The organism is Streptomyces griseus (assembly GCF_001715295.1).
Lineage (GTDB): Bacteria > Actinomycetota > Actinomycetes > Streptomycetales > Streptomycetaceae > Streptomyces > Streptomyces griseus_G.
Window position 1 is genome coordinate 63,645 of record NZ_MDKB01000005.1, and the last position, 113,311, is coordinate 176,955.

A 113,311-nucleotide genomic window follows, 5' to 3' on the forward strand; every position below is an offset into this window, starting at 1 on the left:
GGCCGTCAACGGCCTGTCGGCCTCCCGCGTCCAAGGGCTCGGGGGCACCACGCTCACCGGACTGCCGCCGCTCCCTGCCACGAAGGAACCCCCGCACGAGACGGGCACCTCCTCGCGTACGCCACAGGGCAACAGGCCCGGCAGCCCGAGGGGCTCGGGGGCACCACGCTCACCGCACTGCCGCCGCTCCGTACCAGGAAGCGTCACCTCGCAGGAAACGCGCCCTCCTGGCGTACGCCACGGTGCCGTAGGCCCGGCCGCCCGGCAGCCCGGCAGCCCGGCTGCCACGATCGGCACAGGTGCTCAGGCCGCTCCGTGAACGGCCGGGGCATCGGGGCTCGCCCGGTTCCGGGATCGCGGCGGAGCCCGTCCGCCCTCACACCCCGCTCGGAGTCGGCACGGCCGCAGGAGCCGTACCCGTGTCACCTTCCGGCACGTCGGCCCCGCCCCGCTCCCGGAGGCCGGATGCCGTGCACGACGACGCCGCGCCCGCATCGGACGGAGCGCTGCGTGTCGTGCAGTGGTCCCGGCGCGATCCCGGGAAGTCAGGCGGGGCTCCGGTCAGCGCAGCCGCGCCGCGCGGCGGCTCGTCGCCACGGATGTGCCGCTCTGCGGGGCGGGACTCCGCCCCGGGGCCCTGGACGAGCTCGATCGGACCTCCGGACCGCGCGGACGACCGGATCCCGCGCCTCGCCGAGCGGGAACCACCCGTGATGGACGAGGACTTCGCACCGGAGGCGGCGGACAGGAAGAGCCGGCGGCTCGATCGTGGAGCTCCGGCACCGGAGGGCCGGGATCCTGATCCGGCCCCGGTGAAGCGGGCGCCTCCGCGAGGAGGCACCCGGCCGGACGCCGACGCCCCATGGCACCTCGCCGGCCCCCCAGGTCTCGGCACCGCCGCGGCACGGGTGAGTGACGCGGCTGATGACGGCGCGGGGGCGTCTCAGCCCTGTTGGAACAGCTCTGCGGGAAGTGGCTTCAGCAGGGCGTACAGATCATCGGTGATCGGCCGGTCCCAGCTGGCGATCGTGACGAGAACGCCGTCGCTCCGGTCGAACTGCACACACGAGATCCGGCTCTCGGAGAGCTTGACGCGGCGCACGATCAGCAGGCTGTCGCCCTGCATGACGGGCACGTCCTCGGAGCCGGTGACCTCGACCGGCTCGTCGTTCTCGAGCGCGAGGAGGAGCTGGGCGACCTCGAAGGGGACCTGGCCCTCCTCGGTCTCACGGGCCGGCGAGCCCTCGGGCAGATTGCCGATGATCATCGCCGGGCCACGACCACCGAACAGGTCGTAGCGCAGGAAGACGCCCTGGCAGCTTCCGTCGGGGGCGGGGAGCAGACCGGCGCCGAGGTTGCCGGGCCAGTCTCCCGGATCCATGGCCAGGACGTCGAAGTCCGGGCCCGCGGGTGTGGCGGCGCTACGGCGGCGGAGGAAGGACATGCGGCCATGTTACGTGTCCCGGCTCACGTCGTGGAGCCGGGCACTCCCGGCCGGGGCTCAGCCGGACTCCGCGGCCAGCCGCCTCAGCACCTCGACGGCCTCGCTCGCACGCGCGTAAGGGACGAACAGGTGGTGGTGGTGGTATCCGGCGACCACGTTGCAGCTCATCCCCACGTCGGTGAGGGCCAGGGCCACGGCGGCGGTCAGACCCACGGCGTGCAGGGCGGAGGGGACGCGCAGGGTGATCCAGCCCGCGACGAAGTCGTACTCCAGCCCCGAGGCCGCCGCTTCCCCTTCCGGGAGCACGAGGGTCGTCCCTTCGCCCTCGGTGACGGTGACCACCGGGGTGACGCCGCCGGGTACCGCCCCGTGCGGCACGGTCGCGAAGACGAAGCGGCCCGGGTTCAGCTCCGGTCCCATGAGGTGCAGCAGTCCTCGGAGGTCGCGTTCACCGGTCATGAGGCCACGCTACGGCCACCGGGCGTGGGGGCGCCCCTCGTCACTGCTCGCCCTCCCGGCGCGGGGCGGGGCGAGTAAGCCATTCAGGCACGCCATGTACCCGTACGCTCACCTTCCGTGGCAGCGGGCGGTGATCGCCCCTAGCTTCGGCTCATGAGGAAAAAACACATCACCTGCCTGGCGGGTATGACGGTCGCCCTGGCCACGGCGCTGGGCGGGGTGGCCGTCCCCTCCGCCGCGGCCGGACCCGGTGACCTCGTGGTGCGCCCCGGCGGCTCGATCCAGACCGCGGTGGACGCGGCCCGCCCCGGGGACACCGTCGTCGTCCTGCCGGGCACGTACCGCGAGAGCGTCCACATCACCACGCCGGGCCTGACCCTGCTCGGCACGGGCGGCCGGACGGTGCTCGAGCCGCCGGCGACGGGAACGAAGGCCGCCGGCACCTGTGCCGCGGCCGGCAACGGCATCTGTGTCGTCGGCACCAAGGACCACACGGTCGACGGCGTCACCGTCCGCTCGCTCACCGTCTCCGGCTTCGCCGGGAGCGGCATCTGGGCGTCGTGGACCGACGGGCTGTCCGTGCACCAGGTGACCACCCGGTCCAACGGTGTCTGGGGCATCGCCCAGGAGCGGTCAACCCGCGGTGACCTCCGGCGCAACACCGCGACCGGCAACGGTGACGCCGGCATCTTCGTCGCCAACTCGGTCACCGAGGAGGGCGGGGCGACCGACACGCAGGGCACGGAGATCCGGGACAACGACCTGAGCGGCAACCGCATCGGTGTCACGGCCCGGCGGGTCCGGAACCTGCTGATCGACGGCAACCGCCTGACCGGAAACTGCAGCGGGGTCTTCGTCGTGGGTGACGAGTCCAAGCCCGCGGCCGGAGCGATGACCGTCAGCAACAACCGGATCGTGGAGAACAACAAGTTCTGCGCGGCGACCCCCCGGCTGTCGGCCATCCAGGGCTCCGGCATCGTGCTCACCGGCAGCGAGCGCACGGTCGTGCGTTCCAACGTGATCCGGGGCAACGTCGGCTCCACCCCGCTCTCCGGCGGAATCCTGCTGTTCAAGAGCTTCGTGGGCGCGCTCAACACCGACAACACGATCAGCCGGAACCTGGTGCGGGACAACCTCCCGGCCGACCTCGCCGACCGGGACACCTCCGGTACGGGCAATACCTTCACCGGCAACGCGTGCGGGACGTCCGTACCGGCCGGACTGTGTGCCGAATAGCGGCTCAGCGCCGCACGACGAGAAACGAGACGGTATGACCACCGTGAGTCCCACCCCCGAGACCACCCCTGTCACCCCGACGCTCTCCTCCTCGGCCCCGGCCCCCGCGACCGGCCAGTCCCCTCCGCCGTCCATGCGGCTGAGGGAGCTGGCGTTCGGCGCGGCCTGCGCCGCGGCCGTGCGCGCGGCGGCGCGGCTGGGTGTCGCGGACGCGCTGGGCGATGCTCCCGCCTCGGCCGAGGAGCTCGCCCGGGCCGTCGGCACCGAGCCCGTCCCGCTGCGGCGGCTGCTGCGCGCGCTGTGCTGCTACGGGATCTTCGACGAGAGGGCGGACGGCACCTTCGTCCACACCGAGATGTCCAGGCTGCTGCGCGAGGACGACCCCAACAGCCTGCGCTACATCTCCCTGTGGTGCACCGAGCCCTGGACCTGGGAGGTGTGGCCGCGGCTGGAGGACGCGGTGCGCACCGGTTCGAGCGTCTTCCCGGAGACGTTCGGCAAGGGCTTCTTCGACTATCTCCACGAGGACGCGGGCGAGTCCGCCCAGGTGTTCAACCGGGCCATGACCACGTCCAGCATGCAGTCCGCCCGGGACGTGGCCGAGCTCCTCGACCTCACCGGGGTGTCCTCGGTCGCCGACATCGGCGGCGGCCAGGGCCACGTCCTCGCCAGTCTCCTGGAGAAGCACCCGACGCTCCGCGGCACGCTCATGGACCTGCCCGGTGTCGTGGCGAGGGCGGACGCCCGGCTGCGGGACGAGGGCGCGCTCGCGGACCGGGTGCGGATCGTGGCCGGGGACTGCCGTGAGGAGATCCCCGTCGACGTGGATCTCTACATCATCAAGAACATCCTCGAGTGGGACGACGAGAGCACGCGCCGGGCCCTGGGCAACGTCGTCGCCGCGGCACGTCCGGGAGCCCGCGTCGTGGTCATCGAGAACCTCGTCGACGACACCCCGTCGATGCGGTTCACCACCGCGATGGACCTGCTGCTGCTCCTCAACGTCGGGGGCGCGAAGCACACCAGGGAGAGCCTGCTCGGCCGGGTGTCCGAGGCCGGCCTGCGGGTCGGCGAGGTCCGGCCGGTCAACGCGTATCTGCACGCCTTCGAGTGCCTCGTCCCCTGACCGGGCTCCCACCCGCACCACGACCGCCCCGGGTCCGGCACGCAGGTGCCGGACCCGGGGCGGTCGTCCGGTGTCAGACGGAGGCTCCCCGCTCCCACCGGTAGAACTGCTGGGCCATCGCGTCCTTCGGACCGCGCCAGGTCTGCGGGTCGTACGGGCTGACGAACGCGGTGAGCCTGTCGCTGATGGCCTTGAACTCCGGATGTTCGGTCACCTTGGCGATCTCCGGACCCGGGGGCCGCTCCGACTCGATCAGGTGCAGGTACACGTCCCCGAACTGGAAGAGCGTGCGCCTGTTCACCCCGACGAGGTGGGGCAGCTCGGTGTTGTCGGACTGCGCGAACAGGTCCGCGATGTCCGGCGCGGACCCGGGCGCCATCCGGGCGACGATCAGTGCGTGGTGCATCTGGCTGCCTTTCGGTCCGTCAGTTGGCGGGGACCGAGGCGGAGCGGCGTTCCCGGTCGCGCTGCTCGATCTTGTCGCGGATGAGCTCCATCTGGACGCGGGAGTTGCGGTTGATGTTGTCGGTCATCCACGCGTCGTCGACCGGCGCGTCGGGCCGCATCGCGAAGTCCTGCTTCCAGCGCATCCGCGTGCCGCCGGGGACCTCCGCGTACTCCCACCGGATGTCCATGTGCTGGAAGGGGCCCGGCTCGACACGCCGGGCACGGACGGTCCTGCCCGGGCGGTCGGTGGTGCGCTCCGACACCCAGCTCCAGACCTTGCCGTTGTCGTCGGGGTGCATCGTGAGGCGGAAGGTCGTCGTCTCGCCCCGGCGCTCGATCACTTCGACGGCCGCGTACTCGCTGAACAGCTGCGGCCAGTTCTCGAGGTCGTTCGTCATGTCCCAGACGAGGTCCAGGGGCGCGGCGATGGTGATCTCGTTCTCGGTGTGTCCGGTCATGTCAGACTCCTGTCACGAGGTTGCTGTTCACGAGGTCGAGGAACTCGGCGGGCGTCCTGCAGCGGTCGGCGTCGGCCGGCAGGGGGCGGCCGTACCGGTTCTCCAGCGCGGCGACGATGCCGAGCAGGCCGAGCGAGTCGAGGCCGTACTCCTCGAAGGCGGAGCCGGGACGGCTCTCCATCTCCGAGGGGTCGACGGTGATTCCCGCGCCGTTCTTCATGAGGGCGGCCAGTTCCGCGTACGTGAGTCGATCGGTCATGAGGGACTGCTCCTTCTCATCCGGGGGTGTCGGTGGGCCGCCTCAGCACCAGGGCCGAGTTGGAGCCCATGAGTCCTCGGCTCAGCACCAGGGCCGTCCGCAGCTCGGTGGGGCGTGCGCGGCCGGTGACCACGTCGATGTCGTGGCAGACGTCGAAGACGTTGGGCGTCGGGGGGATCAGGCCGTGTTCCATGGCCAGTACCGCGGCGGACGTGTCCAGTACGGGCGCTCCGCAGTAGGCGCGGCCGGTCCCGGTCTTGGGCGCGGTCACCGGGACGCGCCGCCCGTGCGCGCCCAGGGCGTCGGCGATCGCCAGTGCCTCGGCCCGGTCGGCGGAGGGGACGCCGAGCGCGTCGGCGAAGACGACGTCGATCTCCTCCGGTGCGCACTGCGCCTCGCGCAGCGCCCCCTCGATGGCCCGGGCCAGTCCTTCGCGGGACTGCTCCCACCGGGAGGCTCCGGTGAAGGTGGCGGCGTGCCCGGCCAGTTCGGCCCGGACCCGTGCTCCGCGGTCGCGGGCCGCCGCCTCCTCCTCGACCACCAGCATGGCGCCCCCCTCGGCGGGGGCGAAGCCGCAGGCGTCCGCGGTGAACGGCCGGTAGGCGCGGGTGGGGTCCTCACAGGTGCTGAGGTCCTCGTAGCCGAGCTGGCAGACCACGGAGTACGGGGCGAGGGGTGCCTCGGCCGCGCCGACGACGACGGCGCCCGTGCCGCGCCGGATCGAGCGCGCGGCGTGCATGAGGGCGTCCAGCCCGCCGGCTTCGTCGCTGGCCACGACGGCGCACGGCCCCTTGAAGCCGCCGCGGATGGAGATCTGGCCGGTGCTGGCGGCGTAGAACCAGGCGATGGACTGGTACGGGCCGACGAACCGGGATCCCTGGCCCCACAGGCGCTGCAGCTCACGCTGCCCGAACTCGCCGCCGCCGGAACCGGCGGCGGTGACCACGCCGACGCTGAACGGCGCGTCCTCGTAGTCGGCTCGGCCGAGCCGGGCGTCGTCCAGGGCGAGATCGGCCGCGGCCATCGCGAAGTGCGTGAACCGGTCGGTCTGGACCAGGTAGCGCTCCTCGATGAGGGCGACCGGGTCGAACTCCCGGACCTCGCCCGCGACCCGCAGCGGCAGGTTCTCGCAGCCTTCCCGGGTCACCAGGTCGAGGACGCTGACGCCCTCCTGCGTCTGCTTCCAGAAGGCACCGGCGCCCGTCCCGTTGGGGGCGACGACGCCGATCCCGGTGATGACGGATCGCCGGTGTGTCCGGGTGTTCATGGGGTCCTCCCGCCTGATCGGGTCAGGGCGACGGCGGACTGGAATCCGCCGAAGCCGCTGCCGACCGAGAGCACGCTGCGCAGCTTCAGGGGCCGTGCGGTGCGCGGCACGTAGTCGAGGTCGCACTCGGGGTCGGCGGTCTCGTAGTTGGCCGTCGGGGGCACCGTCTGGTGGTCGAGGGCCAGGACGCACGCGGCGATCTCTATCGCTCCGATGGCTCCGAGCGAGTGGCCGACCATGGACTTGATGGAACTCATCGGCACCTTGTAGGCGTGGGAGCCGAGGGCGCGTTTCACCGCCGCCGTCTCGTGCCGGTCGTTCTGCTTGGTGCCCGAGCCGTGCGCGTTGACGTAGTCGACCTGCGAGCCGTCGATCCGGGCGTGGGCGAGAGCCGTGTTGATGGCCTCTGCCATCTCGAGCCCTTCGCAGGTCAGCCCGGTCATGTGGTAGGCGTTGCCGAAGGTGGCGTAGCCCGATATCTCGCAGTACACGGTGGCGCCGCGGGCGCGGGCGTGTTCCAGCTCCTCCAGGACGAGCACGGCCCCGCCCTCACCCATGACGAATCCGTCCCTGCGGGCGTCGAACGGCCGGGAGGCGTGCTCGGGGTCGTCGTTGTTCGCCGAGGTCGCCTTGATCGCGTCGAAGCAGGCCACCGTGATGGGGGTGATCGGCGTGTCGGACGCGCCCGCCACGCAGATGTCGACACGGCCCTCCTCGATGGAGTGGAAGGCGTAGCCGATCGCGTCGAGGCCGGAGGTGCAGCCGGTCGACACCGTCTGTACGGGGCCGTGCGCACCGACCTCCTCGGCCACCGCGGAGGCCAGGGTGCTGGGGGCGAACGCCCGCTCGAGGTGCGGGCCGGCCGGGCGGTGGTCGACGTCCCAGCGCGATCCGCTGCCGCTGACGGCGACGTAGTCGTGCTCGAGCCGGGTGGTGCCACCGACCGCCGTGCCCAGGGACACCCCGATGCGCCAGGGATCCACTTTCTCCGTGTCGAGTCCGGCGTCTCCCAGGGCTTCCCTGGCTGCCACCAGGGCGAACTGTATGTACCGGTCCGAGCGTGCGATCAGTTCCGCGTCCAGGCCGTGCGCCACGGGGTCGAAGTCGCACTCCGCCGCGATCCGCGAACGGAACGCCGCCGGGTCGAACAGGGTGATGCCCCGTGTCGCGGTACGGCCGTTGGAGAGCAGGTCCCAGAAGGCCGGGACTCCTATGCCACCGGGTGCGACGACGCCGACCCCGGTGACCGCCACACGTCGGGTCATGAGGCGGCCCCCGTTCGTTCCGGCGGCGCGCCGCGGTCGGCGACGTCCGTGATCTCGGTGTCCACGTGGCCGAGTTCGGGCCGCGGGGCGAGCGGGCCGAGGTGGAAGACCATCCGCGCCTCGACGTCGCCGACGTTGCGGAAGCGGTGACGTACGTGCGGGGGGATGAGCAGGCCCTGGTCGGGCCGCATCGCGTGCGTCTCGCCGTCCAGGTCGACTTCCAGGAGTCCGTTCACGACGTACACGAACTCTTCGGAGTACGGGTGGTAGTGCTCACCGATACGCTCCCCGGGGCCGACGATGGCCAGTCCCATGAAGCCGCTGGTGGCACCCACCGCCGTGGGTGTGAGCATGGCGCGCAGGTCTCCTCCGCGCCTGCGGTTGGGCTGAGTCTCGCTGAGGTCCACGATGCGAGGCCGGTGCGTGGTCATGACTGCTCTCCTCGAGGCGCGTTGTGCGGTGTGGCGGCAGCCCGGGGTGGACCCGTCGTGCCGGTGAGGCGTTTCAGGACTCGGTGGCCCGGCGGTCGGTGATCAGGTCCATCTCGGCCTGGGCGAGGAAGCGCGCGGCCTCCTGGTCGGTGCTCGGCAGGCCGTTCGCACCGCCGTCGAGCAGCCGGCCGAGCATGGCCGCCTTGCGGGCGCCGCCGATACCGAGGGCCAGGGCGGGCTCCGCGTCGAGCGGGCCGCTCATCTCGAGGAGCCGCACCACGACGTCGTCACGCTGGAAGATGGTGCTGCTGGCGATGGGGGTGGCGGGGTCGTCCGCGGTCTCCTCGTCCTGGCCGGCGAGCAGCCTGGCGAGCGCCATGCCGCAGCCTTCCTTGGCCTGGTAGAAGAGCGCGTGCCGCTGTACGTCCTCCGGGACGCGGCCGGACGTCACGTGGTGGACGGTCGGAAGCGCCGCCCGGGTGAAGAACATGCGGGCGGAATCCGGGTCGCTGAGGTCCCGGTCCTGCTCCAGGTAGGGGTTGATGGCCTCTTCGACGGCCCGGACCTCCGGCTGGCGTGCCACGTGGCGCAGGGCTGCCAGCAGGTCGCCCTCGACCTCGACCGCCCGCACGACACGGTTTCCGTGCATGAAGAGCGAGGTGCGGCGCAGCCGGGTGTTCTCGTCGACCCGGGCCTTCGGGGAGTCGTAGTCCGCGAGGATCTTGGCGACGATGTCCTCGGTGCCGGGCTTGACGGTGAACGTGAGCGCGTGCCGTACCACTCCGTCACCCAGGCGCGGCGCCGGCTGGAGGCCGTTCTCCTGGGGGGCGGCGGTGTCGGTGTTGGCCGTCTCGCGCAGGACGCTGAACCGCAACGAGCGGGTGTCGCGCACGCAGCTGTGCAGCGGCTGGACGGTCGCGACGTGCTCCTCGCTGTTGACCCAGGCGAGGAACGGCGGCGCGCTCTCCCACTCGCTGGTGATGAGCCACTGCGAGGGGTTCTCGATGGACTGGCACAGCTGGTCGCTGATGTGCCCGGGGATGGAGGCCACCTGGTTGCGCATGTGCTCGTACGCCTCGAGGAACTGCTTCTGGGCACCGTCGTGCAGGTCGAGCAGCAGGACGACCCGGAGCCGTGAACCGTCGAAGGCGGACTGCGATACCCGTTCCGATATGGTTGTCATCTTCGTCTCCTTCAGGACGGTGCGGAACCACGTCGAGTGGCCGCCCGTCATCCGTCAGCTTTCGGGGAACCGGAGCGGCCCTTCCCCGCAGACGCGTGTGGTCCACCCCCGCATCGCGAGCATCGCTCCCGCGACCGATCGTCGAACGCCGTCACGTGCTGCGCGAGATTTATGCACCGTTCAGGTGAGGCGGTGACCGAAGCACTCGGAGAAGGGCATGGACACTGCATCCGTCGCGCGTCCGAGATGGAGCAACTGATGAACGAGAACGTCGACCACCGGGTACCGGTCCTTGTCGTGGGCGGCTCCCTTGTGGGCCTGTCCACCTCCCTCTTCCTGAGCCGGCTCGGTATCCGCCACCTGCTGGTGGAGAAACACGCAGGCACTTCGACACACCCGCGCGGACGGGGCAACAACGTCCGCACGATGGAGCTGTTCCGCACCGCGGGCGCCGAACAGCTGATCCGGGAAGCCGCCTCGGTGCTGGCGGACAATCACGGGATCCTGCAGGCCGGGTCCCTCACCGGTGACGACCAGGAGTGGCTGTTCAAGGAGATCGACCCGGGGGGCGGGCTCGCCCGCTTCAGCCCGAGCAAGTGGTGCCTGTGCAGCCAGAACGACCTGGAGCCCGTGCTGGTCGAGTACGCCCGGTCCCTGGGCAGCGACCTGCGGTTCTCGGCCGAGCTGCTCTCGTTCGAGCAGGACGGCGAGGGTGTCACCGCCCTGGTGAAGGACCGGGGCACCGGGAAGCACACGACGGTCCGCGCGGACTACCTCGTCGCGGCCGACGGACCGCGCAGTCCGATCCGGGAGCAGCTGCGGATCGGCCGGTCGGGTCCGGGTGACCTGTTCCACAACGTCAGCATCACCTTCCGGTCCGAAGGGCTCGCGGAGGTGGTGGGCGACCGGCGCTTCATCGTCTGCTACCTCACCCGCCCGGACGCGGACGGGGCGCTGCTGCCGGTGGACAACGAGAAGCAGTGGGTCTTCCACGCGCCGTGGCAGCCGGACCGGGGCGAGACCCTGGAGGACTTCACCGACGAGCGGTGCGTGCAGCACATCCGCAAGGCGGTCGGTTCCCCCGACCTCGATGTCGAGATCACGGGCAAGGCGCCCTGGCACGCAGCCGAGCGGGTCGCGGAGCGCTACGGCTCGGGCCGGGTCTTCCTGGCGGGCGATTCGGCGCACGAGATGTCCCCGACCGGCGCGTTCGGTTCGAACACCGGTATCCAGGACGCCCACAACCTGGCGTGGAAGCTCGCCGCCGTGATCAAGGGCGAGGCCGGGCCGGGGCTGCTGGACACCTACGAGGAGGAGCGTCTGCCGGTGGCGAAGGCGACGAGCGAGCGGGCGTCCGCCCGGTCGGCGGAACACAGCCACCCGGGTTACGCCGGCACACCCGGGCCGGGCGGCGGGCCGAAGGGCGGGATGCTCACGATCGCGCTCGGGTACCGCTATGTCCGGGGCGCCGTGCTCGGCGTGGAGCCGGGTCTGCCGGTGGTCCCCGAGCGCATGGCCCTGGCGGGAGACCCCGGCACCCGGGCGCCCCACCTGTGGGTCCGGCGGCAGGACACCCGCCTCTCCACCCTCGACCTCTACGAGCAGGCGTTCGTCCTGCTGCACGACGCGCGGCATCCCGAATGGCGTGCGGCGGCGTCCCGGGCGGCGGAGCGGCTGGCGGTACGGCTGGACGCCTACGGCATCGGTGCGGGCGAGGGCGCCGATCTGGTGCCCGAGGACGGGGCCGACTGGGCAGCGGCCCACGGCACGAGCGCCGAGGGCGCCGTCCTCGTACGCCCCGACGGCTTCGTGGCCTGGCGGGCAGAGGGCTCGGTGGCGGATCCGGGGGCCGCGCTGGACGAGGCCCTGACGACAGTGCTCCACCGGGGCTGACGACCGGCACCGGGCGCCCCGCGGACCCGCGCACCCGCGCACCCGACGGTGCGGCGGTTCGCGGGGCGCCCGTCGGCGAGAGGGCCGACGACGGGGCGCCCCCCGTTCCGCACGGGGAGGCACACGACGACGACCCGCGTGCGGTGCACCTCGTCCGCGTGGGGCACGAGGGCACCGGCCGGTGGTGCCGCGCGTACGCGACGGGAACGGGGAGTGCGGCGGCCCCGGACTCGCCACGGGCGCGGCAGGCGTCGATCGACGAGGGACCCGCGGACGGGCCGGCACGCCGCCACCGCCTCCCGGGCGAACTCGGCTTCCGGCCCGGCCCGCGCCCGTTCGCGGGCGTCGTACCCCTTGCCACGGCGGCTCGCATCCTGAATTACTCCTCCCAGAGGTCGACCGAATGATCGGTCGACCGTTCGGCGAGAGGAGCACCCGCATGACGGCGCTGCTGGACGCGGCTGAGCGGCTCGGCCGCGACGAGCTGGTGACACTGCAGTTGCAACGGCTCCGGGCCACGCTGCGGCACGCGTACGCCAACGTCGCGTTCTTTCGGACGGCGTTCGACGCGGCGGGCGTGCGACCCGAGGACTGCCGCACGCTCGCGGATCTCGCCCGGTTCCCTTTCACCACCAAGGCCGACCTGCGCGACAACTACCCGTTCGGGATGTTCGCCGTCCCCGAGGACCGGGTGCGCCGGATCCACGCCTCCAGCGGTACCACCGGACGGCCCACCGTGGTGGGGTACACCGAGCGCGATCTGGACACCTGGGCCGACGTCGTGGCCCGGTCCATCCGGGCAGCGGGCGGACGCCCCGGCCACAAGGTCCATGTGGCCTACGGGTACGGGCTGTTCACCGGCGGTCTCGGAGCTCACTACGGGGCGGAGCGCCTGGGGTGCACCGTCGTCCCGGCGTCCGGCGGCATGACCGCCCGCCAGGTGCGCCTGATCCAGGACTTCCGGCCCGAGATCATCATGATCACACCCTCGTACATGCTCACGCTGCTGGACGAGTTCGAGCGCCAGGGAGTCGATCCCCGAACGACGTCGCTGAAGGTCGGCATCTTCGGTGCCGAGCCCTGGACGGAGCGGATGCGCACCGAGATCGAGGAGCGCTTCGCCATCGACGCCGTCGACATATACGGCCTGTCCGAGGTGATGGGCCCGGGCGTGGCTCAGGAATGCGTGGAGACGAAGGACGGACTGCACATCTGGGAGGACCACTTCTACCCGGAGGTCGTGGATCCGTTCACGGGGGAACTCCTGCCGGACGGCGAGAAGGGCGAGCTGGTCTTCACCTCGCTCACCAAGGAGGCCATGCCGGTGATCCGCTACCGGACCCGGGATCTGACCCGGCTGCTGCCGGGTACGGCGCGCGCCTTCCGGCGGATGGAGAAGGTCACCGGGCGGAGCGACGACATGGTGATCCTGCGAGGGGTGAACCTCTTCCCCACCCAGATCGAGGAGATCGTGCTGCGGACGGCGGGTGTGGCGCCCCACTTCCAGCTGCTCCTGACCCGGCAGGGACGTCTGGACTCACTGACCGTACGGGCGGAGGCCCGGGCCGGAGCGAGGGCGGAGGAGCGGGAGGCGGCGGCCCGGACGATCGCGGGTGCCGTGAAGGACGGGATCGGCGTGAGCGTCGGAGTCGACATCGTCGACCCGGAGACGCTTGAGCGGTCGGTCGGCAAGATCAAGCGGATCGTGGATCTGCGGGAGTCCGCTCCGAGCTAGTGCCGCGGCAGGCAACGTTTGCCCGTCAAGGAGCGGCGTCGGGTGCGTGCTCTCGGCGTGCCGGCCGGAAGTCCTTGTACTGGACGTACTTGGGCTTTCGGCCGGTGCGGCGAGAGTGCGTGCCGGGCGGCGCGACGGGGCGAACGTTGCCTGTTGCGGCACTAGTGCCCCTCCCGGCAAGCTTCGCCCCGTCGCGCCGCCCCGCACGCACGCTCACCTCGTTGGCCAAAGCCCTGGTAGCTCCGCTACAAGGACTTCCGGCCACCTTGCGATCGCACGCACCGGACGATGCTCCTCATGGGGTAAACATTGCCGGTCTCGGCACTGGACCCTCGTCCGACGCCGTCGGCCGATCCCCCGGGAAGTGCGGGACACCCCTTCGACGTGGTGATGCGGACGAGCTGTTCCGCATCCTGCACGGTCCGCGGACCGGCGCCCGGCGCGCCCGCCGGTCCGCGGAAGGCCGCGGTTCACGCCTCAGCGGCCGTCCGCGGATCGGCGGGTGCGCCGTCGGGGGTCTCCTCCCGGTGGAGGAAGGCTCCGAGGAGGTCGCCGACGGGGTGGCCGGCCTCGGCGGGATGGCGCAGGGCGACGCTGGGGTCGATGGTGTAGCGGTTGCGGCGGCCCACCCGGGTGCGGGTCAGGTACCCGGCCGCTTCCAGGTCGGCGACGATGATCTGCACCGCGCGCTCGGTGATGCCGATGCCTGCCGCCACATCCCGTAGGCGGACCTGCGGGTCGCGGGCGATCGCCAGCAGCACCCGGGCGTGATTCGTCAGGAACGTCCACTGGTCGCCGCGTGTCGTCGAGTTGCCCATACTCCCCATCGTACGAACAGCCCTTCGCATATACACCGCTCACCTGAAGGCTTATTAGCGAATTTATTTTCGCGTAATCGTTGACGGGTATGGATCGACATGGCGACAATTGAGACATTCCTCCTCGTAAGGAAGGCAGGCAGAGGCCATGCACCGACCGTTCCTCCGCCCCGTACCCGACAGCGCTCCCCGCCCCGCGCGAGCGGGCCTGGTGCAGCCGGTGGCCGCGGTACTGACCGATTGCCTCGATGACGTGGCGGTGGCCGAGGCGGCCGCCGGCCTCGCCCTGGCCCACCGCGTTCCGCTGCTGCTGATCACCGTGCTGCCCCCGCAGGCCCGCCGCTCCGGCCCCGGCTCACCGGCGGTACGGGCGGTGACCGCCCGCGTCATGCCCCGGGTCGGCCCGCACGGCACCGGGTGCATCACGGAGGTTCTCCACCTGCCGGCCGGGGCGACGTCGCGGCTGGCGGCGGCGAAGGGCCTGCTGGCCCTTGCCTCCCGCCACCACGCACCCCACGTGGTGACCGCCCGCCGCGGCCCCCGGGGGCTGGACGCGTTCACCCTGATCGAGGCCGCCGCCCTGCGCGGCGGCCCCTTTGTCCACGCCGTCGGTCCCACCGCCTGGACGCCGCTGTGCACACCCCCGCCGCCGCACGCCGTCCGTCACGGAGAGGAGAGGTTCCGCGATGAATGACCTGGCCTTCCCTGTCCCGCTGTGGGTATGGGCCGCGGTCACCGTCGGCATCGGCGTGATGCTCGCCGTCGACCTGCTCGCCCACCGCGACAACCACGTGATCGGCTTCCGCGAGGCCGCGGCCTGGAGCGGCGTCTGGATCGCCATCGGGCTCGGCTTCGGACTGATCCTGCTGATGTGGCAGGGCGGGGAGGTGTCCTCCACCTACTACGCCGGGTACCTGATCGAGAAGGCACTGTCGATCGACAACGTCTTCGTCTTCGCGCTGGTCTTCTCCTTCTTCGCCGTCCCCGACGCCTACCAGCACAAAGTCCTCTTCTGGGGTGTCCTCGGCGCACTGGCGGCCCGGCTGGTGTTCATCTTCGTCGGCGCCGAGCTGCTCCAGGTGTTCTTCTGGACCGCCTACCTGTTCGGCGCGTTCCTGATCTTCACCGGCTGGAAGATGGCCGTCTCCAAGGACGCGGACGTCCATCCCGACCGCAATCCCGTGGTCCGCCTGGTCAGGAAGCTGATTCCCACCGACGCGACGTTCCACGGCGACAGGTTCTTCGCCCGCGTCGACGGCAAGCGTGTCGCGACTCTCCTGTTCGTCGTCCTGATCGCCGTCGAGGCCACCGACCTGATCTTCGCGATCGACTCCGTCGCCGCCGTCCTGGCGATCACCACCAACACGTTCCTGGTGTGGACCGCCAACGCCTTCGCCGTCCTGGGCCTGCGAAGCCTGTACTTCCTCCTCGCCGGGCTCCTGCGCCGCTTCGCCTACCTCCACTACGGGCTCGCGGTCCTGCTCGCCTTCGCCGGCGTGAAGCTCATCCTCTCCGAGACCCCCGTCGGCAAGCTCCCCATCCCCCTCACCCTCTCCGTCATCGTCGTCACCATCACCGGCTCCATCGCCTGGTCCCTCGTCGCCACCCGCGGCCGGACCGGCACCGGGGCGGACCCCGGCCCGACCGCCGACGGCCCGGCAGAGCCCGCCGGGAACGCCCCCACCCGCCCCCCGCAGGCCGAGCCGCGCGGCGGGAACCGTGAGGAGGGGCCGGCCCCGTGATCGCCTTCGGCCCGTACGGGACCTCTTCCACCCCGGACGCTGCGCTGCCGGCACCGCCGACACCCGGCGGACACCGTCGGCCGAGCAGGAACGCGCCTCGCCGACGGCCTGAGCCCGGCTGCGTCCGCAGGCCGGCGCCGGCCGTCCGGGGGTTCGTGACGAACACCGGGCCGACCGGGGGCGACCGGGGGGCCGGCCGGCCGTCCCCCGCACCACCCGGCCCGCACGCCCGCGCCTACCGAGCGCCGTCGCGCCCGCGCCCTCAGGACCCGGTGGACGAGAAGCGGTCCCGCAGCTCCCGCTTGAGGATCTTGCCGCTGGCGTTGCGCGGCAGCCGGTCGACGAACAGGACCTTCTTCGGGGCCTTGAACGGGGCGAGTGCCTCGCGGGCATGGGCGATGAGTTCGGCCTCCGTGGCCTCGCCGCGCAGCACGACGATCGCGGTGACGGCCTCGATCCAGCGGTCGTGGGGCAGTCCGACGACCGCCGTCTCGGCCACCGCGGGGTGGGTGTACAGCGCGTCCTCCACCTGCCGGGAGGCGACGAGCACGCCCCCGGAGTTGATGACGTCCTTCACCCGGTCGACGACCGTGAAGTAGCCCTCGGAGTCCCGCACGGCGAGGTCTCCGGAGTGGAACCAGCCGTCACGGAACGCCGCGGCGCTCTCCTCCGGCTTGTCCCAGTAGCCCTGGCACAGCTGCGGGGAGCGGTAGACCACTTCACCCGCCGTCCCGTCGGGAACCTCCTCGCCCTGCTCGTCCACGACCCTCGCCTCCACGAAGAGCACGGGCCGGCCGCAGGAGTCCATCCGGCCCTCGTGCTCGTCGGGGCCGAGGACGGTGGCGAGGGGCCCGATCTCGCTCTGGCCGAAACAGTTGTAGAAGGCCAGCCCAGGCAGCCGTTCGCGCAGCCGCTCCAGGACGGGCACCGGCATGATCGACGCTCCGTAATAGGCCTTGCGCAGTGCTCCGAGATCACGGCTGGCGAACCCCGGGTGATGGGCGAGGCCGATCCAGACGGTGGGCGGGGCGAAGAGGCTGTCCGCCGTTCCAGTCTCGACCAGGTCGAGGAGACGGTCCGGGTCCGGGGCGTCGAGGATGGTGTTCTCCGCGCCCACCGCGAGGTACGGCATCAGGAACACGTGCATCTGCGCGGAGTGGTAGAGCGGCAGCGCGTGCACGGGGCGGTCGGTGGCGCACAGGTCGAGGGCGGTGATCGCGCTGACGTACTCGTGGACGAGGGCGCCGTGCGTCATCATCGCGCCCTTGGGCTGGGCCGTGGTGCCGGAGGTGTACAGCAGCTGTACCAGGTCCTCGGCGCCGGGGGCGCGTTCCGGGGTGAAGGGCCGGGGGGTGCCGAGCTCGCAGAGGAGCGAGTCCGGGGCGTCGCGCAGGGGGCGTACGGCGTGACCCGGGGGCACCCGCCCGGTCAGGCCCGGGTCGGTGAGGACGAGGGAACTGCCGGACTGCCGGAGGATGTAGGCCAGGTCGTCCCCGGTGAGGTTCTGATTGACCGGCACATGGACCAGCCCGGCTCGGGCGCAGGCCAGATAGGCGATGAGGTACGCGTCGGAGTTGTGGGCGTAGGAGGCGACCCTGTCCCCGGGGCGCAGTCCGTCGGTGCCCGTCAGGACGGCCGCCGCCGTACTGACGGCCGCGTCCAGTGCCGCGTAACTCCACGACCGGTCCGCGTACCGCACGGCGGTGCGCTCGGGGGTGCGTCGTGCGCTGCGCGCCAGGAGGCCGTCGACCGTGCTGCTGCGTACACCTGTCATGACGTGATCCTGTGCGGCGGAGTGCCGCGGGTCAAGGGACCGGGTACGGGCCGGGGGCATCACTGCCGGCACGCACTCTTTTCGCGGCCGTGAACGTTCAGCCGTCACCCCGCCGGGAATTTTAACTGACGCCTCGTCACATTCTTTGTGGCGCAGGGGACGTACGGGGTGGCCGCGACGCCAGTAATCTCTGCCTCGGCAGAAGGTTTCACTGCCGGAAGAGATTTCGAAAGTTACTTTCACGCTGGTGCTGTCGACCTGAGGGGAAGGGATTCCGGATGGCCGGGAACGTGTCGGACCGGGGAATGAGCCGTCGGAGGATGGGCGGCGGGATACTGGCGCTGGGCGGAGCGCTCGCGCTCGCGCCGCTCCCCTTCGCGGGCGCGGCGGGAGCGGCTGCCGGCGCCGAGCGGGGCACGGAAGCGGCGGGTACGGGAGCCGGGACGGGTATGGGATCCAGGTCGGGCGGAACGACGCTGCGCCGGGGCTCGGCCGCACGTGCCGGGCTGCTCGCCGGCCCCCTCGAGGAGCTGGTCGCGGACGCGGAGAAGTACCTCGCCGACTCCCCCGCCCACCCCTGGTACGCCGGCGCGGTGCTCCTCGCCGGCCGCGGGGGGACGGTGGCCCTGCACCGGCCGATCGGGAAGGCGGTGCGCTACGCGGCGTACGACGAGAAGACCGACACGGGCGTGGAGTTCCCCGCGGACCAGCAGATCGCGATGGCCGAGGACACGGTCTTCGACCTGGCGTCGGTGTCCAAGCTGTTCACCTCCATCCTGGCGGTGCAGCAGATCGAGCGGGGCGCGCTGACACTGGAGGCGCCGGTCGCCTCGTACCTCCCGGCCTTCGCCGGCGGGGGCAAGCAGGACATCACCGTCCGGCAGTTGCTCACCCATACCTCCGGCTTCCGGGCGTGGATCCCGCTCTACAAGGAACCGACCCGGGAGGGGAAACTCCGCCTGCTGTGGAACGAGGTGCCGGCCTCCGCCCCGGGGACCGCCTACCGCTACTCCGACCTCAACCTCATCTCGCTGCAGCTGGTCCTGGAGAAGATCACGGGCCGCGCCCTGGATGTCCTGCTCCGCGAGGAGATCACCGCTCCCCTGGGGATGCACCGCACCCGGTACAACCCGCCCGCCTCGTGGAAGCCGAAGATCGCCGCCACGGAGGACGCCCGGCTGCCCTGGTCGGGGCTGGACCGGGGGCTGGTCTGGGGCGAGGTGCACGACGAGAACGCGTACAGCCTGGACGGGGTGGCCGGCCACGCGGGCGTCTTCTCCTGCGCCTGGGACCTGGCGGTCCTGGCCCGGACGCTGCTGAACGGGGGCGTCTACGGGCGGTCCCGGATCCTGTCCGAGGAGTCGGTGGAGCTCCTGTTCACCGACTTCAACACCGCGTTCCCCGGTGACGAACACGGCCTGGGCTTCGAGCTCTACCAGCACTGGTACATGGGGGCGATGGCCACTCCGCGCACAGCCGGCCACACGGGTTTCACCGGCACCAGCCTGGTCGTCGATCCGACGACGGACTCGTTCCTGATCGTGCTGGGCAACTCCGTCCACCCCGTGCGCAGCTGGCGCTCGGGGAGTGCCCCGCGGGTGGCCACGGCCAACCGGATGGCCCGCGCGGTACCGGTCCGCCCCGCGCACGGCCGTACCGCCTGGTTCTCCGGCATGGCGAGCTCCTCCGAGGCGACGCTCACGCTGCCGTCGCTGCGGCCGGCCTCGTCGCGGCCGGTGCTGAGCTGTGCGCTGTGGTGGGACACCGAGCCGGGTTCCGACTTCGTCCGCCTGGAGGCCTCCTCCGACGCCGGGGTGTCGTGGCAGCCGGTGCCGTTCAGCACCGTCCCGGGCGAGGGGGACGGGGCGGGGGATCCCGTGGCGCACACCGGCGGCTCGGTGTCCGGATGGTCCGGGCGCGTCTGGCACCGGCTGGAGGCGGACCTGGCCGCCTGGCGCGGGAAGGACGTCCTGCTGCGCTGGCGGTACTCCACCGACGGGCTGTACGTCGGACGCGGCGCGTACGTGGACGGCCTCCGGGTCCGGGACGGCGGCCGTACGCTCTTCGACGGGACCAGGCCGGGCGACGCGCGGCGTCTCGAGGCGACGGGATGGACCGTCTCGGGCGACTGAACCGCCCGCCGCCCCGTGGGGAACCGGTCGGCGCACGCGCCCGTCCGCGCGCCCGGTCCGGCGACACCGCCCCGTCCGGTCACCCGGCCGGACGGGGCGGCCCGCCCTCCGCCCTCAGCGCGCAGCGGGGAGGGCCGCTCCCGTCGCGGCGAGGGCCGGACCGGGGGCGGGTGCCTGCGCCGTCGATTCCCGCACCACCAGCCGGGGCCTGATCAGCAGGGACCGTCCGGCCGAGGGCGCGGCGTCGATCCGGGCCCTGAGCTGCTGGAAGGTCTCGGCCGCCATCTCCGGGAGCGGCTGGCGGACGGTGGTGAGCGGCGGTTCGAAGAGATCGGCGAGCAGGATGTCGTCGAAGCCGACCACGGAGACGTCCCGGCCGGCGGTGAGACCGGCGCCCCTGACGCCCCGGCAGATACCGATCGCGCACATGTCGTTGATCGCGACGAATCCCCGGGGCGGGTCCGGTCGTACCAGATCGAGGTGTTCACGTACAACGGGCACGAGGGCGGCGCGGAGTACGACCTGCCGCGCAAGATCGCCGCCTTGCGGGAGGTGTTCGGCCGGTAGCCGGCCGCGGTCACCGGCCCAGCGCCGCCATGGCGGCGTTGTGGCCGGGCACACCGCTCACTCCCCCGCCGCGCACCGCTCCCGCCCCGCACAGCAGGACGTTGGCGTGCGCCGTCTCCACCCCCCAGCGGCCGGTCTCCCCGGTGGCGTACGGGAAGGCGAGGTCGCGGTGGAAGATGTGGCCGCCGGGCAGCCGCAGTTCGCTCTCCAGGTCGAGGGGGGTCTTCGCCTCGATGCACGGCTCGCCGTTCCCGTCGCGCGCCAGACAGTCGGTGACCGGCTCCTCCAGGTGGGAGTCGAGTTCGGCGAGCGTGGCCGCGAGGAGTGCGCGGCGCGTCCCCGCGTTGTCCGCCGCGAAGAGCCGTGCGGGCGTGTGCAGACCGAAGAGGGTGAAGGTCTGGTAGCCGCGGGCCGCGAGCGCGGGGCCGAGGATCGACGGGTCGGTCAGCGAGTGGCAGTAGATCTCGGACGGCGGCGCGGCGGGCGGCCGGCCCGCCGCCGCCTCCCGGTAGGCGTCCGCGAGCTGCCCGTACCCCTCGGCGATGTGGAACGTCCCGGCGAAGGCCACGCGCGGGTCGACCGAGCGGTCGCGCAGCCGGGGCAGCCGGGTGAGCAGCATGTTCACCTTCAGCTGGGCGCCCTCGGCGGGCGGTGTGGGAGGGCTCTCCCCGAGGAGCGTCGCGAGCGCCCTCGGCGACGCGTTCACCAGGACCCGGCGGGCCGCGACGACGTGGTCCGCCCCGCCCGCGCGCACCGTGACCTCTGCCCGTGTCCCGTCCGTCTCGATACGGGTCGCCTCGTGCCGTACGCGGATCTCGGCGCCGGCCGCCCGGGCCGCCGCGGCCAGCGCGTCGGTGAGCGCGCCCATCCCGCCGACCGGGACGTTCCAGTCCCCCGTGCCGCCGCCGATCACGTGGTACAGGAAGCAGCGGTTCTGAACCAGCGAGGGGTCGTGGGCGTCGGCGAACGTGCCGATCAGCGCGTCGGTCAGCACGACTCCGCGAACGAGGTCGTCCGTGAAGTTTTCCTCGACGGCCACGCCGATGGGCTCCTCGAAGAGCGAGCGCCAGGCGGCGGGGTCGTCGATCAGCGCCCGCAGGGCCGTCCGGTCCGGCAGCGGCTCGGTGAGCGTGGGGAAGACGCGCTCGGCGACCCGCCGGGTCATGCCGTAGAAGCGCTGCCACGCCTCGTACTCGCGGTCGCCGCCGGTGAGCGCGGCGAAGGACGCCCGGGTCGCCTCCGCGTTCCCGCCGACGAGCAGGCCGGTGGGCCGCCCGCCGCGCACGGCCGGGGTGTAGGAGGAGACGGGGCGCCCGCGTACGGCGAAGTCGAGGCCGAGGTCGCGGACGATCTTCCGCGGGAGCAGGGAGACGAGGTAGGAGTAGCGGGACAGCCGGGCGGCCACGGCGGGGAAGGGGCTCGTCGACACGGCGGCCCCGCCGGTGGTGCCGAGGCGTTCCAGGACGAGGACGGACTGCCCGGCGCGGGCGAGGTAGGCGGCGGCGACCAGGCCGTTGTGGCCGCCGCCGACGACGACCGCGTCGTAGCTGTCGTGCGCGGGCCTGCCGTACGGGCGGCTCTCGTCTGCGGACATGCCCCTTGGTAGCACGGGACGATCACGGGTGGCCAGACTGCGGGGCCGTGGTGACATCCCGTCAGAGCTGCGGGGTGCCGGGGTGGCCGCGCAGGGCCGCGACCCGCCGGTACAGGTCGACGGCCTCGGTACCGCGGCCGAGCTGTTCCAGGCAGTGTGCCTCGTCGTTGCGCCCGGCGAGGGTGTCCGGGTGGTCGGGCCCCAGCACACGCTCACGGGCTTCGGCCACGCGCCGGTAGTCGGTGAGCGCCTCGGCCCACCGCCCGAGCCAGCCGAGGCCGACGGCCACCTCGCGGCGGCTGACGAGCGTGTCGGGGTGGTCGGGGCCCAGGGTGCGTTCGCGGATCGCGCACACCTCGCGGGCCTCGGCGAGCGCCTCCTCCCAGCGGGCCGTCCGTCCGAGGTTGACCCCGAGGCCGTGCCGGGCGCGCAGGGTCTCCGGATCGGTGGGCCCGTCCACCCGGGTGCGGTCCGCGACCAGCGTGCGGTACAGCTCCAGCGCCTCCGCGCTGCGGCCCAGCCGGCCGAGACCGATGCCGACCTCGTAGCGGGCGGACAGGGTGTCGGGGTGGTCGGGGCCGAGCGTGAGGGCGCGCGCCCGCGCGACCTCGCGGTAGGTCTGCAGGGCTTCGGCCCAGCGGCCCATCCGGCCGAGCGTGTAGGCCACCTCGTACCGGGTGACCAGCGTGTCCGGGTGGCCCTCGCCGAGCAGCCGGCCGCGGGCCTCGGCGACCTCGCGGGCCATGGCGTACGACTCCTCGAGCCGTCCCAGCCTGCTGAGGTTGAAGGCGAGGTTGTGACGGCAGCGCAGGGTGTCCGGGTGGTCCGGCCCCATGGAGCGGACCCGGGAGGCGAGGACCGCCGCGTACACCTGGTGGGCCTCGAAGTGCCGGCCGAGCTGACCGAGGACGTACGCCGTCTCCTGCCGGGCCGCGAGGGTTTCCGGGTGGTCGGGCCCCAGGGTGCGCTCGCGGCCCTCGGCCACCCGGCCGAACTCGCGGAGGGCCTCCGCCGGACGCCCGGTGCGGCTGAGGGTGAAGCCGACCTCGTAGCGGCTGGCCAGGGTGTCGGGGTGGTCGGGTCCGAGCGCCTCCTCGCGCAGGGAGGCGACCGTACGGTGAACCTCCCCCGCCTCCTCCCAGTGGCCGAGGCGTGCGAGGTCGAGGCCCGCACTGTGCCGGCCGGACAGGGTGGAGAGCAGGTCGGGCGAGGGGGCGGCCTGTCCGGCGGACGCCGGGAGCCACGGGGCCGCGACGGCGGGGAGGCCGCCCGTGCGGGCCGGCAGCGCGGTCCCGGTCGTCCACGCGCCGGTCAGCCCGGCCGTGAGGTCGACGGCGGGCGGGAGCGAGCGGGCCGTGCCGGTCGCCTTGCGTCCCGTGGTCATGTCGCGGGTCCACGACGGCAGCGGCGGCCCCGCGGCGACGGGGGCGGGCCGTACCCGCCCGGTCCCCCCGGCGGCGGGCTGCTCGCCGGTCCGGCCGAGCGCGAGGCGCTGCCGCAGGTCGCCCGCGTCGGACGGCCGTTCCTCGGGCGCCTTGGCGAGCAGGTCGAGGACGACCCGGTCGAAGAAGCCGGGGAGTTCGGCACGGTGACTGCGCAGAGGTTCGGGCTGGGTGTCGCGGTGTCCCACGAGCACGGCCCAGGCGTCGTCCAGGTCGAACGGGGGGACGCCGGTGGCGATCTCGTAGAGCACACAGCCCAGGGAGTAGAGGTCGCTGCGGTGGTCGACCTCCCCGCCGCTGATCTGCTCGGGCGACATGTAGTGCGGGGTTCCCATCGCGATGCCGGTGCCGGTGAGGCGTGAGGTGAAGCCGGCGTCGTGGCCGAGCCGGGCGATACCGAAGTCGCAGATCTTCACGGTGCCGTCGTCGAGCCGCATGATGTTGGCAGGCTTGAGATCGCGGTGCACGATGCCCTGCCGGTGGGTGTAACCGAGGGCGTCGGCGACCTGTTCGGCGATGTCGACGACGTCGGGCACCGGCAGGGGGTGCTGCTCGTTGTCCGCCAGGAGCTCACTGAGGTTGCGCCCCTCCAGCAGTTCCATGACGAGGTAGAGGAGGCCGTCGGACTCGCCGAAGTCGTGGACGACGGTGACGCCCCGGTGCTGGAGCGCGGCGGCCACCCGCGCCTCGCGGCGGAAGCGTTCCCGCAGGACGCGGGTGAAGGAACGGTCGTGCTGGGGGCCCGTCGGCTTGAGGCATTTGACGGCGACGTGCCGCCCCAGGGACTCGTCGCGGGCCCTCCACACCTCACCCATCCCGCCGCGCCCGATGAGATCGAGCAGCCGGTACCGGCTCTGGATCAGCCTGGTGTCCGCCATCGCCTGTTGTCGCCCCCGTCACATCGCCTGCTGCTGCACCCTCCCCGGCCCGTCCAGTATGGCGCCCCGTCTGCGGAGTTTGTACGGGGCCGGGCCGTGCCCGGGCGCGATCCGCGCATCGCCCTCGCGAGGCGGCCGGGCGGCCCGAGGCGGCACGGCGGGGCCCCGGGGCGCGCAGGCGGCGGCCGACCGCCCGGGGGTGGGGCGGGCCCGCCGTACAGCCCGTGCGCGTCCGGGGCAGCGACCCGTCGGCGAGCGCCGGGGCCCGCGGGAACGGACCGGAGGGCTCGCGCGGGAGGTCGTCGCCGGGTCAGCGCTTGACGGCCCGCAGGACGACGAACTTCGGGTCGCCCCCCACGGTGGTGCAGTTACCGAACATCCGGCGCAGCTGCGTGTGGTAACCGAGGTGCCGGTTGCCGACGACCCACAGTTCGCCGCCCTGGCGCAGTGCCGCCTTCGCACCGTGGAACATGTTCCTGGCGGTGGCGTCCGTGACCGCTTGGTGGGAGTGGAAGGGCGGGTTGGTGAGGACCAGGTCCACGCCGGCCGGGGGCACGTCCGCCATCGCGTCGCCTACCACGAACCGCGCCTCGGTGTCCGCCCCCGCGTTGGCCCGGAAGGTCTCCTCCGCGGAGGCGACCGCCTGGTACGACTCGTCGATGAAGGTGAGCGACGCCTGCGGGTTGGCGAGCGCGACGGACGTGCCGACGACGCCGTTCCCGCAACCGAGGTCCACCACCCGGTCGGGGCCCGTCCGTCCGGGCAGGTGCTTCAGGAAGAAGCGGGTGCCGATGTCCAGCCGCTCGGCGCAGAAGATCCCGGCGTGGTTGGTGACGGTCCGTCCGGAGACCGGGCCGATGTCCCCCGGCAGGTCGTAGCGGTACGGCCACGGGCTCGGGACCCGGGGCAGCGCAGGGTCGGGGGTGCAGTGGATGAGCCGCGCCTTCTTGACCGCGAGCGAGGTCCGGGTCGGCCCGAGCACGCGTTCGAAGAGCTTGAGGGTGGAGGTGTGGATCTCCTTCACCATGCCGGTCCCGAGGACGGTGGTTCCCGCGTGGACGGCGGGGGCGAGCCGGTGCAGCTGGTCCTCCAGGAGCGCGAGGCTCTTGGGCACCCGTACGAGCAGGACGTCGACGCGCTCCGGCGGGGTGTCGCGCACCGAGAGCATCCGCACGGAGTCCGGGGGGAAGCCGTTGCGAGCCAGGTTGGCCAGGGTGGCGCGCTGCGCGAGGTACGAGTCGGTGATCTGCACGGGGCGGTGCGCGGCTAGCGCGGTGGTCAGGGCGCCCCAGCGGTCGCCGACCACGGCCACGGTGCCCGTCAGGCCGACCTGTTCGCTCCCCTCGCCGCCCGCCAGCCGGTTCAGCAGGTACTCGTCGGCGGCGTCCCACGCTCGGAACGGGTCGCGCGGGCTCTCGGGATGGCGGGCGAGGTCGAACCCACCCTGGGGCGTCGTCAGTCGGTTCATGTTGCGTTCAGGCTAACCGAGCGGGCGGGGAGCGCCTCGCACGTTCCCCGCCCAGGGGCCTACGGAAGGCGCTTGTCGATGGCCGACCTGCCCTCCTCGGCCAGCCTGCGCTCCGCCCATCGCAGGTTCTCCGGGTTCAGGTCCCGGCCGGAGGCCAGCACCAGGTCCTCCGCGGTGGGCTGATCGTTGCCGCCGGTGTGCAGCAGACGGTCGGGGGTGACCTCCCGCACTTCCGGTCCGGATACGGATAGGGATTCGGGCTCTTCGCTCATACCGCCTCCTCGTCCTTGCGGCAATTCTCGCGCCGGGGTGGCGTCACCGCATCCGAGACCGGACCGGGCCCCTCAGGGCGTCACTTGACTTGCACATGATAAATACGCAACGTTCACATGCCGGCACCCTGCGTGTGGAAGGCTCCGGGCTCATCAGCCGCCGTCCGGCGGTCGCGAGGCCGTCCCGCGGAGGTGCGCGGGGCGGGGGAACTGCCGCCGGAACATCCGAGAGGACACCCCCATGTCCGGTCGCCGCCGTATCTACGCGCGTCCACTCCTCACCACAGCCGCCTCGATCGCTCTGCTCACCGGTCTCGCGGCCACCGCCCCCGCCGCACCGGCCGCCACCCCGGCCGCCTCCGCCACCACCCTCACCGGCCTGGACGACACGTACTACCAGAACGCCCTGGGCAAGACCGGCACCGCCCTCAAGAGCTCGCTGCACACCATCATCAGCAAGCAGAGCACGCTCAGCTACAGCCAGGTCTGGGAGGCCCTCAAGGCCACCGACGAGGACCCGGCCGACTCCTCCCACGTGATCCTCCTCTACACCGGGCGTTCGCAGGCCAAGACCGCCAACGGAGGCGACGTCGGCGACTGGAACCGGGAGCACGTCTGGGCCAAGTCGCACGGCGACTTCGGTACGGCGACGGGGCCCGGCACCGACATCCACCACCTGCGGCCCGCGGACGTCCAGGTCAACTCGATCCGCGGCAACAAGGACTTCGACAACGGCGGCAGCGCCGTGACGGGCGCGCCCGGCAACTACACCGACAGCGACTCCTTCGAACCGCGCGACGCGGTCAAGGGGGACGTCGCCCGGATGATCCTCTACATGGCCGTGCGGTACGAGGGCGACGACGCCTTCGCGGACCTCGAGCCGAACGACAGGGTGAGCAACGGTTCCGCCCCGTACATGGGGCGGCTCTCGGTGCTGAAGCAGTGGAGCCAGGAGGACCCGCCGGACAGCTTCGAGCGGAACCGCAACGACGTCATATTCGACCGTTACCAGCACAACCGGAACCCGTTCATCGACCACCCGGAATGGGTCGAGGCCATCTGGTAGGGACGCGGCCCGGCCAGGGCCCGCGCTCAGCGCCCGGACGGGCGCCGGCACGGCTCCGTGCCGGCGCCCGTCCGCCGCCGGAGGCGTCCGGCCGCCCCGCGCACCGGCCGGCGATGCGAGAAGCCCGGACCGTGCATCTCGCACCCGTCTCCGAGCGAGCACCGAATAATTCGCCCACCCTAGGATCAAACGGTATGAATTGACTCGTCGAACGGCCACGCCCACTCCGGGAGCGGGCCTCCGGCACCGCGGACCCCGAGCCCTCCAGGAGGGAACGATGGATACGGACGCCCTGACCGCCGGACTGTTGCGGGAACTTCGAGCGACCAGGCCCTATCCGGCCCTGTCCCTGACGATGCCGACCCACCGCCGGGCGCCGGACAACGTCCAGGACGCGGTGCGGCTGCGCAATCTGGTGGCGGAGGCGGGCAGCCGGCTGGAGGCCGACCCGCGGGTCACCCACGAGGCGCGGACCGCCGTCAAGGCGCAGCTCGACCGGGCGGTGGCCGACGTGGACCAGCGCCGGGCCCTGGACGCCCTGGTCATCCTCGCGGACACGGACGAGTACCAGATCTGGCGCCTGCCGCGGACCACACCCGAACGGGTGGTACTGAGCGACAGCTACCTGACCCGCAACCTGGTCGCCGCCAAGGCGCGTTCCCAGCTGTTCCGGGTGCTCAGCTTCTCCGCCGAGTACGCGGCGCTCTGGTCGGGGACCCACGAGGGCCTGCACGCCGAGCGGACGGGCGGATTCCCGATGACGGCGCCGCACGAGGAGCCCAACCCGCAGCGCGAGGAGCGCATCGGCGACACCCCGAGCACCTACAGCAGCGAGGACGCGCGCCAGTTCATGCGGGGGGTCGACGAGAAGATGCGCGGGGTGCTGGCGGCCGACCCGCGGCCGCTGTTCCTGGTCGGCCTCGCTCCCGCGCTCGCCCTGCTCGACGAGGCGGGCGGGTGCTGCGGCTCCGCCGTCGCCCGGGTCGCGAAGGGCACGACCGCGGAGACGACGGCGCCCGAGCTTCTCAAGGACCTGCGCCCCGCCCTCGACGAGTGGCGGGCGCAGTCCGCGGCACGGGTCCGGGAGAGGCTCGACAACGCCCGCAGCAGCCGCTCCTTCGCCGGCGGTCTCGACGAGGTGTGGGCCGCCGTCCGTGAGGGCCGGGCCGGTCTGGTCGCGGTCGAGGAGCACTTCCAGCGGACGGTCCGGGTGACCGAGGGGCATCTGGAGCCGGTGGACCCGTCCCAGGTGACGGCGGCGGACGGCGAGGTCCGTGAGGACATCGTCGACGAACTCGTCGAGGCGGCGCTCGACAGCGGCTGTGAGGTGGTGTTCACCGCCGACGACTCGCTCGCCGGCCACGACCGCATCGCGGCGGCCCTGCGCTTCTGACGCCGCGTGCCGCCTGAGAGCCTGGCGGGTGACCTCCGGCCGAGCGGCCACGCCCCGGCACGCACGCTTCCCGCGTTGCCGAAACGCCCACGTAGCTCCGCTACGAGGGCCTTCCGGCGCCTTGGAATCGCACGCACCGGACCGCGTCCGCTGTACGGTCCCAGGTCACCCGCCAGGCTCCGGGCGGCGGGCCGGACCGGCCCGGCCGGGAGCCCCGCACCCCGAGGGCCGGCCCGCGGGGGCGGGGCCGGCCGCTGCCCTCCGGGCTCAGCCCTCCCAGGACCAGTCGGCCACCTCGGGCAGGTCCGTGCCGTGTTCCCGGATCCAGGCGTGGTGGCGGGTGCGGACGTCGGCCATCGCCTGGCGTACGGCGACGGCCCGGGAGCCCAGCCCCGGCACCCGGTCGGTCACGTCCATGACCAGCCGGTAGCGGTCCAGGTCGTTGCGGAGAACCATGTCGAAGGGGGTGGTGGTCGTGCCCTCCTCCTTGTAGCCCCGCACATGCAGATGCGGATGGCCGGCCCGCCGGTACGCGAGCCGGTGCACCAGCCACGGATAACCGTGGTACGCGAAGATCACCGGCTTGTCCCGGGTGAAGAGGGCGTCGTACTCCGCGTCCGGCATGCCGTGCGGATGCTCCCCGTTCGGCAGCAGCCGTGTCATGTCGACGATGTTGACCACGCGCACGGCGAGTTCCGGCAGGTGCTTCCGCAGCAGGCCTGCCGCGGCGACGGTCTCCAGGGTCGGCACGTCCCCCGCGCAGGCGAGTACGACGTCGGGTTCCCGGCTTCCGTCGTCGGTGCCCGCCCACTCCCACACCCCGGCTCCGCGCGCGCAGTGGGCGCGGGCCTCGTCCAGCGTGAGCCAGTCGAAGCTCGGCTGTTTGCCGGCGACGACCACGTTGACGTAGTCGCGGCTGCCGAGCACGTGCTCGGCGGTGGAGAGCAGGGTGTTGGTGTCCGGCGGCAGGTAGACCCGCACGACCTCGGGGCTCTTGTTGAGGATGTGGTCGACGAAGCCGGGGTCCTGGTGCGAGAAGCCGTTGTGGTCCTGGCGCCAGACGTGCGAGGTGAGCAGGTAGTTCAGGGACGCGACGGGCCGCCGCCAGGCCAGCCGCCGCGAGGTGCGCAGCCACTTGATGTGCTGGTTGACCATCGAGTCGACGATGTGGGCGAAGGCCTCGTACGAGGAGAACAGTCCGTGGCGTCCGGTGAGGAGGTAGCCCTCCAGCCAGCCCTGGCAGAGGTGCTCGGAGAGCACCTCCATCACCCGGCCGTGCCGGGAGAGGTGCTCGTCGGTGGGGAGGGTCCCGGCCTGCCAGGCCTTGCCGCTGGCCCGGTAGAGCGCGTCGAGGCGGTTGGAGGCGGTCTCGTCCGGGCCGACGACGCGGAAGTCCCTGCGCCCTTCGGTGGCCGCCATGACGTCCTCCAGCAGGCCGCCCAGCACGCGGGTGGGCTCGTGCAGGACCGTACCGGGGCGGTCGACCCGGACGGCGTGGTCCTCGAGCGGAGGGACCGGCAGGTCGCGCAGGAGCAGCCCGCCGTTGGCGTACGGGGTCGCGCCGAGCCTGGCCGTGCCCTCGGGGACCCAGCGCAGGACCTGTGCCGTCGGCCGGCCCGCGCTGTCGAAGAGCTCCTCCGGCCGGTAGGAGCGCATCCAGGTCTCGAGTGCGTGCAGGTGGTCGGGGTTGTCCCGGACCCCGGACAGCGGTACCTGGTGGGCGCGCCAGGTGCCCTCGACGGGCAGTCCGTCGACCTCGCGGGGGCCGGTCCAGCCCTTGGGGGTGCGGAGCACGATCATCGGCCAGCGCGGGCGTTCGGTCGCTCCGTCGGCTCGGGCCGCCCGTTGGTACGCGGCGATGCGGTCGAGGGCGAGGTCGAGGGCGGCGGCGAGCGCGCGGTGGACCGTGGCGGGGTCGTCCCCCTCGACGTGGACGGGGTCGTGTCCGTAGCCGCGCAGGAGGGCGTCGAGTTCGTCCCCGGGGAGCCTGGCGAGCACCGTGGGGTTGGCGATCTTGTAGCCGTTGAGATGCAGGATGGGCAGGACGGCTCCGTCGTTGACGGGGTCGAGGAACTTGTTGGAGTGCCAGGACGCGGCCAGCGGTCCCGTCTCGGCCTCGCCGTCGCCGATCACACAGGCGACGAGCAGCTCCGGATGGTCGAAGGCGGCACCGTAGGCGTGGGTGAGCGCGTACCCGAGCTCGCCGCCCTCGTGGATGGAGCCGGGGGTCTCGGGGGCGACGTGGCTGGGCACCCCGCCGGGGAAGGAGAACTGCCGGAACAGTGCGGCCATCCCGGCCGCGTCCCGGCTGACGTCGGGGTACGTCTCCGAGTAGCTGCCCTCCAGCCAGGAGTTGGCGAGCACGGCCGGTCCGCCGTGGCCCGGGCCCCAGACGCAGAGGGCCTTCCGGCCGCGTTCCTTGATCACCCGGTTGAGGTGGGTGTGGACGAGGTTGAGCCCGGGTGAGGTTCCCCAGTGCCCCAGCAGGCGCGGCTTGATGTGCTCCGGGGCCAGGGGCTGCGTCAGGAGCGGGTTGGCCATCAGGTAGATCTGCCCGACGGCGAGGTAGTTGGCGGCGCGCCAGTGGGCGTCGAGCGCAGCGAGTTCCGTGTCGGACAGGGCCGAGGCGGCTGGTGGAACCGTCGAGGGGGCGGGAGTCGCGGACGGGGCGGGGGCGTCGGTCATCGGCGTCTCTCCTAGCGGGCGTCCGGTTCGGGCCCGTACCAGACGGTCGTGGCGTTGCAGAACTCGCGGATGCCGTGCCCCGCCAGCTCCCGGCCGTACCCGGAGCGCTTCACTCCCCCGAAGGGCAGGGCGGGGTGGGAGGCCGTCATGCCGTTGAAGAAGACACCGCCCGCCTCCAGGTCGCGTACGCACCGCTCCATCTCCGCCGCGTCCCGCGTCCAGACGTTGGAACTGAGCCCGAAGGTGGAGTCGTTGGCGAGTTCCACGGCCTCGTCGAGGTCCGCGACGCGGTAGAGCGTGGCCACGGGGCCGAAGCTCTCCTCCCGGTGGATGCGCATGGCGGGGGTGATGCCGGTGAGGACGGTCGGACTGTAGAACCATCCGCGCTCCAGGTCGCGGCCCAGCCCCTGCGGCCTGCCGCCTCCGCACAGGACGGTGGCCCCCTTGCCCACGGCGTCGTCGACGAGCTCCTCCAGGTCCGCGCGGCCCTGCTCGCTGGCGAGCGGGCCCACGTCGGTGGTCTCCTGCATGGGGTCGCCGACGCTCAGGGCGAGCATCCTGGCGGTGAACCGCTCGGCGAAGTCGTCGTACACGTCGGTGTGGACGATGAAGCGCTTGGCCGCGATGCACGACTGTCCGTTGTTCTGGGTGCGGGCGGTCACCGCTGTCTCCGCGGCCCGGCCCACGTCCGCCGAGGGCAGGACGAGGTAGGGGTCGCTGCCGCCCAGTTCGAGCACGGTCTTCTTCACCTCGTCGCCCGCGATGGACGCGACGGAGCGGCCGGCCGGCTCGCTGCCGGTGAGCGTCGCCGCGACGACCCGGGGATCGCGCAGGATCGCCTCGATGGCACTCGACCCGACGAGCAGGGTCTGGAAGCAGCCGGCGGGGAATCCGGCCCTGGTGAACAGGTCCTCGAGGTACAGGGCGGTCTGCGGCACGTTCGAGGCGTGCTTGAGCAGGCCGGTGTTGCCGGCCATGAGCGCGGGCGCGGCGAAGCGCATGACCTGCCAGAGCGGGAAGTTCCACGGCATGACGGCGAGGACCGGTCCCAGCGGGCGGTAGTGGACACGGGCCCGTGCGGCGCCGGAGTCCTTCACGTCGGCGTCCGCGGGGTGCTCGTCGGCGAGGAGCCGCTCGGCGTTCGCCGCGTACCAGCGCATGGCCTTGGCGCACTTGGCGGCCTCCGCGCGGGCGGCTGCGACCGTCTTGCCCATCTCGGTGGTCATGGTGCGGGCGATGCTCCGCCGGTCCTCGTCGAGGAGGTCGGCCGCCCGGTTCAGCAGGCGGGCCCGCTCGTCGAAGCCGGTGGTGCGGTAGCGGCGGAACGCACGGTCGGCGGCGTCGAGCCTGCGCTCGATCTCCTGCTCGTCCAGTGCGTCGAACGTCTTGAGTGTCTCGCCGTTCGCGGGATTGACCGTCGCGATGGGCATGGGTGTGGCCTCCTTGCATCGGTTCTTCGACCGTGCCGCGCCACGCTCCGCCGCGCAACGCGGCCCCCGTGCACACGTACCCGGCCGACGCGGATCATGCGTACGGGTCGTACGCCTTCCGCGCCGGCCGGGTCGCCGGCGGCTCCTCAGACGAGTTCGGCGGCCGGCCGGGTGCGGAACACGTCGCCCGCGGGCAGCGGCGCACGCGGCAGCAGTCCGGTGGTGTGCGGCGACGGGGCGTAGCGCGTGAACCAGACGACCTTGCCGTCGGTGGTCCGGCAGGTGCCCCAGCTGTCGCTGAGGGCCATCACCCGGCTGAGGCCGCCGCCACCGCCGCTGAGCAGTCGGGGCATGCGCGGTCCGCGGTCGGCCACGGACACCGTGAGGTGCCGGCCGGTCCAGCGCAGCTCGACGACGCACGTGCTGTCGTCGCCCACGTGCCTGCGGACGTTGCTCAGGAGCTCCTCCGCCGCCCGGCACACCGGCCGGACGTGCAGATCGAGACTCCAGTGGCGAAGGTGCGCGGCGACTATGCGCCGGAGCTGGGAAACGCGCTCGGCGGACACCTGCAGTTCGACCTGGTAGTGCCGGTCGAGTGGAACGGTCATCGTCAGGGCTCCTCATCGCGAGGCCCACATGCTTCACCCCGTTGAACCAGCGACCCCCGAACACGAAGCGTGAGCAGTCATCACACATGGGTCACTCATCAGGGTGACCCGGGTGCGCCGGTCGCGCAACCGAGGAGCGCGCCCCGCCGCGGATCACGGCAGGTAGGGCAGCACCTTGTCGGGTGTGAGGGGCAGGCTGCGGAGCCGGGCGCCGGTCGCGTGCCGTACGGCGTTGCCGATGGCGGCGGCCGTCCCGACGATGCCGATCTCGCCGAGGCCCTTGCTGCCCATGGGGTTGAGGTGGGGGTCCTCCTCGTCGATCCAGTGGACCTGGACGTCGGGGACGTCGGCGCAGGAGGGCACGTGGTAGGAGGCCAGGTCCCGTTCGGTGAAGTCCCCGTACGCCGGGTCCATGGTGCTGCCCTCGGTGAGGGCCATGCCGATTCCCATGACCATGCCGCCGAGGAACTGGGAGCGTGCGGTGCGGGAGTTGAGGACGCGTCCGGCGGCGTAGACCCCGAGCAGCCTGCGTACCCGCACCTCGCCGGTGACGGAGTCGACCGCCACCTCCGCGAAGTGGGCGCCGAAGGCGTGGCGTGCGTACGGGGACTTCTGCGCCGCCTCCTGCGTGGTGTCGGCCGTGGCGGTGACGCCCTCCGCCGGGAGCGGTCCGTCGTACGCGGCGAGGCGGCCGGCCAGGGCGGTGGCGGCCCTGTGCACCGCCGTTCCCCAGGACGCTGTGCCCGAGGACCCGCCGGCCACGGAGCCCCGGGGCAGGTCGCTGCTGCCGATGTCGATCCGGACGTTCTCCTGCGCCGTACCCAGCGCGGAGGCGGCGATCTGCGCGAGGACGGTGCGGGCGCCGGTGCCGATGTCGGTGGCGTTGACACCGATGCGGTACGAGCCGTCGGGAGCGGCGTGGGCGCGGGCCGCGGACGGCGAGAGGAGTACGGGGTACGTCGCCGAGGCGACCCCCGTGCCGAGCAGCCAGGGCCCCTCCTGGCGGGAGGCGGGGGCGGGGTCCCGGTCGTACCAGCCGAAGCGCCGAGCCCCTTCGTCGAGGCAGGCGGTGAGGTTGCGGCTGCTGAACGGGCGGCCGCTGTCGGGTTCGTCCGCCGGTTCGTTGCGCAGGCGCAGCTCGACGGGATCGAGCCCCAGCGCACAGGCGAGTTCGTCCATGGCCGACTCCAGTGCGTACATCCCGGAGGCCTCCCCCGGGGCGCGCATCCAGGAGGGACTGGGGACGTCCAGCGGGACGACCCGGTGGACGGTGCGGCTGTGGGGGGAGGAGTACATCACGCGGGCGGGTACGGCGGCCTGCTCGACGAACTCCTTGACGGTCGAGGTGTGGGTGGCGATCTCGTGCGCGAGGGCGGAGATCACTCCGTCGCGGTCGGCTCCGATCCGCACCCGCTGCACGGTCGGGGCGCGGTGACCCACGAGCGCGGGCATGAAGCGCCGGGGCACGGAGAGCTGGACCGGGCGGCCGGTGTGGCGGGTGGCCATCGCCGCCAGGACGGCCTGGGGGCGCGGTGTGCCCTTGGAACCGAATCCGCCACCGACGTGCTCGGAGACGACGGTGATCCGGTCCCGGTCGATCCCGAGGATCTGGGCGAGGCTCTCGCACACGACGGTGGACCCCTGACTGGAGTCGTGGACGGTCAGGTGCCCGTCGGCCCAGACAGCGGTGGAGGCGTGCGGTTCCATCGGGTGGTTGTGGAGCCCGCCGAGCGTGTACGTCGCGTCGATGTGTACGGGCGCGGCGGCGAACGCGCCGTCGAAGTCGCCGCGTTCACGGACCGCCGGGTATCCGCCGTTGGCCTTTTCCGGCGTGTAGAGGCCCGGGTGGTCCCCGGTGAGCACGACGTCGTGGTCGGTGGTCCCGTACTCGACCTCGACGGCGTCGGCGCCCTCACGGGCCGCCTCGAGGCTTTCGGCCAGGACCAGCGCCACGGGCCAGCCCCGGTGCGGCACCCGGTCGTTCTGGAGGACGGCGAGGACCGGGTCGTCGGGTTCCTCCAGCCGGGGTGCGTTGTCCGGGGTCAGGACGGTGTGTACACCGGGCAGGGCGAGCGCCTCGGCGGTACGGACCGCCGTGACGCGGCCCTTGGGCACCGCGGCCGGGACGATCCAGCCGTACAGGCAGCCGGGCGGGGCGTGCTCCGCGGCGTAGCGGGCGGCGCCGGTGACCTTCTCCCGGCCTTCGCGGCGGACGACGGGCGCGCCCAGCGGCTGGGGTGCGTGGCTCATGGCGGTGGTCCTCGGATCGTCGGTGGGGTGCGGCGGTTCAGTCGTTCGGTGCGGCCCGGGAGGCGAGTTCGGTCAGGGCGCCGAAGGCCGTACGGCGGGCGAGATCCACCTTGAAGCCGTTGTCGCGCAGGGGCCTGGCGGCTTCGAGCTCCGCCTCCACCGCCCGCGCGAAGGTCTCGCGGTCGGCGGTCGCCCCGCGCAGGACGTCCTCGGCGGCCCGGGCCCGCCACGGGCGGTGGGCGAGCGCGCCGAAGGCGAGCGACACGTGGGCGACGCGGCCGTCGCGCACCGCGAGCACCGCGGCGACCGAGGCCAGCGCGAAGGCGTACGAGGCGCGGTCGCGGGCCTTGCGGTACAGGGACACCGCCCCGTCGGGAGGGGGTGGCAGCACCACCTCGGTGATCAGCTCCCCCGGCCTGATGACGGTGTCCTGGTCGGGGTTGTCTCCGGGCAGCCGGTGGAAGTCGGTCACGGGCACCGCTCGTTCGCCCTCGGGCCCGTGCAGCAGGACGGTGGCGTCGAGCGCCGCGAGGGCGACCGCCATGTCCGAGGGGTTGGTCGCGACGCAGTGCGGCGAGTGACCGAGCACGGCGAGGTCGCGGTGCGCCCCTTCGCGGGCCGGGCAGCCGCTGCCGGGGTCGCGTTTGTTGCAGGGCTTGGTGATGTCCTGGAAGTACGGGCAGCGGGTGCGTTGGAGGAGGTTCCCGCCGGTGGTGGCGGTGTTGCGGAGCTGCCCGGACGCCCCGGCGAGCAGCGCCTGGGACAGGGCGGGGTGGTCGGCTCGGACGTCGGGGTGGGCGGCGAGGTCGCTGTTGCGTACGGTGGCGCCGATCCGGAGGCCGCCGTCGTCCGTCCGGGTCACGCGGTCCAGCGGGAGCCGGCTGACGTCGATGACCAGCCCGGGCGTCTCCACCCCGAGTTTCATCAGGTCGACGAGGTTGGTGCCGCCCCCGAGGAACCGGGCTCCGGGGGTCGCGGCGCTCACCCGGACGGCTTCGGCGACGGAGGCGGGGCGCAGGTAGGCGAAGGGTTTCACGGGGCCACGTCCTCGATCGCCCGGACGATGTGGGGGTAGGCGCCGCACCGGCAGAGGTTGCCGCTCATCCGTTCGCGGATCTCGTCCGCACCGAGCGGTGCGGGCCCGACGGGGACGTCCGCCGTCGGTGGGGTGACGTGGGACGGGAATCCGGCCGCCGCCTCGTCGAGCATGCCGGCAGCCGAGCAGATCTGCCCCGGGGTGCAGTACCCGCACTGCAGGGCGTCCCTCTCCAGGAAGGCCGCCTGGAGGGGGTGCAGCCGGTCGCCGTCCGCGAGGCCTTCGACGGTGGTGACGCGGGCGCCGTCGTGAGCGACGGCGAGAAGCAGGCAGCTGTTGGCGCGCCGGCCGTCGACGAGCACGGTGCAGGCGCCGCACTGTCCGTGGTCGCAGCCCTTCTTCACGCCGGTCAGCCCGAGGTGTTGGCGCAGCGCGTCCAGGACGGTGGTGCGGTGGTCGAGGGTCAGGGTCCGGGCGGTGCCGTTGACGTGGAGGGTGAGGGTCGAGCGGTCGTCGGCCGGAGCCGGTGCGGCGGTGCCGCGCCCGGCGGGGGTGGGGTCCATGTGCGTGTACCTTCCGGGGTCCGGTCGTGCGGGCGTCACGCGGCGCGGTGGCTCTCCAGCCGCAGCCTGACCTCCTGTTCCTGGTCTCCGGCGGCGGTTCCCACGACCCGGACGGCGAAGGCGTCCGCGAGGTGCTCGCGGAGGCGGCCGACGGCCCAGTAACCGCCCTGCGCCTCCACCGTCACCGGGGTGGACAGGCGGGCGGGTTCGGCGCCGGTCCCCGGCTCGGTGACGTCGACGGTCGCCGTCCACACGGTCGGGCGCTCCGGGGAAGCGTCCTCGGGCGCGTCCCCCTCCGGCCGGTCGGAGGCGAAGGAGCGGCTCAGCACGTCGAACACGGTCCGTGCGTCCTCCTTGGGGCAGCCGGTGACCGCCACGACGACGTCGCCCCTCTCCTGGTGTCCCTGTGTCTGCTCGGGCGTGGTGTTCACGCTGGTTCCTTTCCGTGGGGAGCGCATCGCGTACTCCCCTCGCGTTCCCACCCGGGTCCGGGGGATTCCCTCCAGGCTGACCCCACGACCGCGTCCCGGCGACACGAGCCGGGGACCGCGGGGCCGGGTGGGTCCGCGGAGGAGCACCGTGCGCCCGGTGGCGTCCGGCTCCGTACGCGCGCACGGCGGAGGGCGGGACGGCCTGCTACCGGGTGTACCGGGACTGCGCCGACCGCGCGACCCCGGGTGTGCGCGGGCATCGCCGGGCGCGGATCTGCCGGGGACGTGCCCCAAGGGGTGTCCCGCAGTTCCCGGTGGGCCGGCGCGCGGCGTCGGATGCCGGGGCCTCGCACGGCGGAGGGTCGTCCGCGAACGCGACGCACGGGGACATTCCGACAACGCGGCACGGTGCCGTGGCCGACGCCGCGCGCCCGCCGTGGAGTGCGGGGCGGTCCTCAGAGTTCGCGCAGCGCGGGGAGGAGCGTGCTCCTGGCCCAGTCGATGAAGGGCTGCTGATGCGCTCCGCCCACCTGGACCAGGGCGACCTCGGTGAAGCCCGCGTCACTGTAGGCGCGGACGGCGTCCACGAACGTGTCGACGTCGTCGCCGCACGGGACGGCGTCGGCGATGTCCTCCGGGCGGACGTGCTGGGTCGCCTGCTCGAAGCCCGCGGGGCCGGGCAGTTCGGAGTTGACCTTCCAGCCGCCGACCGACCAGCGGAACTGGTCGTGGGCGCGGGCGATCGCGGCGTCCCGGTCGGGGTCGTAGCAGACGGGTACCTGGCCGACGCGGGGCTTCCCGGCGCCGCCCTGCCGGTCGAACGCGTCCAGCAGGCCGCTCTCCGGCTCGGTGGCGATCACCAGGTCACCCAGCCGTCCGGCGAGGTCGCACGACTTCGGCCCGGAGACCGCGATGCCGATGGGCACGCGCTGTTCGGGCAGGTCCCAGAGCCGGGCGTTCTCCACGTCGAAATGGGTGCCGTGGTGGCTGACACTGCCGCCGTCGAAGAGGGCCCGGATGATCTCCACGGCCTCTTCGAGCATCTCCAGCCGTACTCGGGACGTCGGCCATCCCGCGCCCACGACGTGCTCGTTGAGGTTCTCGCCGGAGCCGAGCCCGAGGCGGAATCGGCCTTCGGAGAGGAGTTGGAGCGTCGCCGCCTTCTGGGCGACCACGGCGGGGTGGTAGCGCGTGGTCGGGCAGGTCACGTACGTCATCAGGGGGATCCTGGACGTCGCCTGGGCGGCCGCGCCCAGCACGGACCAGGCATAGGGGGCGTGTCCCTGGGAAGCGAGCCAGGGGAAGTAGTGATCGGAGGTGACGGAGAAGTCGAAGCCGGCCTCCTCCGCCGCCACCACGTCCTGGACGAGTGCGCGAGGGCCGGACTGCTCGGTCATCATCGTGTAGCCAATTCGAACCATGCGAAACTCTTTTACCGTTACATCGCCATAAAACATGAATTCATGTCAATGGCTGTCTGCACGCGGGTGTCCGGGGTATGCGCCATGCATGGACGTAACGAACGCAGCAAGGGAATCGCTCGCCTCCACCGGTGGTAGCGGGGGGCCGGGCGCGGTCGGCGTGATCATCGGCATCATCGGAGTGTGCGTGGTGCTGCTGCTGATCGGGGGCTTCTGGTTCGGGATGAGGCGCCGTGACAAGGAGTCACGGCCCCCGCGCCCCGAGGAGCAGCCGCAGCGTCCGGCACACCGGACCGAGATCCGCGAGAGCGGCCGGCACGGCTCGGACGACCACTTCCCGGAGAACGGCCGGGCCCTCACGCCGTACGAACTCGGTGAACGTGGCAACGAGGTGATCCCGCCGCCGGAGGACGATCAGCGACGTGACTGATTCCGATACGACCGACACGGGTGGCATACCGGCACGCCGCCCGGCGGCCGGCACGGGGGAGCCGTCCGGGCCCGTCACAGAACGGGACCGGACGCCCGCTCCCGGGCGCTCCGCCGTCCACCGGCAGGCGAAGGACCATGAGACCGGGGAGCACAAGGAGCGGCAGAAGTCGGACCGCCGGACCCGCGTCACCGTTCTGGTCGCTCTGGCGGCCAACATCGTGATCGCGGCGGCCAAGGCCGTGGGCGGTCTCCTCTCCGGCTCCCCCGCCCTCCTCTCGGAGGCCGCCCACTCCGTGGCGGACAGCGTGAACGAGGTCTTCCTCCTGGCCGCCCTGCGGCGCAGCCGCCGGCCTCCCGACAGCCGTCACCCCTTCGGGTACGGCAAGGAGCGGTACTTCTGGTCGCTGCTGGCGGCTGTGGGAATCTTCGTCGTGGGGGGCTGCTTCTCGTTCTTCCAGGGCGTCGAGGCACTGAGCCGGACCGAACAGGAGTCCCCCGAGGGGTACACGGTGGGGCTGATCGTCCTCGGCGTGGCCTTCCTCGCCGAGGGGGGCTCCCTGGTCCGCGCCCTGCTCCAGCTGCGGGGGGAGAAGGACGGCGCCCGCGACCCGGCCCTGCGCACGGTGATAGCCGAGGACGGTACGGCGGTGCTGGGAGTGGCGCTCGCCATGGCCGGGATGATCCTGCACCTGGTCACCGGGAACGTGGTGTGGGAGGCGTCGGCCTCCCTGGCGATCGGCCTGCTGCTCGTCTACGTCGCCTTCCGGCTCGGCAGGGACGCCCGCGACCGGCTGATCGGGGAGTCCGCCGACGCCGGGCTGCGCCGCAACGTGCAGACGTTCCTCGCGGCCCAGGCGGAGATCGACAATGTCGCCGCCCTCTTCACCATGGGGCTGGGCCTCGACTCGGTGCTGGTGGCCGCAAGGATCGACCTGGCACCCGGGATCGACAGTGAGGAGATCGAGCGGTTCTCCGTCCGGATCAAGCAGTCGATGGCCCGGACGTGGCCGGAGGCCGAGCACATCTTCCTGGACATCACGAACGCTCCCCCGCGGGGTGGCGTGTGAACGCCACCCCGCGTGTTGCGGGAGGCGGAGGAGCGCCGGAGGCTGGTCCTGGCCCCGCGGCACGGAAGAAGTCGTGCCGCAAGAGCGAACAAGAGGCAGTGGGACCATGACCGCTGACGAACCGCGGACCGCGCCGGAGCCGGCGCCTCTGACGGGTGCCACCGCCCCCTGCTGGGTCCATCTGGTGACCCACGAACTGGGCGCGGCGCAACGCTTCTACGGCTCCGTCCTGGGCTGGACCTTCCGCCCGGCCCCCCTGGGCAAGGACTTCACCATGGCCCGCTCCGAGGGCGTGCCGGTGGCGGGCATCGGCGCGGTCGCGTCCGCCTACCAGGTGGCGGTGGCCTGGACCCCGTACTTCTCCGTCCGCGACGCCGACGTCGCCTCGGCCCGTATCCGCGAGCGCAGCGGCACGGTGGCCGTGGGGCCTCTGACCGTCGGGCCGGGGCGGGCGGTGCTCGCCGCCGACCGCCACGGCGCGTCCTTCGGTGTCTGGGAGTGGACGGGCCGGGCCGCTTCCCTCTCGCCGTCCGGCCACCGGGCGCACGCCTGGCTCAGACTGCGCACCCGGGACGCCTTCGACGCCGCCATCTTCTACGGCGAGGTGCTCGACTGGGCGAGCGGCGAGCCGGGCGGGTGCGACGTGGCGTACGTGCGCGACGAGGTGCTCGTGCGCTGCGACGGGCGTCCACTGGCCCGGATCAGCTCCGGGGCGGTGGAGGCCGCCCCCGACCCGGTGGTGCGCCCGCACTGGCAGGTGCAGTTCCCGGTGGCCGACGTGGCGGCGACGGTCGCGGCGGCGGAGCGGCACGGCGGCGTGGTGATGGAGCGGCGCGCGGTTCCGCACGGCAGCGAGGCGACGTTGCGTGACCCGGACGGTGGGCTGTTCACCGTGACGGACGTACGAAGTCCCGCGGACTCGGACGACTGAGGAAGCCCGGCCGTCCGGGGGCGCCGCGTGTCAGGACGGGCCGGGACCGTCCTCGTCGCGGGTGTTCCGGTCCTCCCGGCCGGGCTCCCGGCCGTCGCCCCGGACGAGGGCCCACAGGGGGAACCCGAACCAGCAGGCCAGGAACCACAGGGCCATCGCGCCGACCAGCCACAGGGCCACCGCGTTGTGCAGCGCCACCCTCATGATGAGCAGGAGGGCGCTGCACATGGTGCAGAAGAGAAGTCCGAGCCCGAGTTTCGTCATGCGCGAGGCCCAGGTGACCGTCTGCGGTTTCATCCGCCGCCCGGTGAGCAGCCGGTGGTAGGACACCGGCCCGATGAGAGCGGCGGCCGTCCCGGACCCGAGCATGACGGTCACGACGTAGATGGTGCGGTCGGTGGCCGAGAGTTCGGCGAAGCGGGGCTGGAAGACGACGGCGAGCAGGAAGCCGAAGAGGATCTGCACACCGGTCTGGGCCACGCGCAGTTCCTGGAGCAGATCGCCCCACCGTCGGTCCGCGCGCTCCTCCTCCGTCTCGCGTCGGCCGCTGACCGGGTTCACCCCGGGCCGCCCGGCCCCGTCCTTCTCACTGCCGTCCGCCGGTATGTGTGCCATCGGTCCCTCCACCACGTCGTACACGAGGTGGTACTCGTGCCCCGCGGCCGGTGCGCGAATCCCGCTCGGTCACAACTCGACGGTGTCCACCGTCGAGATCTCCGCCCCCATGTTGCGCCGCATCATTACCAGCGCCGCCTGGGCGAGGTCGGCGTGGATATGGGCCACGGCGTCCTCGGGGACGGTGACCCCGAGATGCCGGATGTGCGCGTCGAGTGCGGAGTAGAGGACGCACTGCTCGGTCACCTGGCCGCACAGGACGACGTGGTCCACGTCCAGTTGGTTCAGGAGGTAGGCGAGCGGCGTCTCGTAGAAGACCGAGTGCCTGGCCTTCACCACGAAGAGGGAGGAGTCGTCGGGCCTCACCGGCTCGACGAGTTCCGGATGGGCGCCGGCGAGGGCCTGGTCCACGATCTCGCCGTGGTGGGAACGCCATTCCCCGAAGTTGTCGTTGACGTAGATCACGGGCACCTTCTCCGCCCTGGCCCGGGCGATCAGTCTCGCGATCGCGGGGGTGACCCGGCCGACCGACGGGAGGAGCAGATCCGCGTCGGGGTGCTCGTAGCTGTTGATCATGTCGATGACGATGACGGCGCGCTTGCCCATGTCCTCCATGGTGGCATTCACCGGCGCGTTCACCACGCGGGGAGGCCCGGCGGCCGCCGTCGCGTGCCGGTCCGGGCCCTCGACGCGCCCGGACAGCCCTTAGGATCGGATCACGGCATCGCGCGTCGGTCACCGGCCGGGTGAGGCGTGGAGGTAGCCCGTGAGATGCCTGTTGGAGGCATTCCACCATGTCCGTCGAGTTGAATCACACCATCATCCACTGCCGGGACAACCGCGAGTCCGCGGAGTTCCTGGCGCACGTTCTGGACCTCACCCCCGGAAGGGAATGGGGACCTTTCATCCCGCTCGTCCTGGCGAACGGGGTCACGCTGGACTTCGCGACCGTTCCGGATGAATCGATCACCGCGCAGCACTACGCGTTCCTCATCTCGGAGGCGGAGTTCGACTCGGCCTTCGAGCGCATCAAGGCGCAGGGCACCGCGTACTACGCCGATCCGCACATGAAGCACCCCGGCGAGATCAACCACAACGACGGCGGCCGCGGCGTGTACTTCCCCGACCCCAGCGGGCACGGGATGGAACTCATCACCCGTCCCTACGGCGGCTGGTCGTAGCGGGACCGCGGGTGCGGGGTGGGCCGGCCGGGTGACCGGTGGGACCGCCCCGCTCACGGACCGTCGGTCGTGAGGCTGAGTTCGGGCCTGTCCCACATCACCGCGGGCGGGGCGGCCGCGACCGTACCGGTGCGCCGGGCACCCACACTGCGGTAGAAGCCTTCGGCCGGGGGATGCGAGACGACGCGCACCGCGGCCAGACCCGCCCGCCGCGCCTCCTCCCGCATGTGGCCGACGAGCAGCCGGCCGATCCCCAGCCCCTGGGCCTCGTCGCCGACGAACATCAGGTCGAGTTCCGGCGGGGACAGGACCAGTGCGTAGAAGCCGAGCACCCGGTCCTGCGCGTCCACGGCGACGAAGACCCGGTGCGTCTCGATGTAGTCCGGGCCGACCCTGTACCCCGCGACCATCGGCGCGTAGGGGCCCTCGTAGGCGCGTGACCCGGTGACCAGACGGGTGAGCCGCCGGCCGTCCCGCGCCACGGCCCGCCGCACCCGCACCTCGCCCCGCCCGGCGCCGCGCACCTTCGTAATGCTCGATCTCATGGAAGGAGTATTACGCATCGCAGGGGCCGCGCCGACGCGCGAGGGGTGCCGTGGCCCGCGCCGGTCAGTTTCCGTCCGCGCGCCCGCGCGCGTGCCACTCGGCCACGGCGGCTTCGATGTCGAAGGGGACAAGATTCAGCGGCGGCCCCTCCGGCGGCCTCAGCAGGGCCGTCCGGATCTTCTCGTTCACCTCGGTGAGAATGCGCCGGACCTCGGCCTCGGACCGGGCACAGGAGGCCTCCTCCCGGCCGTCCTCCGCCTGTTTGCGCAGCGTGAGGGAGGGCGGGAGCACCGAGAGGCCCTCACGCCGCATCTTCTCCTTGATCCACCACGCCTCGTCGTACGGGCGATCGAGGCCGGGGATCGGTTTGCCGAAGCCCGGCAGGGCGGAGAAGTCACCACGCTGTTCGGCCGCTTGGATCTGCTGGTCCACCCAGGACTCGAAGCTGACGCCGGCCGGCTTGCGCTCGGTCACCGCGTACCTCCTTCGGAACGCCTCCCCGGCGGCGGGTTACGGCCGGGGCCACATACCACGGTACGGGAGGCACCACGACTCCCCCGTGCCTGGTGCACCCCTGTCGCCCCGGTGCCGGGCAGGCGCGCGTTCGCGGACGGCGCGCGCCGGTGATGCCGAAGGCTGTGCAGGGGGCGCAGCCGTCGGGCGGGGCGGGCGGACGCGTGGGGCCGGCCACCGGGCCGTCAGGCCGGTGCCACCAGGTCCGCGCGCAGCCGCTCGGTCACGGCCGGGGGAACGCGCAGTCCGTCGCGCAGGTAGCCGTCGAGTCCGCCCCAGCGTTCGTCCATGGCGTCCAGGGCCGCGTCGAGGTACCGGGGCCGGACCTCGATGAGCGCCGCGGCGACGTCCGGGTCACCGCCCGCCTCGACGAAGCGCCGCACCACCGGCGCGAAGGCGGCCCGGATCGCCCTGTTCACGGCCAGGAACTCGGCCTGCACGACCTCGCGCGAGGCGCCCGCCATCAGCAGCAGGAGCGCCGTGGCCCAGCCGGTGCGGCCCTTCCCCGACGCACAGTGGAAGAGCAGTGGCCTCGCCCGCGGGTCCGCGGCCGTCTCGAGAAAGGCGCGGTAGGCGGCGGCGGCTCCCGGCGAGAGGACCATCTGCCGGTAGGTCCGGGTGAACAGGACTTCGGCACGCCCGCCGCCGAGCGCGGCCGCCGCTCCGTCCGGGTCGCAGAGCAATGCCCGCAACCGGGCGGGCCCGAGCACCGGATGGTCGCCGAGGACGTCGGCGACGAAGAGCCTGGCACCCGGCGGCAACCGGTCGGGGGACCAACGGCGTTCGTCGGCCGTGCGGAGGTCGACGACCGTACGGATACCGAGTGCGGCAACCGCCATGTCGTGCTCCGCGTCGAAGTCGCTGAGCTGACCCGAGCGGAGAAGAAGACCCTGACGCAGGCGGCGGTCGCACCCGAGGGCGATACCACCGAGATCGCGCAGGTTGACGACGGTAGCGGCCGGGACGGCCCGGGCGGTTTGCACGATGGAATGCCTCTTTCCCGACACACTGCACAGGTCAGAATCAACGTCGCATGGGGCGTGGGGCATGAGCATCGACAGGCGGGGGGCGGGAGACCGGTCGGGGAGCCTGAGGGCGGGTCTCAGTCGGCGAGGATCCTCGCCTTGTGCTCCGCGAACTCGGCGTCGGTCAGAATGTCCTGCTTCCTGAGCTCCGCCAGCCGCTCGAGCAGCGTGATGACATCGTCCTGTCCCTCGGGGGGTGGGACGACCTCATGCGCCACGAGCTCTCCGCCCGCCGTCCGGGCCACTCGGGTGAGGGCGACCGGCCAGCGGTCCTCCCACGCGATCAGCGCGGCGACGGTGCCCCCCGGCAGGTGCGCAAGAGCCCCGATGTCCGTGACGGCGGGCCATCCGGCCACCTCACCGCCCGGCCGTTCGAAGGGCACGAGCCCGTCCGGGTCGATCTCGGCCCTGTCCACGGGGTCGGGGGCACCGCCCTCACCTCCACGGGCGAAGGCGAGGTCGAGGATGCGCACGGCCTGCGACGCGACCGCGTCCGCCAGGAGGGGCGCGATCGTGTCGGCGTACCGCTCACCGGGAAAGGTGATGACGAGGTACTCCACGGGTCCCACGGCCATGGTGCGTCCTTCCCCTGCGGTGCCGACTCGCCAGAAGCATAACTGTGGGCATTCCGTGCCGCACTGTGAGCATTGCTGACTGAGCGGACATACCGACACCGGGACGCGGGACCCCGCGGACGATGGGGAGGGGAAGGCCACAGGACCCCATGAGTCCGTCGTGGTGAGGGAGGCGGCGGATTACGACGTGCCGGTGGAGACGGTCGGGCCGGTCCGGGACGCCTGTCGCCCACACGGTCGGCACCTTCCTGCTGCTCACCCGGCGCGCACCGGCGACCGCGGCAGAGTGCCGAGAGGGCGTGCCGGAACTCGCCGGCTCCGTCGCGGTCGACAGGGCCGGCGGTCAGCGGCCCGGGGCGACGCGCCGGGCGGACGGGGCGGGTGGACGGCCGAGGGCCGGGCCGCACCACCCGGTGTGTCCCGGCGGCCGTGGGCGGACACGGCGGTGGGCCCCAGGTGTTCCGGGGCCCACCGTGCCCGGGCCGGTCAGTCAGCCGCGCCGAGCGCCTCGGACACCAGGGCGCGGGCCTCGTCCTGCACCCTCGCGAGGTGGTCGGCCCCCTGGAAGCTCTCCGCGTACACCTTGTACACGTCCTCCGTGCCGGAGGGGCGGGCCGCGAACCAGGCGTTGTCGGTGCAGACCTTGAGCCCGCCGATGGCCGCCCCGTTACCCGGTGCCTCGGTGAGCACCGCGGTGATGGGCTCGCCCGCCAGGGTGTCCGCGGTGACCTGGTCCGGGGAGAGCCGGGCCAGCACCGCCTTCTGCTCGCGGGTGGCGGGAGCGTCGACCCTGGCGTAGGCGGGGTCCCCGAAGCGGGCGGTCAGTTCGCCGTAGTGCCGGGAGGGGGTGGAACCGGTGACGGCGGTGATCTCCGAGGCCAGCAGCGCCAGCAGGATGCCGTCCTTGTCGGTGGTCCAGACCCGCCCGTCCCGGCGCAGGAAGGACGCCCCGGCGGACTCCTCACCGCCGAAGCCCAGGGTGCCGCCGAACAGCCCGTCGACGAACCACTTGAAGCCCACCGGGACCTCGACCAGGTGCCGACCCAGGTCCGCGGCGACCCGGTCGATCATGGAGGAGGAGACGAGGGTCTTGCCGATGCCGGTGCCGGACGGCCAGTTCCCGCGGTGGGAGTAGAGGTAGCGGATGGCCACGGCCAGATAGTGGTTCGGGTTCATCAGACCGCCGTCCGGCGTGACGATGCCGTGCCGGTCCGCGTCGGCGTCGTTGCCGGTGGCGATGGTGTACGCGTCGCGCTGCTCGATGAGCGAGGCCATGGCGTACGGCGAGGAACAGTCCATGCGGATCTTCCCGTCCCAGTCCAGCGTCATGAACCGCCAGGTGGGATCGGCGAGCGGATTGACGACGGTGAGGTCGAGGCGGTGGCGTTCGGCGATGCGTCCCCAGTAGGCGACCGAGGCACCGCCCAGCGGGTCGGCACCGATACGGATTCCCGCGTCGCGTACGGCGTCCATGTCGAGGACGGACGGCAGGTCGTCGACGTACCCGGTCAGGAAGTCGTGGCGGCCGGTGGTGCCGGCGGCCAGCGCACGGGCGTAAGGGATCCGGCGGACGTCCTTCAGCCCGCCCTCGATCAGGGCGTTGGCGCGGTCCTGGATCCAGGAGGTGGCGTCCGAGCCCGCCGGGCCGCCGTGGGGCGGGTTGTACTTGAACCCGCCGTCCGCGGGCGGGTTGTGGGAAGGGGTGACCACGATGCCGTCGGCGAGGCCGCCGGTGCGGTCCCGGTTGTGGGTCAGGATCGCGTGCGAGACGGCCGGGGTGGGTGTGTAGCCGTCGTCCGTGTCGATGAGGACGGTGGCACCGTTGGCGGCGAGCACCTCCACGGCGGTGATCCGGGCCGGTTCGGAGAGGGCGTGGGTGTCGGCGCCGAGGAACAGCGGACCGTCGGTACCCTGCTGGGCACGGTATTCGCAGATGGCCTGCGTGGTGGCGGCGATGTGGTCCTCGTTGAAGGCTGCCGCCAGGGCCGAGCCACGGTGCCCCGACGTACCGAACGCGACCCGCTGGGCGGGCTCGGCCGGATCGGGGTGGACGGTGTAGTAGGCCGTCACGAGCCGTGCCACGTCCACCAGGTCTCCGGGCTGCGCCGGCTTGCCGGCCCGTTCGTGAACCATCGCTTCTCCTCTGTCTTGGGCGGCCGGTCGGCCTCGGCGGACCGTCACGGGAAGGACGATCATCCGAGTTGTACCCGATACTGCCGCGCGTGCCGCACGCGCGGGCACCGGGGCCCTCCCGCCGGTACTCCGACTCCGCAGCCGGCCGTGCCGCCGGGACCTCCGCCGCGATGGGCCGGAGCACGCGGGACACGTCCACCGGTGCGGGGCGTGCCACCGGCAGCCGGGACAGGCCACTGCGGGCACGCCCGTGACGTCTCCGGCCGCCGCACCCCTCTGCCGGTGCACGCGGTACCCGTCCCGCCGTCCCCGGTGGATCGGGGCCGTGGGCCGTCCCGCACCCCCGGCGGGCGCGCGACGGCAGCTACGGCGCCTCGCCGCGCTGCCCGGTCGTCCACATGCGTCCAGGGCGTGCTTCGAAAGCGGCGTGAGCGGGGTTCCGGACGCCGGCCGGGCACGCATGCGCGCGGCGGTGCACGGCAATTCCTTTTGAGCGGCACCATCCGGAACAGAAAAGCTCACCGGCCGTCCGACACGCCGACGTACGGGGCGGACGTGCGGCATTCTCCCGGCCCGCCCGCGGGTACACCATAGGGAAATATGCGCGAGTCGTACGCGTAGTCGCCTCACCGCCGTGGCACAGTGCATTTCGGTTTCGTCCACTTGATCTCCGCCGCCATTTCCTTACCGCCGGCGCTCATCCGGGCCAGCTCTTTCGGGGGAATGCGAGAAGAGAGCCGTGCGTGCTGCAGAGAAGTTTCAGCGAGGAAAGCGGACTGACGGTCCTTCACCTGGTCCAGCCGGTGGAGGGAGGAGTCGCCCGTGTCGTCACGGACCTCGTGGCGGCGCAGGTACGGGCGGGACTGCGGCCCGTCGTGGCCTGCCCGCCGGAAGGTTCGCTGGCACCGGCCGCGGCGGCCGCGGGGGCGGAGGTACGCGTCTGGCCGGCGGAGCGCGCCCCCGGTGCCCGGTTGGGCCGCGAGGTCACCGCGGCGGGGCGTCTGGTCCGCGCGTGCGCACCCCAGGTGATCCACGCCCACAGCGCGAAGGCGGGGCTGGCCGGGCGGCTGGCGGTGCGCGGCCGTGTCCCCACGGTGTTCCAGCCCCACGCCTGGTCGTTCGAGGCCCTGGAGGGGCGGGCCGCCGACACGGCGGCGGCCTGGGAGCGTTTCGGGGCACGGTGGAGCGACCGGATCCTGTGCGTCAGCGAGTCCGAGCGCCGGGCCGGGCGGCGGGCCGGCGTCACCGCCCGCTGGTCGGTGATCCACAACGGCATCGACCTGGACCGCTTCCGGCCGGGCGACCGGAGCGCCACGGCCTCGGCCCGCGCCGCCCTGCCCGCCCTCGCCGGCGTCCCGGCGGGCGCTCCGCTGGTCGTCTGCGTGGGGCGCCTGAGCCGGCAGAAGGGCCAGGACATCCTTCTGGAGGCGTGGCGGCTGACGCGTACGCGCGGCGCACGGCTCGTCCTGGTCGGTGACGGGCCGTCCGGGGCGGAGCTGCGGCGTACCGCGCCGCCCGGCGTGCTGTTCGCCGGGTTCAGCCGGGACGTGCGGCCGTGGCTCCACGCGGCCGACCTGGTCGTGCTGCCTTCACGCTGGGAGGGCATGGCGCTGGCCCCTCTCGAAGCCATGGCCTGCGGCACGCCCGTCCTGCTGACCGATGTCGCCGGGGCGAGGGAGAGCCTGCCTCCCTCTCATCTCCCGCACTGCCTGGTCCCGCCGCATGACCCACGGGCTCTCGCGGCGGCGCTCACCGCTCTGCTGGCCGACCCCGTCCTGCGCGCGGAGCTGAGCCGCACCGCGCGGCGGCACACCCGCACGGCCTTCGACGTGTCGAGGACGGCCGGGGCCGTTCTGCGCCTCTACCGGGAACTCGCCGCCCCGTCACGTCCCCTGACGTCCCGCCCCACGACGAGGAAGTGCACCGAGCGATGACGACGGAGAGTGCACCGGCCCACCGGCCCGCCCAGGCGACAGCGGTACGCCGTGCGGCGTCCGCGATCCGTCCCCCACGTGCCGGGAGCGGACGCGCGTCGTCGTCCCGGGCCGTCGCGGCCCGGCACAGGCGGACCGCGTCCCTGGGCCTGATGGCCGCCGACGGGCTGGGGCTGGTCCTGGCCCTGACCCTGGTGGCCGACGGGCCGTGGCCGGCGGGCGCCGTACTCCCGCAGGCGGCGGGCCAGTTGCTGCTGAACGCCTACCGCGGCCTGTACCGGACCGGACTGTCCCCGTCCGTCCTGGGGGAGCTGCCCGCCCTGTGCGGTCTGGCGGCGGTGCAGTGGTACGTCGCCGGCGAGGCCCTCGCGGCGTACGACCCCGCCTACGACCCCGGCTGGAGGGTCCTGGTCTGCGCGGTGGGTGCTCAGACCCTCCTGAGCTGCGGCGCCCGTGCCGGTGTGCACCGGCTGCGCCTGCGGTCGGCCGCCCGTAACCCGCAGTCCGCCCTGGTCGTGGGCGACGGTCCGCTCGCCGACCGGGTCACCGCCGTACTGCAGGAGCACACGGAGTACGGGCTGCGGCCGGTCGGCCGGGTGCGCGCCGGCGACGCTCCCGGGCCCCGGACCGCGTCGCCCGGCGGGTCCGCGCTGCCCGTGCTGGCGTCGGCGCAGGACGTCGGCCGGGCGGTCATCCAGAACACCGTGCGGCACGCCGTGTTCACGGTCCCGCCGGAGTCGGAACCGGAGGGATCCGCGCTCTTCGAGCTGTTCGTGGAGCACGGTTGCCGGGTGTGGCTGATCACCGACCGGGCGACCGCACTCCCCCACCCGGCCGCGCCCGGGACGGACCACCTGTGGGGCTTCGCCGCCCATACGCTGCACGACGGCCCGCACCGGCCCGCCGCCCACCGGGCCAAGCGCGCCATGGACGCGGTCCTGGCCACGGCCGCCCTGATCGCGGCGAGTCCCGTGATGGCCGTGTGCGCGCTCGCCGTACGGCTCTGCGACGGCCCGGGGGTCCTCTTCCGGCAGGAGCGCGTCGGACGGTACGGGCGGCTCTTCGTCCTGCTGAAGTTCCGGACCCTGCGCCCCGCCGACGCGCACGAGTCGGCCACCCGCTGGAACGTGTCGGAGGACCGGCGGATGAGCCGCGTGGGCAGGTTCCTGCGCCGTACCTCGCTGGACGAGCTGCCGCAGCTGTGGAACGTGCTGCGCGGCGACATGAGCCTGGTCGGCCCCCGGCCCGAACGCCCCTACTTCGTGAAGCAGTTCAGCCGCGTGCACCCCGGCTACCGGGCCCGGCACCGGATGCCGGTCGGTATCACGGGCCTCGCCCAGGTGCACGGACTGCGCGGTGACACCTCGATCGAGGACCGGGCCCGCTTCGACAACCGGTACATCGAGACGTGGTCCCTCTGGCAGGACGTGTGCGTCCTCGCGCGCACCGCGGGCTCCGTGTTCCGGCTCGGAGGCAGCTGAACAGTGACGCAGACCCTGACCGCCCGTCCTCCGGCCTCCACCCCCGCGTCGCCACCCGCCCCCGCCCCAGGGCCCCGTGCCGGACGGCCGTTCCCGCTCCGGTTCAGTCGGGGTGACTGGCCGTTGCTCCCCCTCCTCGCGACCGTGCTCCTCCTGGCCGTGCCGTCGGGCGACGGGGGCGCCGTGACCGTGTACGGCGTCCCCGCGGCGGACCTCCTCTCGGGCGTGGCGGTGCTCGTCTGCCTGGGCCGGTTGCTGTACCTGCGGGTACGTCCGCTGACGCCCGCTGCGGCGGGTGTGCTGGGCCTGCCGGCCGTGGGCCTGGCCGTCGCCACGGTCACCGCCGGTGATCCGGTGGCCGCGCTGCCGGGGTTCGTGCGCTACCTGCAGGTCTTCGTCCTCGTACCGGCCTGCGTCCTCCTCCTGGTCCGGGACGCCCGGGACTTCCGGATGATCACGGGCGCGCTCGTGCTGCTCGCGCTCGTACAGGGGGCCGTGGGCGTCCATCAGTACGCCACCGGCTCCGGTGCCTCCTACATGGGCGAGGACGTCCGCGCCGTGGGCACCTTCGGCGCCGGCGACGTGATGGGCATGGCCACGGTGGTGGGCTACGGGCTGCTCGCCGCAGCGGCCTGCGCGGCAGGTGCACCGGCGGGCCGGCCGCGCTGGCTGCGGCTCTGCGCCCTCACGGCCGCCGCCGCGCTGGCCGTCCCGCTCGCCCTGTCCTTCAGCCGGGGCTCCTGGATCGCGACGGCGGCGGGCGCCACCGCTGTGATCCTGCTGACGGGTCTCCGCCGGGCGGCAGGCACGCTGGCCGTGCTGGGCGCCGCCGGGGTGGTGCTCGTCGGTGGATTCGGGGTGGGCTCCGCCATGGTCTCCCAGCGGCTCACCAGCATCACCGAGGTGACCAGCGCCCCCGACCGGTCGGTCAACGACCGGTACGCCCTCTGGGCGGCCGCCGCGGGCATGTGGCGCGAGCACCCGGCCGCCGGGGTCGGGCTCAAGGGGTTCCCCGCGCACCGGGACGGACACGCGTCGATCGGCCTGTCCGCCGGCGGCGACACGGCGGGGGCGGGACAGGATTTCCGCAGGCAGCCGCTGCTGTCACCGCACAACATGTACCTGCTCGTCCTCAGCGAGCAGGGTCTCGTCGGTCTCACCGCGCTGCTGGGCTCCTGGGCTGCCCTGCTCGTGGGCGGGGTCCGGCGGCTGGTGCGCGCCCGGGCACGGGGTTCCGCGGCCGTCGACTGCGGGTCGGCAGCCGTCGGCCTGATGACCTGGCAGACCGTCGACTTCCTGTACGCGGACATCGGCGGCCCCTCCACCGTGGTCACCGGCATCGTGCTGGGCCTGGCCGCGTGGTGGGCGCTGGCCGTACCGGACCGGGCGGCTGCCACATGAGCGACACCACCACGGAAACGGCCGCCCCCACACCGGCCACCGGGGCGTCCACGGCCGGTGGCGGGCTCCGGCCCGGACGGTTCCTCGCCCGGGCGGCGGCCGGGGCCGCCGGGCTGACCGTCGTCGCGGCGGTGCTGGGACTCGTACGGGACCAGGCCGTCGCCCGGCTCTTCGGTGCCAGTCGTGCGAGCGACGCGTTCCTGATCGCGTGGACCGTACCGGAGATGGCGGCCACCCTGCTGATCGAGGACGGGATGGCCCTGCTGCTCGTACCCGCCTTCAGCCACGCGCTGGCCCTCCGCGCGGCCGGCGGGCACCGGGCGGACCCCGTCCGGAACCTCGTCGCCCGAACCCTGCCCCGGCTGTGCGCGGCACTCGCCTGCGCGGGGGCGCTGCTGGTGGCGGGCGCGCCCTGGGCCGTCGGGGTGCTGGCACCCGGCCTGGACGACCCGGCACTCGCCGTGGACTGCACGCGGCTGACGGCGGTCACGGTGTTCACCTTCGGCGTCACGGGGTACTTCAGCGCGGCACTGCGGGCGCACGGCCGTTTCCTGGCGCCGGCCGGTGTCTACATCGCGTACAACCTCGGCATCATCGCCACGACACTCGCGCTGCACGCCCGGTGGGGGGTGCGCGCCGCGGCGGCCGGAGTCGCGGTCGGCAGTGTGCTGATGATCCTGACCCAGCTGCCCACGTTCGCGGGGCTGGTGCTGCGCGGGCGGACATGGGTGCGGGGACGGCGGGCGGAGCGGGAGGCCCTCCCTGCGCTGCTCGGTGCGACGGTCCTCGCGCCCGTGGTGCTGTTCGTGGTGAGCCGTCAGTCCCAGGTCCTGGTCGAGCGGGTCCTCGCCTCGTCCCTGTCCGAGGGGGCGATCTCCCACCTGAACTACGCGCAGAAGGTCGCCCAGCTGCCGATGGTGCTGTCGATGATGATCTGCACGGTGACCTTCCCGGTCGTCGCCCGGGCCATGGCGGCCGGGGACGTGGAGGGGGCCCGCCGCCGGGTCGAACGCGACCTCGCGCTGGCCGGCACGATCGTGCTGCTGGGCACCTCGGTGGTGATCGGCTGCGCGCCCCGGATCGTGGAGGTCCTCTTCCAGCGCGGTGCCTTCGACGCCGCGGACACCGCGGCGACGGCCGGGGTGATGCGCGTCTACGCGCTCGGTCTGCTCGGCCACACGCTGGTCGGGGCGCTCTGCCGGCCGTACTTCTCGGCCGGCAGGCCCACCTGGTACCCGCTCCGCGCCATGGTCGCCGGGCTGGTGGTCACGGCCGGGGCGGGGCTGCTCCTGACCGGCCCGGCCGGTGTCGACGGCATCGCGGCGGCCAACGCCCTGGGCATCAGCACGACCGCGGTACTGATGCTCCGGGGGCTGGGGTCGCACGCCGTCGCGGTGCGGCCGGGGGCCGTGGCGCTCTCGCTCGGCAGGCCGGCCGTCGCGGCGGCGGTGGCCGCGTCCGCCGGCTGCCTGGCCGCCTCCTGGGTGCCCGGTGCGGTCGCCGGGCTGGCGGCCGGCTGCCTCCTGGTCCCGGCCGTCTTCCTTCTCGTCTCCCTCGCGCTCGGCGCACCCGAGGCCGTTCATCTGCTCACTCCCGTCCGACGGAGGTCCCCCCATGGCCGCTGACACGTCCGCACCCCCCGCCGGGGTCCGCACCTCCCGGTCCCGGCCGTGGATCCTCACCTACCACTCGGTGAGCGATCCGACGGACGATCCGTACGGCATCACCGTCTCGGCCGACCGCCTCGACGAGCAGCTCACCTGGCTGCGGCGGCGGGGTCTCGCCTGCGTGGGCGTCGCGGAGCTCCTGCGGGCGGACGCCGCCGGGCGGCGCGGCCTGGTCGGGCTCACCTTCGACGACGGCTACGCCGACTTCCTCGACGAGGCGCTGCCGGTCCTGCTCGGCCACGGGTGCACGGCGACGGTCTTCGTCCTCCCCGGCCGGCCGGGCGGCAGCAACGTCTGGGACCCTCTCGGCCCCCGCAGGCCCCTGCTCGGCGAGGAGGGCATCAGGGCCGTCGCCGACGCGGGCATGGAGGTCGGCTCGCACGGCATGCTGCACCGGGACCTGACAGGCCTGCCCGGGGACGCGCTGCGCGCCGAGACGCACGGCAGCCGCGAGGAGCTCCGCCGCATCACCGGGACCGTTCCGGCCGGCTTCTGCTACCCGTACGGCATCGCCGACCGGCGGGTGGTGCGGTCCGTGCGCGAGGCGGGGTACGCGTACGCGTGCGCCCTCGCTCCCGGCTCCCTGCTCGGGCCGCTCGCCCTGCCCCGTACCCACGTCAGCCACGCCGACCGGGGCGCCCGCCTCCGGGCGAAGGAGGTACGCCACCGGCTGCGCCACCGTGCCGCCGCCGTGCCCCGGCCCACCGGTGAGGGCCGGTGAAGGCCCTGCACGTCATCACCGGCCTCGGGGCCGGCGGGGCCGAGCAGCAGTTGCGCCTGCTGCTGCGCCACCTGCCGGTGCGCTGCGACGTGGTGACCCTCACCAACCCCGGTACGGTCGCCGACGGACTGCGCGCCGACGGCGTCAGCGTGCGCGACCTCGCGATGAACGGCAACCGTGACCTGACCGCCGTGCCCAGACTGGCCCGGCTGATCCGGCGCGGGGGGTACGACCTCGTGCACACCCATCTGTACCGGGCCTGCGTCTACGGCCGGGTCGCGGCACGGATCGCCGGGACGCCCGCCGTCGCGACGGAGCACTCGCTGGGCCGGGCGGAGATCGAGGGCCGGCCCCTCACCCGCGGCACCCGGGCCCTCTATCTGCGCACCGAGCGGTTCGGGGCGGCGACGGTGGCCGTCTCCCCCACCGTCGCGGGCCGGCTGCGCGACTGGGGGGTGCCGGCCGCGCGCATCCACACGGTGCCGAACGGGATCGACGCGGCCGCTTTCCGTTTCGACCCGGACCGGCGGCGCGCGACCCGGGCCGCCTTGCGCGTTCCCGGCGACGCCTTCGTGGTGGGGGGCGTGGGCCGGCTCGTGCCCGGCAAACGCTTCGACGTACTGGTCCGTGCCGTGGCCGCCCTCCCGGACGCCTGGCTGGTGCTCGCGGGGGACGGCCCGCAGGCCGGGCCGCTGCGCGAGTTCGCCGCCCGGCTGGGCGTGACGGGCCGGGTCCGTCTCCTCGGCGAGTGCGGCACCGGGGACGGGCCGTACGGCGTCCCCGGGCTGCTCTGCGCCATGGACGCCTTCGTCTCCACCTCCCGTGAGGAGTCCTTCGGGCTCGCGGTCGTCGAGGCCCTGGCCGCCGGCCTGCCCGTGGTCCACGGCCCCTGCCCCGCCGTGGACGACCTGCCGGCCGGGCAGGCACCCGGGACCGTCCGGATCGGGCGCCAGGAGTCCGGCGCCGGCCTCACCCGCGAACTGACGGCCGCGCTGCGCCACCTGACGGTGAGCCGTCCCCGCAGACTGCCACCGCCGCCGGCGGTGGACCACTACGCCATCACGTCCAGCAGCCGACGCCTCATGGACGTCTACGCACACGCCCTCGACTCCGCCCCCTCGACCGGGAGAACACACCCATGACCGAGTCGCCCGAGCAGAAGCCGGCCGCCCGCGGACGGTTCCGCGGGCTCCGCCGCGTATCCCTCCGGCCCCGTTGGTGGCCCCTGCCCGCCTGTGTCCTGCTCGGAGCGGCATGCGGGCTGGGCTACGGGCTGGCCGCCGAACCCGTGTACGCGTCCACCGGCTACGCCGTCGTGACCGCCGGCAAGGGCACCGATCCGGCGGCGGCCCTGGGGTACGCGCAGTCGTACGGCCGGCTGGCCACGAGTGACGCGACGCTCTCCTACGCGCGGGGGGCCGCCGGGGAGCCGGTCGGCGAACTGCGCACCCACGTACGGTCGGAGACCTCCCCCGACTCCCCCATGATCGCGGTGACCGGTACGTCGTCCGATCCGCGCCGGGCGGCGGACATCGCCAACGCGGTCACCGAGGCGATGGTGGTGAGCAGCGGGCACGTCGCCAAGGACACGGGGGTCAAGCTCATCAGGTTCTCCCACGCCGTGCCGCCGGCCGGTCCGGTGTCCCCGTCCGTTCCGCTCGGCACGGCCGTCGGCGCGAGCGCGGGCGGGCTGGCCGGCGGACTGCTCCTCCTCGTGCGCCCCCGACCGGGCCGCCGCGGCGCCGCGGCGCAGGTACCGGCCCCCGCGCAGGCCGGCCCGGCCGCCCGCGCCGAGGAACGGGAGCTCGTACGATGACCTCCGCCCGCCGCGGCCGGCTCACCGTCACCCTCTGCCGGGACACAGCGGAGTTCGCCGGGCTGGCCGGGGAGTGGGACGCCCTCCACCGCCGCTGCCCCACCTCCACCCCGTTCCAGAGCCATGCCTGGCTGCACTCGTGGTGGCTGTCCTACGGGACCCCGGGCAGACTGCGGGTCGTCCTGGCGCGTCGCGGGGAACGGCTGATCGGCGCGGCCGCCCTGATGCTCGTGCACCGCCCGATGCCGCTGCTGGTGCCCCTGGGCGGGGCGATCTCCGACTTCTTCGACATCCTGGTGGACGGGGAGGACGCGCGCGACGCCGTCGCCGCCCTGGAGCGCGGGCTGGACCGGGCCGCCGTGCACACGGTCATCGACCTGCGCGAGGTGCGGCCGGACGCCTCCGCCCAGCGGCTGTTCGCCCTCTGGTCCGGTGCCCGTGGCAGGCTCACCGACTCGGCCTGCATGGAGTTGCCCGCCGAGCCGATCGGCACCCTCATCGGCCGGATGCCGGGCTCGCGGGCGCAGCGGGCGCGGGCCAGGCTGCGCAAGGTCGACGCGCTGGGGATCGAGTGCCGGACGGCGCCCGAGCACCGAGTCGCGGACGCCATCGGCACGCTGCTGCGGCTCCACGAACTCCAGTGGCGGGGGCGAGGCGTGAACGCCGAGCACCTGCGGCCCCGCTTCTCCGCCCACCTGGTGCGCGCCACCCGCCGGATGGTGCGCGACGGCCAGGCCTCGGTCAGGGAGTTCCTGCTCGGCGGGGACGTGGTGGCCGCCGATCTGGCTCTCACCACCGGGCGGCTGACCGGCTGTTACCTGTACGGCGCCGATCCGGCGCTGCGGGAGAAGAAGGTCGAGGTGTCGTCCATGCTCCTGCGCGAGGTGGCCCGGCAGGCCGCGGACACCGGCCCCGGTGGCGTGCTGAGCCTGCTGCGCGGGTCGGAGCAGTACAAGAACCACTGGGAGCCCGTGCCGGTCGTCAACCAGCGGCTGCTGATGGCCCGTCCGGCCCTGGAGCCGCTGCTGCGGCTGCGCGAGTCCCAGGTGGCGGTGCGTGACCGGGCGGCGGAGACCGTCAGGACGAGGTTCCCCGCGGCGCGGGACCGGCACGGCCGGCTGGGAGCTCTTCCCGCGGCCGTGCTGCGGGGGATCGGCCGTCGGTGACGGCCGTGGTCACTCCGGTGGATCGACCGGGATGACGCAGGATCACTACTTTTGGACCGATCCGTTACCGTCTGTCGATTTTCGCGTTGTCAGAGCATGCCGGCCGCACCTCCCGCGGCCGGTCTCGACCCTCACAAGGAGAACTGAATGTCGCGCATCACGAAGGTGGCCGCTGTCGTGGCGGGTACCGGCGCCCTGCTCGCCGGCGGTGCCGGCCTGGCTTCCGCCGACGCCGGGGCGGGGGCCGTCGCCGCTCACTCCCCCGGTGTCCTCTCGGGCAACGCCGTCCAGGTGCCCGTGCACATCCCGGTCAACGTCTGCGGCAACACGGTGAACGTGATCGCCCTGCTCAACCCGGCGTTCGGCAACACCTGCGCCAACGTGTCGGAGACCCACGAGGACGAGGGCGACTACGCCTACGGCCACTGAGTCCCGTAACGGGTCCCGCCCACCGGGCCTCCCCTCTCCGCTGCGGCGCAGGGGGGAGGCCCCGCCCGTTCCCGGGCCCCTTCCGGTCCGACGGTGGCGCTCAGACGTACCGGTAGAGACGGCTGTGGTCCATGAGCTGTGAGGGTGCCACGTCCCAGGGCGGCATCGGCTCGTCGAGCGCGAAGACGCGGCCCCGCTGCGGGTCACCGTCGGGGAGCGCCCGGCCCGGCAGGTAGCGGGAGCGCGGGTGCGCCTCCTGCCAGCGCGTCCAGAGCAGGTCCAGGTACGCGTGGTGCAGCCAGAAGACGGGATCGTCGGGTGATGCGGCGCCGGCCATCGACCCGCCGATCCAGCGGTGCACCTGGTTGTGGTTGGCGACTCCGCGCGAGCCCCGGATCCCCCAGCCCTCCATCCTGTTGCGGAAGCCGGTGGTGCTGACGCTGTTCCAGGGGGCGGCGTCGTAGAGCGGGTCGGCGAGCGCGCGGTCCACCTCCGCCCTGCCCGGCAGGGTGACCGGCGCGGAGGGCCGGCCGAAGTTCCGCCGCAGGAAGCGGTCGTCGGTGAGGCCCCCGCCGATACGCCAGTTGCCCTGCCGGTAGGCGAAGGGGCCCGTCATGACCTGCCGATCGCCCGGCCGGCCGTTCCCGCCGAGGAAGTCGTCCGCCCAGAGGGAGGCGGCCGGGGTGTTGTCCCGCGTCCAGTCCCAATAGGGGATGGAAACGCCGGGATCGACGGCCCGCAACGCCTTCTCGAACTCCAGCAGGTACCTGCGGTGCCAGGGGAAGAAGGAGGGGGTCATGTGGGCGGGCCGTGGCCGGCTCTCGGCGTCGGTGACGTAGTACTGCCGGTGCAGCGTGACGAAGTCGTCGTAGCGTCCCGACCGCTTGAGCGCCAGGATCGCGTCGACGAGGCGCTTCTTCTCCGAACGTGTGAGGTTTTGCTGGTTCTTGCGGCTGTACACCCGTGCTCGCCCTTCGGTCAGATGGTGTGCGGGGAGGCTGCGGACAGCCGGGCGGTGCCGATCTCGTCGACCGCGGCCCTGGCCGTCTCGAGGAGCGTGGGGAAGGACTCGTAGTGGTTGACCACGCTGAGGTAGCTCCCGTCGGCGCGCCTCATGACGTGAAGTGGCCTGCCGTCGATGCGGACGTCGATGCCCGGGGCGGCCGCCACGGCGCCGGCCTCCCCGGGGTGCGGCGCACCGGCCGCCGCGACCACGGCGCCGGCCGTGCCCCGGATGTCGCGGCCCCGGTAGACCTCGGAGAAGCGTTCGGGGCCCACGAAGTTGCGTTCCGGGCGGGCGGGGGCTCCCGGGTTCCCGAGGAGTACGGGGGTGAGTGCGCCGCCCGTACCGGCGACGACGGCCGTGGTGAAGGCCGCGCGGAGCACCGCGCGGCGGGCCGGCCGGCGGCGGCCGGCTTCCTCGCCCCTACCGGTGGTCCGTTCCATATGTGTCCCTGCCTCTCGTCCGCTCTGCCGGATTTATTCCTTCTCGGGGTGGGCAACGAGACGGCGCGCGAACAGTTCTCGTCCCGCGCCTGGCGCGCGACCGTGGGAATGTGCCGGCCGCCGCGGCCGCGTCGCCCGCCCAGCCGCACGCGCCGGGCGAGCATGGACCGTCCGAACTCCTGGAGGTTGAGCTATGAACGCGCCGACACGGGTGCCCACGGGCCGCACGCGCGCCCCGGATGACATCGATCTGGCCGACCCCGCGTTCTGGCGGCTGCCCCGGCCCGAGCGGCTGGCCGCTTTCGCCCGGTTGCGGGAGCTGGACGCACCCGTCCGGTTCACCCCGCGCACGGGGTCGCGCACCCCGTTCCACGCGCTGGTCAGGTACGAGGACGTGAAGGCGGCCAGCCGGCAGCCGCAGGTCTTCGCCAGCGCTCCCGGCGTCACCACCCCGGAGCCGGCCCGCTGGGCCAAGGCCGTGTTCGGCAACTCGATGGTCAACATGGACGGCGCGGAACACGCCGGTCTGCGCAGGACCATCTCCCGGGCCTTCACCCCGCGGCTGCTCGCCGCCGCCGAGGAGAACATCGCCGCCGTCGCCGCACGGCTGGTGGACGAGGTGGTCGCCGAGCGCCCCGATGACTTCATGCGGTCGGCCGCCGCCCGTATGCCGTTCGAGGTCATCTGCGACCTGATGGGTATTCCGGAGCGTCACCGGGCGGGGATCGCCGGCCTGATCGACCACGCGTCGGAGTACGTCGGCGTGCAGCGCAGGGGGCTCGCCCGGCTGCGGGTGCCCGGGCGGGGCCTGCGGTCCCTGGCCCGCATGCAGCTGGTGATGGCGGGCATCGCCCGCGAGCGGCGCCGCGCCCCCGCGGACGACGTGATCTCGGCGCTCGTACGTGCGGACGTCGACGGGCGTGCCCTGTCCGCCCGCGGGCTCGGCGCGTTCTTCTCGCTCCTGCTCGTGGCGGGAGTGGAGACCACGCGGAACGCGATCGCCCACGGGATGGCCCTGCTGACCGCGCACCCCGGGCAGCGGGCCCTTCTGGCATCCGACTTCGAGCGGTACGCGGACGGGGCGGTCGACGAGATCGTCCGGCACTCGACCCCCATCATCCAGTTCCGCCGGACGGTCGTCGCCGAGCGGGCACTCGGCGGCCGGACCTTCCTGCCCGGCGAGAAGGTCGTCCTTCTGTACGCCTCCGCGAACCGGGACGGTTCGGTCTTCGCCGACCCCGACGTCTTCGACATCACCCGCTCCCCCAATCCGCATCTCGGTTACGGCGGGGGCGGACCGCACCACTGCCTGGGGGCGCATCTGGCCGGACTCGAGATGAAAGCGCTCTTCCGGGAACTTCTCTCACGGCCGGGCGATATTCGTGCGGTGGGAGAACCGCGTCTCGTGGATTCGAATTTCGACAACCGCGTCCGGTCTCTTTCTCTGGCCGTCGGTGATTCTCACCCGAATGGCGTGGAGTGATTCTCCGGCTCTCGCCAATGGTCTACTGACACGCGTTCGCGGGGCCCGTCGGCGCATGTTTCTCCTTATGGTCGTCAGGTCGGAGGCAGCCGTTATCGAAGGAGCAGCCGTGCCCGGAAAACGCCGTCTCAGAGACCTCGGCATCGGAACGGCCGCGCTCACCCTCCTCGTCGGCGGCATCGTCGTCGCGGAGCGGGACGGGCAGGACACCCAGGCCGGTAAGGGTGCCTCCCCCACTCCCTCGGCGGCGGGCGCGACCGCCGTCGGCGCCTACCTGGACTACGGGCCGAAGGGCGTGCGGCGCATGGCGGAGCTGTCGCGCTGGCTCGGCGGGACGGAACTGCGCGTCGGTCACACCTATCTGCCGGGCGACCTGTGGGAGAACATCGAGGGCCGTCCCGGTTTCCTCGCCTCCTGGGCCGCGTGGCGCCGTGCCGACGAGAGCCGGATGCTCGTCCTCAACACACCGATGATGGAGCGGAACGAGGAGCACCTCTCCGACGACGAGGTGCGCGGCCTGCTGAGCGAGGCCGCCGCCGGGGCGTTCGACGAGCACTTCCGCAAGCTGGCCGAGCGTCTGGTGCTGCTGGGTGTGCCGGACACGGTGATCGTGCTCGGCTGGGAGATGAACGGCACCACGTACAGCCACCGCTGCGGCCCGGACCCGGTCGCGTGGAGGACCTACTGGAACCGCATCGTCACCACGATGCGGTCCGTCCCCGGTCAGGGGTTCCGCTTCGACTTCGCGCCGAGCCGTGGCCGGGACGCCGTCCCCTGGACCGAGTGCTACCCCGGCGACGACGTCGTCGACATCATCGGTATGGACTCCTACGACCAGCCTCCCGCGAAGACGTTCGACGAGCAGGTGAACGAGCCGTACGGGCTCCAGAAGCAGGCCGACTTCGCGGCGGAGCACGGCAAGCCGCTCTCCTTCCCGGAGTGGGGGCTGTTCCGCAACGGGGACAATCCCGAGTACATGCGCCGCATGCTCGAATGGTTCGAGCGGCACCGGCCGGTGTACCAGACGATCACGGACTACTGCCCGCACGGTGTCTGGCAGTGCGCCGAGAACCCCGCGTCCTCGCGGGTGTTCCGCGAGATGCTGTCCCGGCAGCCGGGCACCGCCGATCCGGCCGGGCCCACGCCGGTGCCGAGCGAGTCGCCGAAGCCCGAGAAGCCCACACCGACCGTTCCCGCCCCGGACACCGGCGGGCGCGAGTGGTGCGTCAGCCTGCCGCTGACCGACTGGTTCGGCCAGTGGCTCCCCGACCGGGAGTTCTGCCTGCGCGACCAGCAGTGAACGACCGCCTGCGGGCAGCCGCCCGTGCGCGAGCGTTCCGCCCCGACCACCCGTGGAGGCCCCCGGGGCCCTGACACGGGCTCCGGCCACCGAAACGGGCGGTCGGGGACGACGGGGCCCGGCGGGGGACCCTCGTACGGCTCCGCGACGGCCGGCGGCGCGGAGCGGCCCGCGCCCGCGGCACCGGGCGGCTCCGTCGCGCGCGTCCTCGGCGTCGACGGGAGGACGGCCGCGCGGAGCGCCGCCGGGACGGGGACGCCGAGGACGGAACGCGACGGACCGGCCCCGGGGCCGGGGAATCCCCTCCTCCGCCGCCGGCACGGTCGTCGTCCACGGGCACGGACGGCCCGGGGCGGTGCGGGACTCGCCGGGGCCGGGCCGGGGAGCCACCAGGACGGCCCATAGGGTGGCCCCATGTCTGCTCCGCTGAGTACCGCCAGAACCCGCGCCGCCCTCCGCGCTTCGGCGCGTATATCGGGTGAGACGCTGCTCGTCCTCGCCCTGGCCGCGGTGGCCCTGTGGGTACTGGGCCGCATGTGGTCGGTCGTCTGGCCCCTCGTGATCGGGCTGCTGCTCACCACACTGACCTGGCCCCTGACGCGTTACCTGCGGCGGCACGGGTGGTCCCCCGCCCTCGCGGCCTCTGCCGTGACCGTGCTGTTCCTCCTGGTGACCGCAGGAGTGGTGGCGCTCATCGCCGTGCCGGTGGCCTCGCAGTCCGGCGAACTGGCCGACGGCGTGGTCGAGGGGATCCAGAGGCTGCGGGAATGGGCCTCCGGTCCGCCGCTGAACATCGGCGACGACCAGATCACCGGCGCCTTCGACTCCGCGACCGCCCGCGTCCAGGACAGTGCCGGCAGCCTGGTGACCACCGCCGTCTCGGGCGTGAGCACCGTGGTGGACGGTGTGGTCACGGCCGTCCTGGCGGTCTTCCTGATGTTCTTCTTCCTCAAGGACGGTCCCCGGTTCCTGCCGTGGCTCGGACGCCAGCTCCCCGGACGGCTCGCCACCGACGTCCCGACCGTGGCCGCGCGCGGCTGGGAGACCCTGGGCGAGTTCGTGCGTTCACAGGCGTACGTCGGCCTGCTCGACGCCGTGCTCATCGGCATCGGCCTGTGGATCGTGGGGGTGCCGCTGGTCCTTCCGCTGGCGGTGCTGACCTTCGTGGCCGCGTTCGTGCCGATCGTGGGTGCCCTGTTCGCGGGCTTCGTCGCGGTCCTCATCGCCCTGGTGTCCAACGGCCCGGCGGACGCCCTGATCGTGCTGGCGATCATCGTCGCGGTGCAGCAGCTCGAGGGGAACGTGTTCCAGCCGATGATCCAGAGCCGCGGGCTCGGCCTGCACGCCGCGGTGGTCCTGCTGGCCGTGACGCTGGGCGGCAGCCTGGCCGGGATCGTGGGCAGCCTGCTCGCCGTCCCCGTCGCCGCGCTGATCGGCGTGGTCTGGAACTACCTGCGCGAGCAGCTGGCCGAACCTCGTGAGGCGCAGCCCCGGGAGCCGGCCGGCACACCGTCCTGACGGATCCGCCGTCCCGCCGTGGGCGTTCCGGCAGTTCACCACCCCGTCCACAGCAGATGGTTGATCAGCAGGGCGACCACCGCGTGGGCGGCGAGCCAGCCCCTCCGGTCCCCGGCGGGCAGGAGCGCTGCGGCGGGCAGGAGCCAGACCGTGAAGGGCAACCAGATGCGTTCCGTCTCGGCCTTGCTCATGCCGGAGAGGTCGGCGACCAGGAGGGCCAGGAGGGCGGCCAGGACGAGGACCGCCAGCCGCTGCGCACCGGCGGCGGAGCCCCGGCCCACCGCGCGCAGGGCCGCGGGGGCGATGGCGCCCGCCCGGCGCAGTCCGGCCACGGTGCCGAGGCCCACGGCGAGGGTGGTGCACGCGAGGTTCGCCCAGATCCAGTAGGAGTACGGGCGGACCCCGCCCGCCCCCTGGTAGTAGCGTTCCACCAGCTGCCGGTACCCCTCCCACCAGTCGAAGCCCGCCAGGGTGAAGGCCGCGGGGGCCACCAGCGCGCCGAGGAGGAGGGCCGGGACCGGGCGGGCCGTCCGGGCGAGGACGAGGACCGCGAGCAGGGGTACGGCGATGAGCGTCAGACCGTAGCTGAGGTAGCAGGTCACCCCGAACAGCAGGCCGGAACCGAGCGCGGCGGCTGCCGGGAACCGTGTCCTGCGGGTCGCGGCGAGGGCCAGCAGGGCGACGGACCACGCCGCGACGGCGGCGAAGTAACCGTCGGCCGAGGTGCCGGTCCACACGGCGAGGGGGGCGAGGACGAGGAAGGGCGCGGCGCGGCGCGCGAGGCCTTCGTCCGTCAGCGCGCGCAGGGTGATCAGGACGGCGACCGCCGCGGACCCGCCGAGCACGATGCACCAGACACCTGCCCAGGCGCCGCCCGCCAGCCCGGCCCGGTCGAGGCCGACGAAGGTGAGCGTGGCGCCCGGCGGATGCCCGGCGACGTGGGTCGGCCAGTTGCCGGGCGGCCCGATGACGATGTGGTCGGTGAAGCCGCGCAGGGCGGCCCCGATGTCGTCGAAGCGGTCGATCGCGCGGAGGTACTCGTGCTCGGTGGTCAGCCTGCGCGCGATGCCCCGGTGCCAGCCGTCGGCCATCGCCAGGGAGAAGATCCAGGCGAGGGACGCCGCCCAGCCGGTGAGCAGCAGGCGCCGCCAGGGGAGCCGGTCGGCGAGCGCGGGCCCGTAGGCGATCACGGCGGCAGCCACGGCCACCGCGGCCGGGGTGCCGGGGCCGAGGTGCGGGTCCCAGGTGGCCAGGAGAGGAGGCCAGCGCACCCGCAGGCTGCCGTTCGCGTTCTCGATCATCCACCCGGCGAGAACGGCCACGGCCACGAGCAGGACGCCTCCCGCGGCGGCGGCCAGGTCCGGGCGCCGTCCCCGGGGGGCCATCGGTCGGCTGGGGGCCGCGGGACCGGACTGCCCGCCCGGTCGGGTGCGTTCGCTGCGCTGCTCCGTCGTCACGCGGGCACGCTACGCACACGGAAGGCGCGGCGGGCGGTGCGACGCAGGCGCGTCACACAACCGTCAGATCCGGCGATGTGGCACTCCGGACCGAGCGCCGTGACGGCCCTGCGGACGGGCCCGGTGCGGCGCTCGGGACCGGTTGGAGCGGCGCGGGTGCCGGCCTGCCCGTCCGGCCGGCTCCCGCGGGTGCGATTCCACCCCCATCGCGGGGCCGGAGCGCTACGAGCCGGCGAGCGGGAGGTCGCCCGACAGGTTCCTCGGCGACCGGCTGCCGATCACGGCGCCGCTCTTGGCCGCGTCGGCGCTCCGGCTCGTGGCGGGGTCCGAGCGGGCCCGGCGCAGGGCCACGAAGGGGCGGCCGTCCGCCTCCCACCGACCGGCGGGCCGCCAGCCGCTCGCCCGCGCGTACCGGAGCAGCGCGGGGGCGCCGACCCGGGCCCAGGGGAAGTGGCCGGGGGCCGGGCCGCGGCCGTCGTCGAGCTGGACCCGGACCCGCTCGTCGACGTCCTGCGGCGCGGTCTCGACCACGAGCAGGCCGCCCGGGGCCAGCAGGGCGGCGGTCCGGCGGAGCAGGGCCCTGGGGTCGCCGCCGATGCCGATGTTGCCGTCGATGAGCAGGGCGGTGCCCCAGCGGCCCTCTCCGGGCAGCGGTTCGAAGACGCTGCGGCGCAGCGCGGAACCGCCCGACCGCTGGGTGTGCTCGACGGCCGCCTGACTGACGTCGATGCCCAGGGCGCGGTGTCCGCGGGCGGCGAGTGCCGCGACGAGCCGGCCGGGGCCGCATCCTATGTCGATGACCGGTCCTTCGCAGCGGCGCAGGGCCGACAGATCCGCGGCGTCGGCACCCGCGCACCAGCGTTCGACGTCCAGCGGCAGCAACCGGCCGTCGGTGCGGCGCAGGAAGAGCGGGCCGCGGCCGTTGCGCAGCGCGTCGGCGTACGGGTCGCCGGTCCAGGAGGGGACGCCGGGGCCCGGGGGCGGGAGTGTCGTGCTCATCGGACCGCCTTTTGAGGGGTCAGCCGGGCCAAGGTCGCCGCGAACCGGCCGTACGGCGCCTCCGCCGCCACCTCGGCCGCGTCGAGCGCGGTGTCCACGTCGCGCAGCGGAGGGAGGTCGCGCACGGTGAGCCCGGCATCGGTCAGACGCGCCCTCTGGAGGCGGCCCGTCCGCGGGAGGGACATCGGGACACCGCGTACGAGAGCGGGGTCCGGCACAGCCATGCCGAGGGCCCAGAAGCCGCCGTCCTCGGCGGGTCCGAACCAGGCGCCGCCGTCCTCCCAGGCGCCCGGGGCGAGCGCGGGCGCCAGATGGGCGGCGGAGAGCTGAGGGGTGTCCATGCCGATGAGCAGAGCGGGGCCGGCGCAGGATCCGAGTGCCACCGCGATGCGTTCGTCGAGGGTGCCTTCGCACTGCGGACGCACCTCGATGCCCGGCGGCAGCCACGGTCCGGGCCGCCCGTCCAGGACGACGACGCGGCGCCGGGCGGGCAGGGTGAGCACGGTCCGCAGGGTGTCCTCGAGGGCGGCGGCGGCGATCTCGGCGGCCTCGTCCGGGCGGAAGGGCGGTGTGAGCCGGGTCTTGACCCGGCCGGGCACCGGTTCCTTGGCGATGACGAGCAGCGTCGTCGGCCCGGTGGCCGGGGCGCCGCTCACCGGGCGGCCCGCGACGGGGCGGTGCCCGCCGGCCGCTGCGGCGGCTGCCGCAGCACGGCCCGCATGTCGCGCACCGCGTGCCAGGTGCCCCGCCAGGTGCCGGTGACCTTGGATTTCCCGGTACGCGGGCGGTACGGCACATCGGTCTCGGTGACGCGCAGTCCGGCGTCGGAGGCGCGGACCACCATCTGCAGCGGGTATCCGCTGCGGCGGTCGGTGAGGTCCAGGGCGAGCAGCATGTCCCGGCGCGCGGCCCGCATCGGCCCGAGGTCGTGCAGCCGCAGGCCGGTGCGGGCGCGGAGCATCCGGGCGAGGGCGATGTTGCCCGCGCGGGCGTGCGGCGGCCAGGCACCGCGGCCCTCGGGGCGGCGGCGGCCGAGGAGCAGGTCGCTCTCCCCCGCCGCGACACGGCGGACGAGGCCGGGCAGCAGAGCCGGGTCGAGGGAGCCGTCGCAGTCGCAGAAACAGACGTACTCCGTCTCGGCGGCGAGCAGTCCCGCGTGGCAGGCGGCGCCGAAACCGCGCCGCGGTTCGTGCACCACGGTCGCCCCGAGCGAGCGCGCGAGCTCCGCCGACCCGTCGGTGGAGCCGTTGTCGACGACGATGGCACGCCAGCCGTCCGGGACGCGGGCCAGCACCTGGGGCAGGGCGGCTGCCTCGTCGAGACAGGGCAGGACGACGTCGGCGTGGACGGGGACATGGGGAACAGCCGGTGAGAAGTCGGTCACACGGTTCACCCTACGGAGCACAAACGGGCATTTCGGGCTTCAGGTTCTTACGAAACATGGACGTCGGCCGGGTGGCGGCCCACCGCCGCTCCGCCCCGCCGTGCGAGGTGCCACAGTGTCCGCATGCAGAACATTCCGGTCCCGCCGGGCCCCGAGCCGCGCCCCGGTCCGGGTGACGGCGTGCCGCAGGGACGCATCCTCCTCGTGGACGACGACCCGACGGTCGCGGAGGTGGCCACCGGGTACCTGGAGCGTGCCGGCTACGCCGTCGACCGGGCGGACGACGGTCCCGGGGCCCTGGCGCGGTTCGCCGGCCGGCGGCCGGACCTGGTGGTGCTCGACCTGATGCTGCCGGGCATGGACGGCTTCGAGGTCTGCCGCCGGATGCGCGCGTACGGACCGGTGCCGGTCATCATGCTGACGGCGCGGGGCGACGAGGACGACCGCATCCTCGGTCTGGAGACGGGCGCGGACGACTACGTCACCAAACCGTTCAGCCCGCGTGAACTCGTGCTGCGCGTCGGTTCCGTCCTGCGCCGCGGCCGGGACAGGGCGCAGCACTCCCCCGCCGTGCTGAGCGGCGCCGGACTGGTCCTCGACCCGGTGGCCCGCCGGGCGACCCGGGAGGGACGTGAACTCGATCTGACGCTGCGCGAGTTCGACCTGCTGGCATTCTTCCTGGCCCATCCGGGACAGGCCTTCGGCCGCGAGGAGCTGATGCGGGAGGTGTGGGGCTGGGACTTCGGGGACCTGTCGACGGTGACCGTCCACGTACGCCGCCTGCGCGGCAAGGTCGAGGCGGACCCGGCGCGCCCCGGCCTCATCCGGACGGTGTGGGGGGTGGGCTACCGCCTGGACCTGCCCGACGTCACCACGGGGAGCTGACCGCCGTGTCCGACACCCTGCTCATCGCTCTCCTGGCGTTCCTCGGAGCCGCCGCCGCCGGAGTGCTCGGTGCTCTCGCCCTGCGGCTGCTGCGGCACCGCTCCCTCGTCGTGTCGGTGGCGGTCGTCGCCGCGGTGGCCGTGACGGCCATGCTGGCGGGGACCCTGACCGTGGCCTGGGCGATGTTCCTCTCGCCGCACGACCTGTCCGTCGTGACGACCGTGGTGGCCATGGCCGCCGTGGTGTCCCTCGTGACCGCGCTGGTTCTGGGCCGGTGGGTGGCCGCCGGGAGCCGGGACCTGGCGGCGGCGGCCCGTTCCTTCGGTGACGGCGGCACGTTCGCGGCCCCCGAGGGCCAGGTGGCCGCCGAACTGGCGACGCTGACAAGGGAACTGGCGGCCACCAGCGCCAAGCTCGAGGGCTCCCGGGAACGGGAGCGCGCGCTGGAGGCGTCCCGCCGCGAGCTCGTCGCCTGGATCTCGCACGACCTGCGGACCCCGCTGACGGGGCTGCGCGCGATGTCCGAGGCGCTGGAGGACGGGATGGCCGCCGACGCCGGCCGCTACCTGCGGCAGATCCGTACCGAGGTGGAGCGGATGAACGACATGGTGGGCGATCTCTTCGAGCTCTCGCGGATCCACGCGGGCTCGCTCACCCTGGCCCCCACCCGGATCTCGGTCGAGGACCTGGTCGGGGACGCCCTGGCCGGTGCGCACCCGCTCGCCCGCGCACACGGGGTCCGGCTCGTCGGCGACCGGATCGACGCGGTGCCCGTCGAGGTCGACGGCAAGGAGATGAGCCGGGTCCTGGGCAATCTGCTGATCAACGCGATCCGCCGCACGCCCGCCGACGGTACGGTCGCGGTGGCCGCGCAGCGCTCGCAGGGCGGCGTCGTGCTCTCGGTGACCGACGGCTGCGGCGGGATCCCCGAGGAGGACCTCACCCGGGTGTTCGACACGGGATGGCGGGGCAGCCATGCGCGTACTCCCCCGGCGGGCGCGGGCCTCGGGCTCGCCATCGTCCGGGGGATCGTCGAGGCCCACGCGGGCACGGCGGGCGTACGGAACGTGACGGGCGGCTGCTGCTTCGAGGTCACCCTTCCCGCGGCGCGCGGCTGAGGGCGGCGCACGGCGGCGTCCTCCTTCCCGCGGCGCGCGGCCGAGGGCGGCCCGGCCCGTCACCCCGTCCCCCTCAAGGGGGCGGCCGCGAACTCCCGCATCCCCGCGGCGAACTCCGTCTCGGGCTTCCAGCCGAGCTCCTCGCGCAGCCGGCGCGAGTCCGCCGTCACGTGCCGGACGTCTCCGAGGCGGTACTCGCCGGTGATCACCGGCGCCGGGCCGCCGTGCGCCGCGGACAGGGCCCGGGCCATCTCGCCGATCGTGTGCGGTCGGCCGCTCCCGGTGTTGTACGCGTCGAACGTGCCGGGCCGCCGCTCCCGCACGGCGGCCAGGGCGACGGCGTTGGCCGCCGCCACGTCCCGAACGTGCACGAAGTCCCGCCGCTGGCCGCCGTCCTCGAAGACACGGGGGGCCTCGCCCCGCGCCAGCGCGGAGCGGAAGAACGACGCCACTCCCGCGTACGGGGTGTCGCGCGGCATCCCGGGGCCGTACACGTTGTGGTAGCGCAGGGCCACGGCCCGGCCGCCCGTCGCGCGGGCCCAGGCCGATGCGAGGTGTTCCTGGGCGAGTTTGGTGGCCGCGTACACGTTACGGGGGTCGGTGCCGGCCTGCTCGGTGACCAGACCGGGCAGCAGTTCCGCACCGCAGGCGGGGCAGCGCGGCTCGAACCGGCCGGCGTCCAGATCGGCCACCGCCCTGGGCCCGGGGCGGACCGGACCGTGCCGGGGGCAGTCGTACCTGCCCTCGCCGTAGACCACCATGGAGCCGGCCAGCACCAGGTCCCGGACCCCGGCCGCCGCCATCGCGGCGAGCAGGACCGCGGTGCCCAGGTCGTTGCAGCCGACGTACTCCGGGGCGTCGGCGAAGTCCTTCCCCAGGCCGACCATCGCCGCCTGGTGGCACACGGCGTCGATCCCGGACAGCGCCGCGGCCACCGCCTCCCTGTCGCGTACGTCCGCGACGACGGTCCGCACCCCGGGGAACGCGCCGGGCCGTGATCCGCCGTGGGCCGAGGTGAGCAGGGCGTCGAGGACCACCGCCTCGTGCCCGCGGGCGGTGAGGGCCCGGACGATGTGGGACCCGATGAACCCGGCTCCGCCGGTGACCAGTACGCGCATGGCCGCCACGCTAGGCCGACGGCGGCGGCCCCGGCCGGTGCGGCACGCTCACGTCACCGGAGCGTAAGGGGTGAGCTCCCGGGCCGTGCGCGGCCGGACGCGCTCCCCTGTGCCCTGGCGCGTCACTTCGGGAGGCGGATAATGGCCGCATGGGTCCTGTCGCGTTCCGACCCCGTACGATCCGCCGGCGGATCGGCACCGGCCTGTTCAGCCGTGTGGCCGGTCCGGGTGGTCCCGCCGCGCGGGAGCGCATCCACCAGGCCCCGGGGCCGCGCTGGTTCGGCCCGGACCGGCCGATCCGCCGGGTGCACGGGGACGCGTCCATGTTCATCGGTGGACTGCGGGCCCTGCTCCTGCAGTCCCTGCACCCGCTGGCCATGGCGGCGGTGGCGGCCCATTCCGGCTACCGGAGCGACCCGTGGGGCCGGCTCCAGCGGACGAGCACGTTCCTCGCGGTGACCACCTTCGGCACGGCGGCGGACGCCGAGGAGGTGGTGCGGCGGGTGCGGAGCGTGCACGAGCGGGTGGAGGGTGTCACCTCGGCCGGCGAGCGGTACCACGCCTCCGACCCGCATCTGCTCGCCTGGGTCCACGCGACCGAGACCGACAGTTTCCTGCGGGCCCACCAGCGCTTCGGGCGGCAGCCTCTCGACGGCCCGGGCTGTGACGGGTACATAGCCGACACGGCGCGCGTGGCGCGCGCCCTGGGGGTGGCGGACCCGCCCAGGAACCGGGCGGAACTCGCCGCGTGCATCGCGTCCTACCGGCCGGAGTTGCGCGCGACCCCGCAGGCGCGGGAGGCCGCGCGCTTCCTGCTCATCCGGCCGCCGCTTCCCGCGTTCGCCTGGGCCCCCTACACCGTGCTGGCCGCCAACGCGGTCGCCATGCTGCCCTCCTGGGCCCGCAAGCCGCTGCGCCTGCCTCTGCTCCCCCGCTTCGAGAGCCACTGCGTGCGGCCGACCGGGCAGGTCCTCACCCGGTCCATCCGCTGGGCGATGAGTCCTCCGCCGGCGCCGGACCGGCCGCGGGACGCCTGAATCCGCCTCATGTCCGGGGCACTGCCCGCCGGCCGGTCCACCCGGCGCGGATGCCGTGCCCGGCGAGCGGGCCTACGGTCAGGCCGGCGTCACGGAGGCCGTCGACCAGCCCGGGGAGCATCTCCAGCGTCGCCCGCCAGCACCCGGGCGCCGCCACCCGGTCGGTGTCGTGCAGCAGGACGGTGCCGCCGCCGCGCACGTCGCGGCGTACGGTGGCCAGCACGGAGGCGCCGGTGGCGTCGGCGGTCCAGTCGCGCCCCCACGCGGACCACAGGACCGGCCGCAGCCCCACCCGCAGCGCCGCGGCCCATCGGCCGGCCGTCAGGATGCCGTACGGCGGCCGGTACCACAGCGGGGCGGCGCCCGCCGTCCCGCGCACCGCCTCGGCCGCCCGCGCGAGTTCGCGCGTGTCCCGGGCGCACGACGAGAACCAGGGCCGGCTGTGCGTCCATCCGTGCACCGCGAGTTCGTGGCCCCGGCCCACGATCTCGCGGCCGGTCTCCGGGTACCTCACCAGACTCTCGCCGAGTACGAAGAAGGTGGCGTAGGCGCCCGCCCGTTCCAGTGCGTCGAGGAAGAGCGGGGTGGAGCACGGGTCGGGGCCGTCGTCGAAGGTCAGGGCGACGTGATCACCGCGCCCGAGGCCGGCGAGAGCGGGGAAGAGCGTCCTGCGCACGGCGGGAAGCCAGGTACCGGCGGGGAGCACCTGGGCGCCGAGTGCCGTCGCCGCGAGGGCCAGCGGAGGCCGGGCGGCGGACGGGAGGACCGGACGACGGGCGCTCATCCGGCCGTTCCTCCGGGTCCGGCCGGCCTTTTGTGCGCCCGGCGCCGCTTCGGGCCGACGGCCGCGTCGAAGGAACCGGAGCCGGGGAGGGACTGGGCGAGGAACGCGGTACCGACCGCGACGAGGAACGCTCCGAACGCCCCGGTCAGGAGGTTGAGTCCCAGGGGGATCCGCTCGCCGAAGAGCGCCCATCCCAGGCCGACACTGACCAGGGCGTCCCCCAGCGTGAGAGCGGGCTGGGAGGCGGCCAGCGTCCCGGCGCCCAGCGTGCTCTGCAGCAGCAGGAAACTCAGCAGCCCGACGGCGGCCGCCGCGTACAGGTAGCCGTTCGCGAACACGGCCACGAAGCCGTCCCCGACCCGCCCGGTGACCTCCTTGACGAGAGCGGCCGTACAGGAGAAGCAGACGGCCGTGGCGCAGCCCAGCACCGCGGCACGCGCGGCGCCGTGGAGCGTACGGGCGACCAGGAGGAGGGCCGACACGGTGGCGGCGAGCAGCGCCGACACCGGGAGCCAGCCCGTCGCCTCCCCCGTCTCCTGCCCTCCGGACGGGCTGACGGCCAGCAGGAAGAGGGCCAGGCCCACGGCGAGTGCCAGGAAGGACAGCCAGGTCCTGGGCTCCGGGCGGCGGTGGAACACGACGCTGCCCACGACCAGGGTGAACAGCAGTTCGCTGGCGAGCAGGGGCTGGACCACCGACAGTCTGCCGAACGCGAGGGCGCCGGCCTGGAACACGGCGGACAGCACCAGCGCGGCGGCCCCCGCGATCCAGAACGGGCGGCGCAGCAGTCCGGCCCACCGGCCACCCACCCGCCTCACCCGGGAACCCGTGGGCTCCGGTGCCCGGTCGGCCCACTCCACCGCGGCCCGGCGCTGCAGGACGGACGCCGCGGCGTTGGCGCAGGCCGAGAGGAGCGCCAGGACCACGGTGACGACGTTCATCCTTATCCGAACCGCTCGGCGAGCCGCCGGTAGAGGGCGGGCGCGATGCCGTGCACCCGTCCGGGCAGCCGCAGCCAGCCGGGGACGAACACGTCCTCGCGCCTGTGGAGCAGTGCGTTCCATACCGCGTCGGCGACCCGTTCGGCCGGAACGGGGCGGGGCCACGAACGGGTGTACGGAGTGCCGCGGCGTTCGAAGAAGGGGGTGGTGACGACGCCGGGGACCACGTGCAGGACGCGTACCCCGGTACCGGCCAGTTCGAGGCGCAGGGCGTCCGCGAGGACGGCGACCGCGGCCTTCGCGGCGGAGTAGACGGCCTCGTCCCGGACCCCGAGCGTGCCGGCGACCGATCCGACCAGGACGAGCTGTCCCCTGTTCCGGGCCAGCATGTGGGGCAGGACGAGGCGCACCAGATGGACGACGGAGACCAGGTCCACCGCGAGTACCTCGTCCGCGGCCGTCGCGGGCATCGTGTGCAGGGGCCCGGCCCAGCCGACCCCGGCACCCGCCACGAGCAGATCGATGTGCCCCGCGGCGTCCAGAGCGTCCCGTACCAGCCCTTCGGCGCCCTGCGGGGCGGACAGGTCCGCGAGAAGAGCCCGGCCGGAGGTGTGCGCGGCCACCTCCCGCAGGCGCCCGGGATCCCGTCCGCCGACCAGGAGCTCCCAGCCGCCCTCGGCGGCGATCCGCCGTGAGATGGCGGCTCCGATGCCGGAGGAGGCGCCGGTCACCAGGGCGACGCGCTTCGCCGCCACGCGGGGGTCGGAGCGGCCAGGAGCGGCCGGCCGGCGGTGACCCGTGCCGGGAAGGGCTCGCCCCATGTGCGGCTTCCTCTCTCAGCGCGTCTCGCCAGGTGCACGGCACAGCATCAGTAATAGGTCATACCATGACGAGAAATGACAAAACGTACGGCGATCGTCGCACACCATCTGGAGGGTCCGCATGGCCGGACGTTTCCTCGTCCTCAGCGCGAGCATGGGCGCCGGCCACGACGCGGTGGCGTCGGAGCTGATACGCCGCCTCCGGGCCGCGGGTGACAGCGCCCTCCTGATCGACGTACTCGACCTGCTGCCACCGGGTGTCGGGCCGGGGCTGCGCGGCTTCTACCGGAACGCCGTCCGCCACGCGCCGGCACTGTACGCGGGCCTGTACGCCGCCTTCTTCCGTACCGGCGGCGGACCGCGCCCCGGCAGTACCCCGCTGGCCGCACTCGCCGAGAAGAGACTGCTCGGTCTTGTGGAAGGGGAGCGGCCGGACGCGGTGGTCCCGGTGTTCCACCTCGCCGCGCAGCTCACGGGGCGGCTGCGCGGGCGAGGGGCACTGGGCGTCCCGAGCGGCGTCCTCGTCACCGACTTCGCCGTCCACCGCCAGTGGCTCCATCCGGGCAACGACCTCTACCTGTGCCTCACGCGGAGGACCGCGGACGAGGTGCACCGGATGGTGGGGCTGCCCTCCGTGGCCTGCGGTCCGCTGGTACCGGAGTGCTTCCTCGGACCCGCGCCGGGCGCCGGGAGGTGGTCACGGCGCCTCGGCGACGACGTGCCCACGGTGCTGATCTCGGCGGGGGCGTGGGGCGCGGGTACGCACTTCTCGCGCACGGCACGGTTGGTGGCCGCCGCCGGGTACCGGGCCGTCGTGCTCTGCGGCAGGAACGAGGCGCTGCGCCGCAGCCTCTCGCGGACACCGGGGGTACTGGCCACGGGGTGGGTGCAGGACATGCCGGGCCTGATGGCCGCCTCCCGGGTCCTCGTGGACAACGCGGCCGGCCAGACGGCGCTGGAGGCCCTGGCCGCGGGACTCCCGGTCGTGGGCTACCGGCCGATCCCGGGCCACGGCGTGCAGGGCGTCCGCCTGATGGCCGAGCACGGTCTCGCCCGTCATGCGCGCGATCCATGGGCACTGGTCCGCTCGCTGGACGCCCTGAGCGCGCCGGGTCCACGGCGGGAGGCCCGGGTCGCCGCGGGAAAGGCCCTGTTCACCGGCCACCCCGGCGCCGTCCCGACCTTGGAGGAACTGGCTGCCACCGCACGGTGAGCCTCTGTCATCCGAATGCCCCGTGAGGACGCACGCCGAACGGGTACCCCACCGGCATGAAAGCCCTCGTGATCGACCGTACGCACACGTCGTCACCGGCCCCGAAGGGGTTCACCGCCGGCCCGCCGGGCGCGCCGCCGCGGTGACGCGGCCACCCCGTCCGCCGTCACGGCGGACGGGGAGCCAGGCCTTTTGGCCCCGTTTTTACCTGGGGTGACGGTTTCTCATCTGCGGGCGTGGTGAGGCGAGTGGACGTCGCCGCGTCGGCCCGACGGAGCACCCGGGCGCCCGCATCGTGGGGGTCCCGGGCCCGCACTCGCGGTGAAGTCAGGAAAGGAGCGGGACCATGCACACGGAGTCGGCAGCGGATCCGGCCGGGCGGCGGGAACCCCCGGGGCCCGGGACGGCCGTGGACGCCGCCGCCCTGGAGAGGGCGCTGCGCGACCGGGTCCGCGGGGAGGTGCGGTTCGACGCGGGCAGCCGCGGGGCCTACGCGACGGACGGTTCGAACTACCGGCAGGTCCCGATCGGCGTCGTCGTGCCGCACGACCTCGAGGCGGGCGCCGAAGCGGTCGCCGTCTGTGCGCGGTTCGGTGCGCCGGTGCTCTCCCGCGGCGGCGGGACCAGCCTGGCCGGCCAGTGCACCAACAGCGCGGTCGTGATCGACTGGTCGAAGTACTGCCACCACCTGCTCTCGGTCGACGCCGACGCGAGGACCTGCGTCGTCGAGCCGGGCATCGTGCTCGACGAGCTCAACCGGCAGCTGGCCGGGCAGGGACTGAAGTTCGGGCCGAAGCCGTCCACCCACAGCCACTGCACGCTGGGCGGGATGATCGGCAACAACTCGTGCGGTGCTTCGGCCCAGGCGTACGGGAAGACCGTCGACAACGTGCGGCGCCTGGAGATCCTCACCTACGACGGACTGCGCTGCTGGGTCGGCCCCACCTCGGACGAGGAGTTCGAGGCGGTGGTCGCCGAGGGCGGCCGCCGGGCCGCACTGTACGAGGGACTGCGGGGCGTCACCGACCGGTATCTGGCCGACATCCGCCGCGGTTACCCGGACATCCCTCGCCGGGTGTCCGGCTACAACCTCGACTCACTGCTCCCGGAGAAGGGCTTCGACCTGGCCCGTGCCCTGGTGGGCAGCGAGAGCACCCTGGTCACCGTCCTGCGCGCCGAACTGGAGCTGGTGCCGGTCCCCGCGTACGAGGCCATGGTCGTCCTGGGGTACCCGGACATCTGCGCCGCGGCCGACGACGTACCGGCACTGCTGGAGCACAGCAGCCCCGAGATGCTGGAGGCCCTGGACGGGCGCATGGCGCAGCTGATGCGGGAGGAGCACTCCCACCTCGACTCCCTCGACCGGTTCCCCGCGGGTGACAGCTGGCTGCTGGTGCAGTTCAGCGGCGGCACCCGGGAGGAGGCCGACGCCCAGGCCCGCGACCTGCTGCGCGCGCTGGGCCGGGGTGAGGACGACCCGTCCGTCGCCTTCTCCGACGATCCGCGGCGCGAGCGGAAGCTGCTGAGCGCCCGCGAGGCCGGCCTCGGCGTCACCGCCCGGCCGCCGGACGGACGGGAGACCTGGGAGGGGTGGGAGGACTCCGCGGTGCCTCCGGAGCGGCTCGGAGACTACCTTCGCGACCTGAAGGACCTCTTCGCGGAGTTCGGATACGACCACCCCTCGCTGTACGGCCACTTCGGCCAGGGCTGCGTGCACACCCGGATCCCCTTCGGCCTGAAGACCGCCGACGGGGTCGCGTCGTTCCGCGCCTTCGTCGAGCGCGCGGCGGACCTCGTCCACTCGTACGGCGGCTCGCTGTCCGGCGAGCACGGGGACGGTCAGGCGCGGGGCGAGCTGCTGACGCGGATGTTCGGGGAGCGGCTCGTGGAGGCGTTCGGTGAGGTCAAGGCGCTGTTCGACCCGGACAACCGGATGAATCCCGGAAAGGTGGTCCTGCCCGGGCGGGTGGACGAGAACCTCCGGCTGGGGCCGCGGTGGCGGCCCGCCGCCCATGACACGCACTTCGGCTATCCGGACGACGGTCATTCGTTCACCCGGGCGGTCATGCGGTGCGTGGGCATCGGCAACTGCCGCAGTCACGAGGGCGGCGTGATGTGCCCGTCCTACCGGGCGACCGGTGAGGAGGAACACTCCACGCGCGGCCGGTCCCGGCTGCTCTTCGAGATGCTGGGCGGGCACCGCGACTCCGCCGTCACCGACGGCTGGCGCTCGGAGGCGGTCAAGGACGCGCTGGATCTGTGCCTGGCCTGCAAGGGCTGCAAGTCCGACTGCCCCACCGGGGTCGACATGGCCACGTACAAGGCGGAGTTCCTCTCCCACCACTACGAGGGACGTCTGCGCCCGGCCGCGCACTACGCGCTGGGGTGGCTCCCCCTGTGGGCCCGTGCCTCGCGCCTCGCCCCCCGCCTGACCAACGCGGCCCTGCACACGCCCGGCGTGGCTCCGCTCGCCAAACGCCTCGCCGGGGTCGCGGCGGAGCGGGACGCGCCGGTGCTCGCCGAGGAGTCGTTCGTGCAGTGGTGGGCGAGGCGCGGGACGCCCGTACCCGATCCGCAGGGCCCCCGGACGGTGGTGCTGTGGCCGGACACGTTCAGCAACTACTTCCATCCCGGCATCGCGAAGGCGGCCGTCCGGGTCCTGGAGGACGCGGGCTTCCAGGTGGCGGTTCCGGACCGGGCCGTGTGCTGCTCGCTGACGCTGATCTCCACGGGCCAGCTGGCCACCGCGAAGCGGGTCCTGTCCCGGACGGTGGAGGCGCTGCGGCCCTGGATCGAGGCGGGCACCCCCGTGGTCGGTCTCGAACCCTCGTGCACGGCGGTGTTCCGCGCGGACGCCCCGGAACTGATGCCGGAGAACCAGGACGTGCAGAGGCTCGCCCGGCAGGTCCGCACCTTCTCCGAGCTGCTGGTCGACGACGCCCCCGGGGACTGGCGGCCGCCCTCGCTCGCCCGCACCGCCACCGTGCAGACCCACTGCCACCAGCACGCCGTCATGAAGTTCGACGCGGACCGGGAACTGATGCGCCGCGCCGGCATCGACGCCGAGGTGCTGGACGAGGGCTGCTGCGGGCTCGCCGGCAACTTCGGCTTCGAACGCGGGCACCACGACCTCTCCATGAAGATCGCCGAGCAGGGTGTCCTGCCCGCCGTGCGGGACGCTTCCCCCGCGGCGCTGATCCTCGCCGACGGTTTCAGCTGCCGCACCCAGATCGAGCAGGGCGGCACCGGACGGCGTGCCGTGCACCTGGCCGAGGCGCTCGCACTCGGCTTCGGCGTCGCGCCCGCCGACCATCCGGAGAAGGCGGCCGAACGTCCCCTCCTCCCCCGGCGCGGGGTCCGGCGCGCCACCGCCGCCGTGCTGCTGGCCGCCGCCCTGCTCGCGGCAGCGGCCGCCCGGGCCCGGTGGCGCTGCCCGGCCCGCGTCCGCACCCACGGCCGCTGACCCCCGGGCCGCCTCCACCGACCACACCACCTCCGCCCCGAGAAAGGCAGATCGCGTGTCCATCAAGGTGTCCGACTTCATCCTGCAGCGGCTGCGCGAATGGGACGTCGACCACGTCTTCGCGTACGCCGGGGACGGCATCAACGGCCTCCTGGCCGCGTGGGGCCGTGCCGACGACAACCCCCGCTTCGTCCAGGCACGCCACGAGGAGATGGCCGCCTTCGAAGCGGTGGGGTACGCCAAGTTCTCCGGCAAGGTCGGGGTGTGCGCCGCCACCTCGGGGCCGGGCGCCATCCACCTGCTCAACGGTCTCTACGACGCGAAGCTGGACCACGTGCCGGTGGTGGCGATCGTCGGGCAGACCAACCGCAGCGCCATGGGCGGTTCCTACCAGCAGGAGGTCGACCTGCTGAGCCTGTACAAGGACGTCGCCTCCGAGTTCTGCGAGATGGTGACCGTCCCCGAGCAGTTGCCCAACGTCATCGACCGGGCCATGCGGACCGCGTACGCCAAGCGCACGGTGACGGCCGTCGTGATCCCCGCCGACGTGCAGGAGCTGGACTACTCCCCGCCGACCCACGCGTTCAAGATGGTCCCCTCCAGCCTCGGCCTGGCGAAGTACGCGCCCGTCCCCGCGCCGGACGAGATCGCCCGCGCCGCCGAGGTGCTCAACGCCGGGGAGAAGGTGGCGGTCCTGATCGGGCAGGGTGCGACCGGTGCCCGGGCGGAGGTCGAGCAGCTCGCGGAACTGCTGGGCGCGGGCGTCGCCAAGGCCCTGCTCGGCAAGGACGCGCTACCCGACGACCTGCCGTACGTCACCGGTTCCATCGGGCTGCTCGGTACCCGGCCGTCCTACGAGCTGATGCAGGACTGCGACACGCTCCTGGTCATCGGTTCGAGTTTCCCGTACACCCAGTTCCTGCCCGAGCTGGACCAGGCGCGGGCGGTACAGATCGACATCGACCCGTTCATGGTCGGGTTGCGCTACCCCTTCGAGGTGAACCTGGTCGGGGATGCCAAGGAGACGCTGAAGGCGCTGCTGCCCCGGCTGAAGCGCAAGAAGCACGGTGCCTGGCGCAAGAAGATCGAGAAGGACACCGCCCGCTGGTGGAAGGTCATGCAGCGGCGTGCCGCGGTCGAGGCCGACCCCGTCAACCCGGAGTACGTCGTGCACGCCCTGGACGCGCTGCTGCCGGACGACGTCATCCTGGCCGCCGACTCCGGATCGGCCGCCAACTGGTACGCCCGGCACCTGCGGCTGCGCGGGCAGATGCGCGGATCGCTCTCGGGCACGCTGGCCACCATGGGCCCGGGGGTGCCCTATGCGATCGGGGCGAAGTTCGCCCACCCGGACCGCCCGGCGATCGCCCTCGTCGGGGACGGCGCGATGCAGATGAACGGGATGGCGGAGCTGATCACGGCGGCCAAGTACTGGCCCTCGTGGGGCGATCCCCGGCTGATCGTGGCGGTGCTGAACAACCAGGACCTCAACCAGGTCACCTGGGAGATGCGCGCGATGTCGGGTGCCCCGCAGTTCCTGCCCTCCCAGTCGATCCCGGACGTGCCCTACGCGGACTTCGCACGGTCGATCGGGCTCGACGGGGTCCGGGTGGAGAAGCCCGGGGAGGTGGAGGCGGCCTGGCACCGTGGCCTGGGCGCCGACCGCCCGTTCGTCATCGACTTCCGTACCGACCCGGCCGTCCCCCCGATCCCGCCGCACGCCAGCCTCGACCAGATCGAGGCGGCCGCCACCGCCATCCTCAAGGGGGACAGCGACCGGGAAGCGGTGGTCCGCCAGGGGCTGAAGGCGAAGGTCCAGGAGATGCTGCCCGGCCACCGGCACCGGACCGAGGGGCCGGGTGCCGGTGGCGGGGAAGACAAGGGCGGGAGGTGACGGCTCGTACGGGCGGTGGCACCGGCCCCGTCGTGGAGGAGGTCGGTGCGGCGGCGTACACCGTCCCCACCGGCGCGCCGGAGGCCGACGGCACCCTCGCGTGGAAGGCGACGACGCTCGTGGTGGTGCGGGTGCGCTCCGGCTCGACGACGGGGCTCGGCTACACCTACGGGGCCGCGCCCACCACAGGGGTGGTCGACGCGCTCCTCGCGCCGCGCGTGCGGGGCCGGTGCGCCTGGGACGTGCCCGCGGCCAACGAGGCGATGGCCCGGGCGGTGCGCAACGCGGGCCGGCCCGGTCTGGTCGCCGGTGCCCTCTCCGCCGTCGACCTGGCGCTGTGGGACCTCAAGGCCAGGCTGCTGGACCTGCCGCTGGCCGCTCTCCTGGGGGCGAGCCGCAGCGAGGTGCCGGTCTACGGCAGCGGCGGGTTCACGACGTATGACGAAGCGGCCCAGGACCGTCAGTTGCGCACCTGGGCCGAGGACCAGGGCATCCCCCGGGTCAAGATCAAGATCGGTGAGTCCTGGGGTGCGGCGGAGGACCGCGACCGGGAGCGCGTCGCCCGGGCGCGGCGCAGCGTCGGCGACCGTACGGAGCTGTACGTCGACGCCAACGGCGCCTACGGGCCCAAGCAGGCCGTCCGGATGGCCCGCCACCTCGACGCCCACGGGGTGACCTGGTTCGAGGAGCCGGTCTCCTCGGACGACCTGGCGGGGCTGGCCGCGGTCCGGGCCGCCGTGGCGACGGACGTGGCGGCCGGGGAGTACGGCTACTCCCTGCCCTACTTCCATCACATGCTGGCGGCCGGGGCCGTGGACTGCCTCCAGGCCGATGTGACGCGCTGCGGCGGCATCACCGTATGGCTGCGCGCCGCCGCACTGGCCGAGGCGGCGGGGATCGGGATCTCGGGGCACTGCGCCCCGCACGTCCACGCCCATGTGGCCGCGTCCGTGCCCAACCTCCGTCACCTCGAGTGGTTCCACGACCACGTGCGGATCGAACGGATGCTGTTCGACGGCGTCCTCGATCCGCAGGGCGGAAGCGTCCGGCCCACGGCGGCGGGTACCGCCGGGCACGGCCTGACACTGCGCCGGGGGGACGCGGAAGCGTACCGCGTGGCATGAGGACGAGGGAGAAGGGGAGAGCATGGTGAGCGGCAGACACCCCACCGGGCCGCCGGCGCCGATGCCGATGCCGCAGAGTCTGCGGGACTACGCGCTGATCGCCGACGGCGAGCGCGGCGCGCTGATCGGACCGCACGGCGACGTCTCCTGGATGTGCGCCCCCCGCTGGGACTCCGACGCCGTCTTCTCCGGACTCATCGGCGGCGCCGGCCACTTCACCGTCGCTCCGGTGGGGCGCTACGTCTGGGGCGGCTACTACGAGAGCGGCTCCCTCATCTGGCGTAGCCGCTGGATCACCGAGGGGGGCGTCGTCGAGTGCCGCGAGGCGCTCGCCTTCCCTGGCGACACCCACCGAGCCGTACTGCTGCGCCGGGTCATCGCCGTGGAGGGGGCCGCACACGTCTCCGCGCGTCTGGAGCCCGCCCCGGGTTTCGGGGCCGAGGGGCCCGGCCGGCTGCGCCGCGAGAACGGGGACTGGGTGTCGCGGAGCGGCTCCCTGCACCTGCGCCTGGGCGGGGCCGGCGCCGCCCGTCCGGTCCGCGGCGGTCGCCGGACGACGGCTCTGGCCATGGACCTGCGCCTGGAGGCCGGGGACCACCACGACCTGGTGCTGGAGCTCTCCGACCGGCCCCTGCCGGCGAGGCCGGAGGCCGGGCACCTGTGGAGCGCGACGGCGGCGGCGTGGGCCCGGGCGGTGCCCGGCCTCGACATCACCCTGGCCCCCGAGGACGCCCGGCACTCCTACACCGTGCTGCGCGGACTCACCGCGGCCACCGGTGGCATGGTGGGGGCCGCCACCACGAGCCTCCCCGAACGTGCGGAGGCGGGGCGCAACTACGACTACCGGTACGTGTGGATCCGCGACCAGTGCTACGCGGGGCAGGCCGTCGCCGCCGCCGGGGACCACGCGCTGCTCGACGCCGCGGTGCGCTTCGTGTCGGAGCGCCTGCACGAGGACGGGGCCCGTATGGCGCCCGCGTACACCGTCACCGGCGGCCCGGTCCCCGACCAGCGGACACTGGGTCTGCCCGGCTACCCGGGCGGTTACGACCGGGTCGGCAACTGGGTCAACCGCCAGTTCCAGCTCGACGCCTTCGGTGAGGCGCTCCTGCTCTTCGCCGCCGCCCACGCACGGGGACGACTGGACGCCGACGGGTGGCGGGCCGTGGACATCGCGGCCGGTGCCGTGGCCCTGCGCGGCGACGAGCCGGACGCCGGCATCTGGGAACTGGACGACCGGCGGTGGACCCACAGCCGGCTCATCTGCGCGGCGGGGCTGCGCGCCGTGGCCGGCGCGACCTCCTCACCGGGCAGGGCCGCGCGGTGGGCCGCCCTCGCCGACTCCCTGATCGCGCGGACGGCCGCCACGTGTCTGCACCCCACCGGACGCTGGCAGCGCTCCCCCGGCGATCCGGGGCTCGACGCCTCGCTGCTCCTGCCACCGCTGCGCGGCGCCCTGCCGGCCGGGGATCCGCGGACGGTCGCGACCCTGCGTGCCTACACGGCCGAGCTGACCCGCGATCACTTCGCCTACCGCTTCCGGCACGACGGGCGTCCGCTGGAGGAGGCGGAGGGAGCGTTCCTGCTGTGCGGGTACGTGATGGCCCAGGCCGAGCACCAGCAGGGGCACCAGGAGGAAGCCCTGCGCTGGTTCGAACGCAACCGCTCGGCCTGCGGACCGCCCGGACTGTTCGCGGAGGAGTACGACATCACCCAGCGCCAGCTGCGGGGCAACCTGCCCCAGGCGTTCGTCCACGCGCTGCTGCTGGAGACCGCCACCCGGCTGACCGCACCGCCGGGACAGCCCCGAGGAGAGAAGTGAGCATGCCACAGACTGTCGTCATCACCGGTGCCAGCGCGGGCATCGGCCGGGCCGCCGCCCGGGCATTCGCCGCGCGTGGAGCGAACGTGGCGCTGCTCGCCCGGGGGCGGGCGGGGCTCGAGGCGGCGGCGCGCGAGGTCGAGGCGGCCGGCGGGCGGGCCCTGCCGATCCCCACGGACGTCGCGGACCCGGCGCAGGTGGAGGCCGCAGCCGAGGCCGCCGAGGCGGAGTTCGGCAGGCTGGACGTCTGGGTCAACACCGCGTTCAGTTCGGTCTTCGCCCGGTTCACCGACATCACCCCGGCGGAGTACGTCCGCACGACGGAGGTGACCTATCTCGGCTTCGTGAACGGCACCCGGGCCGCCCTCAGCCGCATGCTGCCGCAGGACCACGGCGTCATCGTGCAGGTCGGGTCCGCGCTCGGGGACCGCTCCATCCCCCTGCAGTCCGCCTACTGCGGGGCCAAGCACGCCATCAACGGCTTCACCTCGTCGGTGCGCACGGAACTCATGCACGAGGGCAGCGAGGTACAGCTCACCGTCGTGCAGATGCCGGCCGTCAACACGCCGCAGTTCTCCTGGGTCCTGTCCCGCCTCCCCAGGAAGCCCCAGCCGGTGGCGCCGATCTACCAGCCGGAGGTCGCGGCCCGGGCCGTCGTCCGGGCCGCCGACCACCCGCGGCGCAAGCAGTACTACGTCGGCGCGAGCACCGCCGTCACGGTCCTCGCCGACAAGATCGCGCCCGGGCTCCTCGACCGCTACCTGGCCAGGACCGGATTCCGTTCCCAGCAGACCGACGAGCCCGACTCCCCGGACCGCCCCCACAACCTCTGGCAGCCGCTGGACGACACGGACGGGCACGACCACGGCGCCCACGGCTCCTTCGACGACCGGTCCCACCGGCACGCTCCCGAGCTGGTCCTCTCGTTCCACCCGCGGTGGACGGCCGCCGTCGGCTCCGCCGCACTGGCGGGGGCCGCCGCTCTGCTGACGCGGCGCCGCCGCGCCCGCAGGTAGCGGCGGGTCACACGAACGCGCGGGACACGGCGCCGCGCCGCGCGGGCATTACCCGGGAGGTGGGGGAGCCCTCGGACAGACTGGGGCGGGGGAAGCGGACGGAGACCCAGGCGGATGCTGATGTCGAAGCGCAAGGCCCGGCTGAAGGACAGGGCGGGGCGGGCGGCGGCGAGGGGCGCGCAGGACCTCGACGCCCGTCTGCCGCTGAGCGAGGTGGCGCGCTCGGGGCTGCGCAAGGCCTTTCCCGACCACTGGTCCTTCCTGCTGGGCGAGCTCGCGCTCTACAGCTTCGTCGTCCTGCTGCTGACCGGTGTGTACCTGACGTTCTTCTTCCAGCCGTCCCTGGCGGAGTCGGTCTACCAGGGCTCCTACGGACCGCTGCGGGGCGTGCGCGTCTCACAGGCGTACGCCTCCACCCTGCGGATCAGCTTCGACGTGCGCGGCGGTCTGCTGGTCCGTCAGATCCATCACTGGGCCGCCCTCCTCTTCGTCGCGTCCATCGGCGTCCACATGCTGCGCGTCTTCTTCACCGGCGCCTTCCGCCGTCCGCGCGAGGTCAACTGGACGGTGGGGGTGACCATGTTCCTGCTGGCCCTCCTCGAAGGTTTCGCCGGCTACTCGCTCCCCGACGACCTGCTGTCGGGGACCGGGCTGCGCACGGCCCAGGGCATCATGCTGTCGGTGCCCGTCGCCGGCACCTACCTCAGTTTTTTCGTCTTCGGCGGCGAGTTCCCCGGCGAGGACATCGTGGCCCGGCTCTATCCGGTGCACATCCTGCTCGTCCCCGGTCTCCTGCTGGCGCTGGTCTCGCTGCACCTGCTGCTCGTCGTCCACCTCAAGCACACGCAGTGGTCGGCGCCGGGCAGGACCGCCCGCAACGTGGTGGGCAAGCCCCTGTTCCCCCAGTACGCCGCCAAGTCGGCCGGGCTGTTCTTCCTCGTGTTCGGCGTGCTCGCCCTCATGGGCGCCGTCGCCCAGATCAACCCGATCTGGGACTACGGTCCCTACCGCACCGACCAGGTGTCCTCGGGCTCCCAGCCCGACTGGTACGTCGGCTTCCTGGAGGGCGCGCTGCGGCTGATGCCGGGCGTCGAGACGCGGCTGTGGGGGCACACCCTCATGTGGAATCCCCTGGTGCCGGGCGTCCTCCTGCCGGGGCTGCTCTTCCTGATCCTGTACGCCTATCCCTTCTTCGAACGCTGGATCACCGGGGACACGGGCGAGAAACACCTCTGCGACCGTCCGCGGAACCGTCCCGTGCGCACGGCCCTCGGCGTGGCGGCCCTCTCGTGCTACACGGTGCTGCTCGTCGCCGGCGCACAGGACATCCTCGCGTTCGTCTCCGAGGTGCCGGTGCACACCCTGACCTGGATCCTGCGGGTCGCCGTGTTCGCGGTGCCCGTCGCCGCGTTCCTGCTCACCCACCGGCTCTGCCTGGCGCTGCGCGCGCACGAACGGGAACTGGTCGCGGAGGGCGAACCCTCGGGCCTGGTGCGCCAGTCGGTGCAGGGCGGCTTCGAGCCGGGGCACGCCCGGCTGCCGGCGGACCGGCGGTACGTGATCCTGGCCCAGGAGACGCCGCGTCCCCGGCAGCCGGACACCCCTGCGGACAGCGGTGCCCGGAAGCACGCCGTGGAGCGGGTGCGGACCTCACTCAGCCGCTGGTACTACCGGGACACCACCGACCTTCCGGCCACCGCCGGCGAGCGCCGGAGCATCGCGTCGGCCCTCGAAGGACCGGAGCGCGGGCACACGTCCGGCGCGGAGTGAAGGCTCCGGGGCGGCCTCGGCCGGAAAGGGCCGGACTCCGCCCCGCCGGGCGTGGGCCGGGCTGACCTGCGCAGCCGCCCCGAACCGTGGCGGTCACAGCCCGGGCGCGGGGCTCCCGGCGGCCAGCATGTCCTCGATGAGGTCGGCGGCGCGTGGGGTACCGCCCTCGGCCCGGGCGGCGGCCCGCAGACGCTCCGACCGGGCGACGCGCTCCGGGTCGGCGAGCAGGCCGTCCAGCGCGGCGCGAAGGGTCTCGACGGTGGCGTCCGCGGTGTCGACGCGGCGTGCGACGCCGAGTTCCACGAGCTTGTCGGCGTTCATGAACTGCTCCGCTCCCTGCGGGACGGCGATCATGGGAACGCCTGCCAGGAGTCCTTCACCGCAGCCGCCCATACCGGCGTGGGTGACGAAGGCGTCGCTCTTCTCCAGGATCGCCCGCTGCGGGACCCAGGAGTGCACCTCGACGCCGGGCGGGAGGGCGCCGAGCTCCGCGGGGTCGGTGTACCGGCCGATCTGGAGGACCACGTGCCAGCCGGGCAGGTCACCGAAGGCGGCGACGCACCGTCGGTAGAACTCCGGTTGACGTGTGTAAGCGGAGCCCAGCGAGATCAGCAGCACCCGTTCCGCGCCTTCCGGGCGCGTCCAGCCGTCCGTGTCCGTGCGGTCGTCGTAGCAGGGGCCGACGAAGGTCACCCTGTCGGTGTCGACCCGGTCGGCGTTCGGCTGCATCGCCCGGGGGATCAGGGCGAGGGCCCGGGCGGGCGGCCCTGAGAAGGCGTCCACGTCCGTGGTGGCCGCCCCGCACTCCAGCAGCCACCGCGCGAACCGCTCCCGGTAGGCGTCGGCGCCCGGCAGCTTCCGCAGGTGGGCAGCGACGTCCTCCTCGTAGCCGTCCCAGCCGACGAACGTCGGGGACAGCTGGAGGAGCGGACGGCCCTGCGCCTCGGCGAGGGCGCGCGCGGCATAGGCGCCGATGTCGTAGAGGTACAGGTCGGCAGGATCGTCGTCGTAGAAGGCGCGCAGGTGCGGGAGCACCTGGACGGCGTCGTCGAGGAAGAGGCCCGCCGCGGCGATGGGGTCGGCCGGCCAGTCGTTGTCGGCGAAGGGCAGCGTGGAGGCGCAGGGCACCAGTTCCGCGCCGGCGGACTCGATCCGGTCGGCCACGTACGGGTCGTTGGCGTAGGTGACCCGGTGCCCCCGGGCCACCAGCTCCCGGACGATCGCGAGGCTGGGCAGGACGTGGCTGACGAGGGGGACGCCGACCATCGCGATGTGGGCGCGGGGACGGGACATGGGCGATCACTCGTTTCTGGCGTGGAACGGAGGTGGGCGGTGCGAGGAGGCCGGGGCCTCAGGGCAGAACTGCCTGGGCGGCAGCCTCTTCGAGCTCGGCGACGGTCCCGGACATGATCGTGCGGACGTGTGCGGTGATCAGCTCCACGGGCCAGTCCCACCACGCCACGGCGAGGAGCCGGGCGACGTCGGCGGGGTCGTGACGGGTACGGATGAGGCGGGCCGGGTTGCCGCCGACGACGCCGTAGTCGGGGACGTCGGCGGTGACCACGGCACCGGCGGCGACGATCGCGCCGTGGCCGATCCGCACGCCGGGCATGACCATGGCTCCGTGCCCGAACCAGACGTCGTTGCCGACGACGGTGTCGCCCCGGCCCGGCAGGCCGGTGATCAGGTCGACGTGCTCGGCCCAGGAGCCGCCCATGATGGGGAAGGGAAAGGTGGAGGGGCCGTCCATACGGTGGTTGGCGCCGTTCATGATGAACCGCGTGCCGGTACCCAGCGCGCAGTACTTGCCGATGACAAGCCGCTCGGGCCCGTAGTGGTACAGCACGTTACGGGTCTCGAACGCGGTGGGGTCGTCCGGATCGTCGTAGTACGAGTAGCCGCCCACCTGGATCAGCGGGGACTTCACCAGTGGCTTGAGCAGCACGACGCGCGGGTGCCCGGGCATCGGGTGGAGCACGGCGGGGTCGGGGAGGACGGGCGGCATCGGGAGGGCGGTTCCTCTCGGGGAAGGCGGGGGCCATTACTGCGACAGCTGTTGCGTTAAGATGCTGACACAGTCCAGGCACGACGATCAACCGGATAACGGATCCCCGATGACAGACCCTCCGGCCCTCACGCAGGGCCGCCGCCGCCCGGGCGGTCGCACCGCCCACGTCCGCGCCCGGGTCCTCGACGCGGTGCGCGCCGAACTCTCCGAGAGCGGTCACGAAGGCCTCACGATCGAAGGGGTCGCGACCCGTGCGGGAGTGCACCGGACGACGGTCTACCGGCGCTGGCGCGATGTCGGCGGCCTGCTCGTCGACCTCGTCGAGGCCGCCGGCGAGATCGACTGGCAGCCCCCGGACACCGGCTCCCTGCGCGGTGATCTGACGGCCCTCAACGAACAGATCCAGGAGTCCCTGGTCGTGAAGCCGTCCTTCGCCCTCGCCCTGATGGCCGCCGCGTTCCACTCCGAACAGGCGGCGCGGGCCCAGACGGGGCTGTGGGCCGACCGGTACGCCCAGTGCGAGATCCTCGTGGAGCGCGCCGTCGGACGCGGTGAACTCCCCGCGGGGCACACGGACGCCCGGAGCCTGCTGGTCGCCGCCACGGCGCCGCTCTACCACGAGCTGGTACTCCTGCGCACCGATCCCGATCCCCGGCTCCCGGAGCGGGCCGCGGCGGCGGCAGCGGTCGCGGCTGCCGCGGGCGCCTTCACGACCCGCCGCGCAGAGAGCGGGTGAGCGGGCGTGAACAGGAGCAGCGGCAGGTCGCTCGCCGGACCGGATCACGTGCGTACGGGTCCGGCACCGGAGCCGGACGGGCCGGCCCGGACCCCCGCTACTCCGGGTGGCCGAGGTTCTGGAAGACGAACCCGAAGACGCCGGGGAGCAGGACGCCCACACCGATGAGCGTCAGCCACAGGCCCTCGACCACTCCGAGGCCGGTCAGCGCGCATCCGGCGGCGGCGACCACGGGGAAGTAGCTCCGGGCGGGGAAGAAGGCGCTCCGGCCGCCGACGGACCGCACCTCCGCTCCCCCGCGGTCCTCCGGCCGCCGCCCGTCCCGCCTGTACTGCCGCCACAGGAAGACGGCGATGAGCCCGGACATGAGGAAGGACACGAGGAGGGCCGCGATGCCGGCCGGCTCCTGGGCGAACACGGCGTAGAGGGATCCGGTCACGCCGAAGAACACCGCGGTGCCCGTGAAGAGCCAGGCCTCTGTTCTCATGAGGGCACCTCCGGGTGGTGAAGGTCGAAGGCCGGGGACTCGGAGCGGACCCGCGGAAGCGCGTGGAAGTTGTGCCGGGGCGGAGGGCAGCTGGTCGCCCACTCCAGTGAGCGCCCCCAGCCCCAGGGGTCGTCGACGGTCACCTTCTCGCCGTACCTGGCCGTCTTCCACACGTTGTAGAGGAAGGGGAGGGTGGACAGGCCGAGCAGGAAGGCCCCGATCGAGGAGAGGGTGTTGAGGACCGTGAATCCGTCGGCCGCCAGGTAGTCGGCGTAGCGGCGCGGCATCCCCTGCTCGCCGAGCCAGTGCTGGACGAGGAAGGTGAGCTGGAACCCCGTGAACAGCACCCAGAAGTGGATCCTGCCGAGCCGTTCGTCCAGCATGCGCCCGGTGAACTTCGGCCACCAGAAGTAGAAGCCGGCGAAGGTGGCGAACACGATGGTGCCGAAGAGCACGTAGTGCAGGTGGGCGACGACGAAGTAACTGTCCGTCAGGTGGAAGTCGAGCGGTGGGGATGCCACCAGCACACCGGTCAGGCCCCCCAGGAGGAAGGTCACGAGGAACCCGACCGACCACAGCATGGGCGTCTCGAAGGAGAGCGACCCTCTCCACATGGTGCCGATCCAGTTGAAGAACTTCACCCCGGTGGGTACCGCGATCAGGAAGGACATCAGGGAGAAGAAGGGCAGCAGGACGGCGCCCGTGGCGAACATGTGGTGGGCCCACACCGTGGCGGAGAGCCCGGTGATCGCGATCGTGGCGCCCACCAGGGAGACGTAGCCGAAGATCGGTTTCCGGCTGAAGACGGGAATGATCTCGGTGATCACCCCGAAGAAGGGCAGGGCGACGATGTAGACCTCGGGGTGGCCGAAGAACCAGAAGAGGTGCTGCCACAGCAGTGCGCCGCCGTTGGCCGCGTCGAAGATGTGCGCGCCGAACTTCCGGTCCGCCTCCAGGGCCAGCAGGGCCGCGGTGAGGACCGGGAAGGCCAGGAGCGCGAGGATCGACGTGAACAGGACGTTCCAGGTGAAGATCGGCATGCGGAACAGGGTCATGCCGGGCGCGCGCAGGCAGACGACGGTGGTGATGAAGTTGACGGATCCGAGGATCGTGCTCAGTCCGGCCACCACCAGGCCCATCACCCAGAGGTCGGCGCCGCTGCCCGGCGAGAACCGGGAGCCGTTCAGCGGCGCGTAGGCGAACCAGCCGAAGGGCGCCGCCCCGTCGGCCGTCAGGAAGCCGGCGACGACCATCAGGCCGCCGAAGAGGTAGACCCAGTAGGTGAAGGCGTTCAGCCTCGGGAAGGCCACGTCCGGCGCCCCGATCTGAAGGGGCATCACCGCGTTGGCGAACCCCGTGAAGGTGGGGGTCGCGAACAGCAGCATCATGATCGTTCCGTGCACGGTGAACAGCTCGTTGTACTGCTGGTTCGACATGACCTGCAGGCCGGGCCGGGCGAGCTCGGCCCGCATCAGCATCGCCAGCACTCCGGCGAAGAGGAAGAAGACGAAGGAGGTGACGAGGTACATGTACCCGATCACCTTGTGGTCCGTGGTCGACAGCCAGCGCAGCACCGTGGCGCCCTGGCCCGTGCGACGGGTGGTGCCGTGATCCGGAGGTGCCTCCTGGGCCGCGTCCCGCACCGCTGTCATACGCCCTCCGCACCTCTGGAACCGCCGAACCCGACCGCCGCAACTCTTCCACTGCGAGCCGCACTCGCTCCCGTACGCGTGCGGCGTGCCGGGAATGAATGCCGGGACGGCCCCGCCCCGGCTCCCCGCGAGCGGCCTCCTGACGGCCCGTAGAATCACTCGCCGGCGACCGAGGAGACGTATGGACGGGCAGCAGACGGCAGTGGACCGGGCGCGGGCCTCCTGGCTCAACCCGCCCCTGGACGCGGTCGACGACGGTGACGGCCTCGAGGTGACCGCCCGGGGGCGGAGCGACTTCTGGCGCACCACGAGTTACGGCTTCGTGCGTGACGACGGGCACGCCCTGCTCACCGGCTTCCCTTCCGGGACCGCCGTCGAGGTCACCTTCCTCGCACGCTTCGAGGAGCTGTACGACCAGGCCGGGGTCATGGTGCGGGTGGACGAACGCACCTGGATCAAGGCGGGCGTCGAGATGTCCGACGGCGTTCCGCACCTCGGCGCCGTCGTCACCCGCGGGGTGTCCGACTGGTCCCTCTCACCCGTCCCGGAGTGGGCCGGGCGCCACGTCACCGTACGGGTGAGCCGTTCGGGTGACGCCGTCACGGTCCGGGCCCGGTGCGACGACCTGCCGTGGCGCCTGGTGCGCCTGGCACCCCTGGACCCGGACGCGGCCGCCTTCGCCGGTCCGTTCTGCTGCTCTCCGCAGCGCGAGGGGCTGCGTGTGCGCTTCACCGGCTTCACGAGCGGGCCCGCGGACACCGCTCTGCACCCGCAGTAGGCCGGGGCCGGTCGCCTGCGGGTGCGGACCGGCACAGCAGCGGGCCGGTCGCCGATTCAGGAGCCGTCCGTGCCCGGCGCCCCGGGCAGCGGCTGCTGGGCCCAGATGGTCTTGCCGGTGCCGCTGTACCGGGTGCCCCAGCGTTCGGTGACACTCGCCACCAGCAGAAGGCCCCGGCCGCCCTCGTCGAACATCCGGGCTCGACGCAGGTGCGGGGCCGTACTGCTGCCGTCCGACACCTCACAGACGAGTGACATGTCGCGGATGAGGCGCAGGGTGATGGGCGGCCCGCCGTGGCGGATGGCGTTGGTGACCAGTTCGCTGACGACGAGTTCGGTGGTCAGGACGGCGTCGTCCAGGCCCCACGTCTCGAGTTGGGCGGCGGCGTGCTTCCTCGCGTCCACGACGACGGCCGGGTCGGCGGCCAGGTCCCAGGAGGCGTAGTTCTCCTCGCCGAGCCGGCGGGTGCGGGCCAGCACGAAGGCGACGTCGTCCTCCGGCCGCTCGGCCACCAGGGTGCTCATCACGGTGTCGCAGGTGCGTTCGAGGGAGGTCTCGGGCCGCGCGAGCAGGCGGCAGAGTTCGGCGAGGGACGCGTCGGCGTCCCGGCCCGGCACCGCCACCAGGCCGTCGGTGTAGAGGGCGAGCCGGCTGCCTTCCGGCAGGTCGAACCTGGCCGCCTCGAAAGAGACCCCCCCGACCCCGAGGGGCGGCCCGGGGGGCAGCCGCAGTTTCTCGGGCCTCTCGTGCGGGCGGACGAGGACCGGCTCGGGATGGCCGGCCCTGGCCATCGTGCAGCGGCCGGTGATCGGGTCGTACACCGCGTACAGGCAGGTCGCGCCGGCGACCGGGGCCGTGCCGGCCGCCCCCGACTCCTCCTCGTGGTCGAGTTTCATCACCAGGTCGTCGAGCTGGGTCAGCAGTTCCTCCGGGGCGAGGTCGACCTCGGCGAGGGCGCGTACGGCGGTGCGCAGTCTGCCCATGGTGGCCGAGGCGTGGATACCGTGGCCGACGACGTCGCCCACCACGAGGGCGACCCTGGCACCGGAGAGCGGGACGACGTCGAACCAGTCCCCGCCGATGCCCGCGCCGACCGTGGACGGTACGTACCGGGAGGTCACCTCGACGGCGTTCTGCGGGGCGTACCGGCTGGGCAGGAGGCTGCGCTGCAGGGCCAGGGCGGTGGCCCGTTCCCGGGTGTAGCGGCGGGCGTTGTCCACGCAGACGGCGGCGCGCGAGACGAGTTCGCCGCAGAGGGAGAGATCACCGTCCTCGAACGGGTCGGGCGTGCGGTGACGGCAGAACGTGGCCATGCCGAGCGTGACACCGCGGGCTCTCAGCGGGGCGACGATCACCGAGTGGATCTTGTGGGCTCTCATGCTGCGCACCCGCGCGGGGTCTCCCCCTGCCCACCGGCGCAGGGCCAGGTCGTCGACCGCGAACCGGGAGACCCCGCCGGAGGCGAGCGTGCGGCCTACCGGGGACTCGCGGTCGTAGGTGTGCGCCTCGCCCACCCCGACGACCGACTCGGGGCAACCGTCGAGGACGGAACTCTGCGCCACGCGGAGAAACGCGATCTCGTTCCCCCGGGAGGGGGACCGCGCCTCGTCGCCGGTCAGTACCTCGGCGAACAGGTCGACCGTGACGAAGTCGGCGAAGTCCTCGGTGGCCATCTGCGCGAGTTCCTCGGCGGTGCGGCCCACGTCCAGGGTGCTGCCGATGCGCGTGTTCGCCCGGTCGAGGACGGCCATGCGCCGGCGTGCCCAGAACTGGGCGGTGGTGTCGAGGGTCACCACGGAGACGCCCAGGACCGCTCCGGCGGCGTCCCTCACCGGGGTGAGCACGGCCTCCCGGACGACCTCGCTGTCGGCGAGGACCAGGTGCGTCTCGTAGGACTCCGCCTCGCCGGTCCCCATCACCCGGTCGATCGCCTCGGCGAGCCGTTCCCCGCCGCGTACCAGGACCCCGGCGTCGATCTCGCCCGGTGACAGCCCGAACAAGGACGCCTCCGTCCGGGCGACGGCCGCCGCGGCGGCCGTGTTGGCCATCGACAGCCGCTGGTCGCGGCCGAAGAACGTCACTGCGACGGGCAGCTGGTCGAGGATGCGCGCCCTCGTCCGGGCCGTGGGCGCTCGGGTAGGGGTCCCGTCGGCCTGCTGGTCACGCTCTTCCATGCGCCACCACTCGCCCTCCGCCGCTGACCGGCCCGTCGTCCGCGGACCGCGGTCGCGGCTCTCGTCCCAGAATGCGCCTGTGGCGGCCGGCCCTCAACCAGTCCGCTCCCTGACGGGCCGCCGCGGCCCCCGTTCCTCCGCGCCGGTGCGGGGACGCTCAGGCACCGCCCGCAGCGAAGGGGCCGCCGGGGGCGAGGACCAGCTCGGCGAAGCGTTCGCCGACACGCCGGTGGGTGGCGGCGTCCGGGTGGAGCGCGTCGGGCAGCGGCAGTTCCTCCGCGTCGGACTCCCCGTACAGGGCCCGGCCGTCGAGGTAGTGGAGGTGGGGATCCTCGGCCGCCCGCTGCTCGACGATCCGGGCCAGTTCGTCGCGGATGACGCGCAGGGTCAGCTTGCCGCTCACCCGCTCCGCGGGGTCCCCCGCGGCCCGGAACCGCAGGCGTCCGGTGCCGAGCCCCGTGAGGTCGGGGACGCTGGGCCCGGGAGTGTCCTCGTGGATCGGGCACAGGAGGGGTGAGACGACCAGCAGCGGGGCGGTGGGGTGCCCCTCACGCAGGGTGTCGAGGAAGCCGTGGACGGCGGGCGTGAAGGCGCGCAGCCGCATCAGGTCGGCGTTGACGATGTTGATGCCGATCTTGACGCTGAGGAGGTCGGCGGGGGTGTCCCGCATGACGCGGGCGATGAAGGGATCGAGCAGCGCACTGCCGCCCAGCCCCAGGTTGACGAGGTCCACGCCGCCGAGCGAGGCGGCCAGTGCGGGCCAGGTGGTCGTGGGGCCCGCCGCGTCCGAGCCGTGGCTGATGGAGCTGCCGTGATGCAGCCACACCCTGCGGTCCGAGTCGGGCCCGGGCTCGACGGGGGCGTCGGTGCGCAGGGCGACGATCTCGGTGGTCTCGTTGTGCGGCAGCCAGATCTCGACGTCCTTGACCCGGTCCGGGAGGCCGGTGAAGCGGAGAGTGCCGGCCGGGCCGTCCCGGTGCTCGGCCGTCCCGGCCGTCATGTCGATGGTCAGGGTGCTGCCGCCGTCCACGTGGGCGCTGCCGGCCGGCCGGCCGTCTACCAGCAGCTCGTACAGGCCGTCCGGGCGGGGCGGGGCCCCCACGTACACCCGCTTGGTGGGGCGTGTGTCCATCTCGATGCGGGTGGCCCGGGTGCGGAAGACCAGCCGGACGCCGGAGGGCTGGGACTCCGCCATGGCGAGTTGCGGGTCGGTGTTCTGGGCGCGGGCCCACGCGGGGAGCCGGTGCGGCAGGACACCGTGCGCGGTCCGCTCCAGATCGAGTGCGCCTCGCAGGAGGTCCGCGGTGACGGGTGTGGTGATCCAGTGGTCCGGGTGGTTCATGATCTCGTCCTGTCAGTGGGTCGGGCTGTCAGTGGGTCGGGGTGGGGGCCGTTCGGGTACGCCGTCAGGCCGGCGCACCGGGCGGGCCTGACGGCGTAGGGGAAGGCCGGGGCCGGTGGCGGGCAGCCGGAAGACCGGGGCCGCAGGCAGGCGGCCGGAAGACCGGGCCGGCGGCGGGGGACGGCCGGCCGACCGGAAGTCTCCGGGCGGTGGTGGCCGGGCCTCGGAGCGGGGAGCCCAGGGCCGGTGGTGATGGACGGCCGGCGGCTGCCGGGGCGGCCCGACGCGCCGGGAGGCCAGGACCGGTGACGGCCGGCCTCGGACCGGGGCGCCGGAGGCCGGTGGTGACGGCCGCCCGGCCGCTGCCGGGGCCGGCCGTCACGCCGGGGTCAGCGCATGGGCCAGTTGCGGAGCATCGCGTCGAGGCGGTCCAGGGTCCACTCCCAGCTCTCCTGCGCGTCCGGGGCGCTGTGACTGAAGCCCCCGGCCGCCTCCAGGCTCACGTAGCCGTGGAAGACACTGCCCAGCAGCCGTACGGCGTGGGTGCTGTCGGGTTCCGCGAGGTCGTAGCCGCGCAGGATCGCCCGCATCATCTGCGCGTGCCGGCCCCCGGCGCTCGCCGCGGCGGCCTCGGGGTCGAGCCGGTACCGCGCGGCGTCGTAGCGCCCGGGGTGCTCCCGGGCGTAGTCGCGGTAGGCGTCGGCGAAGGCCGTCAGGGCGTCCTTGCCCGCCCGCCCGGCCAGGGCGGCCGCCGCGAGGTCGGCCAGTTCCTCCAGGGCCAGGAGGGCGATCCTGGTGCGGAGGTCCTGGGAGCTCTTCAGGTGCGAGTACAGGCTCGCGACCTTGACGTCGAACCGTCTGGCGAGTGCAGAGACGGTCACCTGGTCGAAGCCGACCTCGTCGGCCAGCTCCGCCCCCGCCCGTGTCAGCCGCTCCGTGGTCAGTCCTGCGCGCACCATGCCCGTCCTCCTTCAGCGGACTCCATTATGCATTTACCTAATAGCTTTAGGCAAGTGGCATGAGCTTGAAGGTCTCTCGGCGCCCTGGTCGACCGGGGGCCGGGCGGCAGGACGGGCGTGCGCCGCCGCACCCGCGCAGAATGGGCGTGTGCTCGCGCCCCGAACGGGCGCCTGTGCCACCCTCCGGACGGGGCCGGGCGGCCGTGCGAGCAGGAGGTGCTGGATGCATCGATTCGGCCGACGCGACAACGGGCCCGACCAGGGGCGGCAGCGCCCGGTCGCCGCGCACGTGGCCCTGGCCGCCAACGGCATGGGCAGCTTCACCTGGGACCTGGCGAGCGGCACGATGCGGTACGACGAGGCGGGCCTCACCGTGATGGGGTTCCGCCCGGGCGAGTACGACGGCCGCCTGAGCACCCTGGGCGAGCGGATGGTGCCGGGCGAGCTGAGCGCGGTCCAGGACCAGGTCGACCGGGCGCTGCGGACCCGCACGGGCTTCAGCCTGTACTTCCGCGTACGGCACCGCGACGGCTGGCTGCGCTGGACGCACACCCAGGGCCATGTGGTCTGTGACCAGCAGGGGCGCCCCGTACGGGTCATCGGAATCATCCGGGACGCCAGCCAGGAGCTGCGGGCGCTCGAACAGACCGAACAACTGCGCCAGGCCCGGCTCGACCGCAGACGGCAGGCGGACATCGTCGGGCACGTCAGCGACGCGCTCGCCCCCACCGTCACGGTCGACGACGTCGCCGACGCGCTCACCACGACGCTGCTGATGGAACAGCTCGGCGCCGCCAGCATCATCCTCGGCCTGGTGGACAACGCCCGGATGCGGCTGGCCGGATCGAACGGCGTGCATCCGGATCTGGTCCGCGACTTCCACCTGGCACGCCTCGGCGAGCACCTGCCGCTCACCGACGCCGCCCGCACCCGGGAGACGGTCTTCATCACCAGCCGCAGGGAGTACGCGGCGCGCTACCCGGCCATGGGCCCGTACCTCAGGATGTTCTCCGACGCCACGGCCGCCGTGTACCTGCCGCTGATCGCCCACGACGACGCCATCGGCGCGCTGGGCCTCACCTACGACGGCCGGGCGCCCTTCACGCACGACGAGCGGACGGTGCTGACGGCGCTGGGCAAGGTCATCGCCCAGTCCCTCCAACGGGCCCTGCTGTACGACCGCGAGCACGAGCTGGCCGCCGGCCTCCAGACGGCCATGCTCCCCGGCCACCTGCCGCACGTACCCGGACTGGGACTCGCGACCCGTTACCGGCCGGCCAGGGCCCAGAGCGGGATCGGCGGCGACTGGTACGACGCGCTCCCCCTGCCCGACGGCCGCATGGCCGCCGTCGTCGGGGACGTCCAGGGCCACGACGTGACCGCCGCGGCCGTCATGGGCCAACTCCGCATCGCCCTGCGGGCGTACGCCGCCGAGGGGCATCCGCCCACGACGGTCGTGGCCCGGGCCTCCGCCTTCCTCGCCGAGCTGGACACGGACCGGTTCGCCACCTGCCTGTTCGCCCTCCTCGACCCCGCCACCGGTCTGACCGTACTCGTCCGCGCCGGGCACCTCGACGCCGTACTGCGCCGGCCGGACGGCACCTGCGACTGGCTCGACGCCCCGGGAGGACTGCCGCTCGGCCTCACCGCCCCGGGAGCCCAGCCCGCCTATCCGGCCCTCGAGACCGTCCTGGAACCCGGTTCGACCCTGCTCCTGTGCACGGACGGCCTCGTCGAGGCGCGCAGCGAGGACATCGACCGGGGGCGCGCCCGCCTCCTCGGCGAACTCCGGACCGGTCCCCGCGATCCCGACACCCTCGCCGACCACCTGCTGCGCACGATGGGCGGCTACACGGGAGGCGAGGACGACGTGGCCCTGCTGGTGATGCGGCGCTTCCCCGGGGAGCACGCGGCCGACCCCCGGATGGAGGTCACCGTCACCCCCGCGGACGCCGGTTCCCTCAAGGCCGCACGCCGCGCCCTGCGCACAGCGCTCGGCCGCTGGTCCCTGGACGCGATGGCCGACACGGCGGAACTGCTCGCGTGCGAACTGGCTACCAACGCCCTGCTGCACACCCGCGGCAGCGCCACGCTCACGGCCAGCGTCGTCAGCGAGGAGGGGCGCGCGGTGCGCCTGGCCGTCACCGACACCTCGACGGCCTCCCCCAGACGGAGGGCCGCAACCGAGCAGTCGACCTCGGGCCGCGGGCTCATGCTCCTCGAGGAACTGGCCACGGACTGGGGCGTCGAACCGCGGGGGGACGGCAAGACCGTCTGGTGCGAGATATCGGTGACGGGAGCGAGCTGACCGCGTCCGCCTCACCGCGCCGGTGGCCGATCAGATGCTCGTCTTCGATACTGGTGTCCGGTCCGATCCGGCTCCGCGGCCCGGCAGGCACCCTTCCCAGGAGGCTCCGTTGCGCATGCTCATCAACGTCCCTGAGACCGTCGTCGCCGACGGACTGCGCGGCATGGCCGCCGCCCACCCCGAACTCACCGTGGACGTCGAGAACCGTCTGGTCCTCAGGCGCGACGCGCCCGTGGCCGGCAAGGTGGGCCTCGTCTCCGGCGGCGGATCCGGGCACGAGCCGCTGCACGCGGGATTCGTCGGGCCCGGCATGCTGTCCGCGGCGTGTCCCGGTGAGATCTTCACCTCCCCGGTGCCCGACCAGATGGTGAAGGCCGCCGCCGCCGTCGACAGCGGCGCGGGCGTCCTGTTCGTGGTGAAGAACTACACCGGGGACGTACTGAACTTCGACATGGCGGCCGAACTCGCCGAGGAGGAGGGCGTCCGGGTCGCCCGGGTCCTGGTCGACGACGACGTGGCGGTGACCGACAGCACCTTCACGGCGGGCCGGCGGGGCACGGGCGCGACCCTGTTCGTCGAGAAGATCGCCGGCGCCCTCGCGGACGAGGGCGCGTCGCTGGAGCGGGTGGAGGCCGTGGCCCGGCAGGTGAACGCGTCGGCACGCAGCTTCGGGGTGGCGCTCAGCGCCGTCACCACCCCCGCCAAGGGGAGCCCGACGTTCGACCTTCCCTCAGGGGAACTCGAGTTGGGCATCGGTATCCACGGCGAGCCGGGCCGGGAGCGGCGCCCGATGATGACGTCCGGCGAGATCGCCGACTTCGCGGTGCACGCGGTGCTGGAGGACCTGCGCCCGAGCGGGCCGGTGCTGGTGCTGGTCAACGGGATGGGCGCAACGCCCCTGCTGGAGCTCTACGGGTTCAACGCCGAGGTGCGGCGGGTGCTGTCCGAGCGCGGTGTACCGGTGGCTCGTACGCTGGTGGGGAATTACGTGACGTCGCTCGACATGGCGGGCTGCTCGGTGACCGTCTGCCAGGTGGACGAGGAGTTGCTGCGGCTCTGGGACGCGCCGGTACAGACGCCCGCGCTCCGCTGGGGCCGGTGAACGGACCGCCCGTGACGTGCGCGAGGAACAGGAGAGGGTGTGCTCGACACCGATTTCTTCCGTCGCTGGATGACCGCCACCGCGGCGGCCGTCGACCGTGAGGCCGACAGGCTGACCGACCTGGACGCCGCGATCGGCGACGCCGATCACGGGACCAACCTGCAGCGCGGCTTCACCGCGGTGACCGCCGCCCTCGGCGGGGAGTCCCCCGCGACTCCGGGGGCCGTGCTGACGCTGGCGGGACGGCAGCTCATCTCGACGGTCGGCGGTGCGTCGGGGCCGCTGTACGGGACCCTGCTGCGCCGCACCGGCCGGGCACTGGGCGAGGCACCCGAGGTGAGCACCGGGCAGCTGGCCGAGGCACTCGGGGAGGGCGTCGCGGCGGTGGCCCAGCTGGGCGGGGCGCAGGCCGGTGACAAGACGATGCTCGACGCGCTGCTGCCGGCCGTCCAGGCGCTGGGGACCTCGGCCGAGGCCGCCCGGGACGCGGCGCTGGCCGGCGCGGCGGCGACCGTGCCCCTGCTGGCACGCAAGGGCAGGGCCAGTTATCTGGGTGAGCGCAGCATCGGGCACGAGGATCCGGGGGCGGCCTCTTCGGCCCTGCTGGTCGGGGCACTCGTGGAGGCGGCCGGGGCGAGCGGTGGAGGCGGCGCGTGAACACCGGGGATCGGCAGGTCGGAATAGTCCTGGTCTCGCACAGCGGGCCGGTCGCGGAGGCCGTCGCCGAGCTGGCCAGGGGGCTGGCGGCCGGTGGTGCGACGGCTCCGGTCGCCGCGGCCGGGGGGACGTCCGCAGGAGGCCTGGGCACGAGTGCGGAGCTGATCTCGGAGGCGGCCAGGGCGGTCGACGGGGGCGCCGGGGTGGCGCTGCTCGTCGACCTGGGCAGTGCGGTGCTGACGGTGAAGGCCATGCTGGCCGAAGGCGGCGAACTGCCCGAGGGCTCCCGGCTGGTGGACGCCCCGTTCGTCGAGGGGGCGGTCGCCGCCCTGGTGACCGCGTCGGCGGGCGGTGACCTCGCGGCGGTGGAGGCGGCCGCCACGGAGGCGTACGGCTACCGCAAGACGTGAAGGCAGGGCCGGCCACCCTCCGGCCGCCCCCTCACGCGGGGAGCGGCCGGAGGGCTGGCCGGCCCACCGCGTGTTCCCTTTCCGCCGAGCGTGCCCCCGGTGGCGTCGGTACGGGCGGCCGAGCGGGCCCCGGTGCGCCGTTCCGGCACGGCGGCACACCCGGCCGGCGCCCCCCGGGTGACCGGTGGGCGGGCTCCACGGGCGCCGGCCCGGTCCGGTGGTCACGGGCGTCCGCGCCCCGCACACTTGACGGCATGCCGACAGCCAAGCGCAGTGCCGGGATCCTGCTCTTCCGCGTCGTCCCCCGCGGGGACGACGGGCAGGACGCCGAGGTGCTGATCGGGCACATGGGCGGTCCGTTCTGGGCGGGCCGCGAGACGGCGTCCTGGTCGGTGCCCAAGGGTGAGTACGAGCCCGATGAGGAGCCCGCCGCGGCGGCCCGCCGGGAGTTCGAGGAGGAGCTGGGGCTGCCCGTCCCGGACGGCACGTGGGTGCCGCTGGGAGAGGTGCGGCAGCCGAGCCGTAAACGGGTGACCGTGTGGGCGGTGGAGGGCGACCTGGACCCTGCGCGCGCGGTCCCCGGGACCTTCACGATGGAGTGGCCGCGGGGCTCCGGCGTGCAGCGGGAGTTCCCGGAGATGGACCGGTTCGCCTGGTGCACGCCGGAGGAGGCCGCGGAACGCCTGGTGGTGGGCCAGCGGGTCTTCGTGGACCGGCTGCGGCGTTACGTGCGGGACGGGCGACTCCCCCCGCGGCCGTAGGCTCTCCTGCCCGCACCGGCGGCCGGGACGTTGAGGCGGTCACGCGGGAACCGGCTGCGGAAGCTCCGGTAGTGCGGGACGCCGCCGACGGCCCCGGGATACCGGGCGAGCGCGGTCTCCAGGTCCTCGCCCAGGCTGGGCGAGGTGGTTCGTCGGTTCGTCCACGGCCGGCAGACCGGCCGGGCTGCCGGCCGGGCGGTGCGAGCGAACGCTGCTGTCCGGCGGAGGGCGCGGCGACAAGGACGGACAGGTCCTCGGGGCGGCACAGGCCGGGTGCCGGCAACTCGCCGGTGGATCCGGGCCGGCCCGCCGCGCAGGTGGCGGGGGCAGGCCTGACGGACGACGGGAGCGTACGCCGTCGCGCAAGCCGTCGGCTCCCTCCCCGCAGGAGTCGTCAGGACAGCGGTGGCTGCGCGAACCGCACCAGTTCGAGCGCCTGCTGCGGGAACCAGGCGCCGGCGGCCGGGTCGACGGTCCCGCGCTCCGGGTCCTCGGGCCCGTCGGTACCGCGCAGGCAGAGCCCGTCGGACTCCCCGGGGATCTTGATCCACAGCCTGGCGTCGTGCAGCGGGTCGCCCGTACGGGTGGTGGGGCGGGCACCCAGCCCGCGGTCCGGCGGGTTGCACCACTCCTGCGGGTCGGTGTACTTCCCCGCGGGCGGGGTCCAGGCGCCCCGGCCGTTGCGGCTGGAATCGGTGACGAAGTGCTTCATCCGCGCGGGATCGGCGTCGACGTGCGCGTCCAGCCAGGCCTGGGCGTCGGTGCGCGGCCACCACTGGTCCGGGCAGTCGGCGCTGTCGCCGCCGGCGTCCGCGTAGGCGAGGCAGGACGAGATCAGCTTGCCGTACCAGGCGTTGGCGTCCTCGCTCTGGTAGTTCGACGCGTTGGTGTAGAAGCCGGTGGCCCGCTCGACGCCGCCCTTCAGCAGGCGCGGCACGATGCTGTTGACCGAGTGCCAGCCCTGGTGCCCGGTGTCGAGGTACACCTTCGTACGGGCGAGCGGCTCCAGGGTGTCGACCGCGTAGTTCACCTCCGTGTAGCGGGCCGCCGTCCTGGTGCCTTCGGCGTCGTCCTGGCCGCAGTCGGCCGGGAGCAGGGCGAGCGAGTCCGGCTCCAGCACGACCATGGCCTCGTGGCCACCGATACCGCGGGCGACGGCGTCGATCCACGCGCGGTACTCGGCGGTCGTGGACGCACCGCCGCCCGAGTAGTTGGCGCAGTCCCGGCCCGGGACGTTGTACAGGGCGAACACCGGGACGGACCGCTGCTTCCCCGCCTCCTGGACGACGCCCCTCGCCCGGCTCTCGACCTCGGCGGGGCTCTGGTCGCCGTACCAGACGGCGTGCGGAGTGCGGGCCATGGCGACGACGCCCGCCGCGTCGCCCAGCCGTCCCTGCCGGACGAGGTCGTGAACCTGGCTGTACGCGCCGGGGTTGGCCTCGGGCGCGTACAACCGCGTGCCCTCCTGGCCGGCGGTCCGGGCGGCGGATGCTCCGGAGCCGGAGCGCGCGCCCTCGTCCGCGGGGCCGGCCGCGGCTGTCTGCACGGTCAGCAGCAGAGCGGCCGCGCAGGCGAGCGGCACGGCTGTGAACAGCGTCGTTCTGGTGCGCATGAGTGTCCATCCCTCTGTCGCGGCGATGCACGAGGAACGTGCGGGAGCGCTCCCACTCATACGCGCGGGAGCGCTCCCATGAGCGTTTCGGATGACCATGTATGCGTCAAGAGTTGTGCGACCGTCACTTCCGGAGCGGCCGGTCGCCCGGCGGGCCGGCCCGCGCGCCCGCTTCCCGTCCACCGGCGGCCCGCGACGCACCGCGGCCGGTCACGGCCGTCTCGCGTTCGCGTTCCGGCGTGGGGCCGGCGGCTTCGTCCGGACGGCTGAGGAGGAGTACCGCGACGTCGTCGCTGCGCACCCCGGCGGCGTACGTCCGCAGGTCGGTCCGCAATGCCTCCGCCACCTCGCGCGGTCCGCGCTCCGCCCAGCCGCCGATCCGCTCGTCGAGCGGGTAGAACGATCCCGCGGCGTCGCGCGCCTCGGTCACGCCGTCCGTGCAGGCCAGCAGGGCGGCGCCGGGCGGGAAGGGGAACGTCTCCGCGGCACGCGCCTCTCCGCAGAGGTCCCCCAGCCCCAGGGGCAGGGACGTCCGGCGCAGGCGCACCGGGGACACCGATCCGTCGTGGAGCAGGCGGGGCGGCACATGACCGCAGTTCACGGCCCGTACCCGGTCTCCGCCGTCGAAGCAGAGCAGCAGGGCCGTGACGAAGCGCTCGGTCTCTCCCGTCTCGGCGGAGAAGGCGTTGTGCCGGGAGACGGCGTTCTCCACGGCGTCGGCGACCGCGGTGAGGTCGGGCTCCCGCACGGCCGCTTCCCGGAACGCGCCGAGCGCGGCGAACCCGGCGCCGATCGCCGGCAGTCCTTTGCCCTGCACATCGCCGATGATCACCCGTGTCCCGAACGGCGACTGGACGACCTCGTAGATGTCCCCGCCGACGTACCGGTCCTCCTCGACGGGCTCGTAGAAGCCCTGCGCCAGGATCTGCCGGGTGACGATCGGAAGGGGACGCAGGATCTGCCGTTGCAGGGCGACCGTGGCCGAGCGGAGCCGGGCCATCTCGGTCGCGTGCCGGATGCGCGCGGCGCAGGCCACCACCCCCAGGGCGCTGCCGAGGGTGGTGAAGCCGATGAGGAAGACGACGTCCCAGAAAGCTCCCGTCACCGCGAGCTGGGAGCCGACGACCACGAGGGTGACCCAGGACGCCACGGCGACGGTCTGCCGGACCGAGCAGAAGACCGAGGCCAGCGCGGGCACGATGATCAGCAGCGGGATGAGCGGCAGTTCGCGTCCGGTGAGTGCGTCCAGCGCGACGAGCCCGGCCGTCAGCGAGCCGACCGACAGCGCGAGCGTCCCGTTACCGATCCGAGAGGCACCCGCCTCCGACTCGTCCGGATCCGTCCCGGGCAACGGCTTCCTGCGTGCCGCCGCCCGGCGCCGCAGTCCCATGGCCACGGCACCGCCTCCCGCGCGCTCGTCGCTTCACGCCCCTGTGTTCCACGCTACCCGCCCCCTGGCGCGGGGTCCTGCCGCCGTCCTGCGTGCCGGGTCCCGCCGGGACGGACGCGGACAGGAAGCAGGTCCGGCGGCGCCGGCGTGCGGTGGACACGGGCCGGGCCGTGGCTCGGCCGGGCGTTCCCCGCCGGCTGTCCCAGGATTGTCGCCGGCCCGGGGCGGGCGCGTGGTCCTCCCCGCCCGGCCGGCCGGGGAGCCGGCGGACCGCGGTGCGTACGCGGTCGCCGCCTGCGGCACCGGGCACAGCGGCCTGCGGGTACGGCCGGGCGCGCCGGGATGTTCACGAGCACGTGTCACGTACCGCACCCCGTGCCGCGCGCACCGTGTGGCGGTGGGTCCCGCGGTCCGGACCACGGGGCGGAGCGGGCGGATCGCATCGGCTGCGCGGATCCGCCCCCAACGGGCCCTCGGCTGTGGCACTCTGGGTACGGCCGCCCCACCGGGCTCCCCCGTACCGGTGGGGCGGTTCCGCGTGCTCCCACGCCTGTCGGAGCCGGACGTCACACGGGTCGCGGTGCGGGTGACGGCGCTGCCAGGGGCCGGCAGTACGGTGATTTCGGCTCAGATCCGTTGGTAAAGGCATGGGTTGCCGCAGTGCGGGCAGGCGCCTGGATCTCAAGTCCATCGAGCCGGGGAGCGTGACGAGATGACGACGCACATGGCACAGACCGCCGGCGTGGACCGAGCGGAAGCCACGGACGGCCTTCCGTGGATAGAGGACGCCGGGAAGATCGCGCCTCAGGACGCACGCACGCTGTCGAAGCTCTTCTTCGACCGGCTCCAGTCCCTCGACGAGGGCACGCCGGAGCACCAGTACGCGCGCAACACGCTCATCGAGATGAACCTCTCCCTCGTACGGTTCGCGGCCACCCGCTTCCGTAACCGGGGCAGCGGCGACATGGAGGACATCATCCAGGTCGGCACGATCGGCCTGATCAAGGCCATCGACCGCTTCGACCTCTCCCGCGAGGTCGAGTTCACCTCGTTCGCCGTCCCGTACATCGTCGGCGAGATCAAGCGCTTCTTCCGGGACACCACCTGGTCGGTGCATGTGCCGCGGCGTCTGCAGGAGCTGCGGGTCGATCTGGCCAAGGCGAAGGAGGCCCTGGCGGCCGATCTGGACCGTGACCCCACGGTCCGGGAACTCGCCGTCCATCTCGGGCTCGACGAGAGCGAGGTCACCGAGGGGATTGTGGCCGCCAACGGGTACACGGCGGGCTCGCTCGACCTGCCCGCCGACGCCGTGGACGCGGGGGGCCGGACGAACGGCCGCACGTTCGCCGATGTGCTGGGCGAGCCGGACCCCGCCATGGAGACGGTGGAGAACCTCCACACGCTGGCGCCGCTGCTGGACGAACTGAACACGCGTGAGCGGCGCATCATCGAGATGCGGTTCGGCCAGGAGATGACCCAGGCTCAGATCGGTGACGAGCTGGGCATCTCCCAGATGCACGTCTCCCGGCTGCTCACCCGGATCCTCGGCAAGCTGCGTAGCGGAATGCTCACGCGGGACTGACCTCCTCACGCGTGACCGCCCTGCTCACCCCGTACTCGACCCGCCCCCTCGGTGATGTCGCCCGCCCCCGGGCGCCCCATCGGTGACACCGCCCGTCCCGGCACTCCGCCGGCGATTCGCCCCGCCTGCCCGGCAGCCGTTGCACCGCCCTCGCCGACGGGACGCCGGCCGGCTCCCGTGTGGTCCGCCTCGCCGTCTCCACCTCGCGCGCGTCAGGGCGGCTGCTTCTGTTGCCGCGGTATTGCAACTTCATGGCCACTCACGCGCTCCACTTCCCCGGCCCCGCAGGCGCCCTCTACGGTCCGTAACCAGTCCGTCGCCGCCGCGTCGCCATCCGGGCCCGCGCGTACGTCCGCCACTGAACCACCGTGCGAGGAAAGACATGAGCCAGCCGCTCGACTCCGTCACCGCTGGGCACACCACCGAGGGCCACGACCCCCAGGACAGCGGGCCCGCCTGGTCCTTCGAGACCAAGCAGATCCACTCCGGCGCGGTCCCGGATCCGACGACCGGTGCACGCGCGGTCCCGATCTACCAGTCGACCTCGTTCGTCTTCCGCGACACCCAGCACGCCGCCGACCTCTTCTCCCTGGCCGAGCCGGGCAACATCTACACCAGGATCCACAACCCCACCCAGGACGTCCTGGAACAGCGGATCGCCGCGCTGGAGGGTGGGGTCGCCGCGGTCGCCCTGGCGTCGGGGCAGGCGGCCGAGACACTGGCGATCCTCACCCTGGCGGGTGCGGGGGATCACATCGTCTCCTCAGCCTCCCTCTACGGCGGTACGTACAACCTGTTCCGGCACACCCTCCCCCGCTTCGGCATCGAGGTGTCGTTCGTCGAGGACCCCTCGGACATCGAGGCGTGGCGGGCGGCGGTCCGCCCCCGGACGAAGGCGCTGTTCGCGGAGACGCTGGGCAACCCGCGCGGGGACGTCCTCGACATCCGCGGCGTCGCGGGCGCCGCGCACGAGGCGGGCGTCCCGCTGATCGTCGACAACACCGTGCCGACCCCCTACCTGCTGCGGCCCCTCGAGCACGGCGCCGACATCGTGGTCCACTCGGCGACGAAGTTCCTCGGCGGGCACGGCACGACCGTCGGCGGTGTGGTGGTGGACGGCGGCACCTTCGACTTCGGCACGCACGCGGAGCGCTTCGCGGACTTCCACGCCCCCGACCCCAGCTACCACGGCCTGAGGTACTGGCCCGACCTGGGTCACGGCGCGTTCGCGGCGAAGCTGCGGGTGCAGTTGCTGCGCGACCTGGGACCGGCGCTCTCCCCGCATTCGGCGTTCCTGCTCCTGCAAGGTGTCGAGACGCTCAGCCTGCGCCTGGAGCGGCACACGTCCAACGCGCTGGCACTGGCCCGGTGGCTCGAGGGCCGCGACGAGGTGGCCGCGGTGCACTACGCGGGACTGGAGTCCAGCCCGTGGTACGAGACCGGCCGGCGCTACCTGCCGCGCGGCGCCGGAGCCGTACTCGCCTTCGAACTGCGGGACGGGGTGGAGGCAGGCAAGCGGTTCGTGGACGCGGTCGAGCTGTTCAGCCATCTCGCCAACATCGGTGATGTACGGAGCCTGATCATCCACCCCGCGTCCACCACGCACAGCCAGCTGACCGAGGAGGAGCTCGCCGCCACGGGCGCCACCGCCGGGCTGGTGCGGCTCTCGGTGGGGCTGGAGAACGTGGCCGACCTGAAAGCCGATCTGGAGGCCGGGTTCCGGGCCGCGAAGGCGGCGTCCTGAACAGCGTCACCGCGCCACCCGCGTTCCCCGTCCCGCCGGCCTCCGGCGGCCGGCGGGACGGGGACCCGCCGGGACGCCGTCGCTGGGTGACGCTCACGGACGCTCTGCCGCTCGAGTCCGGTACCGCGCTGCCGGAGGTGCGGATGGCGTACGAGACCTGGGGCAGGCTCGCCCCGGACGGCAGCAACGCGGTGCTCGTCCTGCACGCGCTGACGGGTGACAGCCACGCTGCGGGCCCCGCGGGCCCGGGGCATCCGACGGCGGGCTGGTGGGACGCGCTCATCGGACCGGGCAGGGCCCTGGACACCGACCGGTGGTTCGTCGTCGCCCCGAACGTCCTGGGCGGCTGCCAGGGCAGCACCGGCCCGTCCTCCCGGCGGCCCGACGGAACCCGCTGGGGCGCCGGCTTCCCCCGCCTGACGATCCGTGACCAGGTGGCGGCCGAGGCCGGGCTGGCCGATGCCCTCGGGATCGGCCGGTGGGCCGCGGTGATCGGGGGCTCGATGGGCGGCATGCGTGCCCTCGAATGGGCGGTGTGCCTCCCGGACCGCACGGGGTCGCTCCTGGTGCTCGCCGCCCCGGCCGCTTCCTCGGCGGAGCAGATCGCCTGGGGAAGCCTCCAGATCGCGGCGATCCGCGACGACCCCGGATGGCGGGAAGGCGATTACCACGACGCGCCGCCGGGTTCCGGTCCGCACCGGGGTCTCGGACAGGCCAGGCGGATCGCCCATGTCACCTACCGCAGCGAGGCGGAGCTCGCGTCGCGGTTCGGCCGGGCGGCCCAGGCCGGGGAAGTTCCCTCCCAGGGCGGGCGCTACCAGGTGGAATCGTATCTGGACCACCACGCTGCCAAGCTGGTGCGCCGCTTCGACGCCGGCAGCTACGTGACGCTCACCGAGGCGATGAACGGTCACGACGTGGGCCGCGGCCGTGGTGGGGCGGCCCGCGCCCTGCGCGGGGCGGGGATGCCCGCCCTGATCGCGGGCATCGACTCGGACCGGCTGTATCCGCCGGCGCAGCAGGCGGAGCTGGCGGAGCTGCTGCCGGGCGCCGGGCGCCTGCGGGTCATCCCCTCACCGCACGGGCACGACGGATTTCTCGTCGAGACCGCACACGTCGGAGCGCTCGTACGGGAGTTGCTCACCTCCCGGCGCTCGTGACCGCGCGCCCTGCCCCCCTTACTCCGCGGGAGGAGCTCGCCCGAAGCCCTCGCCGTGGGCGCGGGGACGGCGCGCCCCTCCCCCGTCGTCCAGGGGGCGACGCCGTCCCCCGGGGGCTTGAGGAACCCGCCGCGGGCTGTCTCCGGCTGCCGGACGGCTCTGTGCGGCTATTCGGCGCGACCCGCGTAGTAGGTGGCGATCATGTCCTGGTCACCGTGTCCGGCCGCCTCCGCGCGGGCGAACCGCTCGGCGGCGGCTGCGACGAGGTCCAGCGTCACTCCGGCGGTCCCTGCCGCGTCGAGAATCAGCCGGGCGTCCTTGAGCGCCGTGGAGAGCGCGAAGCTCGGGGTGAGGTCGCCGGACAGCACCGCGGCGGACTTGCCCCGCAGATACGGCGTGTCCAGCGGGCCGCCCTTCATGGCGTCCAGGAAGAGCTGCGGGTCCAGCCCGAGCCCCTCGGCGAGATTGAGGCATTCCGCCACACTGCTGACCAAGTTGATCACCCAGGTGTTGGCGACCAGTTTGAGCCGGGTGGCCGCTCCCGGCTCCTCACCGACCCACAGGGTGCGCTGCCCGATCGCCTCCAGGACCGGCAGCGCCGTCGTCCGTGCGCCGGAGGGGCCGGAGACGAACACCGTGAGCGTGCCCTGCTCGGCGGGTTGCCGCGTGCCGGAGACCGGGGCGTCGAGGTAGAGGAGGCCGAGGTCCGCGGCCCGGTGGGCCAGGTCGCAGGTGGCGTCGAGCCCGACGGTGGCGCTCTGGAGCCAGACCTGACCGGGGCGCAGGCCCGGGGCTGCGGCGGTGAGGGTCTCGACGACGGACGGTCCGTCGTTCAGCGCGGTCAGGACGACATCGGCGCCGAGCACCGCCTCCTGGGCCGTGTCCGTGACGGTGGCGCCGTCGACGGCCAGCGGGTCGGCCTTGGCCCGGGTGCGGTTCCAGGCGCGTACGGGGAGCCCCGCCCTCAGCAGACTGCGTGTCATCCCCGAACCCATGATGCCGGTACCCAGGACCGCGACGGACGGCCTGCCGGGTGTGGCACCCGCAGAGGAGGAGGTGGTCATGACGGGGATTCCCTTCGTCGGTGCGCCCGGCGGGGGCGCGGCGGCGGTGCGGGGCGGGTCGGTGGCCCGTGACACCGGGCGCTCCGAGGCCGGCCCGCCTCAAGACTGCCGCAGCGCACCCTCGAGTACCGCGTGGTGCACGGCTCTGGCGAGTCGCGATCCCCACCGCGACCGTGGCCCGGCGAACGGCTCACCGGGGTCGGGCCCCGGGGCGGGCGTGGCGACGCAGACCGCGTCCGTGGGGGTGCCCGAGCAGTCGAGTCCGGCCTCCAGGAGTGCCTGGACCTTCGCCTCGGTGGCGGTCGCCACCGCGTTGACCAGGGCCGCGTCCGTAAGGGCCACGGGCAGGGTCACCACGATGTTAACGGTGCCCGGTGGGGGCGGGCCGTCGGTGCCCTCGGCCGGAACGGCGGCCCAGCCCCGCACCCCGAGCCCGCTGGTGACGGTGGCGGTCACCCCGCCGTCGGCCGCCACGGTGTACGCGGCGACGTCGGCGGCCGTCATCAGTCCCGCTCCGGGACCGCTCAGCCCGGCGGCGGCGGCGATCTCGGCGAGGTGGCGGTCGGGGTCGAGCCGGGGGTAACCGCCGGGCACCTGCGCGTTGAGGATCCAGGCGCGCGGCCCGATGCCACCGCCGAGCACGGCACTGCTGCACACGCGCCAGCCGGGCCCCAGCCGCCACACCAGCTGGTGCAGACCCGGACCTTCCTCGTACAGGGCCAGCAGCTCGCCGCGCGGTCCGGGCAGTCGGATGCGTACGGAATCGATGGCGCACCCCCGGCGGCTTCCGGCCGACGGTCGGCTACGGCGCATTGATCATACGTGCGGACCGAGGCCGCGCCCACGAGCCCCTCTCACCCGAACGGCGTAATTCGCCGAGACAGCCGACAGCCACCTGATGCGGCGCCACGGCCCGGTCGCGGTGTCCGGGACCGCTCGGGGCCCGGCCCGGGCGGTTGCAGCGTCCAACCGGGTGAGGCGCGATGGAATTCGGACGCGCCACCCCTGGTGGACCCACCCACAGGACGCGCCCGGGCGAGGAGGGATCGGCCATGGGAGCCGCTGACGGTTTCACGGATTCCGGCGAACTCGACGGTCTGACCGTCTACGACAGTGACGGCGAGAAGGTCGGCACCGTGGGACGGGTGTACGTCGACGACGACACCGGCAAGCCCGACTGGATCACGGTCAAGACCGGCATGTTCGGTATGAAGGAGAGCTTCGTCCCGCTGGCGGGGGCCCGCCGCGCAGGCTCCGACCTGCACGTCTCGCATCCGAAGGACCGCGTCAAGGAAGCCCCCCGGGTGGACGCCGACGCGCATCTCTCCGTATCCGAGGAGGAGGAGCTCTACCGCCACTACGGCCTGACCAGAAAGGCCGGCGGCAACGCCGGTGCGCGCGGTGAAGGCCGCACCACGTCCGGGACCGGGACGGGAGCCGTGGGCGCCGCCGGGGCCGGAACGGCGGACGCGGCAGGAACGGCGGGCACCACGGACGCGAAGGGGAAGGCGACCACGGCCGGCGGCGCCGCCGCCGGTGCGGGCACGGGCCGGCACCGCGACACGGAGGCCTCCTCCACGTCACGCCCGCTCGCCGGAGCCGGGGCCGAACGGTCGGCCGCCGGTGCCGGAGGCCGGGACGAGATGGTGCGTTCCGAGGAGCAGCTCCTCGTCGGCACGGAGGAGTACGAGAGCGGAAAGGCACATCTGCACAAGTACGTCGTGACGGAGAACGTCACCCGTACCGTGCCCGTGTCCCACGAGGAAGTACGCGTGGTCCGCGAGCCTCTGCAGCCCGGCGAGAAGACGACGGGGCCGACGAGCATCGGCGAACAGGACGTCGAAGTCACCCTGCACGCGGAGCGCGCCACCGTCCGCAAGGACACGGTCCCGGTGGAACGGGTCCGTCTGGAAACCAGCAAGGTCACCGAGCAGAAGGAAGTCTCCGCCGAACTCCGCAAGGAGAAGATCGACTACGGGGAGGGTACGGACATGGGCAGCGGCAAGGACACCGGCGGCGAGTTCGGCCGGGGACGTCGCCGCTGACCCCTCACCCGGCGGCGACGGGCCGCGTCAGAAGCGAGGGCGGACCCGGACGGCGTGCGGGCCCGCCCTTCCGCGGGGGTGAGGCATCTGCTCTCACCCGGGCGGCAGCGGAGCCCCGCCCGCCGGGCGCCCGGGCAGGAAGCGCACCCAGGGCCGCCCGTCGGCCCCGTCCGGCGTCACCACCGCCCGCACGCCGTACACCTCGCGGACGAGTTTCTCGGTGATCACCTCGGAGGGCGTGCCGGCCGCCACCACCCGGCCCTCCGCCAGAACGGTGACCCGGTCGCAGAACATCGCGGCCAGGTTGAGGTCGTGGAGCGCGATCACCGCGGTCACGGGCA

99 protein-coding genes (1 of these 99 running past the window's edge) are annotated in these 113,311 nt (G+C 73.4%); 46 read left to right on the forward strand and 53 right to left on the reverse strand.

Features of this window, described 5'->3' with window-relative positions; all coding sequences use genetic code 11:
* Positions 1–943 precede the first annotated feature (943 nt).
* Positions 944–1,444, reverse strand: a complete 501-nt coding sequence (locus BA175_RS25155; protein WP_056787776.1) for a hypothetical protein — start codon at positions 1,442–1,444, stop codon at positions 944–946.
* Positions 1,445–1,501: 57 nt separating this feature from the next.
* Positions 1,502–1,903: an ACT domain-containing protein gene (locus BA175_RS25160; protein ID WP_069173807.1), complete on the reverse strand. Its 402-nt coding sequence runs from the start codon at positions 1,901–1,903 to the stop codon at positions 1,502–1,504.
* Positions 1,904–2,056: 153 nt separating this feature from the next.
* Between BA175_RS25160 and BA175_RS25165 the strand changes: the two genes are divergently transcribed.
* Positions 2,057–3,139, forward strand: a complete 1,083-nt coding sequence (locus BA175_RS25165; protein WP_069173808.1) for a right-handed parallel beta-helix repeat-containing protein — start codon at positions 2,057–2,059, stop codon at positions 3,137–3,139.
* 34 nt (positions 3,140–3,173) lie between these two features.
* Complete coding sequence (locus BA175_RS25170; RefSeq protein WP_069173809.1) at positions 3,174–4,265, forward strand: methyltransferase; 1,092 nt, start codon at positions 3,174–3,176, stop codon at positions 4,263–4,265.
* Between the two features lie 73 nt (positions 4,266–4,338).
* On the opposite strand, the gene BA175_RS25175 is transcribed toward BA175_RS25170, so the two are convergent.
* The 7 genes from BA175_RS25175 to BA175_RS25205 all read right to left on the reverse strand — a co-directional run bounded on the left by BA175_RS25175 (position 4,339) and on the right by BA175_RS25205 (position 9,575).
* A complete protein-coding gene (locus tag BA175_RS25175; RefSeq protein WP_069173810.1) occupies positions 4,339–4,671 on the reverse strand; it encodes a TcmI family type II polyketide cyclase in 333 nt (110 codons plus the stop codon).
* A 19-nt stretch (positions 4,672–4,690) separates the two neighbouring features.
* Complete coding sequence (locus BA175_RS25180) at positions 4,691–5,170, reverse strand: SRPBCC family protein (RefSeq protein ID WP_069173811.1); 480 nt, start codon at positions 5,168–5,170, stop codon at positions 4,691–4,693.
* Position 5,171: 1 nt separating this feature from the next.
* Positions 5,172–5,429 (reverse strand): acyl carrier protein, encoded by a 258-nt coding sequence (locus BA175_RS25185; protein ID WP_069173812.1) that lies wholly within the window; start codon positions 5,427–5,429, stop codon positions 5,172–5,174.
* A 16-nt stretch (positions 5,430–5,445) separates the two neighbouring features.
* A complete protein-coding gene (locus BA175_RS25190) occupies positions 5,446–6,696 on the reverse strand; it encodes a ketosynthase chain-length factor (RefSeq protein WP_069173813.1) in 1,251 nt (416 codons plus the stop codon).
* Positions 6,693–7,961, reverse strand: a complete 1,269-nt coding sequence (locus tag BA175_RS25195) for a beta-ketoacyl-[acyl-carrier-protein] synthase family protein (RefSeq protein WP_069173814.1) — start codon at positions 7,959–7,961, stop codon at positions 6,693–6,695. Before BA175_RS25195 ends, BA175_RS25190 begins: the two co-directional genes overlap by 4 nt.
* Positions 7,958–8,392, reverse strand: coding sequence for a cupin domain-containing protein (locus tag BA175_RS25200; RefSeq protein WP_069173815.1), 435 nt, complete (start codon positions 8,390–8,392; stop codon positions 7,958–7,960). Before BA175_RS25200 ends, BA175_RS25195 begins: the two co-directional genes overlap by 4 nt.
* 73 nt (positions 8,393–8,465) lie before the next feature.
* Positions 8,466–9,575: a SchA/CurD-like domain-containing protein gene (locus BA175_RS25205; protein ID WP_069174253.1), complete on the reverse strand. Its 1,110-nt coding sequence runs from the start codon at positions 9,573–9,575 to the stop codon at positions 8,466–8,468.
* A 258-nt stretch (positions 9,576–9,833) separates the two neighbouring features.
* Between BA175_RS25205 and BA175_RS25210 the strand changes: the two genes are divergently transcribed.
* Both BA175_RS25210 and paaK read left to right on the forward strand, forming a co-directional pair.
* Complete coding sequence (locus BA175_RS25210) at positions 9,834–11,468, forward strand: FAD-dependent oxidoreductase (RefSeq protein WP_069173816.1); 1,635 nt, start codon at positions 9,834–9,836, stop codon at positions 11,466–11,468.
* Positions 11,469–11,907: 439 nt separating this feature from the next.
* Positions 11,908–13,203, forward strand: a complete 1,296-nt coding sequence (gene paaK / locus BA175_RS25215; protein ID WP_069173817.1) for a phenylacetate--CoA ligase PaaK — start codon at positions 11,908–11,910, stop codon at positions 13,201–13,203.
* 470 nt (positions 13,204–13,673) lie between these two features.
* Here paaK and BA175_RS25220 read toward each other — a convergent pair whose 3' ends face one another.
* Entirely contained in the window at positions 13,674–14,021 is a 348-nt protein-coding gene (locus tag BA175_RS25220) for a helix-turn-helix transcriptional regulator (RefSeq protein WP_069173818.1), read from the reverse strand.
* Between the two features lie 148 nt (positions 14,022–14,169).
* Here BA175_RS25220 and BA175_RS25225 point away from each other — a divergent pair, with 148 nt between their 5' ends.
* Both BA175_RS25225 and BA175_RS25230 read left to right on the forward strand, forming a co-directional pair.
* A complete protein-coding gene (locus BA175_RS25225) occupies positions 14,170–14,715 on the forward strand; it encodes a hypothetical protein (RefSeq protein ID WP_107407645.1) in 546 nt (181 codons plus the stop codon).
* Positions 14,708–15,763 (forward strand): TerC family protein, encoded by a 1,056-nt coding sequence (locus BA175_RS25230; protein WP_069173819.1) that lies wholly within the window; start codon positions 14,708–14,710, stop codon positions 15,761–15,763. The genes BA175_RS25225 and BA175_RS25230 overlap by 8 nt, the downstream gene beginning before the upstream one ends.
* A gap of 262 nt (positions 15,764–16,025) precedes the next feature.
* Here the strand turns inward: BA175_RS25230 and BA175_RS25235 are convergent, their stop codons facing one another.
* A complete protein-coding gene (locus BA175_RS25235) occupies positions 16,026–17,537 on the reverse strand; it encodes an acyl-CoA synthetase (RefSeq protein ID WP_069173820.1) in 1,512 nt (503 codons plus the stop codon).
* 278 nt (positions 17,538–17,815) lie between these two features.
* Between BA175_RS25235 and BA175_RS25240 the strand changes: the two genes are divergently transcribed.
* Positions 17,816–19,669 carry a serine hydrolase domain-containing protein gene (locus BA175_RS25240; protein ID WP_069173821.1) on the forward strand — a complete coding sequence of 618 codons (1,854 nt, stop codon included), beginning with the start codon at positions 17,816–17,818 and terminating at the stop codon, positions 19,667–19,669.
* Positions 19,670–19,783: 114 nt separating this feature from the next.
* Here the strand turns inward: BA175_RS25240 and BA175_RS25245 are convergent, their stop codons facing one another.
* The 5 genes from BA175_RS25245 to BA175_RS25265 all read right to left on the reverse strand — a co-directional run bounded on the left by BA175_RS25245 (position 19,784) and on the right by BA175_RS25265 (position 25,890).
* On the reverse strand, positions 19,784–20,290 hold the full coding sequence (locus BA175_RS25245; protein WP_368073325.1) for a substrate-binding domain-containing protein: 507 nt from the start codon (positions 20,288–20,290) through the stop codon (positions 19,784–19,786).
* Positions 20,247–21,830, reverse strand: a complete 1,584-nt coding sequence (locus BA175_RS25250; RefSeq protein ID WP_069173823.1) for a phytoene desaturase family protein — start codon at positions 21,828–21,830, stop codon at positions 20,247–20,249. Before BA175_RS25250 ends, BA175_RS25245 begins: the two co-directional genes overlap by 44 nt.
* A gap of 61 nt (positions 21,831–21,891) precedes the next feature.
* Positions 21,892–24,150: a serine/threonine-protein kinase gene (locus BA175_RS25255; RefSeq protein ID WP_069173824.1), complete on the reverse strand. Its 2,259-nt coding sequence runs from the start codon at positions 24,148–24,150 to the stop codon at positions 21,892–21,894.
* A 310-nt stretch (positions 24,151–24,460) separates the two neighbouring features.
* Positions 24,461–25,618, reverse strand: coding sequence for a methyltransferase (locus BA175_RS25260; RefSeq protein WP_069173825.1), 1,158 nt, complete (start codon positions 25,616–25,618; stop codon positions 24,461–24,463).
* Between the two features lie 59 nt (positions 25,619–25,677).
* Positions 25,678–25,890, reverse strand: a complete 213-nt coding sequence (locus BA175_RS25265; RefSeq protein ID WP_069173826.1) for a hypothetical protein — start codon at positions 25,888–25,890, stop codon at positions 25,678–25,680.
* 241 nt (positions 25,891–26,131) lie between these two features.
* Here BA175_RS25265 and BA175_RS25270 point away from each other — a divergent pair, with 241 nt between their 5' ends.
* A complete protein-coding gene (locus tag BA175_RS25270; protein WP_069173827.1) occupies positions 26,132–26,956 on the forward strand; it encodes an endonuclease I family protein in 825 nt (274 codons plus the stop codon).
* A gap of 277 nt (positions 26,957–27,233) precedes the next feature.
* Positions 27,234–28,349, forward strand: coding sequence for a baeRF3 domain-containing protein (locus BA175_RS25275; RefSeq protein WP_069173828.1), 1,116 nt, complete (start codon positions 27,234–27,236; stop codon positions 28,347–28,349).
* 267 nt (positions 28,350–28,616) lie between these two features.
* On the opposite strand, the gene BA175_RS25280 is transcribed toward BA175_RS25275, so the two are convergent.
* The 8 genes from BA175_RS25280 to BA175_RS25315 form a co-directional block, all read right to left on the reverse strand.
* On the reverse strand, positions 28,617–31,034 hold the full coding sequence (locus BA175_RS25280; RefSeq protein ID WP_069173829.1) for a phosphoketolase family protein: 2,418 nt from the start codon (positions 31,032–31,034) through the stop codon (positions 28,617–28,619).
* Between the two features lie 11 nt (positions 31,035–31,045).
* Positions 31,046–32,464, reverse strand: coding sequence for an NADP-dependent succinic semialdehyde dehydrogenase (locus BA175_RS25285; protein ID WP_069173830.1), 1,419 nt, complete (start codon positions 32,462–32,464; stop codon positions 31,046–31,048).
* A gap of 146 nt (positions 32,465–32,610) precedes the next feature.
* A complete protein-coding gene (locus tag BA175_RS25290; RefSeq protein WP_069173831.1) occupies positions 32,611–33,072 on the reverse strand; it encodes an ATP-binding protein in 462 nt (153 codons plus the stop codon).
* Between the two features lie 153 nt (positions 33,073–33,225).
* Positions 33,226–35,322: a xanthine dehydrogenase family protein molybdopterin-binding subunit gene (locus BA175_RS25295; RefSeq protein WP_069173832.1), complete on the reverse strand. Its 2,097-nt coding sequence runs from the start codon at positions 35,320–35,322 to the stop codon at positions 33,226–33,228.
* 37 nt (positions 35,323–35,359) lie between these two features.
* Positions 35,360–36,358 (reverse strand): FAD binding domain-containing protein, encoded by a 999-nt coding sequence (locus BA175_RS25300; protein ID WP_069173833.1) that lies wholly within the window; start codon positions 36,356–36,358, stop codon positions 35,360–35,362.
* The gene (locus BA175_RS25305) at positions 36,355–36,921 is read right to left on the reverse strand and encodes a 2Fe-2S iron-sulfur cluster-binding protein (protein WP_069173834.1); all 567 of its coding nucleotides are present in this window, start codon (positions 36,919–36,921) and stop codon (positions 36,355–36,357) included. Before BA175_RS25305 ends, BA175_RS25300 begins: the two co-directional genes overlap by 4 nt.
* 35 nt (positions 36,922–36,956) lie before the next feature.
* Positions 36,957–37,352 (reverse strand): hypothetical protein, encoded by a 396-nt coding sequence (locus tag BA175_RS25310; RefSeq protein WP_079159801.1) that lies wholly within the window; start codon positions 37,350–37,352, stop codon positions 36,957–36,959.
* Between the two features lie 455 nt (positions 37,353–37,807).
* Positions 37,808–38,773 carry an LLM class F420-dependent oxidoreductase gene (locus BA175_RS25315; RefSeq protein ID WP_069173836.1) on the reverse strand — a complete coding sequence of 322 codons (966 nt, stop codon included), beginning with the start codon at positions 38,771–38,773 and terminating at the stop codon, positions 37,808–37,810.
* Between the two features lie 88 nt (positions 38,774–38,861).
* Here BA175_RS25315 and BA175_RS25320 point away from each other — a divergent pair, with 88 nt between their 5' ends.
* From BA175_RS25320 to BA175_RS25330, 3 genes are all read left to right on the forward strand, one after another.
* Complete coding sequence (locus BA175_RS25320; protein ID WP_069173837.1) at positions 38,862–39,203, forward strand: DUF6479 family protein; 342 nt, start codon at positions 38,862–38,864, stop codon at positions 39,201–39,203.
* A gap of 196 nt (positions 39,204–39,399) precedes the next feature.
* On the forward strand, positions 39,400–40,272 hold the full coding sequence (locus BA175_RS25325) for a cation diffusion facilitator family transporter (protein ID WP_069174255.1): 873 nt from the start codon (positions 39,400–39,402) through the stop codon (positions 40,270–40,272).
* 106 nt (positions 40,273–40,378) lie between these two features.
* Positions 40,379–41,203: a VOC family protein gene (locus BA175_RS25330; protein ID WP_069173838.1), complete on the forward strand. Its 825-nt coding sequence runs from the start codon at positions 40,379–40,381 to the stop codon at positions 41,201–41,203.
* A gap of 30 nt (positions 41,204–41,233) precedes the next feature.
* Here BA175_RS25330 and BA175_RS25335 read toward each other — a convergent pair whose 3' ends face one another.
* Both BA175_RS25335 and BA175_RS25340 read right to left on the reverse strand, forming a co-directional pair.
* Positions 41,234–41,818 (reverse strand): DUF6328 family protein, encoded by a 585-nt coding sequence (locus BA175_RS25335; RefSeq protein ID WP_069174256.1) that lies wholly within the window; start codon positions 41,816–41,818, stop codon positions 41,234–41,236.
* A gap of 69 nt (positions 41,819–41,887) precedes the next feature.
* A complete protein-coding gene (locus BA175_RS25340; RefSeq protein WP_175420933.1) occupies positions 41,888–42,424 on the reverse strand; it encodes a cysteine hydrolase family protein in 537 nt (178 codons plus the stop codon).
* 188 nt (positions 42,425–42,612) lie between these two features.
* Here BA175_RS25340 and BA175_RS25345 point away from each other — a divergent pair, with 188 nt between their 5' ends.
* Positions 42,613–42,999: a VOC family protein gene (locus BA175_RS25345; protein WP_069173840.1), complete on the forward strand. Its 387-nt coding sequence runs from the start codon at positions 42,613–42,615 to the stop codon at positions 42,997–42,999.
* Positions 43,000–43,052: 53 nt separating this feature from the next.
* On the opposite strand, the gene BA175_RS25350 is transcribed toward BA175_RS25345, so the two are convergent.
* The 5 genes from BA175_RS25350 to pgm all read right to left on the reverse strand — a co-directional run bounded on the left by BA175_RS25350 (position 43,053) and on the right by pgm (position 47,791).
* The gene (locus BA175_RS25350) at positions 43,053–43,544 is read right to left on the reverse strand and encodes a GNAT family N-acetyltransferase (protein ID WP_069173841.1); all 492 of its coding nucleotides are present in this window, start codon (positions 43,542–43,544) and stop codon (positions 43,053–43,055) included.
* 64 nt (positions 43,545–43,608) lie between these two features.
* On the reverse strand, positions 43,609–44,019 hold the full coding sequence (locus BA175_RS25355) for a DUF1992 domain-containing protein (protein WP_069173842.1): 411 nt from the start codon (positions 44,017–44,019) through the stop codon (positions 43,609–43,611).
* Between the two features lie 224 nt (positions 44,020–44,243).
* Positions 44,244–45,041 (reverse strand): tyrosine-protein phosphatase, encoded by a 798-nt coding sequence (locus BA175_RS25360; RefSeq protein ID WP_069173843.1) that lies wholly within the window; start codon positions 45,039–45,041, stop codon positions 44,244–44,246.
* A 119-nt stretch (positions 45,042–45,160) separates the two neighbouring features.
* Complete coding sequence (locus BA175_RS25365) at positions 45,161–45,658, reverse strand: SHOCT domain-containing protein (RefSeq protein ID WP_069173844.1); 498 nt, start codon at positions 45,656–45,658, stop codon at positions 45,161–45,163.
* A gap of 486 nt (positions 45,659–46,144) precedes the next feature.
* Positions 46,145–47,791 carry a phosphoglucomutase (alpha-D-glucose-1,6-bisphosphate-dependent) gene (gene pgm / locus BA175_RS25370; protein WP_069173845.1) on the reverse strand — a complete coding sequence of 549 codons (1,647 nt, stop codon included), beginning with the start codon at positions 47,789–47,791 and terminating at the stop codon, positions 46,145–46,147.
* A gap of 743 nt (positions 47,792–48,534) precedes the next feature.
* Between pgm and BA175_RS25375 the strand changes: the two genes are divergently transcribed.
* The 9 genes from BA175_RS25375 to BA175_RS25415 all read left to right on the forward strand — a co-directional run bounded on the left by BA175_RS25375 (position 48,535) and on the right by BA175_RS25415 (position 58,406).
* Positions 48,535–49,725 carry a glycosyltransferase family 4 protein gene (locus BA175_RS25375; RefSeq protein ID WP_069173846.1) on the forward strand — a complete coding sequence of 397 codons (1,191 nt, stop codon included), beginning with the start codon at positions 48,535–48,537 and terminating at the stop codon, positions 49,723–49,725.
* On the forward strand, positions 49,722–51,206 hold the full coding sequence (locus BA175_RS25380) for a sugar transferase (RefSeq protein ID WP_069173847.1): 1,485 nt from the start codon (positions 49,722–49,724) through the stop codon (positions 51,204–51,206). The genes BA175_RS25375 and BA175_RS25380 overlap by 4 nt, the downstream gene beginning before the upstream one ends.
* 3 nt (positions 51,207–51,209) lie before the next feature.
* The gene (locus tag BA175_RS25385) at positions 51,210–52,607 is read left to right on the forward strand and encodes an O-antigen ligase family protein (protein WP_254667984.1); all 1,398 of its coding nucleotides are present in this window, start codon (positions 51,210–51,212) and stop codon (positions 52,605–52,607) included.
* Positions 52,604–54,232, forward strand: coding sequence for a lipid II flippase MurJ (locus BA175_RS25390; protein WP_069173848.1), 1,629 nt, complete (start codon positions 52,604–52,606; stop codon positions 54,230–54,232). Before BA175_RS25385 ends, BA175_RS25390 begins: the two co-directional genes overlap by 4 nt.
* The gene (locus tag BA175_RS25395) at positions 54,222–54,995 is read left to right on the forward strand and encodes a polysaccharide deacetylase family protein (RefSeq protein WP_069173849.1); all 774 of its coding nucleotides are present in this window, start codon (positions 54,222–54,224) and stop codon (positions 54,993–54,995) included. Before BA175_RS25390 ends, BA175_RS25395 begins: the two co-directional genes overlap by 11 nt.
* Positions 54,992–56,137 carry a glycosyltransferase gene (locus BA175_RS25400; RefSeq protein WP_069173850.1) on the forward strand — a complete coding sequence of 382 codons (1,146 nt, stop codon included), beginning with the start codon at positions 54,992–54,994 and terminating at the stop codon, positions 56,135–56,137. Before BA175_RS25395 ends, BA175_RS25400 begins: the two co-directional genes overlap by 4 nt.
* A complete protein-coding gene (locus BA175_RS25405) occupies positions 56,134–56,811 on the forward strand; it encodes a YveK family protein (protein WP_069173851.1) in 678 nt (225 codons plus the stop codon). Before BA175_RS25400 ends, BA175_RS25405 begins: the two co-directional genes overlap by 4 nt.
* Complete coding sequence (locus tag BA175_RS25410; RefSeq protein ID WP_069173852.1) at positions 56,808–57,977, forward strand: GNAT family N-acetyltransferase; 1,170 nt, start codon at positions 56,808–56,810, stop codon at positions 57,975–57,977. Before BA175_RS25405 ends, BA175_RS25410 begins: the two co-directional genes overlap by 4 nt.
* Before the next feature lie 147 nt (positions 57,978–58,124).
* Positions 58,125–58,406: a chaplin gene (locus BA175_RS25415; RefSeq protein ID WP_069173853.1), complete on the forward strand. Its 282-nt coding sequence runs from the start codon at positions 58,125–58,127 to the stop codon at positions 58,404–58,406.
* 100 nt (positions 58,407–58,506) lie between these two features.
* Here BA175_RS25415 and BA175_RS25420 read toward each other — a convergent pair whose 3' ends face one another.
* On the reverse strand, positions 58,507–59,367 hold the full coding sequence (locus tag BA175_RS25420) for a tyrosinase family protein (RefSeq protein WP_069173854.1): 861 nt from the start codon (positions 59,365–59,367) through the stop codon (positions 58,507–58,509).
* A 17-nt stretch (positions 59,368–59,384) separates the two neighbouring features.
* Entirely contained in the window at positions 59,385–59,852 is a 468-nt protein-coding gene (locus BA175_RS25425) for a tyrosinase family oxidase copper chaperone (protein WP_069173855.1), read from the reverse strand.
* A gap of 193 nt (positions 59,853–60,045) precedes the next feature.
* Here BA175_RS25425 and BA175_RS25430 point away from each other — a divergent pair, with 193 nt between their 5' ends.
* The 3 genes from BA175_RS25430 (at position 60,046) to BA175_RS25440 (ending at position 64,153) form a co-directional block, all read left to right on the forward strand.
* A complete protein-coding gene (locus tag BA175_RS25430; protein WP_069173856.1) occupies positions 60,046–61,335 on the forward strand; it encodes a cytochrome P450 in 1,290 nt (429 codons plus the stop codon).
* Between the two features lie 109 nt (positions 61,336–61,444).
* Positions 61,445–62,635 (forward strand): glycoside hydrolase family 26 protein, encoded by a 1,191-nt coding sequence (locus tag BA175_RS25435; protein ID WP_069173857.1) that lies wholly within the window; start codon positions 61,445–61,447, stop codon positions 62,633–62,635.
* Positions 62,636–63,049: 414 nt separating this feature from the next.
* Positions 63,050–64,153: an AI-2E family transporter gene (locus BA175_RS25440; protein WP_069173858.1), complete on the forward strand. Its 1,104-nt coding sequence runs from the start codon at positions 63,050–63,052 to the stop codon at positions 64,151–64,153.
* Positions 64,154–64,188: 35 nt separating this feature from the next.
* Here BA175_RS25440 and BA175_RS25445 read toward each other — a convergent pair whose 3' ends face one another.
* From BA175_RS25445 to BA175_RS25460, 4 genes are all read right to left on the reverse strand, one after another.
* Positions 64,189–65,610 (reverse strand): hypothetical protein, encoded by a 1,422-nt coding sequence (locus BA175_RS25445; RefSeq protein WP_069173859.1) that lies wholly within the window; start codon positions 65,608–65,610, stop codon positions 64,189–64,191.
* Between the two features lie 222 nt (positions 65,611–65,832).
* Complete coding sequence (locus BA175_RS25450; protein ID WP_069173860.1) at positions 65,833–66,609, reverse strand: class I SAM-dependent methyltransferase; 777 nt, start codon at positions 66,607–66,609, stop codon at positions 65,833–65,835.
* Positions 66,606–67,265, reverse strand: coding sequence for a TIGR04282 family arsenosugar biosynthesis glycosyltransferase (locus tag BA175_RS25455; RefSeq protein WP_254667985.1), 660 nt, complete (start codon positions 67,263–67,265; stop codon positions 66,606–66,608). Before BA175_RS25455 ends, BA175_RS25450 begins: the two co-directional genes overlap by 4 nt.
* On the reverse strand, positions 67,262–67,993 hold the full coding sequence (locus tag BA175_RS25460; RefSeq protein ID WP_069174259.1) for a glycosyltransferase family 2 protein: 732 nt from the start codon (positions 67,991–67,993) through the stop codon (positions 67,262–67,264). Before BA175_RS25460 ends, BA175_RS25455 begins: the two co-directional genes overlap by 4 nt.
* 123 nt (positions 67,994–68,116) lie before the next feature.
* Between BA175_RS25460 and BA175_RS25465 the strand changes: the two genes are divergently transcribed.
* Both BA175_RS25465 and BA175_RS25470 read left to right on the forward strand, forming a co-directional pair.
* Positions 68,117–68,878, forward strand: coding sequence for a response regulator transcription factor (locus BA175_RS25465; RefSeq protein ID WP_069173861.1), 762 nt, complete (start codon positions 68,117–68,119; stop codon positions 68,876–68,878).
* Between the two features lie 5 nt (positions 68,879–68,883).
* Entirely contained in the window at positions 68,884–69,996 is a 1,113-nt protein-coding gene (locus BA175_RS25470) for a sensor histidine kinase (protein ID WP_069173862.1), read from the forward strand.
* Between the two features lie 59 nt (positions 69,997–70,055).
* On the opposite strand, the gene BA175_RS25475 is transcribed toward BA175_RS25470, so the two are convergent.
* Entirely contained in the window at positions 70,056–71,114 is a 1,059-nt protein-coding gene (locus BA175_RS25475; protein ID WP_069173863.1) for an NAD-dependent epimerase/dehydratase family protein, read from the reverse strand.
* 149 nt (positions 71,115–71,263) lie between these two features.
* Between BA175_RS25475 and BA175_RS25480 the strand changes: the two genes are divergently transcribed.
* The gene (locus BA175_RS25480) at positions 71,264–72,151 is read left to right on the forward strand and encodes an oxygenase MpaB family protein (protein WP_069173864.1); all 888 of its coding nucleotides are present in this window, start codon (positions 71,264–71,266) and stop codon (positions 72,149–72,151) included.
* A gap of 7 nt (positions 72,152–72,158) precedes the next feature.
* On the opposite strand, the gene BA175_RS25485 is transcribed toward BA175_RS25480, so the two are convergent.
* From BA175_RS25485 to BA175_RS25495, 3 genes are read right to left on the reverse strand one after another with little or no spacing between them, the layout of a single operon-like run.
* The gene (locus BA175_RS25485) at positions 72,159–72,935 is read right to left on the reverse strand and encodes a polysaccharide deacetylase family protein (RefSeq protein WP_069173865.1); all 777 of its coding nucleotides are present in this window, start codon (positions 72,933–72,935) and stop codon (positions 72,159–72,161) included.
* A complete protein-coding gene (locus tag BA175_RS25490; protein WP_069173866.1) occupies positions 72,932–73,876 on the reverse strand; it encodes a DMT family transporter in 945 nt (314 codons plus the stop codon). Before BA175_RS25490 ends, BA175_RS25485 begins: the two co-directional genes overlap by 4 nt.
* A gap of 2 nt (positions 73,877–73,878) precedes the next feature.
* Positions 73,879–74,697: an SDR family NAD(P)-dependent oxidoreductase gene (locus tag BA175_RS25495; RefSeq protein WP_069173867.1), complete on the reverse strand. Its 819-nt coding sequence runs from the start codon at positions 74,695–74,697 to the stop codon at positions 73,879–73,881.
* A gap of 121 nt (positions 74,698–74,818) precedes the next feature.
* Here BA175_RS25495 and BA175_RS25500 point away from each other — a divergent pair, with 121 nt between their 5' ends.
* The 7 genes from BA175_RS25500 to qcrB all read left to right on the forward strand — a co-directional run bounded on the left by BA175_RS25500 (position 74,819) and on the right by qcrB (position 86,999).
* Entirely contained in the window at positions 74,819–75,910 is a 1,092-nt protein-coding gene (locus BA175_RS25500) for an MGDG synthase family glycosyltransferase (protein WP_069173868.1), read from the forward strand.
* 346 nt (positions 75,911–76,256) lie between these two features.
* Complete coding sequence (locus BA175_RS25505) at positions 76,257–79,373, forward strand: FAD-binding and (Fe-S)-binding domain-containing protein (RefSeq protein WP_079159803.1); 3,117 nt, start codon at positions 76,257–76,259, stop codon at positions 79,371–79,373.
* Between the two features lie 55 nt (positions 79,374–79,428).
* Complete coding sequence (locus BA175_RS25510) at positions 79,429–81,267, forward strand: thiamine pyrophosphate-requiring protein (protein WP_175420920.1); 1,839 nt, start codon at positions 79,429–79,431, stop codon at positions 81,265–81,267.
* The gene (locus BA175_RS25515) at positions 81,264–82,391 is read left to right on the forward strand and encodes an enolase C-terminal domain-like protein (RefSeq protein ID WP_069173869.1); all 1,128 of its coding nucleotides are present in this window, start codon (positions 81,264–81,266) and stop codon (positions 82,389–82,391) included. Before BA175_RS25510 ends, BA175_RS25515 begins: the two co-directional genes overlap by 4 nt.
* 22 nt (positions 82,392–82,413) lie before the next feature.
* On the forward strand, positions 82,414–84,213 hold the full coding sequence (locus tag BA175_RS25520; RefSeq protein WP_217493242.1) for a glycoside hydrolase family 15 protein: 1,800 nt from the start codon (positions 82,414–82,416) through the stop codon (positions 84,211–84,213).
* A 2-nt stretch (positions 84,214–84,215) separates the two neighbouring features.
* Positions 84,216–85,229 carry an SDR family oxidoreductase gene (locus BA175_RS25525; RefSeq protein WP_069173871.1) on the forward strand — a complete coding sequence of 338 codons (1,014 nt, stop codon included), beginning with the start codon at positions 84,216–84,218 and terminating at the stop codon, positions 85,227–85,229.
* A 114-nt stretch (positions 85,230–85,343) separates the two neighbouring features.
* Positions 85,344–86,999, forward strand: coding sequence for a cytochrome bc1 complex cytochrome b subunit (gene qcrB / locus BA175_RS25530; RefSeq protein ID WP_069173872.1), 1,656 nt, complete (start codon positions 85,344–85,346; stop codon positions 86,997–86,999).
* Between the two features lie 93 nt (positions 87,000–87,092).
* Here qcrB and BA175_RS25535 read toward each other — a convergent pair whose 3' ends face one another.
* Positions 87,093–88,292, reverse strand: coding sequence for a macrolide family glycosyltransferase (locus BA175_RS25535; protein WP_175420921.1), 1,200 nt, complete (start codon positions 88,290–88,292; stop codon positions 87,093–87,095).
* A 58-nt stretch (positions 88,293–88,350) separates the two neighbouring features.
* Positions 88,351–89,004: a CatB-related O-acetyltransferase gene (locus BA175_RS25540; protein WP_069173873.1), complete on the reverse strand. Its 654-nt coding sequence runs from the start codon at positions 89,002–89,004 to the stop codon at positions 88,351–88,353.
* Positions 89,005–89,113: 109 nt separating this feature from the next.
* On the opposite strand from BA175_RS25540, the gene BA175_RS25545 reads away from it, so the two are divergent.
* Positions 89,114–89,743 (forward strand): TetR/AcrR family transcriptional regulator, encoded by a 630-nt coding sequence (locus tag BA175_RS25545; protein WP_069173874.1) that lies wholly within the window; start codon positions 89,114–89,116, stop codon positions 89,741–89,743.
* Between the two features lie 97 nt (positions 89,744–89,840).
* On the opposite strand, the gene ctaF is transcribed toward BA175_RS25545, so the two are convergent.
* Both ctaF and ctaD read right to left on the reverse strand, forming a co-directional pair.
* Entirely contained in the window at positions 89,841–90,230 is a 390-nt protein-coding gene (gene ctaF / locus BA175_RS25550) for an aa3-type cytochrome oxidase subunit IV (RefSeq protein ID WP_069173875.1), read from the reverse strand.
* Entirely contained in the window at positions 90,227–91,882 is a 1,656-nt protein-coding gene (gene ctaD, locus BA175_RS25555; protein WP_069173876.1) for an aa3-type cytochrome oxidase subunit I, read from the reverse strand. The genes ctaF and ctaD overlap by 4 nt, the downstream gene beginning before the upstream one ends.
* Before the next feature lie 181 nt (positions 91,883–92,063).
* On the opposite strand from ctaD, the gene BA175_RS25560 reads away from it, so the two are divergent.
* Positions 92,064–92,660 carry a DUF1349 domain-containing protein gene (locus BA175_RS25560; protein WP_069173877.1) on the forward strand — a complete coding sequence of 199 codons (597 nt, stop codon included), beginning with the start codon at positions 92,064–92,066 and terminating at the stop codon, positions 92,658–92,660.
* A gap of 56 nt (positions 92,661–92,716) precedes the next feature.
* Here BA175_RS25560 and BA175_RS25565 read toward each other — a convergent pair whose 3' ends face one another.
* The 3 genes from BA175_RS25565 to BA175_RS25575 all read right to left on the reverse strand — a co-directional run bounded on the left by BA175_RS25565 (position 92,717) and on the right by BA175_RS25575 (position 97,135).
* On the reverse strand, positions 92,717–94,834 hold the full coding sequence (locus BA175_RS25565; RefSeq protein ID WP_069173878.1) for a SpoIIE family protein phosphatase: 2,118 nt from the start codon (positions 94,832–94,834) through the stop codon (positions 92,717–92,719).
* A gap of 157 nt (positions 94,835–94,991) precedes the next feature.
* Positions 94,992–96,176 carry a GDSL-type esterase/lipase family protein gene (locus tag BA175_RS25570; protein ID WP_069173879.1) on the reverse strand — a complete coding sequence of 395 codons (1,185 nt, stop codon included), beginning with the start codon at positions 96,174–96,176 and terminating at the stop codon, positions 94,992–94,994.
* A 389-nt stretch (positions 96,177–96,565) separates the two neighbouring features.
* The gene (locus BA175_RS25575; RefSeq protein ID WP_069173880.1) at positions 96,566–97,135 is read right to left on the reverse strand and encodes a TetR/AcrR family transcriptional regulator; all 570 of its coding nucleotides are present in this window, start codon (positions 97,133–97,135) and stop codon (positions 96,566–96,568) included.
* A gap of 223 nt (positions 97,136–97,358) precedes the next feature.
* On the opposite strand from BA175_RS25575, the gene BA175_RS25580 reads away from it, so the two are divergent.
* The 5 genes from BA175_RS25580 (at position 97,359) to BA175_RS25600 (ending at position 102,373) form a co-directional block, all read left to right on the forward strand.
* Positions 97,359–99,443, forward strand: coding sequence for a SpoIIE family protein phosphatase (locus BA175_RS25580; protein WP_069173881.1), 2,085 nt, complete (start codon positions 97,359–97,361; stop codon positions 99,441–99,443).
* Positions 99,444–99,552: 109 nt separating this feature from the next.
* Entirely contained in the window at positions 99,553–100,545 is a 993-nt protein-coding gene (dhaK, locus tag BA175_RS25585; RefSeq protein WP_069173882.1) for a dihydroxyacetone kinase subunit DhaK, read from the forward strand.
* A gap of 39 nt (positions 100,546–100,584) precedes the next feature.
* Positions 100,585–101,202, forward strand: coding sequence for a dihydroxyacetone kinase subunit DhaL (gene dhaL / locus BA175_RS25590; protein ID WP_069173883.1), 618 nt, complete (start codon positions 100,585–100,587; stop codon positions 101,200–101,202).
* The gene (locus BA175_RS25595; protein ID WP_069173884.1) at positions 101,199–101,612 is read left to right on the forward strand and encodes a PTS-dependent dihydroxyacetone kinase phosphotransferase subunit DhaM; all 414 of its coding nucleotides are present in this window, start codon (positions 101,199–101,201) and stop codon (positions 101,610–101,612) included. Before dhaL ends, BA175_RS25595 begins: the two co-directional genes overlap by 4 nt.
* Positions 101,613–101,866: 254 nt before the next feature.
* Positions 101,867–102,373, forward strand: a complete 507-nt coding sequence (locus BA175_RS25600; RefSeq protein WP_069173885.1) for an NUDIX domain-containing protein — start codon at positions 101,867–101,869, stop codon at positions 102,371–102,373.
* Positions 102,374–102,767: 394 nt separating this feature from the next.
* On the opposite strand, the gene BA175_RS25605 is transcribed toward BA175_RS25600, so the two are convergent.
* Positions 102,768–103,985 carry a glycoside hydrolase family 6 protein gene (locus BA175_RS25605; RefSeq protein ID WP_069173886.1) on the reverse strand — a complete coding sequence of 406 codons (1,218 nt, stop codon included), beginning with the start codon at positions 103,983–103,985 and terminating at the stop codon, positions 102,768–102,770.
* Between the two features lie 124 nt (positions 103,986–104,109).
* Positions 104,110–105,381 (reverse strand): PP2C family protein-serine/threonine phosphatase, encoded by a 1,272-nt coding sequence (locus BA175_RS25610; protein WP_079159804.1) that lies wholly within the window; start codon positions 105,379–105,381, stop codon positions 104,110–104,112.
* A 706-nt stretch (positions 105,382–106,087) separates the two neighbouring features.
* Here BA175_RS25610 and BA175_RS25615 point away from each other — a divergent pair.
* The 3 genes from BA175_RS25615 (at position 106,088) to metX (ending at position 109,861) form a co-directional block, all read left to right on the forward strand.
* Positions 106,088–106,957, forward strand: a complete 870-nt coding sequence (locus BA175_RS25615; protein WP_069173887.1) for a SigB/SigF/SigG family RNA polymerase sigma factor — start codon at positions 106,088–106,090, stop codon at positions 106,955–106,957.
* A 382-nt stretch (positions 106,958–107,339) separates the two neighbouring features.
* Complete coding sequence (locus tag BA175_RS25620; RefSeq protein WP_079159806.1) at positions 107,340–108,701, forward strand: bifunctional o-acetylhomoserine/o-acetylserine sulfhydrylase; 1,362 nt, start codon at positions 107,340–107,342, stop codon at positions 108,699–108,701.
* On the forward strand, positions 108,698–109,861 hold the full coding sequence (gene metX, locus BA175_RS25625) for a homoserine O-acetyltransferase MetX (protein ID WP_069173888.1): 1,164 nt from the start codon (positions 108,698–108,700) through the stop codon (positions 109,859–109,861). The genes BA175_RS25620 and metX overlap by 4 nt, the downstream gene beginning before the upstream one ends.
* 167 nt (positions 109,862–110,028) lie before the next feature.
* Here the strand turns inward: metX and BA175_RS25630 are convergent, their stop codons facing one another.
* Both BA175_RS25630 and BA175_RS25635 read right to left on the reverse strand, forming a co-directional pair.
* Positions 110,029–110,925 (reverse strand): NAD(P)-dependent oxidoreductase, encoded by an 897-nt coding sequence (locus tag BA175_RS25630; RefSeq protein WP_069173889.1) that lies wholly within the window; start codon positions 110,923–110,925, stop codon positions 110,029–110,031.
* Between the two features lie 99 nt (positions 110,926–111,024).
* Complete coding sequence (locus tag BA175_RS25635; RefSeq protein WP_079159807.1) at positions 111,025–111,738, reverse strand: adenosylcobinamide amidohydrolase; 714 nt, start codon at positions 111,736–111,738, stop codon at positions 111,025–111,027.
* 239 nt (positions 111,739–111,977) lie between these two features.
* On the opposite strand from BA175_RS25635, the gene BA175_RS25640 reads away from it, so the two are divergent.
* Positions 111,978–112,970 (forward strand): PRC and DUF2382 domain-containing protein, encoded by a 993-nt coding sequence (locus BA175_RS25640; protein WP_069173890.1) that lies wholly within the window; start codon positions 111,978–111,980, stop codon positions 112,968–112,970.
* A gap of 93 nt (positions 112,971–113,063) precedes the next feature.
* Here BA175_RS25640 and BA175_RS25645 read toward each other — a convergent pair whose 3' ends face one another.
* A protein-coding gene (locus tag BA175_RS25645) for an ABC transporter ATP-binding protein (RefSeq protein ID WP_069173891.1) crosses the window boundary here: on the reverse strand, positions 113,064–113,311 show its 3' portion. 574 nt of this gene lie beyond the right edge of the window; the window shows 248 of its 822 coding nt (coding positions 575–822); the start codon falls outside the window, past its right edge; its stop codon occupies positions 113,064–113,066.

Excerpts from the sequence above, each read along its gene's own strand:
- BA175_RS25155 (WP_056787776.1), bottom strand. The coding sequence starts at position 1,444 with ATGTCCTTCCTCCGCCGCCGTAGCGCCGCCACACCCGCGGGCCCGGAC.
- BA175_RS25160 (WP_069173807.1), bottom strand. The coding sequence starts at position 1,903 with ATGACCGGTGAACGCGACCTCCGAGGACTGCTGCACCTCATGGGACCG.
- BA175_RS25165 (WP_069173808.1), top strand. The coding sequence starts at position 2,057 with ATGAGGAAAAAACACATCACCTGCCTGGCGGGTATGACGGTCGCCCTG.
- BA175_RS25170 (WP_069173809.1), top strand. The coding sequence starts at position 3,174 with ATGACCACCGTGAGTCCCACCCCCGAGACCACCCCTGTCACCCCGACG.
- BA175_RS25175 (WP_069173810.1), bottom strand. The coding sequence starts at position 4,671 with ATGCACCACGCACTGATCGTCGCCCGGATGGCGCCCGGGTCCGCGCCG.
- BA175_RS25180 (WP_069173811.1), bottom strand. The coding sequence starts at position 5,170 with ATGACCGGACACACCGAGAACGAGATCACCATCGCCGCGCCCCTGGAC.
- BA175_RS25185 (WP_069173812.1), bottom strand. The coding sequence starts at position 5,429 with ATGACCGATCGACTCACGTACGCGGAACTGGCCGCCCTCATGAAGAAC.
- BA175_RS25190 (WP_069173813.1), bottom strand. The coding sequence starts at position 6,696 with ATGAACACCCGGACACACCGGCGATCCGTCATCACCGGGATCGGCGTC.
- BA175_RS25195 (WP_069173814.1), bottom strand. The coding sequence starts at position 7,961 with ATGACCCGACGTGTGGCGGTCACCGGGGTCGGCGTCGTCGCACCCGGT.
- BA175_RS25200 (WP_069173815.1), bottom strand. The coding sequence starts at position 8,392 with ATGACCACGCACCGGCCTCGCATCGTGGACCTCAGCGAGACTCAGCCC.
- BA175_RS25205 (WP_069174253.1), bottom strand. The coding sequence starts at position 9,575 with ATGACAACCATATCGGAACGGGTATCGCAGTCCGCCTTCGACGGTTCA.
- BA175_RS25210 (WP_069173816.1), top strand. The coding sequence starts at position 9,834 with ATGAACGAGAACGTCGACCACCGGGTACCGGTCCTTGTCGTGGGCGGC.
- paaK (WP_069173817.1), top strand. The coding sequence starts at position 11,908 with ATGACGGCGCTGCTGGACGCGGCTGAGCGGCTCGGCCGCGACGAGCTG.
- BA175_RS25220 (WP_069173818.1), bottom strand. The coding sequence starts at position 14,021 with ATGGGCAACTCGACGACACGCGGCGACCAGTGGACGTTCCTGACGAAT.
- BA175_RS25225 (WP_107407645.1), top strand. The coding sequence starts at position 14,170 with ATGCACCGACCGTTCCTCCGCCCCGTACCCGACAGCGCTCCCCGCCCC.
- BA175_RS25230 (WP_069173819.1), top strand. The coding sequence starts at position 14,708 with ATGAATGACCTGGCCTTCCCTGTCCCGCTGTGGGTATGGGCCGCGGTC.
- BA175_RS25235 (WP_069173820.1), bottom strand. The coding sequence starts at position 17,537 with ATGACAGGTGTACGCAGCAGCACGGTCGACGGCCTCCTGGCGCGCAGC.
- BA175_RS25240 (WP_069173821.1), top strand. The coding sequence starts at position 17,816 with ATGGCCGGGAACGTGTCGGACCGGGGAATGAGCCGTCGGAGGATGGGC.
- BA175_RS25250 (WP_069173823.1), bottom strand. The coding sequence starts at position 21,830 with ATGTCCGCAGACGAGAGCCGCCCGTACGGCAGGCCCGCGCACGACAGC.
- BA175_RS25255 (WP_069173824.1), bottom strand. The coding sequence starts at position 24,150 with ATGGCGGACACCAGGCTGATCCAGAGCCGGTACCGGCTGCTCGATCTC.
- BA175_RS25260 (WP_069173825.1), bottom strand. The coding sequence starts at position 25,618 with ATGAACCGACTGACGACGCCCCAGGGTGGGTTCGACCTCGCCCGCCAT.
- BA175_RS25265 (WP_069173826.1), bottom strand. The coding sequence starts at position 25,890 with ATGAGCGAAGAGCCCGAATCCCTATCCGTATCCGGACCGGAAGTGCGG.
- BA175_RS25270 (WP_069173827.1), top strand. The coding sequence starts at position 26,132 with ATGTCCGGTCGCCGCCGTATCTACGCGCGTCCACTCCTCACCACAGCC.
- BA175_RS25275 (WP_069173828.1), top strand. The coding sequence starts at position 27,234 with ATGGATACGGACGCCCTGACCGCCGGACTGTTGCGGGAACTTCGAGCG.
- BA175_RS25280 (WP_069173829.1), bottom strand. The coding sequence starts at position 31,034 with ATGACCGACGCCCCCGCCCCGTCCGCGACTCCCGCCCCCTCGACGGTT.
- BA175_RS25285 (WP_069173830.1), bottom strand. The coding sequence starts at position 32,464 with ATGCCCATCGCGACGGTCAATCCCGCGAACGGCGAGACACTCAAGACG.
- BA175_RS25290 (WP_069173831.1), bottom strand. The coding sequence starts at position 33,072 with ATGACCGTTCCACTCGACCGGCACTACCAGGTCGAACTGCAGGTGTCC.
- BA175_RS25295 (WP_069173832.1), bottom strand. The coding sequence starts at position 35,322 with ATGAGCCACGCACCCCAGCCGCTGGGCGCGCCCGTCGTCCGCCGCGAA.
- BA175_RS25305 (WP_069173834.1), bottom strand. The coding sequence starts at position 36,921 with ATGGACCCCACCCCCGCCGGGCGCGGCACCGCCGCACCGGCTCCGGCC.
- BA175_RS25315 (WP_069173836.1), bottom strand. The coding sequence starts at position 38,773 with ATGGTTCGAATTGGCTACACGATGATGACCGAGCAGTCCGGCCCTCGC.
- BA175_RS25320 (WP_069173837.1), top strand. The coding sequence starts at position 38,862 with ATGGACGTAACGAACGCAGCAAGGGAATCGCTCGCCTCCACCGGTGGT.
- BA175_RS25330 (WP_069173838.1), top strand. The coding sequence starts at position 40,379 with ATGACCGCTGACGAACCGCGGACCGCGCCGGAGCCGGCGCCTCTGACG.
- BA175_RS25335 (WP_069174256.1), bottom strand. The coding sequence starts at position 41,818 with ATGGCACACATACCGGCGGACGGCAGTGAGAAGGACGGGGCCGGGCGG.
- BA175_RS25340 (WP_175420933.1), bottom strand. The coding sequence starts at position 42,424 with ATGGGCAAGCGCGCCGTCATCGTCATCGACATGATCAACAGCTACGAG.
- BA175_RS25345 (WP_069173840.1), top strand. The coding sequence starts at position 42,613 with ATGTCCGTCGAGTTGAATCACACCATCATCCACTGCCGGGACAACCGC.
- BA175_RS25350 (WP_069173841.1), bottom strand. The coding sequence starts at position 43,544 with ATGAGATCGAGCATTACGAAGGTGCGCGGCGCCGGGCGGGGCGAGGTG.
- BA175_RS25365 (WP_069173844.1), bottom strand. The coding sequence starts at position 45,658 with ATGGCCGTGGGACCCGTGGAGTACCTCGTCATCACCTTTCCCGGTGAG.
- pgm (WP_069173845.1), bottom strand. The coding sequence starts at position 47,791 with ATGGTTCACGAACGGGCCGGCAAGCCGGCGCAGCCCGGAGACCTGGTG.
- BA175_RS25380 (WP_069173847.1), top strand. The coding sequence starts at position 49,722 with ATGACGACGGAGAGTGCACCGGCCCACCGGCCCGCCCAGGCGACAGCG.
- BA175_RS25390 (WP_069173848.1), top strand. The coding sequence starts at position 52,604 with ATGAGCGACACCACCACGGAAACGGCCGCCCCCACACCGGCCACCGGG.
- BA175_RS25395 (WP_069173849.1), top strand. The coding sequence starts at position 54,222 with ATGGCCGCTGACACGTCCGCACCCCCCGCCGGGGTCCGCACCTCCCGG.
- BA175_RS25405 (WP_069173851.1), top strand. The coding sequence starts at position 56,134 with ATGACCGAGTCGCCCGAGCAGAAGCCGGCCGCCCGCGGACGGTTCCGC.
- BA175_RS25410 (WP_069173852.1), top strand. The coding sequence starts at position 56,808 with ATGACCTCCGCCCGCCGCGGCCGGCTCACCGTCACCCTCTGCCGGGAC.
- BA175_RS25415 (WP_069173853.1), top strand. The coding sequence starts at position 58,125 with ATGTCGCGCATCACGAAGGTGGCCGCTGTCGTGGCGGGTACCGGCGCC.
- BA175_RS25425 (WP_069173855.1), bottom strand. The coding sequence starts at position 59,852 with ATGGAACGGACCACCGGTAGGGGCGAGGAAGCCGGCCGCCGCCGGCCG.
- BA175_RS25430 (WP_069173856.1), top strand. The coding sequence starts at position 60,046 with ATGAACGCGCCGACACGGGTGCCCACGGGCCGCACGCGCGCCCCGGAT.
- BA175_RS25440 (WP_069173858.1), top strand. The coding sequence starts at position 63,050 with ATGTCTGCTCCGCTGAGTACCGCCAGAACCCGCGCCGCCCTCCGCGCT.
- BA175_RS25450 (WP_069173860.1), bottom strand. The coding sequence starts at position 66,609 with ATGAGCACGACACTCCCGCCCCCGGGCCCCGGCGTCCCCTCCTGGACC.
- BA175_RS25465 (WP_069173861.1), top strand. The coding sequence starts at position 68,117 with ATGCAGAACATTCCGGTCCCGCCGGGCCCCGAGCCGCGCCCCGGTCCG.
- BA175_RS25475 (WP_069173863.1), bottom strand. The coding sequence starts at position 71,114 with ATGCGCGTACTGGTCACCGGCGGAGCCGGGTTCATCGGGTCCCACATC.
- BA175_RS25480 (WP_069173864.1), top strand. The coding sequence starts at position 71,264 with ATGGGTCCTGTCGCGTTCCGACCCCGTACGATCCGCCGGCGGATCGGC.
- BA175_RS25485 (WP_069173865.1), bottom strand. The coding sequence starts at position 72,935 with ATGAGCGCCCGTCGTCCGGTCCTCCCGTCCGCCGCCCGGCCTCCGCTG.
- BA175_RS25490 (WP_069173866.1), bottom strand. The coding sequence starts at position 73,876 with ATGAACGTCGTCACCGTGGTCCTGGCGCTCCTCTCGGCCTGCGCCAAC.
- BA175_RS25495 (WP_069173867.1), bottom strand. The coding sequence starts at position 74,697 with ATGGGGCGAGCCCTTCCCGGCACGGGTCACCGCCGGCCGGCCGCTCCT.
- BA175_RS25500 (WP_069173868.1), top strand. The coding sequence starts at position 74,819 with ATGGCCGGACGTTTCCTCGTCCTCAGCGCGAGCATGGGCGCCGGCCAC.
- BA175_RS25505 (WP_079159803.1), top strand. The coding sequence starts at position 76,257 with ATGCACACGGAGTCGGCAGCGGATCCGGCCGGGCGGCGGGAACCCCCG.
- BA175_RS25520 (WP_217493242.1), top strand. The coding sequence starts at position 82,414 with ATGGTGAGCGGCAGACACCCCACCGGGCCGCCGGCGCCGATGCCGATG.
- BA175_RS25525 (WP_069173871.1), top strand. The coding sequence starts at position 84,216 with ATGCCACAGACTGTCGTCATCACCGGTGCCAGCGCGGGCATCGGCCGG.
- qcrB (WP_069173872.1), top strand. The coding sequence starts at position 85,344 with ATGCTGATGTCGAAGCGCAAGGCCCGGCTGAAGGACAGGGCGGGGCGG.
- BA175_RS25535 (WP_175420921.1), bottom strand. The coding sequence starts at position 88,292 with ATGTCCCGTCCCCGCGCCCACATCGCGATGGTCGGCGTCCCCCTCGTC.
- BA175_RS25540 (WP_069173873.1), bottom strand. The coding sequence starts at position 89,004 with ATGCCGCCCGTCCTCCCCGACCCCGCCGTGCTCCACCCGATGCCCGGG.
- BA175_RS25545 (WP_069173874.1), top strand. The coding sequence starts at position 89,114 with ATGACAGACCCTCCGGCCCTCACGCAGGGCCGCCGCCGCCCGGGCGGT.
- ctaF (WP_069173875.1), bottom strand. The coding sequence starts at position 90,230 with ATGAGAACAGAGGCCTGGCTCTTCACGGGCACCGCGGTGTTCTTCGGC.
- ctaD (WP_069173876.1), bottom strand. The coding sequence starts at position 91,882 with ATGACAGCGGTGCGGGACGCGGCCCAGGAGGCACCTCCGGATCACGGC.
- BA175_RS25560 (WP_069173877.1), top strand. The coding sequence starts at position 92,064 with ATGGACGGGCAGCAGACGGCAGTGGACCGGGCGCGGGCCTCCTGGCTC.
- BA175_RS25565 (WP_069173878.1), bottom strand. The coding sequence starts at position 94,834 with ATGGAAGAGCGTGACCAGCAGGCCGACGGGACCCCTACCCGAGCGCCC.
- BA175_RS25570 (WP_069173879.1), bottom strand. The coding sequence starts at position 96,176 with ATGAACCACCCGGACCACTGGATCACCACACCCGTCACCGCGGACCTC.
- BA175_RS25575 (WP_069173880.1), bottom strand. The coding sequence starts at position 97,135 with ATGGTGCGCGCAGGACTGACCACGGAGCGGCTGACACGGGCGGGGGCG.
- BA175_RS25580 (WP_069173881.1), top strand. The coding sequence starts at position 97,359 with ATGCATCGATTCGGCCGACGCGACAACGGGCCCGACCAGGGGCGGCAG.
- BA175_RS25600 (WP_069173885.1), top strand. The coding sequence starts at position 101,867 with ATGCCGACAGCCAAGCGCAGTGCCGGGATCCTGCTCTTCCGCGTCGTC.
- BA175_RS25605 (WP_069173886.1), bottom strand. The coding sequence starts at position 103,985 with ATGCGCACCAGAACGACGCTGTTCACAGCCGTGCCGCTCGCCTGCGCG.
- BA175_RS25615 (WP_069173887.1), top strand. The coding sequence starts at position 106,088 with ATGACGACGCACATGGCACAGACCGCCGGCGTGGACCGAGCGGAAGCC.
- BA175_RS25620 (WP_079159806.1), top strand. The coding sequence starts at position 107,340 with ATGAGCCAGCCGCTCGACTCCGTCACCGCTGGGCACACCACCGAGGGC.
- BA175_RS25630 (WP_069173889.1), bottom strand. The coding sequence starts at position 110,925 with ATGACCACCTCCTCCTCTGCGGGTGCCACACCCGGCAGGCCGTCCGTC.
- BA175_RS25635 (WP_079159807.1), bottom strand. The coding sequence starts at position 111,738 with ATGCGCCGTAGCCGACCGTCGGCCGGAAGCCGCCGGGGGTGCGCCATC.
- BA175_RS25640 (WP_069173890.1), top strand. The coding sequence starts at position 111,978 with ATGGGAGCCGCTGACGGTTTCACGGATTCCGGCGAACTCGACGGTCTG.